Source organism: Pseudomonas sp. RC10, from assembly GCF_038397775.1.
Taxonomy (GTDB): Bacteria; Pseudomonadota; Gammaproteobacteria; order Pseudomonadales; family Pseudomonadaceae; genus Aquipseudomonas; species Aquipseudomonas bambusae.
Window position 1 is genome coordinate 4,727,894 of record NZ_CP151650.1, and the last position, 115,343, is coordinate 4,843,236.

General features: G+C 59.9%; 97 protein-coding genes, 2 tRNA genes and 3 rRNA genes (2 of these 102 running past the window's edge). 28 read left to right on the forward strand and 74 right to left on the reverse strand.

Going from position 1 to position 115,343, the window contains the following annotated elements; translation table 11 throughout:
• The 51 genes from flhB to AAEO81_RS21810 all read right to left on the reverse strand — a co-directional run.
• On the reverse strand, positions 1 to 1,004 hold the 5' portion of the coding sequence (flhB, locus tag AAEO81_RS21560; RefSeq protein ID WP_341958957.1) for a flagellar biosynthesis protein FlhB. The gene continues 136 nt to the left of window position 1, outside the view; the window shows 1,004 of its 1,140 coding nt (coding positions 1-1,004); the start codon lies at positions 1,002 to 1,004; its stop codon lies beyond the left edge, outside the window.
• 1 nt (position 1,005) lies between these two features.
• Entirely contained in the window at positions 1,006 to 1,791 is a 786-nt protein-coding gene (fliR, locus tag AAEO81_RS21565) for a flagellar biosynthetic protein FliR (RefSeq protein ID WP_341958958.1), read from the reverse strand.
• 7 nt (positions 1,792 to 1,798) lie between these two features.
• Positions 1,799 to 2,068: a flagellar biosynthesis protein FliQ gene (gene fliQ, locus AAEO81_RS21570; protein ID WP_166598680.1), complete on the reverse strand. Its 270-nt coding sequence runs from the start codon at positions 2,066 to 2,068 to the stop codon at positions 1,799 to 1,801.
• A gap of 25 nt (positions 2,069 to 2,093) precedes the next feature.
• On the reverse strand, positions 2,094 to 2,837 hold the full coding sequence (gene fliP / locus AAEO81_RS21575; protein WP_166598681.1) for a flagellar type III secretion system pore protein FliP: 744 nt from the start codon (positions 2,835 to 2,837) through the stop codon (positions 2,094 to 2,096).
• Positions 2,837 to 3,361, reverse strand: a complete 525-nt coding sequence (gene fliO / locus AAEO81_RS21580) for a flagellar biosynthetic protein FliO (protein ID WP_341964593.1) — start codon at positions 3,359 to 3,361, stop codon at positions 2,837 to 2,839. Before fliO ends, fliP begins: the two co-directional genes overlap by 1 nt.
• Positions 3,362 to 3,433: 72 nt before the next feature.
• On the reverse strand, positions 3,434 to 3,895 hold the full coding sequence (fliN, locus tag AAEO81_RS21585) for a flagellar motor switch protein FliN (protein ID WP_341958959.1): 462 nt from the start codon (positions 3,893 to 3,895) through the stop codon (positions 3,434 to 3,436).
• Positions 3,896 to 3,955: 60 nt separating this feature from the next.
• A complete protein-coding gene (fliM, locus tag AAEO81_RS21590; RefSeq protein WP_166598683.1) occupies positions 3,956 to 4,924 on the reverse strand; it encodes a flagellar motor switch protein FliM in 969 nt (322 codons plus the stop codon).
• A 9-nt stretch (positions 4,925 to 4,933) separates the two neighbouring features.
• The gene (gene fliL, locus AAEO81_RS21595; RefSeq protein ID WP_166598684.1) at positions 4,934 to 5,437 is read right to left on the reverse strand and encodes a flagellar basal body-associated protein FliL; all 504 of its coding nucleotides are present in this window, start codon (positions 5,435 to 5,437) and stop codon (positions 4,934 to 4,936) included.
• A gap of 285 nt (positions 5,438 to 5,722) precedes the next feature.
• Entirely contained in the window at positions 5,723 to 7,168 is a 1,446-nt protein-coding gene (locus tag AAEO81_RS21600) for a flagellar hook-length control protein FliK (protein WP_341958960.1), read from the reverse strand.
• Positions 7,169 to 7,258: 90 nt separating this feature from the next.
• A complete protein-coding gene (locus tag AAEO81_RS21605; RefSeq protein WP_166598686.1) occupies positions 7,259 to 7,648 on the reverse strand; it encodes an Hpt domain-containing protein in 390 nt (129 codons plus the stop codon).
• Between the two features lie 33 nt (positions 7,649 to 7,681).
• Positions 7,682 to 9,394 (reverse strand): fused response regulator/phosphatase, encoded by a 1,713-nt coding sequence (locus tag AAEO81_RS21610; RefSeq protein ID WP_341958961.1) that lies wholly within the window; start codon positions 9,392 to 9,394, stop codon positions 7,682 to 7,684.
• Positions 9,394 to 9,696, reverse strand: coding sequence for an STAS domain-containing protein (locus tag AAEO81_RS21615; protein ID WP_166598688.1), 303 nt, complete (start codon positions 9,694 to 9,696; stop codon positions 9,394 to 9,396). Before AAEO81_RS21615 ends, AAEO81_RS21610 begins: the two co-directional genes overlap by 1 nt.
• A 329-nt stretch (positions 9,697 to 10,025) precedes the next feature.
• Positions 10,026 to 10,478: a flagellar export protein FliJ gene (gene fliJ / locus AAEO81_RS21620; RefSeq protein WP_341958962.1), complete on the reverse strand. Its 453-nt coding sequence runs from the start codon at positions 10,476 to 10,478 to the stop codon at positions 10,026 to 10,028.
• Positions 10,479 to 10,484: 6 nt separating this feature from the next.
• The gene (gene fliI, locus AAEO81_RS21625) at positions 10,485 to 11,843 is read right to left on the reverse strand and encodes a flagellar protein export ATPase FliI (RefSeq protein ID WP_341958963.1); all 1,359 of its coding nucleotides are present in this window, start codon (positions 11,841 to 11,843) and stop codon (positions 10,485 to 10,487) included.
• Positions 11,833 to 12,648 carry a flagellar assembly protein FliH gene (gene fliH / locus AAEO81_RS21630; protein ID WP_341958964.1) on the reverse strand — a complete coding sequence of 272 codons (816 nt, stop codon included), beginning with the start codon at positions 12,646 to 12,648 and terminating at the stop codon, positions 11,833 to 11,835. The genes fliI and fliH overlap by 11 nt, the downstream gene beginning before the upstream one ends.
• A gap of 15 nt (positions 12,649 to 12,663) precedes the next feature.
• Positions 12,664 to 13,683 (reverse strand): flagellar motor switch protein FliG, encoded by a 1,020-nt coding sequence (gene fliG, locus AAEO81_RS21635; RefSeq protein WP_074758780.1) that lies wholly within the window; start codon positions 13,681 to 13,683, stop codon positions 12,664 to 12,666.
• Positions 13,676 to 15,460, reverse strand: coding sequence for a flagellar basal-body MS-ring/collar protein FliF (gene fliF / locus AAEO81_RS21640; RefSeq protein ID WP_341958965.1), 1,785 nt, complete (start codon positions 15,458 to 15,460; stop codon positions 13,676 to 13,678). Before fliF ends, fliG begins: the two co-directional genes overlap by 8 nt.
• 14 nt (positions 15,461 to 15,474) lie before the next feature.
• Positions 15,475 to 15,804: a flagellar hook-basal body complex protein FliE gene (gene fliE / locus AAEO81_RS21645; RefSeq protein ID WP_166597996.1), complete on the reverse strand. Its 330-nt coding sequence runs from the start codon at positions 15,802 to 15,804 to the stop codon at positions 15,475 to 15,477.
• A gap of 282 nt (positions 15,805 to 16,086) precedes the next feature.
• Positions 16,087 to 17,514, reverse strand: a complete 1,428-nt coding sequence (locus AAEO81_RS21650) for a sigma-54 dependent transcriptional regulator (RefSeq protein WP_341958966.1) — start codon at positions 17,512 to 17,514, stop codon at positions 16,087 to 16,089.
• Positions 17,511 to 18,719, reverse strand: coding sequence for an ATP-binding protein (locus tag AAEO81_RS21655; protein ID WP_256665378.1), 1,209 nt, complete (start codon positions 18,717 to 18,719; stop codon positions 17,511 to 17,513). Before AAEO81_RS21655 ends, AAEO81_RS21650 begins: the two co-directional genes overlap by 4 nt.
• A gap of 138 nt (positions 18,720 to 18,857) precedes the next feature.
• Complete coding sequence (gene fleQ / locus AAEO81_RS21660) at positions 18,858 to 20,333, reverse strand: transcriptional regulator FleQ (RefSeq protein WP_166597999.1); 1,476 nt, start codon at positions 20,331 to 20,333, stop codon at positions 18,858 to 18,860.
• A 170-nt stretch (positions 20,334 to 20,503) separates the two neighbouring features.
• Complete coding sequence (locus AAEO81_RS21665) at positions 20,504 to 20,800, reverse strand: flagellar protein FliT (protein WP_166598000.1); 297 nt, start codon at positions 20,798 to 20,800, stop codon at positions 20,504 to 20,506.
• An 11-nt stretch (positions 20,801 to 20,811) separates the two neighbouring features.
• The gene (gene fliS / locus AAEO81_RS21670; protein ID WP_166598001.1) at positions 20,812 to 21,207 is read right to left on the reverse strand and encodes a flagellar export chaperone FliS; all 396 of its coding nucleotides are present in this window, start codon (positions 21,205 to 21,207) and stop codon (positions 20,812 to 20,814) included.
• A gap of 124 nt (positions 21,208 to 21,331) precedes the next feature.
• On the reverse strand, positions 21,332 to 22,774 hold the full coding sequence (gene fliD, locus AAEO81_RS21675; RefSeq protein ID WP_341958967.1) for a flagellar filament capping protein FliD: 1,443 nt from the start codon (positions 22,772 to 22,774) through the stop codon (positions 21,332 to 21,334).
• 76 nt (positions 22,775 to 22,850) lie between these two features.
• Positions 22,851 to 23,237: a flagellar protein FlaG gene (locus tag AAEO81_RS21680; protein WP_341958968.1), complete on the reverse strand. Its 387-nt coding sequence runs from the start codon at positions 23,235 to 23,237 to the stop codon at positions 22,851 to 22,853.
• A gap of 73 nt (positions 23,238 to 23,310) precedes the next feature.
• On the reverse strand, positions 23,311 to 24,159 hold the full coding sequence (locus AAEO81_RS21685; protein ID WP_166598004.1) for a flagellin domain-containing protein: 849 nt from the start codon (positions 24,157 to 24,159) through the stop codon (positions 23,311 to 23,313).
• A gap of 292 nt (positions 24,160 to 24,451) precedes the next feature.
• On the reverse strand, positions 24,452 to 25,624 hold the full coding sequence (locus AAEO81_RS21690) for a flagellin (RefSeq protein WP_341958969.1): 1,173 nt from the start codon (positions 25,622 to 25,624) through the stop codon (positions 24,452 to 24,454).
• 275 nt (positions 25,625 to 25,899) lie between these two features.
• Positions 25,900 to 26,172 carry a hypothetical protein gene (locus AAEO81_RS21695; RefSeq protein ID WP_341958970.1) on the reverse strand — a complete coding sequence of 91 codons (273 nt, stop codon included), beginning with the start codon at positions 26,170 to 26,172 and terminating at the stop codon, positions 25,900 to 25,902.
• The gene (locus AAEO81_RS21700) at positions 26,169 to 27,464 is read right to left on the reverse strand and encodes a 6-hydroxymethylpterin diphosphokinase MptE-like protein (RefSeq protein ID WP_341958971.1); all 1,296 of its coding nucleotides are present in this window, start codon (positions 27,462 to 27,464) and stop codon (positions 26,169 to 26,171) included. Before AAEO81_RS21700 ends, AAEO81_RS21695 begins: the two co-directional genes overlap by 4 nt.
• Positions 27,465 to 27,548: 84 nt before the next feature.
• Complete coding sequence (locus tag AAEO81_RS21705) at positions 27,549 to 28,481, reverse strand: ketoacyl-ACP synthase III (RefSeq protein WP_341964594.1); 933 nt, start codon at positions 28,479 to 28,481, stop codon at positions 27,549 to 27,551.
• 434 nt (positions 28,482 to 28,915) lie between these two features.
• Entirely contained in the window at positions 28,916 to 29,968 is a 1,053-nt protein-coding gene (gene pseI, locus AAEO81_RS21710) for a pseudaminic acid synthase (protein ID WP_341958972.1), read from the reverse strand.
• A 25-nt stretch (positions 29,969 to 29,993) separates the two neighbouring features.
• A complete protein-coding gene (gene pseG / locus AAEO81_RS21715; protein ID WP_341958973.1) occupies positions 29,994 to 31,064 on the reverse strand; it encodes a UDP-2,4-diacetamido-2,4,6-trideoxy-beta-L-altropyranose hydrolase in 1,071 nt (356 codons plus the stop codon).
• Positions 31,061 to 31,762 (reverse strand): pseudaminic acid cytidylyltransferase, encoded by a 702-nt coding sequence (gene pseF / locus AAEO81_RS21720; RefSeq protein WP_341958974.1) that lies wholly within the window; start codon positions 31,760 to 31,762, stop codon positions 31,061 to 31,063. The genes pseG and pseF overlap by 4 nt, the downstream gene beginning before the upstream one ends.
• Entirely contained in the window at positions 31,759 to 32,937 is a 1,179-nt protein-coding gene (gene pseC, locus AAEO81_RS21725; RefSeq protein WP_341958975.1) for a UDP-4-amino-4,6-dideoxy-N-acetyl-beta-L-altrosamine transaminase, read from the reverse strand. The genes pseF and pseC overlap by 4 nt, the downstream gene beginning before the upstream one ends.
• Positions 32,934 to 33,935, reverse strand: a complete 1,002-nt coding sequence (gene pseB / locus AAEO81_RS21730; RefSeq protein ID WP_166598014.1) for a UDP-N-acetylglucosamine 4,6-dehydratase (inverting) — start codon at positions 33,933 to 33,935, stop codon at positions 32,934 to 32,936. Before pseB ends, pseC begins: the two co-directional genes overlap by 4 nt.
• 23 nt (positions 33,936 to 33,958) lie before the next feature.
• Entirely contained in the window at positions 33,959 to 36,886 is a 2,928-nt protein-coding gene (locus AAEO81_RS21735) for a TIGR00180 family glycosyltransferase (RefSeq protein ID WP_341958976.1), read from the reverse strand.
• A 51-nt stretch (positions 36,887 to 36,937) separates the two neighbouring features.
• Entirely contained in the window at positions 36,938 to 37,666 is a 729-nt protein-coding gene (locus tag AAEO81_RS21740; protein WP_341958977.1) for a cephalosporin hydroxylase family protein, read from the reverse strand.
• Positions 37,663 to 38,355: a NeuD/PglB/VioB family sugar acetyltransferase gene (locus AAEO81_RS21745; RefSeq protein WP_341958978.1), complete on the reverse strand. Its 693-nt coding sequence runs from the start codon at positions 38,353 to 38,355 to the stop codon at positions 37,663 to 37,665. The genes AAEO81_RS21740 and AAEO81_RS21745 overlap by 4 nt, the downstream gene beginning before the upstream one ends.
• Positions 38,352 to 39,473 (reverse strand): DegT/DnrJ/EryC1/StrS family aminotransferase, encoded by a 1,122-nt coding sequence (locus tag AAEO81_RS21750; RefSeq protein ID WP_341958979.1) that lies wholly within the window; start codon positions 39,471 to 39,473, stop codon positions 38,352 to 38,354. Before AAEO81_RS21750 ends, AAEO81_RS21745 begins: the two co-directional genes overlap by 4 nt.
• Positions 39,470 to 40,693, reverse strand: coding sequence for a class I SAM-dependent methyltransferase (locus tag AAEO81_RS21755; protein ID WP_341958980.1), 1,224 nt, complete (start codon positions 40,691 to 40,693; stop codon positions 39,470 to 39,472). Before AAEO81_RS21755 ends, AAEO81_RS21750 begins: the two co-directional genes overlap by 4 nt.
• A complete protein-coding gene (locus AAEO81_RS21760) occupies positions 40,690 to 41,250 on the reverse strand; it encodes a dTDP-4-dehydrorhamnose 3,5-epimerase family protein (protein WP_341958981.1) in 561 nt (186 codons plus the stop codon). The genes AAEO81_RS21755 and AAEO81_RS21760 overlap by 4 nt, the downstream gene beginning before the upstream one ends.
• Complete coding sequence (gene rfbG, locus AAEO81_RS21765; RefSeq protein ID WP_341958982.1) at positions 41,247 to 42,329, reverse strand: CDP-glucose 4,6-dehydratase; 1,083 nt, start codon at positions 42,327 to 42,329, stop codon at positions 41,247 to 41,249. Before rfbG ends, AAEO81_RS21760 begins: the two co-directional genes overlap by 4 nt.
• Positions 42,311 to 43,084: a glucose-1-phosphate cytidylyltransferase gene (rfbF, locus tag AAEO81_RS21770; protein ID WP_341958983.1), complete on the reverse strand. Its 774-nt coding sequence runs from the start codon at positions 43,082 to 43,084 to the stop codon at positions 42,311 to 42,313. The genes rfbG and rfbF overlap by 19 nt, the downstream gene beginning before the upstream one ends.
• 497 nt (positions 43,085 to 43,581) lie before the next feature.
• Positions 43,582 to 47,181 (reverse strand): glycosyltransferase, encoded by a 3,600-nt coding sequence (locus tag AAEO81_RS21775; RefSeq protein WP_341958984.1) that lies wholly within the window; start codon positions 47,179 to 47,181, stop codon positions 43,582 to 43,584.
• 119 nt (positions 47,182 to 47,300) lie between these two features.
• A complete protein-coding gene (locus tag AAEO81_RS21780) occupies positions 47,301 to 48,914 on the reverse strand; it encodes a flagellar hook-associated protein 3 (protein ID WP_341958986.1) in 1,614 nt (537 codons plus the stop codon).
• Positions 48,915 to 48,927: 13 nt separating this feature from the next.
• Complete coding sequence (gene flgK, locus AAEO81_RS21785; protein ID WP_341958987.1) at positions 48,928 to 51,003, reverse strand: flagellar hook-associated protein FlgK; 2,076 nt, start codon at positions 51,001 to 51,003, stop codon at positions 48,928 to 48,930.
• Positions 51,004 to 51,013: 10 nt separating this feature from the next.
• Positions 51,014 to 52,273 (reverse strand): flagellar assembly peptidoglycan hydrolase FlgJ, encoded by a 1,260-nt coding sequence (flgJ, locus tag AAEO81_RS21790; protein WP_341958988.1) that lies wholly within the window; start codon positions 52,271 to 52,273, stop codon positions 51,014 to 51,016.
• Positions 52,274 to 52,283: 10 nt separating this feature from the next.
• Positions 52,284 to 53,396, reverse strand: coding sequence for a flagellar basal body P-ring protein FlgI (locus AAEO81_RS21795; protein WP_166598026.1), 1,113 nt, complete (start codon positions 53,394 to 53,396; stop codon positions 52,284 to 52,286).
• Positions 53,397 to 53,409: 13 nt separating this feature from the next.
• Positions 53,410 to 54,123, reverse strand: coding sequence for a flagellar basal body L-ring protein FlgH (gene flgH / locus AAEO81_RS21800; RefSeq protein WP_166598027.1), 714 nt, complete (start codon positions 54,121 to 54,123; stop codon positions 53,410 to 53,412).
• Positions 54,124 to 54,232: 109 nt separating this feature from the next.
• Positions 54,233 to 55,021 (reverse strand): flagellar basal-body rod protein FlgG, encoded by a 789-nt coding sequence (gene flgG, locus AAEO81_RS21805; RefSeq protein ID WP_166598028.1) that lies wholly within the window; start codon positions 55,019 to 55,021, stop codon positions 54,233 to 54,235.
• A gap of 47 nt (positions 55,022 to 55,068) precedes the next feature.
• A complete protein-coding gene (locus AAEO81_RS21810; RefSeq protein ID WP_341958989.1) occupies positions 55,069 to 55,809 on the reverse strand; it encodes a flagellar basal body rod protein FlgF in 741 nt (246 codons plus the stop codon).
• A gap of 272 nt (positions 55,810 to 56,081) precedes the next feature.
• On the opposite strand from AAEO81_RS21810, the gene AAEO81_RS21815 reads away from it, so the two are divergent.
• Positions 56,082 to 56,261: a hypothetical protein gene (locus tag AAEO81_RS21815; RefSeq protein WP_341958990.1), complete on the forward strand. Its 180-nt coding sequence runs from the start codon at positions 56,082 to 56,084 to the stop codon at positions 56,259 to 56,261.
• A gap of 349 nt (positions 56,262 to 56,610) precedes the next feature.
• Here the strand turns inward: AAEO81_RS21815 and AAEO81_RS21820 are convergent, their stop codons facing one another.
• From AAEO81_RS21820 to AAEO81_RS21850, 7 genes are all read right to left on the reverse strand, one after another.
• Positions 56,611 to 58,422, reverse strand: coding sequence for a flagellar hook protein FlgE (locus AAEO81_RS21820; protein WP_341958991.1), 1,812 nt, complete (start codon positions 58,420 to 58,422; stop codon positions 56,611 to 56,613).
• A 242-nt stretch (positions 58,423 to 58,664) separates the two neighbouring features.
• Positions 58,665 to 59,993, reverse strand: a complete 1,329-nt coding sequence (flgE, locus tag AAEO81_RS21825; protein ID WP_341958992.1) for a flagellar hook protein FlgE — start codon at positions 59,991 to 59,993, stop codon at positions 58,665 to 58,667.
• Positions 59,994 to 60,021: 28 nt separating this feature from the next.
• Positions 60,022 to 60,717, reverse strand: coding sequence for a flagellar hook assembly protein FlgD (gene flgD / locus AAEO81_RS21830; RefSeq protein ID WP_341958993.1), 696 nt, complete (start codon positions 60,715 to 60,717; stop codon positions 60,022 to 60,024).
• A 15-nt stretch (positions 60,718 to 60,732) separates the two neighbouring features.
• Positions 60,733 to 61,176 carry a flagellar basal body rod protein FlgC gene (gene flgC / locus AAEO81_RS21835; protein ID WP_166598034.1) on the reverse strand — a complete coding sequence of 148 codons (444 nt, stop codon included), beginning with the start codon at positions 61,174 to 61,176 and terminating at the stop codon, positions 60,733 to 60,735.
• Between the two features lie 3 nt (positions 61,177 to 61,179).
• Positions 61,180 to 61,587 (reverse strand): flagellar basal body rod protein FlgB, encoded by a 408-nt coding sequence (gene flgB / locus AAEO81_RS21840; protein WP_166598035.1) that lies wholly within the window; start codon positions 61,585 to 61,587, stop codon positions 61,180 to 61,182.
• A gap of 364 nt (positions 61,588 to 61,951) precedes the next feature.
• Positions 61,952 to 62,779, reverse strand: coding sequence for a protein-glutamate O-methyltransferase CheR (cheR, locus tag AAEO81_RS21845; protein WP_166598036.1), 828 nt, complete (start codon positions 62,777 to 62,779; stop codon positions 61,952 to 61,954).
• A 45-nt stretch (positions 62,780 to 62,824) separates the two neighbouring features.
• A complete protein-coding gene (locus AAEO81_RS21850) occupies positions 62,825 to 63,757 on the reverse strand; it encodes a chemotaxis protein CheV (protein ID WP_341958994.1) in 933 nt (310 codons plus the stop codon).
• A gap of 142 nt (positions 63,758 to 63,899) precedes the next feature.
• On the opposite strand from AAEO81_RS21850, the gene flgA reads away from it, so the two are divergent.
• The 4 genes from flgA (at position 63,900) to AAEO81_RS21870 (ending at position 66,412) form a co-directional block, all read left to right on the forward strand.
• The gene (flgA, locus tag AAEO81_RS21855) at positions 63,900 to 64,595 is read left to right on the forward strand and encodes a flagellar basal body P-ring formation chaperone FlgA (protein WP_256665382.1); all 696 of its coding nucleotides are present in this window, start codon (positions 63,900 to 63,902) and stop codon (positions 64,593 to 64,595) included.
• A 160-nt stretch (positions 64,596 to 64,755) separates the two neighbouring features.
• Complete coding sequence (flgM, locus tag AAEO81_RS21860) at positions 64,756 to 65,073, forward strand: flagellar biosynthesis anti-sigma factor FlgM (RefSeq protein WP_341958995.1); 318 nt, start codon at positions 64,756 to 64,758, stop codon at positions 65,071 to 65,073.
• A 49-nt stretch (positions 65,074 to 65,122) separates the two neighbouring features.
• Entirely contained in the window at positions 65,123 to 65,590 is a 468-nt protein-coding gene (locus tag AAEO81_RS21865; protein ID WP_166598040.1) for a flagellar protein FlgN, read from the forward strand.
• A gap of 81 nt (positions 65,591 to 65,671) precedes the next feature.
• The gene (locus tag AAEO81_RS21870; RefSeq protein ID WP_166598041.1) at positions 65,672 to 66,412 is read left to right on the forward strand and encodes a flagellar brake protein; all 741 of its coding nucleotides are present in this window, start codon (positions 65,672 to 65,674) and stop codon (positions 66,410 to 66,412) included.
• Between the two features lie 402 nt (positions 66,413 to 66,814).
• Here the strand turns inward: AAEO81_RS21870 and AAEO81_RS21875 are convergent, their stop codons facing one another.
• On the reverse strand, positions 66,815 to 67,765 hold the full coding sequence (locus AAEO81_RS21875; RefSeq protein ID WP_341958996.1) for a GlxA family transcriptional regulator: 951 nt from the start codon (positions 67,763 to 67,765) through the stop codon (positions 66,815 to 66,817).
• Positions 67,766 to 67,907: 142 nt separating this feature from the next.
• On the reverse strand, positions 67,908 to 68,654 hold the full coding sequence (locus AAEO81_RS21880) for an SDR family NAD(P)-dependent oxidoreductase (protein ID WP_341958997.1): 747 nt from the start codon (positions 68,652 to 68,654) through the stop codon (positions 67,908 to 67,910).
• Positions 68,655 to 68,892: 238 nt separating this feature from the next.
• Between AAEO81_RS21880 and AAEO81_RS21885 the strand changes: the two genes are divergently transcribed.
• Positions 68,893 to 69,306 (forward strand): SDR family NAD(P)-dependent oxidoreductase, encoded by a 414-nt coding sequence (locus AAEO81_RS21885; RefSeq protein ID WP_341958998.1) that lies wholly within the window; start codon positions 68,893 to 68,895, stop codon positions 69,304 to 69,306.
• Positions 69,307 to 69,344: 38 nt separating this feature from the next.
• Here AAEO81_RS21885 and AAEO81_RS21890 read toward each other — a convergent pair whose 3' ends face one another.
• A complete protein-coding gene (locus AAEO81_RS21890) occupies positions 69,345 to 70,826 on the reverse strand; it encodes an MFS transporter (RefSeq protein ID WP_341958999.1) in 1,482 nt (493 codons plus the stop codon).
• Positions 70,827 to 70,881: 55 nt separating this feature from the next.
• Entirely contained in the window at positions 70,882 to 72,123 is a 1,242-nt protein-coding gene (locus tag AAEO81_RS21895; RefSeq protein ID WP_341964595.1) for a glutamine synthetase family protein, read from the reverse strand.
• Between the two features lie 311 nt (positions 72,124 to 72,434).
• Between AAEO81_RS21895 and AAEO81_RS21900 the strand changes: the two genes are divergently transcribed.
• Entirely contained in the window at positions 72,435 to 75,554 is a 3,120-nt protein-coding gene (locus AAEO81_RS21900; RefSeq protein WP_341959000.1) for a glycosyltransferase, read from the forward strand.
• 30 nt (positions 75,555 to 75,584) lie between these two features.
• On the opposite strand, the gene AAEO81_RS21905 is transcribed toward AAEO81_RS21900, so the two are convergent.
• Positions 75,585 to 76,598 carry an AraC family transcriptional regulator ligand-binding domain-containing protein gene (locus AAEO81_RS21905; protein ID WP_341959001.1) on the reverse strand — a complete coding sequence of 338 codons (1,014 nt, stop codon included), beginning with the start codon at positions 76,596 to 76,598 and terminating at the stop codon, positions 75,585 to 75,587.
• Positions 76,599 to 76,780: 182 nt separating this feature from the next.
• Between AAEO81_RS21905 and AAEO81_RS21910 the strand changes: the two genes are divergently transcribed.
• Together AAEO81_RS21910 and AAEO81_RS21915 are read left to right on the forward strand one after the other, a co-directional pair.
• A complete protein-coding gene (locus AAEO81_RS21910) occupies positions 76,781 to 77,965 on the forward strand; it encodes an acetyl-CoA C-acyltransferase family protein (RefSeq protein ID WP_166598049.1) in 1,185 nt (394 codons plus the stop codon).
• A 12-nt stretch (positions 77,966 to 77,977) separates the two neighbouring features.
• Positions 77,978 to 78,829, forward strand: a complete 852-nt coding sequence (locus tag AAEO81_RS21915) for a 3-hydroxybutyryl-CoA dehydrogenase (RefSeq protein ID WP_341959002.1) — start codon at positions 77,978 to 77,980, stop codon at positions 78,827 to 78,829.
• 76 nt (positions 78,830 to 78,905) lie between these two features.
• Here AAEO81_RS21915 and AAEO81_RS21920 read toward each other — a convergent pair whose 3' ends face one another.
• The 7 genes from AAEO81_RS21920 to AAEO81_RS21950 all read right to left on the reverse strand — a co-directional run bounded on the left by AAEO81_RS21920 (position 78,906) and on the right by AAEO81_RS21950 (position 88,023).
• The gene (locus AAEO81_RS21920) at positions 78,906 to 81,287 is read right to left on the reverse strand and encodes an RND family transporter (protein WP_341959003.1); all 2,382 of its coding nucleotides are present in this window, start codon (positions 81,285 to 81,287) and stop codon (positions 78,906 to 78,908) included.
• Positions 81,288 to 81,314: 27 nt separating this feature from the next.
• Complete coding sequence (locus tag AAEO81_RS21925; RefSeq protein WP_341959004.1) at positions 81,315 to 82,298, reverse strand: YCF48-related protein; 984 nt, start codon at positions 82,296 to 82,298, stop codon at positions 81,315 to 81,317.
• 508 nt (positions 82,299 to 82,806) lie between these two features.
• Positions 82,807 to 82,922 (reverse strand): 5S ribosomal RNA (gene rrf, locus AAEO81_RS21930).
• A 167-nt stretch (positions 82,923 to 83,089) separates the two neighbouring features.
• Positions 83,090 to 85,981 (reverse strand): 23S ribosomal RNA (locus tag AAEO81_RS21935).
• A gap of 220 nt (positions 85,982 to 86,201) precedes the next feature.
• A tRNA-Ala gene (locus AAEO81_RS21940) sits at positions 86,202 to 86,277 on the reverse strand.
• A gap of 7 nt (positions 86,278 to 86,284) precedes the next feature.
• Positions 86,285 to 86,361, reverse strand: a tRNA-Ile gene (locus AAEO81_RS21945).
• Between the two features lie 125 nt (positions 86,362 to 86,486).
• Positions 86,487 to 88,023 (reverse strand): 16S ribosomal RNA (locus AAEO81_RS21950).
• The 16S, 23S and 5S rRNA genes sit together here with 2 tRNA genes alongside, the layout of an rRNA operon.
• A 630-nt stretch (positions 88,024 to 88,653) precedes the next feature.
• On the opposite strand from AAEO81_RS21950, the gene rhtA reads away from it, so the two are divergent.
• Together rhtA and AAEO81_RS21960 are read left to right on the forward strand one after the other, a co-directional pair.
• Positions 88,654 to 89,538 (forward strand): threonine/homoserine exporter RhtA, encoded by an 885-nt coding sequence (rhtA, locus tag AAEO81_RS21955; RefSeq protein ID WP_341959005.1) that lies wholly within the window; start codon positions 88,654 to 88,656, stop codon positions 89,536 to 89,538.
• Positions 89,539 to 89,715: 177 nt separating this feature from the next.
• A complete protein-coding gene (locus tag AAEO81_RS21960) occupies positions 89,716 to 90,006 on the forward strand; it encodes a hypothetical protein (protein ID WP_341959006.1) in 291 nt (96 codons plus the stop codon).
• A gap of 86 nt (positions 90,007 to 90,092) precedes the next feature.
• Here AAEO81_RS21960 and AAEO81_RS21965 read toward each other — a convergent pair whose 3' ends face one another.
• Entirely contained in the window at positions 90,093 to 91,901 is a 1,809-nt protein-coding gene (locus AAEO81_RS21965) for an aminopeptidase P family protein (protein WP_341959007.1), read from the reverse strand.
• 917 nt (positions 91,902 to 92,818) lie between these two features.
• Between AAEO81_RS21965 and AAEO81_RS21970 the strand changes: the two genes are divergently transcribed.
• From AAEO81_RS21970 to AAEO81_RS22045, 16 genes are all read left to right on the forward strand, one after another.
• Positions 92,819 to 93,604: a hypothetical protein gene (locus AAEO81_RS21970; protein WP_341959008.1), complete on the forward strand. Its 786-nt coding sequence runs from the start codon at positions 92,819 to 92,821 to the stop codon at positions 93,602 to 93,604.
• Positions 93,605 to 93,690: 86 nt separating this feature from the next.
• A complete protein-coding gene (locus AAEO81_RS21975; protein WP_166597985.1) occupies positions 93,691 to 94,812 on the forward strand; it encodes a DegT/DnrJ/EryC1/StrS family aminotransferase in 1,122 nt (373 codons plus the stop codon).
• A gap of 41 nt (positions 94,813 to 94,853) precedes the next feature.
• On the forward strand, positions 94,854 to 96,368 hold the full coding sequence (locus tag AAEO81_RS21980; RefSeq protein WP_341959009.1) for an oligosaccharide flippase family protein: 1,515 nt from the start codon (positions 94,854 to 94,856) through the stop codon (positions 96,366 to 96,368).
• Between the two features lie 27 nt (positions 96,369 to 96,395).
• On the forward strand, positions 96,396 to 97,325 hold the full coding sequence (locus AAEO81_RS21985) for a glycosyltransferase family A protein (RefSeq protein WP_341959010.1): 930 nt from the start codon (positions 96,396 to 96,398) through the stop codon (positions 97,323 to 97,325).
• Positions 97,315 to 97,764, forward strand: a complete 450-nt coding sequence (locus tag AAEO81_RS21990; RefSeq protein ID WP_166597982.1) for a low molecular weight protein-tyrosine-phosphatase — start codon at positions 97,315 to 97,317, stop codon at positions 97,762 to 97,764. The genes AAEO81_RS21985 and AAEO81_RS21990 overlap by 11 nt, the downstream gene beginning before the upstream one ends.
• Entirely contained in the window at positions 97,765 to 99,978 is a 2,214-nt protein-coding gene (locus tag AAEO81_RS21995) for a polysaccharide biosynthesis tyrosine autokinase (protein ID WP_341959011.1), read from the forward strand.
• A 69-nt stretch (positions 99,979 to 100,047) separates the two neighbouring features.
• Positions 100,048 to 100,848 carry a WbqC family protein gene (locus AAEO81_RS22000; RefSeq protein ID WP_341959012.1) on the forward strand — a complete coding sequence of 267 codons (801 nt, stop codon included), beginning with the start codon at positions 100,048 to 100,050 and terminating at the stop codon, positions 100,846 to 100,848.
• Positions 100,849 to 100,854: 6 nt separating this feature from the next.
• A complete protein-coding gene (rfaH, locus tag AAEO81_RS22005) occupies positions 100,855 to 101,382 on the forward strand; it encodes a transcription/translation regulatory transformer protein RfaH (protein WP_341959013.1) in 528 nt (175 codons plus the stop codon).
• A 218-nt stretch (positions 101,383 to 101,600) separates the two neighbouring features.
• Entirely contained in the window at positions 101,601 to 102,602 is a 1,002-nt protein-coding gene (locus AAEO81_RS22010) for a glycosyltransferase (protein WP_341959014.1), read from the forward strand.
• Positions 102,599 to 103,852: a glycosyltransferase family 4 protein gene (locus AAEO81_RS22015; protein ID WP_341959015.1), complete on the forward strand. Its 1,254-nt coding sequence runs from the start codon at positions 102,599 to 102,601 to the stop codon at positions 103,850 to 103,852. The genes AAEO81_RS22010 and AAEO81_RS22015 overlap by 4 nt, the downstream gene beginning before the upstream one ends.
• Positions 103,853 to 103,940: 88 nt before the next feature.
• Positions 103,941 to 105,263 carry a hypothetical protein gene (locus AAEO81_RS22020; protein ID WP_341959016.1) on the forward strand — a complete coding sequence of 441 codons (1,323 nt, stop codon included), beginning with the start codon at positions 103,941 to 103,943 and terminating at the stop codon, positions 105,261 to 105,263.
• Positions 105,264 to 105,494: 231 nt separating this feature from the next.
• Positions 105,495 to 106,616, forward strand: a complete 1,122-nt coding sequence (locus AAEO81_RS22025) for a glycosyltransferase family 1 protein (RefSeq protein WP_341959017.1) — start codon at positions 105,495 to 105,497, stop codon at positions 106,614 to 106,616.
• A 9-nt stretch (positions 106,617 to 106,625) separates the two neighbouring features.
• A complete protein-coding gene (locus tag AAEO81_RS22030; protein WP_341959018.1) occupies positions 106,626 to 107,666 on the forward strand; it encodes an acyltransferase in 1,041 nt (346 codons plus the stop codon).
• Between the two features lie 97 nt (positions 107,667 to 107,763).
• Entirely contained in the window at positions 107,764 to 109,017 is a 1,254-nt protein-coding gene (locus tag AAEO81_RS22035) for a glycosyltransferase family 4 protein (RefSeq protein ID WP_341959019.1), read from the forward strand.
• A 13-nt stretch (positions 109,018 to 109,030) separates the two neighbouring features.
• Positions 109,031 to 110,443, forward strand: a complete 1,413-nt coding sequence (locus tag AAEO81_RS22040) for an undecaprenyl-phosphate glucose phosphotransferase (RefSeq protein ID WP_166597972.1) — start codon at positions 109,031 to 109,033, stop codon at positions 110,441 to 110,443.
• Positions 110,444 to 110,605: 162 nt separating this feature from the next.
• Entirely contained in the window at positions 110,606 to 111,688 is a 1,083-nt protein-coding gene (locus AAEO81_RS22045; RefSeq protein ID WP_166597971.1) for a polysaccharide biosynthesis/export family protein, read from the forward strand.
• A 205-nt stretch (positions 111,689 to 111,893) separates the two neighbouring features.
• Here AAEO81_RS22045 and AAEO81_RS22050 read toward each other — a convergent pair.
• Positions 111,894 to 113,242 (reverse strand): IS3 family transposase gene (locus AAEO81_RS22050; RefSeq protein ID WP_341958565.1). Its coding sequence is split into 2 segments (ribosomal slippage): positions 111,894 to 112,775 and positions 112,778 to 113,242, totalling 1,347 coding nucleotides; the frame shifts between segments, so codons are not numbered across the junction.
• 451 nt (positions 113,243 to 113,693) lie between these two features.
• On the opposite strand from AAEO81_RS22050, the gene ssuE reads away from it, so the two are divergent.
• Positions 113,694 to 114,275: an NADPH-dependent FMN reductase gene (gene ssuE, locus AAEO81_RS22055; RefSeq protein WP_341959020.1), complete on the forward strand. Its 582-nt coding sequence runs from the start codon at positions 113,694 to 113,696 to the stop codon at positions 114,273 to 114,275.
• Positions 114,276 to 114,431: 156 nt separating this feature from the next.
• On the opposite strand, the gene AAEO81_RS22060 is transcribed toward ssuE, so the two are convergent.
• Positions 114,432 to 115,034, reverse strand: a complete 603-nt coding sequence (locus AAEO81_RS22060) for a LysE family translocator (protein WP_341959021.1) — start codon at positions 115,032 to 115,034, stop codon at positions 114,432 to 114,434.
• 140 nt (positions 115,035 to 115,174) lie between these two features.
• Positions 115,175 to 115,343, reverse strand: the 3' portion of a protein-coding gene (locus AAEO81_RS22065; RefSeq protein ID WP_341959022.1) for a hypothetical protein. 107 nt of this gene lie beyond the right edge of the window; the window shows 169 of its 276 coding nt (coding positions 108-276); its start codon lies beyond the right edge, outside the window — the gene reads right to left on this strand; the stop codon is at positions 115,175 to 115,177.

Below are 115,343 nucleotides of genomic sequence, written 5' to 3' on the forward strand. Positions count from 1 at the left end.
GCCGGAATCTCCTGTTCCAGCTCCGTGCTGTAATAAATCGAACGCGCCAGCCCTGGCGACTCCAACAGCAGAATCTGATGCTGCGCCGCAATCTCGCGGATTTTCAACGCCATGAAATCCGTGCCCTTGGCCAACAGTACTGGCGCCCCGCCCTTGTCGGCGTCGTACTTCAGCGCGACGGCGTAGTGCGTCGGGTTGGTGATGATGACATCCGCCTCGGGCACCGCTGCCATCATCCGCCGCTGCGACATCTCGCGCTGCAACTGACGAATACGACCCTTGACCTCGGGCCGACCCTCATTGTCCTTGTGCTCGTCGCGCACTTCCTGCTTGGTCATCAACAGCTTCTGACGCGCCTGATACAACTGCACCGGAACGTCGATCGCCGCGATGATCAACAGCCCCATCGCCATCCACAATGTGCTCCAGCCCACCAGTTGCAGGCTGTGCACAACCGCCATCTCCATGGGTTCGTGAGCAATGGCAAGCAGGTCTTTTTTGTCCTTGGACAGCACCACCACCGCCACCGTCAGGACGATCAAGAACTTGCCAAACGACTTGAGCAATTCGATCAGCGCCTGAGGCGACACCATGCGCTTCAATCCGGCGAGCGGGTTCAAGCGGCTGAATTTGGGCGATAGCGAATCCGGCGCGAACAACCAGCCGCCCAGCGAAATCGGGCCGATCAGCGAAGCGATCATCAACGAGACCAACAGCGGTGTCACCGATGCCAGGGCGGCCTTGCCGGACACCATCAACATCAGGCTCATGCTGCGCTCTTCCATCAACGCCTCGCGGGTGATGGTGAAGTTGTCGCGCATCAAGTGCATCATCATCTCGGCCATGGACCCGCCGAACGCCAGCAGGCCCGCCGCGCCGACGACCATCACGATGACCGTGTTCAGGTCTTTGGAGCGGGCAATCTCGCCCTTCTCCCTGGCGTCACGTCTGCGCTTGTCCGTGGGGTCTTCTGTCTTGTCCTGACCGCTTTCGCTTTCTGCCATGTCAGTGCGCCTTGACCATGTCCCTGAGTACCTGCAAGGCTTCGACCGCCAGCGGCTGGTACTGATTGAGGATGTCGCCGAGTGAGACCCACAGAATCCCCATGCCCAGCACCAGCGTCAACGGAAAACCGATGGTGAAGATGTTCAACTGCGGCGCGGCGCGGGTCATGACACCCATGGCGACGTTGAGCACCAGCAGCGCCGTGATCGCGGGCAGCACCAGCACCAGCGCAGCACCGAAAACCCAGCCCAGCCGCACCACCAATGCCCAGAAGTCCGACGGCATCAGCCCCTGCCCTACCGGCAACGTCGTGAAGCTTTCAACCAGCACCTCGAAGACCACCAGATGGCCATTGGTGGCGAGAAACAGCAGCGTGAGGAGCATGGTGAAAAATTGCCCGATGATCGCGCTCGACACCCCGTTGATGGGGTCGATCATTGACGCGAAGCTCATGCCCATCTGAGTCGCCACGATTTGCCCGGCGATCACGAACGCCTGAAAAAACAACTGTAACGACAACCCAAATGCTGCGCCGATGATGATCTGCTGAGCCACCAGCAACAGTGCACTGAGGTCCAGAGCGTGAACTTCGGGCATGGGCGGAAGGCTCGGGGCGATGACCACCGTGATGGCCAACCCGAAATACATGCGAATGCGTCGGGGCACCAGGGTCGTGCCGATGATCGGCATGGTCATCAGCACGGTCACGATCCGGAACAGCGGCAGCACGAACGCCGCCACCCAGCTGCTGATCTGCGTGTCGGTCAGCGCCAGTACAGGCTCCATGCGCCGGTCAGCCGATGACTTGAGGAATGCTGGTGTACAGCGAAATGATGTATTCCATGAAGGTGCGCACCATCCACGGCCCGATCACGATCAGGGTGACCAGCATCACCAGCAGACGTGGCAGAAAGCTCAAGGTCTGTTCGTTGATCTGCGTGGCGGCCTGAAACATCGACACCAGCAGCCCCACCACCAGGCTCGGGACAACGAGAATCGCCACCATGGTGACGATCAACCAGAGGGCTTCGCGAAAAATATCGAGGGCGACTTCCGGGGTCATGCCAGGCACTCCGTATCAAACAGGGTCATACGCCACCAAAACTGCCGGCCAGCGTGCCAATGATCAACGCCCAGCCATCCACCAGCACGAACAGCATGATTTTGAACGGCAGGGAAATGATCAGCGGAGACAGCATCATCATCCCCATCGCCATCAGCACGCTGGCGATCACCAGGTCGATGATCAGGAATGGAATGAAGATCATGAAGCCGATCTGAAACGCGGTTTTCAGCTCCGACGTCACGAACGCCGGAACGATGATCGTCAGCGGCGCAGCGTCGGGGGTCGGGATGTCGGTGCGCTTGGACAGGCGCATGAACAGCTCCATGTCGCTGGAACGGGTCTGCGCGAGCATGAAGTTCTTGATGGGCACCTCAGCCTTGGCGACTGCGTCCTGGGCCGTGATCTTCTCGGCCAGATACGGCTGCAAGGCGTCATTGTTCACGCGGTCGAACACCGGGGCCATGATGAACAGCGTCAAAAACAAGGCCATGCCTGTGAGGATCTGGTTCGACGGTGTCTGCTGCAAGCCCAGCGCCTGACGCACGATCGAGAACACGATGATGATCCGGGTAAAGCTGGTCATCAGCATGACGAACGCCGGAATGAAGCTCAGCGCCGTCATGATCAGCAGGATCTGCAGGCTGACCGAGTATTCCTGCTGACCGTTGGCGCCGGTGCCCAGCGTGATCGCCGGAATCGACAACGGGTCGGCGGCGAACGCCATCGGGGCTGCCAGCAGCAACAGCAGCGTCAAAACGATACGCATCAGTTCTTGTCCTTCTGACCCGGATTGCCAAGGCCGTCATTGCCCGCGCGGCCTTTGTCGCCCCGGGAGGCACCCATGCCCTTATTGCCCAAGGCTTCCAGCAGGCGCCTGGCGAATTCAGGTGTCGTGTTTTGCGTGTCCGGCACGACCACAGGCTCATTCATCACATGCAGCGCCGTGATACTGCCGGGGGAGACACCGAGCAACACTTGCTCGTTGCCGATCCGCACCAGCACCAGCCGGTCACGAGGCCCCAGCGCGCGGGAACCGACCAGCTCGATCACCTGATTACCGGCAGGGCCTGCACGCTGCACTCGACGCATCAGCCAGGCCAGCACGAAGATCAGGCCGACCACCAGCAACAGGCCCAACACCAGTTGGGTCAATTGCCCGGCGACACCACTGCCCAGCGCGCTGGACACTTGCGGAGCGGCCGCTGGTGCAACCGTTGAGGCCACGGTAGCCGCAGCGGGGGCAACAGCCGGGCTGGCATTCGCGACCGGCGCCGCCGGGTCGGCGGCCATGACGAGCCAGGACGTGGTCAGCAGCGCCAGCCCCGACAGGGCCTTGAGCCCCTTCACACAGAAACCGCCCACTTAACGCAGCTTCTTGATGCGTTCGCTCGGGCTGATCACGTCGGTCAGGCGGATGCCGAACTTCTCGTTCACCACCACCACCTCACCGTGGGCGATCAGCGTGCCGTTGACCAGCACGTCCAGTGGCTCACCCGCCAGACGATCCAGCTCGATCACCGAACCCTGGTTCAGTTGCAGCAGGTTGCGGATGTTGATATCGGTGCTGCCCACTTCCATGGAAATGGACACGGGAATGTCGAGAATCACATCCAGGTTCGGACCGTCCAGCGACACTGGGCCGTTGTTCTTCGGCATGCTGCCGAACTCTTCCATCGCCAGACGATTGGTCGAATTACCGGCGTCGGCGGCCAACAGCGCGTCGATGTCAGCCTGACCGCCCTCGCCCGCTTCACCCAGGGCCGCAGCCCACTCGTCGGCCAGGGCCTGGTCGTCTGTGGAGTTCATTTCGTTTTCATCAGCCATGGTGATCCTCGACAAGCATTATTCGTTTACACAGCACATTTTGAAGCTGACGGCAAAGCGTCAGCGGCGTTCGACCGGCTCGACCACTTGCAGGGCCAGATTGCCCTTGTGCGAACCCAGCTTGACCTTGAACGACGGTACGCCGTTGGCCCGCATCACCAGATGATCGTTCAGCTCTACCGGAATTACGTCACCCGGTTGCATGTGCAGGATGTCCCGCAGTTTGAGCTGCCGACGGGCCACCGTGGCGCTCAACGGCACCGACACGTCCATCACGTCCTGTTTGAGCGCGTTGACCCAGCGTTCGTCCTGATCGTCCAGGTCGGACTGGAAACCGGCGTCGAGCATTTCACGCACAGGCTCGATCATCGAGTACGGCATGGTCACGTGCAGGTCGCCGCCACCGCCGTCGAGTTCGATATGGAACGTCGAGACCACAATGGCTTCACTCGGGCCGACGATGTTGGCCATGGCCGGGTTCACTTCCGAGTTGATGTACTCGAAATTGACTTCCATGATCGCCTGCCAGGCTTCTTTCAGGTCGATGAACGCCTGATCCAGCACGATCCGCACCACGCGCAGCTCGGTCGGGGTGAATTCCCGGCCTTCGATCTTGGCGTGACGACCGTCGCCACCGAAGAAGTTGTCCACCAGCTTGAACACCAGCTTGGCGTCCAGGATGAACAGCGCGGTGCCACGCAACGGCTTGATCTTGACCAGGTTCAGACTGGTCGGCACGTACAGCGAGTGCACGTATTCGCCGAACTTCATCACCTGCACGCCACCCACCGCCACGTCCGCAGAACGGCGCAGCAGGTTGAACATGCTGATACGGGTGTAACGGGCGAAACGCTCGTTGATCATTTCCAGGGTCGGCATGCGTCCGCGGACGATGCGGTCCTGGCTGGTCAGGTCATAACTTTTGACGCTGCCCGGTTCGATAACGCTTTCGGTCTGCACCAGACCATCGTCCACGCCGTGCAACAGCGCGTCGATTTCATCCTGGGACAGCAGGTCTTGCACGGCCATGTCGTGGTCCTACTGCAGTACGTAGTTAGTGAAAAGAACCTGTTCGATGACGCTTTTGTTCAGCTCTTTCTGTCCGACTTCCTGCACCACCGCGGCAGCCTTCTGACGCAGCATTTCCATGCCGACAGGGGTCGCGATGGTGTCGAACGGCTGACCGGAGAACATCATCACCAGGTTATTGCGGATGACCGGCATGTGCACCTTCAGCGCTTCCAGGTCCGCGTGATCACGGGCCAGGAGGGTAATGCTGACCTGCATGTAGCGCTGACGGCCGTTGACGTTGTAGTTGACGACAAAAGGCGGCGTCAGCGGTTCGAAGATCGCCTCTTTCTTGGCGTTGGCCGCCTCGGCGACAGCGGCTGGATCAGGCTTGCTTTCGGCCTTGTGCATGATGAACCAGGTCGCGCCGACCGACAGACCAATGGCCAGCAACAAGCCCACCACCACCAGAATGATGACCTTCAACTTGCCTTTCTTCGCCGGGTCTTTAACTGCGTCGTCGCTCTTCGCCATGCCAATAATCCGTCACTATCCAAGGGGTTCGGTGTTGCGTGACAGAGGGAGAGCAAGGTGTGTGCCAGAACGGCAGCGGCGAGCTTTGAGCTGCAAGCTTCGAGGAAAAGCAGAGAAGCAGTTTTGAGTAGTGAGCTTCAAGCTACGAGAAAAAGCAAAGCGGTGAGGCGGGAGAAACCGGGGTCTCTCTCGCACTCACCGCTTTTGATGTTGCTGTTACTTGCCGCTTGTAGCTCGCCATTCACAGCTGCTTTTCAGCGCCGCTGCCTGAAACGCCCGGGCGTTTTAGACGTAGTAGTCGACGGCGCTGGACCCCACGACCGTCAACGGCGCGTTGGCCGCTGCGGAGGCTGCGTCAACCGGGGCGCCGTCGGCGATGAGGTCGCTGTCGCTGGCACCGCCGACGCCGCGCGAACCGTTACCCCGCCGGCCGTCGCCGGACTGTTGCTGCTGAGCCTGCTGCTGCCAGCCTTGGGACTGGTCAGATACGTTGACGTTGACCTGCCCCATGCCCTGTTGAACGAACGACTCACGCAGACGGCCCATCTGGCTTTCCAGCGCTTCACGGACACCGACGTGGGCGCTCATGAAGGTGACTTGGGTCTGCTGGTCTGCCGCCATATTGACGCGGATGTCCAGACGGCCCAATTCAGCCGGTTGCAACTGAATGTCGGCCTGTTTCAGGTTCTGACTGGACAGGTACATCACGCGGTTGACCACGCCTTCGGTCCAGCCGCTCTGGTTCATGGCCAAGGGCTGGTTGATCAGCGGCGCGGGCGCTGGCGTGCTGGTCCTCACTTGTGCAGCCTGGGACAACGCGGCCAGACGCTCGGCAAAGTTATCGACGCGGGTGTCGCTGGTGGCGGTCTTGACGTCTTTCAGGCCATCGGCGAGCAAGCCGCTGAACGCCTTGTCACCCCCGCCTTCAGTGGCGTCTTTGTCCGCCGCCTTGTCGCCCAGCGCCGCCAGCGTGCCTGCCAACATCTGGGCAGGGTCGGCATTCGTGTCCTGCCTGGCGTCGGTTTTGCTCGCGTCGTTGCTGTGACCGTTCAATTGGGCGGTCTGTTGGGTCTTGTTCTGCAGCGCGACTTGCACGGCCGTCAGACCTTCAAGCGGGTCGGCCGACGGATCGAATTGATCGTCAGTGGCCGTCGTCGGCGCCTGAGCAACAGGCGGCGCAACCACCGGAGCCGCAGTGGCTGCCAGCAACGCAGGGTCAACCACAGGCTGCACGTCTACCACCGGCGCAGGGACCGGCGTCTGAGGCGCGACGACCAACAGCGAAGGATCAACGACCGGAGTCGCTACCGACCCATCCGCCACAGCGGTCGCGTCGGCCGCATTGGCCGCTTCGGTGGTGTCATCTTCGCTGTCGTCGTCATCATCGTCATCGTTGTCGCTACTGCTGCCCTTGCCGTCGTCGCTGTCCTTGGCGTGAACGGATTTGGCAGGCAAGGCATTGCCGTTTTCGGCAACCGTCTTGTCGGAAGCGGCAGACGTTTGCTTGTCGTCGTGCTTATTGTCGACCGCCGAAGTCTTGGCGCTGGCCGGCTTCGACGGACTGTCGTCGACGGAGTTCGACTTCGGCGCAGACTGCTTGGCGAACACACTGGAAAAGCTGGAAGCCTTGTCCTTGACGGGGTCGGGGGCCTTCGCCGACGAGGCGGCGCTGGCTTTCTGGGCTTTGGCAGCCGTCAGAGCCGTCAGTAGGGGGTTGTTGGCGAGGGCCATGTTGATCTCCGCAAGGACACGATTACCCAGAGACCTAGCAAATGGCGGGCCACATCTGTATCAACTCGGTTTTCCAGTGGTCGCGACGTGTCAGTGTCGAGTCAGCGTGGTCTGTAATTCAACGTCGAAGAGGTCTCGTACCACGTTGAATTCCAGATGAATGGCCCGGACCAGCTCCGAAATCCGCGCGCCGCTGACAGCGCTTTGATCCCGGACGAGCTCTTCGAGCTGGTGGCACAATTCCGCCAGATGCGAGGCACCCATGTTGCCGCTGCTGCCTTTGAAGCTGTGGGCCATCGAGCGCAGGGTTTGCAGTTGAGTGGGTGACGCCGGGGAGAAATCGGGGTGGTGAATCAGACCGTTCAGATCCGTGACACGGGCCTCCGAGTCCTTGATGAAGATGTGCAGCAATGCCGGGTATTCAGTTTCCATGACATCGCGCAACGTACTGAGTACGGTCAAATCCACATGAGTGTTCAATGCTTGCTCGCTCCTTGATCAAGATGCGCAGGATTATGCCAGACCCTCCCACGCAAACTCCACAGACGCCGTGCGCCCATCCTCCGACCAGCGACACCGGTCGCTGAGTTGACGCACCAGGCTCAGACCTCGCCCGGACAATTGATCGACCGCAGGCGGCAATGCCAGCACATGCTCGGCATCGAAACCGTGGCCACTGTCGTGCACCTCGACGGTCAGGCGTCCACCCTGCCCCATCGGGATTACCTGGAAATTAAAGCGGATGAACCCGTCTTCCAGGTTATCCAGCCGCTCACCTCGCTGCTGATAGTACAGCGCAAAGCCTTCGGCGTTTTGCTTGAGCGCCGAATCCAGCCCCAGCACCCCGTGTTCCAGGGCATTGCTGTACAGCTCAGCCAGCACGATATACAGCTCGCTGCTCTGCTGGCGCAGGCCATGGACCTCCTGCAACAGCTGCAAGAGGTAGGGCAACGGATTGAAGCGTTTGAGCGTCGAGGCGCGGAATTCGAAACTCGCGGACCAGTCGAGCGGGCTGGAATCGCCGCTGTCGGTATAGATCACCGACGGCGGGCCGAGGGATTCCGGCTCGGTGAAGCCCACTTCCAGCATGCTGACGTCATCGCGCACCTGCCCGCGAAACCGCGCCAACGCCCATTGCACTTCTTCGATCAGCATCGCCGGGTTGCGGTTGGTCACGAACACGTTCTGCAAACGCCGGGCGCCGAACATCTCGCCTGTTTCGTCAGTGCTGTCCACCACGCCGTCGGAGAGCAGAAATACCCGATCCCCCGGACCAAAGGGATAGACCTGAGTGTTGTCATCGAACGTGCCAGCGCTCAACACCCCCAGCGGCAAGTGGGCCGACACCAGCGGCGTGTGCGGGCGGCCGTCGCCATGCAGGAGGTAACCGTCCGGCAAACCACCATTCCACACCTCGACAAGGTGCTGCTTGAAGTTGACGCACAGCAGCGCGGCGCAGCAGAACATGTCCACGGGCAGGATACGCTTGAGCTTGGCGTTCATCTCGCGCAGGGTTTCCGGCAGACCGTACCCCTTGGCCGTCATGCCATAGAACACCTCCGCCAGCGGCATCGCGCCCACGGCGGCAGGCAGGCCATGGCCGGTGAAATCGCCAAGCAGCACATGCATGTTGCCGGACGGCGCCCAGGCCGCCAGCAGCAAATCGCCGTTGAACAGCGCGTAAGGCGATTGCAGGTAGCGGATGTTCGGCGCGCTCAGGCAACCGGAGTGAGCGATCTGATCGAACACCGCCTTGGCGACGCGCTGTTCGTTGAGCAGGTACTTGTGGTGCCGGGCAATCAGGTCGCGCTGTTGCAGGACCGTTTCCTGCAACAGGCGCAGGCGATTCATCGCGTTGATCTTCGCCGCCAGCACCACCTGGTTGTAGGGCTTGGCAACGAAGTCATCGCCGCCCGCATCGAGACAGCGAGCCAGGCCTTCGCCTTCGGTCATGGAGGTGAGGAAGATGATCGGCACCAGCGATTCGCCCGCCAGTTCCTTGATCCGACGAGCAGCCTCGAAACCGTCCATCACGGGCATCAGGGCGTCCATCAGGATCAGTTGCGGGCGGCGCTGTTCGAACAGCGCCACAGCTTCGGCCCCATCGCACGCGCTCAGCGCCTCATGGCCCTGGCGGCTGATGATCGCCGAGAGCAGCATGCGGTCGCTGGCATTGTCATCGGCGATGAGGATCGTCAGGCGCTCGGGTGGCGCGGAACCCACCATCAGCCGATGCGGAAGAGTTTGGAGAAGTTGGAGATGGCGAGGATTTTCTGAACGTCGTTGCTGCAGTTTTCCAGCCGCACATCGGAGCGATCGCCACCGGCGTGGTCGCGCAACAACAGCAACATGCCCAATGCCGAGCTGTCGAGGTAGTTGGTTTCCTTGAGGTCGACCACGTACCGTTTGGCCTTGTTTTCCTTTTCATAGGCACCGCGGAAGTCCTGGTGCGTCGAGAAGTCAAAGCGTCCCTTGATCTTGATGGTCAGTTGCTGCTCGTCTGCAGAACGATCGGAAGTTACTGACATGACAAATCCCTTATGTGAAACGGTGTCAGACGGGTGAAGTTTTAGCATTGGTTTTGCGGCGCGGCAAATGGAGTTTGTTGTGGGTTCTGCCTGGGGGCAGAAGATTTCGCCTCCGGCGAGTTACTTGGAAAAGCACCCCAAGTAACCAAGGGTGCCTGCTCCTGGTTTGGCCCTGACTGCGTCAGGGCCAAACCAGGAGCAAAGCGTTTTTGGTTACTTTTGGCTGGGCCGGCATTCCGGGCGCTCTTGCCAAAAGTGACCCGCCGTAAGGGTGGAACCATAAGCCGCCGTTACCGCAGCAACGGATATACACGCGAAACTAAAAGCCCCTAAAACTGCTGATCAACCCTCGGCAACCGCTGCGACAACTCATCCAGCAGTTTCTGCTCGCGCTTATCTTCCAGCGCTCTCGCCTCGTCGATGTACCGCTGCACCAGCTTGCGCAACCCCTCGACCCGGGCATACGCCTTCTGCCATTCACCCCGGGCTTTATTCAGGTTGTTCTGGTGCCAGTTCAGACTCTGCCGCTGCTGACTCACCGCCGTCTCAAGCTGGTTGAGAAAGCGCTGGTAGTTCATCAGCCACTGTCCGGACACGCCATTGGCGCCTTTGTCGATCCATTGCTGTTGATAGTCGGAGCGAAACTTCTCCAACTCGCCGAGTTTGCTCTCGGCCAGCCGAACCTGTCCTTGAAAATGCCCCAGACGCTGAACGGCGGTCTTTTCGGCCTTTTCGGCCATGTCCACCACCGGCGCCAGTCGGGCGGCGCGACTCTGGGCCATGGGCTATCAGCCCCCGGCCTGAGGATTGAAGATCCTCGCCAGCTGCGCTTCGCTGCTCTCCATGCTCTCGTTGTCGTGCAGCCCTTGACGCAGATAACGCACCAGTTGCGGCTGCAGATTGATCGCCGTGTCCGTCTCGCGATCCCCCCCGGCGACATAGGCACCGACGCTGATCAAGTCACGGCTCTGCTGGTAGCGCGACCACAATTGCTTGAAGTATTGGGCCTGAACCATGTGCTCGGGCGAGACCACGGATGGCATGACCCGGCTGATGGACGCTTCGATGTCGATGGCCGGGTAATGACCCTCTTCCGCCAGGCGCCGCGACAGCACGATGTGGCCGTCCAGCACGCCCCGCGCCGAGTCGGCAATCGGGTCCTGTTGGTCGTCGCCTTCGGACAAAACGGTGTAGAACGCGGTGATCGAACCGCCGCCCTTCTCCGCGTTACCGGCACGCTCCACCAGTTTCGGCAGTTTGGCGAACACTGACGGCGGATAGCCTTTGGTTGCGGGCGGTTCGCCGATGGCCAGGGCGATTTCCCGCTGGGCCTGGGCGAAACGGGTCAGGGAGTCCATCAGCAACAGGACGTTCTTGCCCTTGTCGCGGAAATATTCGGCGATCCGCGTGCAATACATCGCCGCGCGCAGACGCATCAGGGGCGCGTCGTCTGCAGGGGATGCGACGACTACAGAACGCTTGAGGCCTTCTTCACCGAGGATGTGTTCGATGAACTCCTTCACCTCACGGCCCCGCTCACCGATCAGCCCGACGACAATGATGTCGGCCTCGGTGAAGCGGGTCATCATCCCCAGCAGCACGGATTTACCCACGCCGGTCCCGGCGAACAGGCCCAGACGCTGGCCGCGACCCACCGTCAACAAACCGTTGATGCTGCGAATGCCGACGTCCAGCGGCTGGCTGATGGGGTCGCGTTTGAGCGGGTTGATGGTCGGGCCGTCCAGCGGCACCCAGTCTTCGGCCTTCATGCCGCCCTTGCCGTCCAGCGGACGACCGGCGCCATCGAGCACGCGACCGAGCATGGTCATGCCCATCGGCAAACGCCCGGTGTCAGGCAGCGGCACCACGCGCGCGCCCGGCGCAATGCCAGCGACGCTGCCCACGGGCATGAGGAAAACCTTGCCACCGGCAAAGCCCATGACTTCCGCTTCGACTTCCACCGGTTGATGGCTGTCGTCGTTGATCACCACGCAACGGCTGCCCATCGCCGCACGCAGACCCTCCGCTTCAAGCGTCAGGCCCACCATGCGCAGCAGGCGGCCTTCGACCACGGGCTGAACGGGCAAGCTGATGGCGTCAGGGTAGGCGCTCAGGCGTTTGCCGAAGCTGGTGCGCTCAAGACGCATCGGACGCGTCCGCGTTTTTCTGCATCAGGTCTTCGGCACTTTTGATCGCGGCTTCCAGATCGACACTTACGTCCGGCACCGTCGGGTGCAGGGCTTGTTCGTGCAGCTGGTCGAACATCTTGGCGATCGCCACGCTCAAGCGTGTCTCGATGGTCGCGTCGATGCGGCTGTGTTCGGTTTCGACCCGGCACCCGCCCGGCTGCAAGGTGTCGTCTTCGAGGATGCGCCAGTTTTCTTCATGACGCTCACGCAGCGCCTTGACCTGGGCGAAGTCCTGGGAGTTGACCAGAATGCGCACGTTGGTGGCGCCCATGGGCAGTAGCCGCAGGGCGTCCTGAAGCACTTTGCCGATCTGGCTGGAATCGGTTTTCAGCTCGCGCTGAATGACCTGCCGAGCGAGGTGTTCGACCAACTGGATCATGGATTTTTCGATCTGCGCATCCTGCTCGGCGATGGGCTCCAACAAGTGCGTCATCAGGGTTTCGAGGCTTTCCAACTTGGCCGCCAAAGCCACTTCGGCCTCCTGGCGAACCTTGAGCTGGGTGCTGTGGAAACCCTCTTTCTCGCCGATGGCGAAACCTTCGTTGTAGGCGTCCTGACGGATGCTTTCCAGCTCTTCGAGGGTCAGTGGCTGGACTTCCTCCAGCGGCACTTCTTCGCTTTCCTGAGGCTCCGGCTCAACCACCGGTTCCGGCTCGGGCTCTTCCACATGAGGATCGAAGCTGGGCAATGTCCAGACATCGATCCCACGCAGATCCTTGGCGCGGATAAGCTCGCTGGGTGCTTCTTTATCGGAGCTGAACATCGACTGCACCTACTGTTAAATCATTTCCTCGCCACCTTTGCCGCCGAGAACGATCTCCCCGGCCTCCGCCATACGACGGGCAATGGTGAGGATTTCTTTCTGTGCCGCTTCCACGTCGCTGACACGAACCGGGCCTTTGGCTTCCAGGTCGTCGCGCAACAGCTCGGCAGCACGTTTGGACATGTTCTTGAAAATCTTTTCTTTGATGGCGTCGTCCGAACCCTTGAGGGCCAGCACCAGCACATCGGAAGAGACTTCGCGCAACAGGGCTTGAATGCCACGGTCGTCGACGTCGGACAGGTTGTTGAAGACGAACATGAGGTCTTCGATCTGCGTCGACAGGTCTTCGTCCACTTCGCGGATGGAATCCATGAGCTGGCCTTCGATCGAGCTGTCGAGGAAGTTCATGATGTCCGCTGCACGCTTGATACCGCCCAAGGTGGTACGCGATGTGTTGGCGTTGCCCGAGAACTGCTTCTCAAGAATCTGGTTCAGCTCTTTCAGGGCCGCCGGCTGTACGGTGTTCAACGACGAAACGCGCAGGATGATGTCCAGACGCACCTTGTGGTCGAAATGGCTCAGCACTTCACCGGCCTGGTCGGCGTCGAGGTACGCGACGACGATCGCCTGAATCTGCGGGTGCTCGTAGCGAATGACGTCCGCAACGGCGCGCGGCTCCATCCACTTCAGGCTGTCCAGGCCGCTGGTGTTGCCGCCCAGCAGGATGCGGTCGATCAGGCCGTTGGCCTTGTCTTCGCCCAGTGCCTGCGTCAGCATCTTGCGAATGTAGCCGTCGGACCCGATGCCCACGCCGGTCTGGTCGCCGATGACGTCGACGAACTCGCTCATCACCTGCTCGACCTGCTCGCGGTGCACGTTGCGCATCTGCGCCATGGCCACGCCCACACGCTGAACCTCTTTAGGGCCCATGTGGCGCAACACCTGAGCGGCGTCCGTCTCACCGAGGGTGAGGAGCAGGATCGCAGCCTTATCGACACGGGTCATTTTGACCGCAGCAGCACGACTATCACTCATCTGTGTTAATCCACTCTTTTACGACCTGAGCCACACGAGCCGGGTCTTCAGCCACCAGGCTCTTGATTGCGTTGAGCTGCGCGTCATAACCCTCGGTCGGGCTCGGCAACAGAATACTTTGCGGACCACCCAGGCTCACGCGGTCATTGGCCAGCTCGCCATCCATGCCAATCCCCGCGACGCCGCCGCCCAGTTCGGCATCGCCTGCGTACTTGCTCTTCGGGTTAGTGATGTTGTTCAGCACCGGACGCAGCACGCCGAACACCAGCACCAGGATGAAGATCACGCCCATCGCCTGTTTGACGATGTCCCAGAACCAGGGCTGCTGATAGAAGGCGATGTCAGGAATCACTTCGCCACGGTCGGTGGAGAACGGCACGTTGATCACGCTCACGCTGTCGCCACGGGCTGCGTCAAAGCCGACGGCGTCCTGCACCAGACGGGTGAAGCGCGCCAATTGATCGGCGGTCCACGGCACCATGGTGGTTTCGCCGTTGGCCGGGTTGAGCTTGACCTGATCGTCCACCACGACAGCGACAGAGAGGCGATTGATCTTGCCCTGCTGTTGCTTGGTGTGGCTGATGGAGCGGTCCAGCTCGAAGTTCTTGGTCGATTGATTACGTTTGTCGGCCGGGTACGGCGCGAGCATCGGCTGACCGGTGGCTGGGTCCATGATCTGTTGACCATTGGCGTCCAGCAACGGCTGGCCCGGGGCGATCGGACCGGCAGCGCCTGCGGCACCGGCGGTGGCGTTCTGTGGCGCAGTGGCCGGGCCCGGTGGCTGGTTGCTCAAGGCACCCGGCACGCCTTGCGGACCGCTGCCGCTGGAGCGTTGTTCGGTGGTGGTCTGCTCGCTGCGCAATGCAGGCTGATCAGGGTTGAAGCTCTCGGCGGTGGACTCGACCGCGCTGAAATCAACGTCGGCCGACACTTCTGCCTTGTAGCGGTCATTGCCCAGCACTGGCTGCAGGATGTTCTGGACACGCTGAGTCAGCATGGTTTCCATGCGACGGGTGTAGTCGAATTGCTTGCCCGCCATGGTCAATTCCGAGTTCTCACCCAGGTCCGACAGCAGGTTGCCTTTCTGGTCGACGACGGTGACCTGTGACTTGGTCAGCTCGGGAACGCTGGTCGCCACCAGATTGACGATGGCAGCCACTTGGCCCGGTTCGAGGCTGCGGCCAGCGTACATTTCAACCAGCACCGAAGCGGTCGGCTTGCGGTCGTCACGGACGAACACCGAGCTTTTCGGAATCGCCAGGTGAACGCGAGCAGCCTTGATGTTGTTCAGGCTAGAAATAGTGCGCGCCAGTTCGCCTTCCAGGCCACGACGATAACGGGTGGCTTCCATGAACTGGCTGGTGCCGAGGCCCTGATCCTTGTCGAGGATTTCGAAGCCGACGTTGCCATCGGTCTGCGCGATACCGGCACCGGCCAGCTTGATGCGGGCACGGGACAGGTCGTCGGACTTGACCAGCAAGGCACCGGAGTTCGGCTCAACGGTGTACGGAATGTCAGCCTGGGCCAACGTGTCCATCACCTGCTTGGTGTCCATGCCCGACAGACTGCCGTAAAGCGGCTTGTAGTCTGGCTGTTGCGACCAAAGCACGACGGCAAAACCAATCGCCACGCTGGCGGCCAGACCGACCATGAGGCCGACCTGACGCAGCATGGTCATCTCGGAAAGATTTTGCAGGAACGCCAGCCCGAACACCGGGGGCTTGCTTCCTGTCGCACCCGCTTTTGCAGGTACGTTATCGGCGACGGCTTCAGCCATGACTTAAATCGTCCTCAAACCGGCATTTGCATGATGTCTTGGTACGCCTGAACCAGCTTGTTGCGTACCTGGGTCAGCGCTTGAAACGAAACGCTGGCTTTCTGCGAGGAAATCATCACATCGGTGAGGTCCACGCCGCTCTTGCCCATCTCGAATGCGGTCGACAATTGGTTCGACGCCTGTTGGGTGTCGTTGACCTTGTTAACCGCCATGCCGAGCATGTCGGAAAAACGGGTCCCACTGGCCATTTCCGGGGCTTCGATGCCCTTCGGCTTGGCCATGGCGTCCATCTGCATGGAGCGCATGTCCAACATCAAGCGATTAAATTCAACACCTTGGCTCATGGACTTCTCTCTCAAAGGGGCCGCAAATTTTTGACACCGATTCAGCGGTTACCCATGTAGTAGCAACAACGGTGCCAGACCAATGGCGGCACTGTGCCAGCTTTTCATGAAAGTATTGGAAGGGTTACAGAACGCAGGACTGAGCCCAACGGTGGTTCTTTGCGAACACTCGCCCTGTAGGAGCGCGCTTGCCCGCGATGGCGTCGTGTCAGCCACTGGAAAAGTTGACCGGTCGATCGCTATCGCGGGCAAGCGCGCTCCTACTCGGGATCAGCGTTCTATTCAGGAAGCGAACAGATACCCCTCAACGTCCATCCCCGCATCCCTCATCTGCGCCAGCTTGTAGCGCAATGTACGCGGGCTGATACCCAGGCGTTCGGCGGCCTCCTTGCGGCGGCCGCGCTCGGCGCGCAGGGTGTCGATGATCATCTGGAACTCGCGGCGACGCAGGTCTTCACCCAGCGCCCCGGCCAATTCGCCGCCGATTGTCTCCGACGACGATTCCGTGACACTGGGCATTGTCGGCAGCGGGGGCAGAACCTGAAGCACCGGCGCAGACGGAATGACCGAGGCGAAGCTGATCGGGCCTGCGAGGCAGAAGTCCTCAGCCTGAATCACGCCGCCCTGCTGCAGAATCAACGCACGCTGCACGGCGTTATCCAGCTCGCGAACATTGCCCGGCCAGCTGTAACCGACCAGGCACTTCTGCGCCTCGGCCGACAACCGCACCGGCGCGTGCTTCATTTTGTTGACGTGCTTGGCCAGCAGACGCTCAGCCAATGGCAGAATATCGCCAGGACGCTGACGCAGCGGTTGCCACGCCAGCGGAAACACCGACAGGCGATAGAACAGGTCTTCACGGAAACGCCCCGACGCCACTTCGCCCGCCAGATCGCGATTGGTGGTGGCGAGCACGCGGATGTCCAGTTCGATAGGCTTGCGCGCACCGACGCGCTCCACTTCGCGCTCCTGCAAAACCCGCAGCAGCTTGGCCTGCAAGCCCATGGGCATCTCGGAAATCTCGTCGAGCAGAATCGTGCCGCCATCGGCTTGTTCGAATTTGCCCGCCTGGGCCGCGATGGCGCCAGTAAAGGAGCCCTTCTCGTGGCCGAACAGCGTGGCCTCCAGCATGTTGTCCGGAATGGCGGCGCAATTGATGGCAATGAACGGCTTGCCCGCCCGGGGCGACTGCTGGTGAATGAAGCGCGCCAATACTTCCTTACCGGTCCCGGACTCGCCGGAAATCAGCACGGTGGAATCACTCTTCGCCACGCGGCTCGCCAGGTTCAGCAATTGCGCACTGGCAGGCTCGACGGCAATCGGCCCCTCGCCATCGGCAGGCCCCAGACGGCCCAGCGCGTGGCGAGCGACCAGCGCCAGCAACGCCTTGGGCTCAAACGGCTTGACCAGGTAATCGGCGGCGCCCTGACGCATCGCTTCAACGGCCCGATCCACCGCGCCATGGGCGGTCATCAGCAGCACCGGCAATTGCGGGTAGCGGCTGCGCAACTGGGCGAGCAACTGGTGGCCGTCCATGCCGGGCATGTTGACGTCGCTGATCACCAGACTGAACGAGCGCTCGGCCGCCGCCAGCAAGGCGTCTTCCGCCGAACCGACGGCATGGAAATCGTGGCCGGCCAGTTCCAGCGTTTCGCCCAGAGCTTCGCGGAGCGAATGATCGTCCTCGACCAGCAATACGTTGATCGTCATGAGTCGTTACCTGTGGCGCTGACGCCCGGAATCAGCGGCAGAGAAACGATGGCACAGGTGCCGCGACCCGGACGCGAACGGAATTGCACCTGTCCCTGGTGAGCGCGAGCGACCGCCGTGACCACCGCCAGCCCCAGCCCAGTGCCCGTGGTCTTGGTGGTGAAGAACGGTTCGCCGATCCGCGCCAACGCAGCGGCGTCGATGCCACTGCCGTTGTCGCTGATGCACAGCCGCAGCGTGTTGCCCCGGTTGTACGCATGAATTTTGACGCGCGCGCCCGGACCACTGGCCTGCACGGCGTTTTCGACGAGGTTGAGCAGCGCCCCGACGAGGGTGTCACGGTTGCACAGCAATTCGCCGTCTGCGCTGTTGCACTGCCAACGCACAGAAACGTCACGCACGTGAGTCTGGGCCGCCGACTCCAGCGCCTCGACCAAGGCTTGCGGCGCCAAGCGGTCGGTCAGCGGCAGTTCGCCACGGGCGAACACCAGCATGTCCCGCACCTGATGCTCCAGCTCATGCAGGCGTTCTTTCAGGCGCCCCGCGAAACGCTGCTGGGTTTCGACATTCAGGACTTGCTCGGTCAAGTGGCTGGCGTAAATCATCGCGGCGGACAGCGGCGTGCGAATCTGGTGGGCCAGCGACGCGACCATTCGCCCCAGCGATGAAAGCCGTTCGTGGCGCGCCAGCTGGCTTTGCAGGTGGCGGGTTTCAGTCAGGTCGTTGAGCAACACCAATTGCCCTGGTTCGGCGTCCAGCGAACGAGTGGCGATGGACAGGCGACGACCATCCTTCAAGGAGATTTCGTGACCGTCGTCCTCCCGAGGCGCGAAGCAACGGGCGATGACGTGACGCCAGAGCATGCCGATCAGCGGCTCGCCCAGCAAATCGATCGCCGCCGGGTTGGCCTCGCGCACGGTGCCAGTGCCATCGATGACGATAACGCCACCGGGCAGGAGGTCCAGCAGGTGTTGAAGGCGGTTCGCCAGACGCTCTTTCTCCGCCAGCTCCTCCATGCGCTGCGCACTGACCACCGCCAACTCACCCTTGAGTTCGGTGACCCGCGCTTCCAGCAGACTGTAGGAATCGGTCAGTTGCACCGACATCTGGTTGAACAGGGCGAACGCCTGCTCCAAACCCTGTCGACTTTCCACTTCCGGGGACGGCTGCACTTGCGAACCTGGCAAGACGGGTTCGGAAGACATCTGAGCGGCCTGGGGCATAGTTGATCTCTCGGTGGCGAACCGTCAGTAAACGGTATGTTGCGAGAGACTTAGCAATCCTCGTGCCGAAAAAAAACCGCTGAAAAATCAGCGGTCTTTTTGGCGGGCGTCAATCGAGCGTCAGTCGTCGAGCTGATCATCGCCTTCGCGACGGCTCATTCCGTACTTGCGCATTTTCTCCACCAGCGTGGTGCGGCGGATGCGCAGACGTTCGGCGGCACGGGCCACAATGCCGTTGGCGTCGTCGAGCGCCTGCTGAATCAGACCCTGTTCCAGACCACCGAGATAGTCCTTCAGGTCCAGGCCTTCCGGCGGCAGCATCGCGCTGTTGGCGAAGTTCGGCGTATGCCCGTTGATGGCCACGCGCTCTTCGAGGTCGCTGCGCAGACTGTCCACCAACTGCTCGTCTTCGTCGTCGACGTAGCGGAATTTCTTCGGCAGCTCAGCCACACCGATCACACCGTACGGGTGCATGATCGCCATGCGCTCGACCAGGTTGGCCAGCTCGCGAACGTTGCCCGGCCAGCCGTGACGGCACAGCGACATGATCGCCGCCGAGTTGAAACGGATCGACCCACGCTTTTCGTGCTCCATGCGCGAGATCAGCTCGTTCATCAGCAGCGGAATGTCTTCCACGCGCTCACGCAACGGCGCCATCTCGATCGGGAACACGTTCAGGCGGTAGTACAAGTCTTCGCGGAAGCCACCGGTCTCGATCATGTCTTCGAGGTTCTTGTGGGTCGCCGCAATGATGCGCACATCGACGCTCTGGGTCTTGTTGCTGCCCACGCGCTCGAAGGTACGTTCCTGCAACACACGCAGCAGCTTGACCTGCATCGGCAGCGGCATGTCACCGATTTCATCGAGGAACAGCGTGCCACCGTTGGCCAGTTCGAAGCGCCCTGCCCGGCTGGTGATCGCACCGGTGAACGCGCCTTTCTCATGACCGAACAGTTCGCTTTCCAGCAGTTCGGCAGGGATGGCGCCACAGTTCACGGGCACGAACGGCGCGTCACGGCGTTTGGAATGGTAATGGAGGTTACGCGCGACCACTTCCTTGCCGGTGCCGGATTCGCCAAGGATCAGCACGCTGGCGTCGGTGTCGGCCACTTGCTGCATCATCTGGCGCACGTGCTGGATCGCACGGCTGGTGCCGACGAGGCTGCGGAACAGATTGGGTTCGCGTTGACGGCCACGCTCACGGGCCTGGTCGTACATCTCGCGATACACCTGAGCGCGGTGCAGGGAATCCAGCAGCTTGCTGTAGCTCGGCGGCATTTCGACGGTGGACAACACGCGTCGACGCAGGTCTTCAGCCAGGTCAGCCGAAGAATTTTCGCCCATCAGCAAAACAGGAAGGAACTCATCCCATGCCGCGACGGTCTTAAGCAGCCCTTGAAGACTGCCCGGGGCATTTACGGTGCCGACCAATACGCACAGGACTTCCCGAGTGGATGCCAAAGAACCCACGACTTGCTGCCAGTCGGTACTGGAGCAGGACAGGTTCTCGTCGCCGAGAAAATTCAGAATCACCGCCATGTCACGGCGGCGCTGGCTATCGTCATCGATCAGCAGAATCTTGATTTCACGCCACATGCAATAGCAACTTCCCTAGTCAACTCGATGCCCTTCAGGGGCAAGCTTGGCCTGTGTATGGTCCGCAGAGACGTTTACAACAGCCAGAAATTAGTGAACATCACTAGTTAAGTCAAAAAACCGTACACAGTCAATTTTATGGCGCACATATTTTTTCGATCAACCCAGCGTCAACCGAACAGATGGTAAACCTTTGCCGCGGATTTCGCTCGCTGGATCTGCGACATTTCATCGACAATCGCTTGGCGTTCGCCCACAGCGATATCTATCAACTGCCGATAGACCCCCAGCAACTCTTCCAGATTGCTGCGCAAGTCAGGCTCATCGTCATTCGCCTCACGAATCACGTCGTCGACACAGGCACGGCAGGCCAGGTCGAGCTTGCCGATCGTCTCCCAATCGCGTTCGGCGAGGGCATCGACCAGGGCTTCGCGGGTTTCTTCGATTCGCTTGAGTGCAGCGCTCATGGTCGTCTCCTTCACAGCGCGGGTTGCTGATCGCCGATACCGTCCCAACCTTCCTTGACGGTGGTCAGCAAATCGCTGACTTCGTCGAGGATTTTCGGGCTGGTCTTGATGTTGGCTTCGGCCAGACGCTTCATCATGTACACATACAGGTTGTCGACGTGAGCCAGGGCTTCAGCCTGCTTCTCCATGTCCAACCCTTCACGCAGGCCACCGATGACCTCGATGGCCTTGCCAATCAATACGCCTTTGGCCGCAATGTCTTTACGCTCGATGGCACCTTTGGCCTGAGCGATGCGGTCCAGGCCGGCTTCCATGAGCATTTGTACCAGACGGTGCGGCGTGGCCACGGCGGTCTGCGCCTGTGAATTAACCTTCTGATACTGCCGAAGGGCTGCCATACGGTTCATGTTTTCTTACCTCGCACAACTCGAAGTTCGTATATTCAATGTATCGACACGGCCTTGGGAAACTTTAAGGCCAGATGCCAAAAACCCGGCACATGGGCCGGGTCATGGTTTAGAGCGCTAAGGATCAGCCTTTCGACGCGTTCAAAGAGTCGAAGAACGAGGTGATGCTCGTGGCCGACGCCTTCAGCTGTCCGACCAACAGGTCCATCGCGTTGTATTTTGCAGTGAGTGTAGCGGTCAGCGTGGTCACACGCAGGTCCAGCGCCGCCTGCTGATCCTGCAAGTCGCTCTGCTGCTTGTTCAGGCTGGTGGTTCGAGTGGCAAAAATACCGCCAGTCTGGGTGTACGGCGTGATGGCGGTGTTCATGCGCGCGATCAGGCCGTTGCTGCCGTCACCGGTCCCGCTGAACAGTGTCTGCACATCGCCCGCCAGACCTTTGCTCATGGCCGCATCGAACTTGGTGCTGTCCAGCGAAAGCGTACCGTCTGCCTGGGCCGTGGTGATGCCGAGCTGCGAAAGCACCGACAGGTCGCCGCCCGCGCCCGTGGTGACCAGCTCGTTGCGCAGTGCCGACAGAATGGAGCGCGGCATCGAGTCGCCGGTCAGGGCCGCAGGGGTCACGGTCGCGCCGGTGGTAGGGTCGGGCGTGGCGCTGACCGTGGCTTTGGTGACCGTGCTGACGGCTTTGACAACCGAGTTGTAGGAATCGACGAACGCTTGCAGCGACGCCTTGAGCCCGTCGGTGTTGGTGGCAACTGTCACGGTCACCGGCGTCGTCGATTTGTCACTGCCCGGCAGCAACGTCAGCGACACACCCCCGAGGTTCTTGTCGATGGTATTGCTCTTGCTGACGAAGTTGAAACCGTCAATGGTTACGTCAGCGCTGATCGCCTGGGCGCCGATATAGCCAGCAGAACTGGCCGAGGTTGTGTCAATCGGCGTGTTCGCATTGATGGTAAAGCCCGCGATGCTACTGCTGGTGGTGATATCCGAACCCGCTCCAGTGACGTTCGAGCCAAACACCAGCCGCGAACCATTGGTGTCGGTGATGATGTTGGCGCTGATGCCGGTGGTTTTGGTCTGAGCGTTGATCTGCTTGGCAACGTCAGCCAGCGTGGAGCCGTCGGGGATGGTAAACGGGTTATCAATGCCATTTTGACTGATGGTGAGGGTACCAGTCGGAATAGCACTGCTGCTGCCGCCAGCAAAAGCCGCAGTTGCGACGCTGGAACTGGTTGCAACTTTGTTCACGACAACCGTGTGGGTGCCAGGCACGGCAGAGTTGTCGGAGGTTACGCTCACTTTGGTGGCGTCCGAGGAGGTCGCCGCATAGCCTGCGAATTGCAGTTTGCTGGTGGTGCCGGTTGGGGGTTTGAGCAATGTCTGAAACGCCGACAACGCCGATTGCAGCGTGCCGATGCCGGAAAGCTTGGTCGTGACCAGTTTGGTCTGGGTCGTGATCTGCGTTTGCTTCGCGAGCTTGTCAGAGTTGACCAGCGCGGTAACGATATCGCCAATCGCCAGGCCAGATCCCAGGCCGGTTGATGGGGTAATTGGACTCGCCATGTGTGTCTCCTTTCAGGTTGAGTCGGTCTTTTGACTAATCACAGCTCAAAACAACCGCGTACACGTTTCATGCCACTCAGACTTTAGCGTCGAACAACAGGCTATGAGCGTTCTGAAGGCTGTCAGCGATTTTCAGCGCTTCGGCGGACGGCAACTGCCGCACCACTTCACCTGTTTCGCTGGCAATGACTTTCACAACGACCTTACCGGATGCCTCATCAATGGAGAATTCCAGATTACGCCGAACCGACTGAACGAATTTTTCGATCTGATCGACGGCGGCTTTCAAGGCTTGATCACCTTTGTCGGAATTTGAGTCTTTACTTTTGTTCGTGTCCGTATCAGAAGCCGACACGGGATCAGGAGCGGGAATGACCGGAGCAGGTACCGGGGTCTTGTCCGTGACCAATGGCGTCGTCTGCACAGCAGCATAAGACAGATTCAGCCGCGTACTTATGTCCATGTCTACTCACCTCTCAAAAGTAAAAAGCGGGAGAGTACGCAAGCACACTCCCCCGCCAAAACTCATTCCGATATTACTGAAGCAGTTTCAGTACAGCGGAAGGCAGTTGGTTAGCCTGGGCCAGAACAGCGGTGGAAGCTTGTTGCAGAGTTTGCTGTTTGGTCAGGTTAGCGGTTTCAGCTGCGAAGTCGGTGTCTTGAATACGGCCCAGTGCAGCGGTGGCGTTTTCGTTGACGTTTTGCAGGTTGGAAATGGTGCTGGTCAGACGGTTTTGCGAAGCACCGAGGTCAGCACGGGTGGAGTTGATCTTGGCCAGAGCCGCGTCGATCGAAGTGATCGCCTTGTCAATGTTGCCCGAAGCAGTGGCGCTGGTGCCGGAGATCGCAACCGAACCGCTGGCAACCGACAGGGAAGTTGCGTCGAACTTGCCGGTCAGGGTCAGGGTGATCTGGTTAGCCGAACCTACGTCCGAACCCACTTGCAGAGTCATGCTGCCGGCGGAACCGTCGAGCAGGTTCTTGCCGTTGAGGTTGGTCGAAGCCGAGATACGGGTCAGTTCGTCCGACATCTGAGCGAATTCAGCGTTCAGAGCGGTACGGTCAGCCGAGCCGTTGGTGTCGTTTCGCGACTGAACAGCCAGTTCACGCATACGTTGCAGAATGTTGGTCGACTCTTGCAGAGCGCCTTCAGCCGTCTGAGCCATCGAGATACCGTCGTTGGCGTTCTTGATTGCTACGGTCTGGCCACGGATTTGCGAAGTTTCGCGAGTAGCGATCTGCAGGCCGGCTGCGTCGTCTTTAGCGCTGTTGATTTTCAGACCGGACGACAGACGAGTCATCGAAGTCGACAGTGCATCGGAAGCTTTGCCCAGGTTCTTCTGAACAGCCAAGGAAGCTACGTTAGTGTTTACGCCTAAAGCCATGATGAATTCCTCGTTGGTTGGGTACTGCGGCTTTCCGGCCCTGGCAAGCGCCGGGTGTGGCCTAGAGAACCTTCGTAATGTTTATCGTCGTGGTTGCCAGGAGCTTGAGGGCTTTTCGAAAATTTTTTGCCACCAGAGCGCCACCCCTGCTTTCGACGGGGGTTACACAGCGTTTCGGCGGGACCCTCGCAAGCTTTAATCAAGACGTCAAACCTATGATTACCAACGGAATTCAAGACGGACACGTCGCCTGGACGTGCCCGGTTCAGCGGTTTAACTGAAAAGACTCGCCTTACTGAAGCAGCTTCAACACCGCCGCAGGCAGTTGGTTCGCTTGGGCGAGGATGGCGGTCGAGGCTTGTTGAAGGGTTTGCTGTTTGGTCAGCTCGGCGGTTTCGGCGGCGAAGTCGACGTCCTCGATTCGCCCTCGCGAGGCCGTCACGTTTTCCACAACGTTGGAAATGTTGGCGACCGTATGTGTGAGCCGGTTTTGCTTGGCACCCAGCTCAGCCGTGAACGCGTTCAGGATCTCCAAGGCATTGCCAACGGCGTCGACGGTTGCATCGATGTTGTCGTTGATCGCTGCGTTATTGAGAGGCTCATTGACCTCATCTTCCTTTTGGGCGGTTTTAAGCGTCGCGGCGGCGGTATCAAGCTCTTTCTGAGCATCCGTGACCGCAGTCGTCGCCGTCGTGATAGCCCCTGCCGTCGCAGGATCGGCCGGATCAAGCTTATTGGCTGCATCCAATCCGGCCTGTGCAGCGGCGACCAGTTTGGTTTTATCGGCGACATCCGTCTGCATCTGCTTAGTGACCTTCGGTTCAACGGTGTTTCGATAGCCCGTCCCGTCCAGCGCATAAGGCGTGTACTCCCCAGCGACCACTTTCCGATTGCCTGTGGTCCCCGGCCCTGCTTGAACTTCGTCAATCGTTTTCGTAGCGACAAACAAGGTCGACGCTCCAAAACTTTTATTCAGCGACAAACTGATTTCTTCGCTCGGTCCGGTATTGGCCCCGACATGAAACGTCAGTGTGCCCGCTGTTCCATCCAGCAAATTCAAGTCACGCCCGAAACGGGTAGTCGATGAAATCCTCGACAACTCTTCCTGAGACTCCAGAAACTCCTTATTGATCGCTTGGCGTTCGGCTGGACTGTTATTGCCATTCTTTGCCTGCAAACCCAAATCACGCATGCGCTGCAAGATATCCGTCGAACGCTTCAGCGCACCCTCCGTCGTTTGAATGATTGAGATAGCGTCATTGGCGTTGCGTTGTGCAACGGTGAGACCGCGAATTTGACTCGTAAGCCGATTCGCGATCTGCATACCCGCCGCGTCATCTTTGGCACTGTTGATCCGCAACCCCGAAGACAGACGGGTCATGGCCGTACTCAACGACTCGGAAGACCGGTTCAGATTCCGTTGAACGGACAACGACGCAATATTGGTATTGACGGTTAAAGCCATTTTGAATTCCCTCGTTGATAGAAACGGCAGGTTTTCAAAAAGCGGGGAAGTCCATTTCTCCCGGAAAACCTACAGTTTCGTTATCGCCGACTCCCAAGATGGCTTTAACGCGGTCATGCTGATTCAAGACGTGCCACCACGACACGTGTCGGGTAATAAAGTGGCTAAGTCATTAATATGACTAGCCCTAAAAAAATTGATTAAAAAAAGCCCTTTCGGGCTTCTTGAATTCAAACTTTCTTAACAAGTTGTAGGAAGTTTCTCCAACTAGTGAATCAGATCACGTGGGTGGTATTGACCAACCCCACAAACTCCACCTCCAACCAATCCGCCACGCCCAACCAGTCCTGCCGTTCCTGACACGCCAGAATCGCACTCAACACCCGCGTCCATTCAGCCTGCTCCGCAGCCGCCCGTGAGGCCATCAACGGCATCGCGGTGTCGATGAGGTCGACCATTTTCAGCGACGCTTCGATGTCGCGCCCCAGGCGGAACAGGCGCGCGCAGTGGCAGGCCGTGTCGATGAGGGTTGGGGAGGCGTCGTTCATGCCGGGGTCCAGTTCGGGTCGAAGTCGGTGCCGGCGATGAATGCGCCGTCGCGGCTGGTGTTGAGGAAGATCACTTCAGGGTGCAGCGCGATGTAGCGTTCCAGTTCGATGAGGTAGCTGCGGAAGTTGAGCTGGGTCTTGACCTTGTCACCCCGGCCGTCGAGCACCCAGTGGCGTGCGATGTCGACGTTCGGGCCCAAATGGCCGTCGCCCCAGCCGGTGTGGGTCTTGCCGCCGGGGAAGGCGAAGTCGGCGCCGAACAGGGTGATGCGCGGCGCGCCCATTTTCACCGCGAGATCGACGGCCGGGTGAATCACGCTGCCGCCCATGTGCAGGCTGCCACGGGGAATCGCTTCGCGGATCACCGAATAGATCGGGCTGCTGGAGTAGCCTCCGTAGCGCGGCCCCTGCCAAGCCTTGAGGACGTCGGCGTCCTGACCGGGGAGGTAGACCAGCGCGATGCCGTCGGAATCGTCGGGCGGCAGGTGACGGGGGGCAATGCGATGGTCGATGCTGACCACCAGGTCCGGCTTGATACCGTGTTGGCGCAATGACACGTAAGCGGTGTCCACGCAAATGAACACGGGTCGCTCAGCGGCGTGAAACACTTGCGTCAGTCGCGGCAGGTGCTGTTGCAGGCTGGGGCCGGTCGCGATGACAAACACATCACGACCGCGCTGGCTGCCAAACAGGTCGGCCACGTCTGCGTCGTTCAGCAGCAGTGCCCTGCCCTGTTCCAGTCGCTGAGCGTTCTCGGGGTTGTCCGGAGCGAAATCCTGATTGGTGAAGCGCACGTGGACTTCGCTCACCAGCCGGTCACGAATCCGCGCGCTGCTGTCGTCGGCCAGCACCAGTTCGGCGGGCAACGCGAAGAACGGCAGGCAAATTTCCGCAGCGGCATCGGCGTAGACCAGACGTACGCGCGGGTCGGACAGCCAGTCGTCGTGCTCCAGCAGTTGCAGGACCAGCGCGAACAGCGCGCCGTTGAGGATGTGGACGTGCAACGTTTGCAGGGTGTCGGTGGCCAGCAGCACCCGGGGCAAATCGCCGAGGCCGGTGCCGTAGACATGAACATGAGGGCTGCCGGGGGGAAGGCTGTCGGCCTGCACCCGCGCTTCGGCGACGCGGTCATGGCGGCTGGTGAGTTGGACGCCGTTTACGCTGAGCGTCGAGCCTTGGCCTTCGAGCAGTTGCGCAGGCACCGCATCGGTGTTTTCAGCCAGCAGACGCCGGGCGACGTCGGGCCACCGCCGTTCGATCGCCGCCAGGTTGCGCTGGAGAATCTCGCTCATGACAACGTCCCTATCCCACGAGAAGAACAGAATGCAAAACGGCGACGTGAGGGTCAGCGTCGCCGTTTTGTACGTGACTATAGGTCAGGGACGATAAAGGATCGCCGAACCCCACGACAAGCCCACGCCGAAACCACTGATGGCCACGCGCTTCCAGGGCCCGGTGAGCATGTGCTTTTCCAGCAGCAGCGGGATGCTCGACGACACGGTGTTGCCGGTTTCGAGCATGTCCTTGACGAACTTGTCTGCGGACGCGCCCTCTTCAAAACGGCGGGCCACGGCATCAACGATGGCGGCGCTGCCCTGGTGGATGCAGAACGCGTCGATGTCCGACGCCTGGAGCTCGGAGTCGGTGAGCAATTCGTTGAGGTGTGCGGGCACCTTGACCAGTGCGAAATTGAACACCTGACGGCCGTTCATATAGAAATCGCCGTTGATGGTCTTGAGGAACTCCGCGCCACCGCCGTCGCTGCCGAATTTTGACTTGCCCAGGTGCCACGGCGCGTCTTCGCCCATCCAGGTGGCGGTGGCGGCGTCGCCGAACAGCATGGTGGTGTTGCGGTCTTCGGGGTCGACGATCTTCGAATACGGGTCAGCGGTGATCAGCAAGCCGTTCTTCAAGCCCGTGGCTTCCATGAAGCCCTTGATCGCGTAGAGGCCATAAACGTAGCCCGAGCAGCCCAGCGAGATGTCGAACGTCGCCACGTTGGTCGACAGACCCAGCTTGTGCTGGACGATGGCGGAGGTGTGCGGCAAGCCTTCTTCGTCGCCATTCTGAGTCACGACGATCAGCACGTCGATGGCGTCGCGGGACAAGTCGGGGTTGTTGGCGAACAACTGGTTGGCGGCTTCGACGCAGAGGTCGGAGGTTTCCTGGGCGTCTTCCTTGCGGGGCAGAAAAGCAGAACCGATCTTGCCGAGGATGAAGGTTTCATCCTTGCCGAATTTGGCGCCCTGCGCGTAATTGTCGACGCCAGCCTTAGGCACGTAACTCGCTATGCTTTTAATGCCAATCATCATGGCTTCCCAATCAAAATCTGCTGAACATCACCCATCGCTCGAAGGCGGGGCATTGAAATCCGGGGCTCGCAGCCGGAAAACCGGCGACGCAATGGCTCGGGCGACCAGAGAAAGTCTGTGAAATCAGCCTGATGCCATCCTCTTCTGCGAGCACGATACAGTGAAGATGCCCGTTATGACTCACAGGTCACCAAAAGTTTTACAAGCTTTTAGCTGACCGATGAGTGCTGCGCAAGGGTGGATTAGGGTTCAGACAGGCAATTGACATGAAGATGTCACGGCGGTGTGGGCGCGGTGTGTCAGTCAGAACCTGTTCGCCACCGTCGTAACCTCGGGAAGCCCCCACAGGGCCTGCGTCGTGCCTGATAGCGGTGGGAGAGGCCGGAGGTTACGACGGCAGCGAAAGCGATGGGACAGTTGCCATCGACAAGTCAGCCCACCACGTCCCAGCGCAACGGCGTGCCGCGTTTGACGGCCTGGCGGGCGGTGCGGCCGAGGATGCGGTCGATGTGTTTGGGTGCGAGGCCCAGCCCCGGGCGGATCGCGCGGACGTTGTCTTTGCTGAACGCCTCCCCTTCGGCCACATCCTTGACGACGTAAAGCGACCGGCGGTAGACCAGCGATTTCTGCTCAGCCTGGGTCGCGCCGTATTGCACATGGCCGAGCCCTTGCCAGGCGCGCTCCGTCTCTGTCACCAGACTGGCCATCTCGGCAGGTTCCAGCGAAAAACTGGCGTCCACCCCGCCGGCAGCCCGGTCGAGGGTGAAGTGTTTTTCGATGACCGTCGCGCCCATGGCCACCGCCGCCACCGACACGCCGACGCCCAGGGTGTGATCGGACAGCCCGACCTGACAGCCGAACAGGCTCGCCAAATGGGGAATGGTGCGAATGTGGCTGTTTTCGGGCGACGCCGGGTAGGTGCTGGTGCATTTGAGCAGCACCAGGTCCTGACACCCGGCCTCTCGGGCGGCGCGCACGGTTTCGTCGAGCTCGGCGATGCTGGCCATGCCCGTGGAAATGATCATCGGCTTGCCGGTGGCCGCCACTTTGCGGATCAGCGGAAGGTCGGTGTTTTCAAAGCTGGCGATTTTGTACGCCGGGACGTCAAGACTTTCCAGAAAGTCCACGGCGGTTTCATCGAACGGCGTGGAGAACGCCAACAGCCCCAATTCCTTCGCCCGAGCGAAAATCGGCGCGTGCCATTCCCACGGCGTGTGGGCCTGTTCATACAACGCATACAACGAGGTTCCCGCCCACAGGCTGTTGGGGTCCTTGATGAAAAACTCACCCTCGGCAATGTCCAGCGTCATGGTGTCAGCGGTGTAGGTCTGCAACTTCAGCGCATGGGCGCCAGCGTTCGCGGCGGCCTCAACGATGCGCAACGCCTGCTCCAGCGACTGGTTATGGTTGCCGCTCATCTCCGCGATGATGAACGGCGGCGCGTCATGGCCAAGGGTTCTGGGGCCGATCTTGAAAGCCTTCATGGGTCGCTCACTCACTGAAAAAGGGTCATGGCCCGACAGCGCCGATCAGCGCGTCCGCCAGCCGTTGCGCGCCGCAGCCGTCCACCAGCGCCCGTGAGCGTTCAGCGAACGCCCGACGTTGCGGCGCGTCGTCGATCAGTCGGGCAATCGCCTCGACCAATCGCTGCGGTTCCAACTGCTCATGGGGGCCGAGGTAAAGGTGTATGCCCGCCTCGGCCAGCAGCTGTGCATTGAGCTGTTGATTGTTCGCCACCGAAATACAGATCGTCGGCAACCCCAGCGCGGCGCGCTCCCAGGTCGTGCCGCCGCCTGCGCCAATGAACAGGTCCGCCTGCTGCATCCGCGCGAAAAAATCGTCGACCAGCGTCTGCACATGCCAGTTCGGGTGCGCCTCCGCCAGCGCGCTCATCGCGGCCCACTCGGGGTTATGCAGCCCGGCGACGACATCCACGTGCAGATCATCGAAGCCCTGTAATGCCACCAACGTGGCGTACACCTGACGGGCCGCATCGAAGCCGCCAAAGTTGACCAGCACCCGCTTCACCTTCGGTTTGATCACGATGGGCTGGCACTGGAATTCGTCACGCAACAGGGCGAACCGGGGGCCGAGAAACGTCTGGCAATCGCGGTCCACCCACTGGGCGTAAGCCCCCGGCACGGCGTGAGCGGAAAAATTCTGGTCGAGCAAGAGGTCCACGGCGTGGGGCCGATTGGCCAGGTCGTCGATGGCCATCAAGCGCCGGGCGAAACGCCGCGCCGCACGCTCCCACTGCGCATCCAGCCCGTAGTGATCGACGATCAGCCAATCGAAACGCGGCGCCTGCGCAACGGCATCGGCAAGGGCATTGACGTCGGCCTGCCATGGCAAGCGCGCCTCGATGCCCGCGCCACTCTGCTCGTGCGGATAACGCTCGGGTAAGCCGTGGGCGACGTAGCCTTGGTCACGCAGTCGTTGCAGCAAATGGCCGGGCAACGCCCGGCAGGCAAACACCACCTCGGCGCCGCCATTGCGCAGGACATTGGCCAGCGTCAGGCAGCGGGCGATGTGGCCGCTGCCAATGGCGATGGACGCGTCGGCGCGAATCAGCACTCTCACGGCTCGATTTCCCCGCCCGCCTTCAGCGCCGCATAGAGGTATTCAGCGCGCAGCCAGTCTTCTTCGTCGTCGATGTCCTGGACCAGATGCCGAGGCAGGATCACCGGCAGGCTCAGGGGCGAAAACATCACGTCGCCTCGCAACCACGCCTCACTGCGCCCCCAGTAAAACTGACCGGCATCTTGATACGCTGCTGGCAAATCCTGGGAGCGTACGTGGCGAAACTCGGGGTGCATGGCGTCGACGCTGCCGTCATCGTTGAGCTTCAGGGCGCGTTGAACGGGGAATCCGAAACTGCACACCGAAAATGCAAAGGCCTTGTCCGGCGCCGCCTGCAACGCCTCGAACCCTTGACGCAAAAAGCGCGGCTGCAACAGCGGCGCCGTGGCGTAAATGCAGCAGGTGTAGTCGTAGCGCTGGTCCAGCGTGCGGATCGCGTGTTGCACCACCGGTCCGGTCCCGGTGAAGGCATCGGACAGCTCCGCCGGCCGCAGGAACGGCACCTCAGCGCCATGTTGACGCGCTACGTCGGCGATCTCTTCGTCGTCGGTGCTGACAACCACGCGGTCGAACAGGCCGCTTTTCAACGCAGCGCGAATCGAGCCGACGATCATCGGCTCGCCGTTGAACAGTTTCAGGTTCTTGCGCGGAATGCGCTGACTGCCGCCCCGGGCAGGAATCACGGCGAGCGCGGTCATCGTTGCGGACCTTGACCGTCAGCGAGCAAACGCCGCAAGTGATCGACCACGTAGTCCTGCTGCTCGTCGGTCATGGCCGGGTACATCGGCAGGCTGATGGCCTGGGCGTAATAAGCCTCGGCTTCGGGGAAATCACCGGGCCTGAAGCCTAGGTCGCGGTAATAAGGCTGCAAGTGGACCGGGATGTAATGCACGTTGACGCCGATGCCCGCTGCGCGCAGGCCTTCGAACACGACGCGATGGCTGACGCTCAAGCCCTCGGTCTGCACCCGCACGACATACAGATGCCACGCCGATTCGGCGTCGGGTTGAAGGGTCGGCAAGGTCAGCGGCAGATCGGCGAGCAGGGTTTGATACCGGGCCACCAGCGCACGACGGCGCGCCAGAAAACCCTCCAGTTTGTCCAGTTGCGAAAGGCCCAGCGCCGCCTGCATGTCGGTGATGCGGTAGTTGAACCCCAGTTCGACCTGCTGGTAATACCACGGGCCGTGGCTCGGTTCGTCCATCTGCGCCGGGTCGCGGGTCATGCCGTGGCTGCGCAGACGCCGCAAGTGCTCGGCCAGTTCGGGGCGGTTGGTCAGCACCAGCCCACCTTCGCCCGTGGTGACGATTTTCACCGGATGGAAGCTGAACACCGTCATGTCGGCGTATTCGCCGCAACCCACCGGGCGACCGGCGTAGCGGGCACCCACGGCGTGGGAGGCGTCTTCGATGACCACGAACCCATAGCGTCGCGACAGCTCGCGGATCGCCCGCATTTCACAGCTCTGTCCCGAAAACGCCACCGCCACCAGCACTTTCGGCAGCGTGCCTTCGCCTTCGGCGATCTTCAGTTTCTGCGCCAGCGCGTCGGCATCGAGGTTCCAGGTGTACGGGTCGATGTCGACGAAGTCCACATTAGCCCCGCAATAGCGACCGCAATTGGCCGAGGCCAAAAAGGTGTTGGGGCTGGTCCAGAGCCAGTCGCCCTCCCCCAATCCCGCCGCCAGACAAGCGATGTGCAGGGCCGCCGTGGCATTGCAGACCGCGACGCCAAAACCTGCCTCGCAGCGCGCCGCCATCGCCACTTCGAAGCGCTCAATGGTCGGCCCCTGGGTCAGCCAGTCCGATTTGAGCACCTCGACCACGGCGTCAATGTCCGCCTGATCGAGGCTCTGACGGCCGTACGGAATCATGGCTGGATGTCGGCGTGCAGTTGGCTGATCTGTGCCACCGACATGAAGTCCGGGTTGGTGTCGGAGCGGTATTCGAACTCATCGGCCACAGGGCGGCCCTTTTCACCGGTAGCGTCGGTGGTGAAATCGGTGTCCACGCTGTTGAAGCGAATCGACGGCACGATGGTGTAGTGATCCTTGAACTCCAGCGTCATGCGGGCGTCGTCCTGGGGCACCATCAGTTCGTGCAGTTTTTCACCCGGACGAATGCCCACCAGCTTGTGCGGCAGATCAACCGCCATGGCCTTCGCGAGATCGACGATGTGCACCGACGGGATCTTCGGCACGAACACTTCGCCGCCGTGCATGCGCGCGAAGCTCTGCATCACGAAATCCACGCCGTGATCCAGGGTGATCCAGAAGCGGGTCATGCGCGGATCGGTGATCGGCAGTTCTGTGGCGCCCTCGGCGATCAGCTTCTTGAAGAACGGCACGATCGAGCCTCGGGACCCGGCAACGTTGCCATAGCGCACCACGGAAAAACGCGTCTGCTCTTCTCCGCCGATGTTGTTGGCGGCGACGAACAGTTTGTCCGAGAGCAGCTTGGTGGCGCCGTACAGGTTGATCGGGCTGGCCGCCTTGTCGGTGGACAGCGCGATGACTTTTTTCACCCCGTTGGCGATGGCCGCCGAGATGATGTTTTCCGCGCCATTGACGTTGGTGCGAATGAATTCGGTGGGGTTGTATTCCGCTGCGGGCACATGCTTGAGCGCCGCCGCATGAACCACGTAGTCGATGCCGCGCATGCCTTGGTGCAAGCGCTCGGCATCGCGCACGTCGCCGAGAAAATAGCGCATGCAGGGCGCATTGAATTCCTGCTGCATTTCGTATTGCTTGAGCTCATCGCGGGAAAACACCACCACGCGCCGGGGCTGATAGCGCTCCAGCAGCGTGCGGATGAATACGCGACCGAACGAACCGGTCGCGCCCGAGATAAACACTGATTTGCCGTTGAACATGACGATGTCCTTTACGTGATGCCCTAAGCGAGCAACTGCGCCCAATTCACCGGGGTCGGCGCTGCCAGGGTAAACCCTTTACCCGTCAGGGACAGGTTGCGGTTGTAGGCAAGGTCATGGGCGAACGAAGCGGCCCATTTGTCTTTGAGCGCCGCCAATGCGCCGGGCGCGTCAGGCACGGTGCCCGGATGAACGATCTGCACGTGAGGGGTCCACACGGTCAGGTAGCCCGCCTGGCCCACCTTCAGGCACAGGTCGACATCGGCAAAGCCTTGCGCGAACTGCGCTTCATCCAGACCACCGACGGCGTCAAACAGTTCTTTGCGCACCATCAGGCACGTCGCTGAAACGGCGCTGTAGTTCTGTTCTACCAGCAAGCGCTGCAAGTAGCCGTGGGCATTTTTCTCCTCGCCAACGAAGGGTGAACCCACGCCGCCGTTCATGCCCAGAATCAGTCCCGCCTGAGTCAGCTTGCCGGTGCTGTCGATCGATTTGGCGCCGACGATGCCCACCTCGGGCCGCAGGCCGCCGTTGAGCAACGTGCCCAGCCAGTTCGGGTTGACGATTTCAGCGTTGGCGGCCAGCAGCACCAGGTACTCGCCCTGGGCCTGACGGGCCGCCGCGTTGAGTTGCGCAGGCCCTGTGCGGTCACCATCGTCACGGATGACGCGCAGGCGGTTCGACGCTTTCTCGCGGCTGGCGAGCCAGTCCAGCATCGCGGCGCTGGTGCCTTGATGCACGGGCACCAACACTTCGTACGCGCTGTAGCGCGTGCGCTGCAGGATACTGGTGACCGAACGTTGCAAGGCGTCCAGGTCGTCAGCGCCATGCAGGATGATCGACACCTGCGGGCGTGCGCTGTGCTGATAATCGATCTGCAACGTGCCGGCCTCACCGAAGGTGACCAGCGCCTTGTAGCCGCGCGCGCCCAGATGACGGACCAGCGCCGTGCGCTCATGGGGGTTATCTGCCAGCTGCGGCGCGTCGCTGATCAGCAGCGGCTCGTCCAGATGGGCCAGACCGCCCAGGCCGCCCTGTTCGATGACTTTGAGCAGCAGGTCGAATTCCAGCGCGTTCTTGAAATCGGCGGAATAACCGCCCGCTTCGATGAACACCTCACGCCGGATCAGCCAGTGCCGGGCCATCCCGGTCGGCGACCCTTGCAGCAGGTCCAGGTTGACGCCCGGTCGGAACTGATGGATCAGCGCGCCGTTGGGCTGACGCAGGATTTCATCGGCGCACACCGCACGAATGCCGTCGGCGCCGAGCAATTCCAGGCCCGCCCGCAACAGGCCGGACGCGGTGAACTGATCGCCGACTTCAGCGAGCATGACCCAGTCGCTGGTCATCTGGCGCACGGCCTGATTGAGTTTGTCGACGTAGTTGCTGGCGCTGACCTTGACGAAATGCAGCGTGTTGCTGAAGGTCGTCGACGTTGGCGGCTCGGCGGTGGTGAACACGACCACGCGAAAGGCCTTGTTGTGCCCTTCGACCAGGCTGTCGAGCGTCACTTGCAGCTTGTCCATGTCGCTTTCCAGGTCCAGCAACAGCAGACCGAACACGGGCCCGCCATCTTTCTCGGCCAGGTACCGACCAATCGCCGACGCTTCAGCGGCGTCAGGGTTACGGGCTGGGAGCCAGTTCAGAAGCTTGCCCGAGGGCATCGCCTCAAGCCGGCGAAGGCTGTCGTAGTCAGGGGCTGCCGCGAGCCGTTCGGCCCAGGCGTTCATCAACGGTGCCTCCTCGGCGTCCTGCTCGGTCAGCAGTTGCGCCAGGCGCTTGACCACACGCCGGTTGAACGCGTTCAGGTCCATCGCGGCCCACAGGCGGTTGATCACGGTTTCCGGCACATCGTTGGCGTGGGTAGCCAACAGCGCTTCCTGACGCACCCAGATGCCTTCGAGTTCGGCCAGTTGCACATACCCGGCAGGCATGGCGTGCAACAGGAATTCCTGAGCCGTCAGCTGATCGAAAAAGGCCTGGTTGTAGAACGGCATTTCTACGTATTGATGCGGGCCGAACAGACGCGTTGGCTGGCCTTTGAAGTCGGTCCACGTGGAGTCAAATATGAGCTCGGCAGTCAGCGATTTGCGGGTGCGGAGGCATTCGGCAAACGCCTCAAAACTCTCCAGCGTGGCGTCCTTCACCTCTTGGGCACTGACACCGAACAACGGTGCAGCGACACCGCTCAGAAAACCTGCAAACGCATCACGCTCGGCAACCGTCGCGGCGTCCACACCGGCAAGCTTGGTATAGATCTCGGTGTTGTGCTCCGAGCCGCCGATGTTGATTTCGCGTACGACGTAGGGAATCGGCAACACTCGGGCCTTGGCTCGGGCCAGCAAATAGTAGACATGACCCACTTCCTGCCATTCGAAAGCCACCCCGGCCGGGAGCGTCTCGTACCAGTCGCGGAGCAACGAGGTGCGGGTCACGGCGTAGAACGGCGGCAGGTACTGACTCACGTAGTCATGGATACGCGTCAGACCCTGCTCACTGTCGTAGTCCTCTTGAACCTTCTTGTCCCGGCGCAGGTACCGAACCTTATTGCCATGGGAGGAATACATCAGGCAGTAGCCGTGGCAAATGCCGTAGTCCTGGTGATCCTGCAGAAACGCAACGCTGTCGTTGATCGCGGAGGGCAGGATGAAATCGTCGTCGGCGGCGAACAGCATGTACGGGGTGCTGACCAAATTGACCCCGTGGATCAGCTTGGATTGAATCCCCCAGTAGGCGTATTGCGGCAGGTGCAGGTAATCGACTTGCGGGAACTGCTCCTCAATGCCTTCTGCGGCGTCGGTCGAAGAGTCCAGGACCATGATGCGGCAAGGCAGCGTTGCGTAATACTGCAACGCCCTGCGCAAGAACGCAGGGCGATTGTGCGTAATCAGGACAAGGGTGAGTAACTCATGCATTTGCACAGAGGGGGTCATACGTTCATTACCTTTCATGCTGTTTCCTCACCCGCCCTGTTTATCTGCGGACGATGGGACTCGGTAGACTTAGCGAATTCGACGCAGATAACCGTCCGGCGCAACGGTGATCAATAACTTGCTGTGGATCGATGCGTCGATTTCGAAATCCGGATTTTCCTTGAGGTAAGCCCACACCGCCGTCTTCGGATTGTTGCCTACACCCCAAGGGCGATCAGGGAAAGCATCCTCCGCCATGTCCTCGACCACCGTGTCCATGACGACGCAATACCCGCCGACCGTGACGAGCGGTGCGTATGCTCGCAGTTCTTCAAGCACGTGGTCGTGAGTGTGGTTGGAATCCAGAACGACCAATACTTTCAAACCATCGACGCGCGTCTTGACCTGTTCCACCACATCAGCGGCGATACTCGACCCTTGAATCAGGTGAATGCGCTTACTCATCGGGTGAGCTTCGATGGCTTCGCGGTTGTGTTTGCGTATGTCGATGTCGATACCGATGACTTCGCCATGCCCCATCAACTCCAGGAGCGAAGCGTAATAAATGATCGAGCCGCCATGAGCCACGCCGGTTTCAATGATGACGTCAGGACGCAGCGACCAGATGATTTCCTGCATCGCAATCATGTCCTGGGGGAACTGAATAATGGGCCGCCCCATCCAGCTGAAGTTGTACGTGTATTTATGCGGTGCCGTTTCACCGACCCACCCCAGCGATTTTTTCTGAATATCCTGATCCTGTGTCAAACGCTCGATATTCTGGCGGACTTCTTCGCGAAACTGCTCATGAGGATTCATTGATGACTCCGACCTGTAGCCATGGATTGCAGAACCCGTCCATTGTCATAGACAGGCGACTGGGTTCTGATAATTCTTGCGGGACTTCCTACGACAACCGAGTAGTCCGGAACATCTTTGGTCACAACGGCTCCGGCACCGATGGTGACCCATTTGCCTATATTCACGCGCGGTAAAATCGTGGCATGCGTTCCGATGAACGTGCCGTCGCCGATCGTGCAACACCCCGAGACACTGACCCCGTGGGCGATGAATACCGAATCGCCGATGCGGGTCTCATGGCCGATCAGGCTGCCAATATGGATGCTGCTGTTGTCCCCGATACTGACTTCTGCCTGAAGGATGACGCCTTCTTGAATGTAGTTACCAAGCCCGATGTGAGTCATGGTAAGGTCCACGGAAGGATGGATGAAATTGCTCAGCACGCCTCCCTCACTCACGATGACGCGGGTCGTTTCATAACGGACTTGCGTGCTACCGGTGATCAGGTTGACGAAGGCTGCGCTCGGCCCTTTCAAGGTGGCGACCTTCTCCAGTCCACCCAACACCGGGAATCCATAGAAGGGCTTTTCGTGTTTGGTGGCGTCGTTATCCAACAGCGCGAATTCGATGTTCGCGGTGGATCGCTGAATGGCCCTGATCATCCGAATGGTTTCCGGATTGGCGGCACCTAAGAGGTAGACGATCATTGCAGCTCCTTGCATTTGAGGACGTGATGAATGACACCGATCACTCGCCCCTGATCCTCATCGGTCATGTCGTGATAGCTGGGCAGATTGATCGCGCGCTCACATAACGAAAAAGAGACCGGAGTGTCGACGTCGTGTGCCTGAAACATGGGCAAGGACGACAGCGGCCAAAAGAAGACCCGCGCATCGATCTCCTGCGCCTTGAACGCCTCGATCAGCGTGTCACGAGTGATCCCCAAGGCCTCATCGAGCACAACGGTGGGCATCCAGTAACCATTGCGCGAATGCGTCGGCTGAGGATTCATTGATACGCCGACGAGGCCGTGCAGCCCTTGAGCGTATCGATTAAAAATCGCGCGTTTGCGCTCGATCAACTCATCGATGCGTTCAACTTGAGCGCAACCTATGGCCGCTTGCAGGTTGCTCATCTTGTATTTGAAACCGATGAAATCCGGCCAGAACTGGCGCGTACTGCCCGCCACACGGCCGTGGTTCGAGAGCGTCAGGACGCGTTCGTACAGCGCACGGTCTGAGGTGACGAACATGCCGCCCTCGCCCGTTGTCATTGTCTTCGTGCCATGAAACGAAAACGCGCCGAAAGCCCCCATCGAACCGGCGGCCTTGCCTTGCCATTGCGAACCGATGGCTTCTGCAGCGTCTTCGATCACCGGAATGCCGAACTCGGCGCCGATGGCCAGCAACGCGTCCATATCGCACAGGTTGCCGTACAAATGCACCGCGAGAATGGCCTTCGTTTTGGGCGTAATGGCTGCCCGGACCTGCCGCGGGTCCAGGCACCAACTGTCTTCAAGCACGTCGACGAAAACAGGACGGGCCCCGAGGTAATCGATGGGCGCCGCCGAAGCAATCCAGTTGGTGTTACCCAGAATGACTTCATCGTCCGCGCCGACGCCCAGTGCCGCCATGCCCATGTGCAAGGCACCGGTACAACTGGAGGTGGCAATGGCGTACGTCGCGCCCAAATGTTCGGCAAATGTTTTTTCGAAGCGAGTGATGTACTCGTAGCAACGTTCTCCCCAGCCATGCGTCACGGCATCGAGCACGTATTGGGCTTCAAGTTCGCCCACACTGGGCTTGGTGTAATGAATTTTTTTCATCGTACGGTCAACTCCGGCACGGCCACGACGAAGCGACCGCCCCAACGGCTTATGACAGCATATTGCTCAGTGATTTCGTTGATCAGATTCCACGGCAGCACCAGCACGTAATCGGGCTGCTCTTCGATCAGGCGATCCGGTGACACCACCGGGATGCGGCTGCCCGGCAGGAATTTGCCCTGCTTGTGGGGGTTGGCGTCGGCGACCCAGGCGAGCAGGTCGGCCTTGACCCCGGCGTAGTTGAGCAAGGTGTTGCCCTTGGCCGCCGCGCCGTAGCCGACGACACGTTTGCCTTCAGCTTTCGCTTTGAGCAAAAAGTCCAGGAGCTGAAATTTGATGCGTTCGGCGGCAGGCGCCAGCGTGGCGTAGTAATCGCGCGTCTTGACGCCCGCGCTCAGCTCTTTTTCCAACTGCTGCGCAACGGCAGGCGTACGGGGTTGCGGGCCGTCGATACGCTGCACGAACACACGCAGCGAACCGCCGTGGGTCGGCAGCTCGGAGACGTCGAACACCTGAAGTCCATTGCGCGCACACAGGCCTTCAACAGAGGTCAGCGACAGGTACGAATAGTGTTCGTGGTACAGGGTGTCGAATTGACCGCCCGCCATCAGCGTCAGCAGTTGCGGGAATTCGAACGTGGCAACGCCCGACGGCTTGAGCAGGGTCGCGAAACCCGCGAGGAAATCGTTGATGTCCGGCACGTGGGCCAGCACGTTATTGGCGGCCATCAGGTCGGCCGCCCAGCCTTCGTCGCGCAACGCCGTGGCGCTGTCCTTGCCGAAAAACACCTCGCGAATCTCCAGCCCTTTTGCCCGCGCGGCCTCGGCGGTGCTGCGGGTCGGCTCGACACCCAGGCAGGCGATACCGCGCGCTTTGACGTACTGCAGCAGGTAGCCGTCGTTGGCGGCGATTTCCACCACGCGGCTGTCGGCGTTCAAACCGAAGCGCTCGACCATCTGCGCAACGTAGTGCTGTGCGTGGTTCAGCCAAGAACTGGAATACGAGCTGAAATAGGCATAGTCGGCGTCGAACAGGCTGTGCGCGCTGGTGTAATCGTTGGTCTGCACCAGCCAGCAGGCTTCGCAGACTTCCACCTTCAACGGCACCCACTGCTCGGCCTGGGTCAACTGCTCGGCACGCAGGTAGGCGTTGGACGGGGGCGACGTGCCCAGATCGATCAGTGGCAGGCTCAAATGAGCGCCGCAGCCACGGCAGTTCATACACGCACTCCGGCAAAGGATGGGGTCAGAAAAGAATGGGATTCGTCGCGGGCTGACAGATTCTTGACAGGCAACGGCCATTGGATAGCCAGCCGTGGGTCGTGCACCGACAACCCGGCTTCATGCTCGGGGGTGTAGTCGGCGCTGTGCAGATACAGCAGCTGCGCGTCATCGCTCAGCGCCTGAAAACCGTGGGCGAATCCGGCGGGAATCAGCAGGCTACGCCCGTCACCGGCCACCAGGTGTTCGGCGTGCCAGTGCAGGAAGGTGGCCGAGTCAGGGTTCAGGTCGACGGCCACGTCCCACACTTCACCGTGCAGGCAGGTGATCAGCTTGGCCTCCAACTGCGCAGCGGTCTGGTAATGGAGACCGCGCACGCTGCCCCGCTCCGCCGTGCAGGAATGGTTGATCTGACGAACGTGAAACGGACGGCCAAACGCACTCAGGCTGCCTTCGCAAAACAAACGACTGAACTGCCCACGGGCGTCGGCATGACGGCGATGCTCAAGGCTGAACAGGCCCGCCAGCGGCAACGGGACTAGCTGCATTTCGCTCACGCCGCCTCCGTGTACAACGCCAGCTGGCGTTGGGTGAAGTCGTGCATGTCGGCGCCGCGTTTCCAGGCCAGGTGCCAGTCCACGGTGTGCTTCAGACACTGTTCGAGGGACCAGCGGGGTTTCCACTGCAAGCGCTGCCGGGCGCGGGCGCTGTCCAGTCGCAGCAAACCGGCCTCATGCATGTCGCTCGGCTCGACGCGCAAGCCTGGCGCCTGCGGCCAGTGTCTGGCGAGGGTCGCGACCACATCGCCGACGGAACACATGTCGTCGTCGCTCGGTCCGAAATTCCAGGCACCGCCGTATTCCGGGCCGTGTTGATACAGCCGCTCAGCCAACATCAGATACCCCGCTAACGGCTCCAGCGCGTGTTGCCACGGGCGCACAGCGTGGGGGTAGCGCAGGGTCACGGGGTCGTGGGCCGACCAGGCTCTGAGCACGTCGGGGATCAGGCGCTCAGGGGCGAAATCGCCACCGCCCAGCACATTGCCCGCCCGCGCCGTCGCCAGCGCCAGACCGTGTTCGGCGTAATCTTCGGCGGGGAAGAACGACGCGGCGTAGGATTGCGCCAGCAGTTCGCAGCACGCCTTGCTGCTGCTGTAAGGGTCGTGACCGCCGAGGGGTTCGTTTTCTCGGTACGGCCACAGCCACTCCTGATTCGCGTACACCTTGTCGGTGGTGACCAGCACGCACGCGCGCACGCCGCCCATCTGGCGAATCGCGTCCAGCAAATTGAGCGTGCCCATGACGTTGGTGGAATAGGTGCCCAGCGGATCACGGTAGCCTTCACGCACCAACGGCTGCGCGGCCAGGTGCAGGACGATTTCCGGCTGGGTGCGAGCGATCAGATCGAGCAAAGCGCCCAGGTCGCGCAGGTCGCCGCGCTGGTCGCTCAGGCCTTGGTCGACACGGGCCAGTTCGAACAGGCTGGGCTCGGTGCCGGGGTCCAGCGCAAAGCCGGTCACCTGCGCGCCCATACGGGCGAGCCACAGCGACAGCCAACTGCCCTTGAACCCGGTGTGGCCGGTCAGCAGCACGCGCTTGCCTTGCCAGAAGCCGGGGTTCACGCCCAACTTCTCCACGGGGCCTCCCCGCGTTGCCACAGGTCTTCGAGGTAATTCTTGTCGCGCAAGGTGTCCATCGGGTGCCAGAAGCCATGGTGCACGAATGCCTTGAGCTCGCCCCCGGACGCCAGGCGCGTCAACGGTTCGGCTTCCCACGGCGTCATATCGTGTTCGATGTACGGAATGACCTTGGGCGACAGCACGAAGAAGCCGCCATTGATCCAGCCGCCGTCCCCCGGTGGTTTCTCGGTGAAACCTGTGACGCTGTCGCCCACGCAATTCAGCGCACCGTAGCGACCAGGGGGTTGCACGGCGGTGACCGTAGCCAGCTTGCCGTGCTGCAGATGGAAATCGACCAACGCGCCGATGTTCAGGTCGGAAACGCCGTCGCCATAGGTGAAACAGAACGCTTCGTCGTCTTCCACGTACTTTCGTACGCGCTTGAGGCGGCCACCGGTGAGGGTGTCTTCGCCGGTGTCGACCAGCGTCACGCGCCAGGGCTCGCTGTAGTTTTCGTGGACGTCCATGCGGTTATTGCGCATGTCGAAGGTCACGTCGGAGGTGTGCAGAAAGTAGTTGGCGAAGAAATCCTTGATCGCGTAACCCTTGTAGCCCAGGCAAATCACGAAGTCGTGGATACCGTGAGCGGAGTACTGCTTCATGATGTGCCAGAGAATTGGCTTTCCGCCGATCTCGATCATCGGTTTCGGCTTGAGATGGGATTCCTCGCTGATCCGAGTCCCCAGTCCACCCGCCAGAATAATTGCCTTCACCTGCCTACTCCTCCTGTCCCGACAGCGCGCCGCCGCGCTAGCGCGAAGGGTGTGCCCCGAACGTCAAACGACTGAACCGACCTTCGTGTTGATTCGCAAAAACGACACACGCAACGCACGATTTATGGCGATATCCAGAGGACTTGCACGAACCGCGCCAGTTTTTTAGGGGTGGAGAAACGCCAGGTTGGACGTGAATGCAGGTACCTTGTCGGCGGCGTCTTTCGAGATTTGGGTGTTGTGCTTTGGCAACGTCGGCGCGCGGCGATTCCGAGGCAACGCCAAACACGTTTGAGAGGGTTCCACTGTAGGAGCGAATTCATTCGCGAAAAACGGTTCAGGCGATGGAGATGTGTCGGCTGCACCGGCCCCTCGCGAATAAATTCGCTCCTACAGGGGTTGTGCGTTGGCAATGTCCTGGCTCGCCGCGATGCCTGTGGGACACCCGGAGGGACGACGGCAGCGAAGGGGGTGTCACAGGCGCTTTAGGGTGAACATTAATCCGCCAACCACCCATGCACCCAATGCTGCAGGTTGTCTTCGCGCAGCATGAAGTCGCGCTTGACCACTTCGCGCAGTGCATCGCCCTGGCGGTAGCTGGCGTCCGGGTCGGACAGGTGGCCGCGAATCGCGTCCAGCCATTCTTCGGTGCTGTTGGTCAAAATCCGGGTGCGTGGCAGGTAGCCCTGATACGCCGCCGTTTCCGTGCAGATGACCGGGTAGCCGCATGCGCCGTATTCCAGCAGGCGCAGGTTGCTCTTGCAGTCGTTGAAGATGTGCTTCTCCAGCGGCGCCAATGCCAGGTCCAGGTTCAGGCTGGCCAGTTTCGCCGGGTACATGTCCAGCGGGATGACCGGGTGAAACTCGTGAACGTAAGGCCGCAGCGCAGGCGGGCACATGCCGAAGAACACCCAGTCGACCTCATCCGCCAAGGTGCGCACCACCTCGGCGATGATCTCCAGGTCACCGGTGTGGCTGGTGCCTCCGCCCCAGCCCACGCGCGGTTTGCGGCTGGTGCGCCGCTGGCTGCGCAAACTGTCCCACAGGGCCGGGGTCAGCATGTTCGGCACCACGCGTATGTCGTGGTGCATCGACGATAGCGCGTCCGCCAGCGGTTGCGTGGACACCACGACCCGGTCGCACAAGGAAATACCCTGGCGCACCAGACGCTCCATCTCCTGCTTGTCCGGCATGCCCCGCACGTGTTCGTTTTTCTTCGGCACGTGGATCACGTAATCGTCGAGTTCGAAGATGCGTCGCGCGTTGGAGTAGGTTTTCAGTTCGGCGATCTCATCCACCCGTGACTGGCTGTAGCGGCCCTGCAGGACCATGATGTCCGGGGAATGACGCTCGACCTCGATCAGGTCGGGATGCGCGTAGCTGATCACCCCCGTCGCCCGGCCTGCCGACTCAAGGGCAATCAGAGGCTCGGTGACGCGGTAGTGACCGATGGCCGAGGCGTTGATCGGCAACGCCAGCACCTTCGGCAGGTGGGCGGCGGAGAAAGGCGTCCAGCCGCTGTTCAAGCCGGGGTCCAGGCCAAAGCTCGCGGCCCCCAGGCTCTTCAGCGACAGGTTCGGATTGTAGGCGGGATCACGAGCGACCCACGGCAGCCAGCGCAGGTAAAACCGCCGGTTTTCTTCATGCTGCCGCTTGGCCCGCTCGGCATCATGAGGGACGTCAGGCTGGGCGCCACGCGCCATCAGCGCTTGCGGTGTCCACACCACCAGATGACCGGACTCACGCACCCGAAGACAGAAATCCACATGACTCAGGCTGCACCCGAAGTCAGCCGCGTTCAGCCCCTCCAGCCCCTCGAACAGCGACCTGCGCACCATCAGGCAATCCGCGCCGACCGCACTCAAGTCATGCACCACTTGCAGACGCTGCATGTAGCCGCCCGCCTGCAGCGTCTCGCCGCGAAACGGCATGCCGGCCGGGCCGTGCAAACCGAGGATCATCCCGGCGTGCACCACACTGCCATCCGGACCGAACAGTTTCGGCCCCACCACGCCCACGTCGGGACGACGAGCCTGATCAAGCATTTCGTTGAGCCAGTTGCCGTGGGTCACCACCGAATACGGACTGAGCAGCAGCAGGTAGTCGCCCCGTGCATCCATGGCGGCAGCGTTGTACAGCGCTGCATGATCAGTGTCGCCCGCGAAGGTCAGCACTTGCAGGCGAGACGGGTCCAGCTGGCCCATTTCTCCCAGCCAGTCAAGGGTGTTGGACTGCACGCTGCCGTTGTCGAGGATGAGCAGTTCATAGCGGCCATACGCGGTCAGGTTCAGCAGGCTTTCCACACAGCGCTGCAACGGCGCGAGCTGATCCTTGATGACGATCATGATCGACACCAGCGGCTCGTCGTCATGCAGGTAGCGAATACGGTTGAGCAGCGGCAGGTTGACGTCCCGTTCGACGGTGCTGGCAATCGCGCAGCGTTGCAGATGGGCCTCGACCACGCCGAGGTTGTGTTCCCCCACCTCGGGCAGCGCCAGCCACCTGGACAGCGGGAAGCGGGACTCCACGGTCAGTTCACTCAGGTGCCCGATGGCATCGGCCCCGCCCTCCTCGACCAGGCGCCAGAGCAGGTCGTGGGGCGCCAGTTCGCCGAAGCGGGCATCCAGGCCGCCATGCTGGAGCAGCGCGTCGCGCTGAAACGCCAGGCACCGGCCCACATAGGGGTAACTGCGCAGCAGATCAAGGTTGAAAGCAGGCTTGAACACCGGCTCCGCCGACTCACCATCAATCAACGCGCCCTCATCGCAATAGAGACAGCGAAGGCGATCGTTCATGGCAATGCGCTCGGCCAGCATCAGCAATGCCGGCTTGACCAAACGGTCGCCCGCCCGCAGCAGGTAGACCCACTGCGCGCCGTCCAGTTGCGGCAACAGCGTGTTGAGCTGAGTCCAGGGATCATCCTGCAACGGCATCGTGAAGATGCGGCCCTCAAGCGACGAAGACGTGCAGTCCCTGGACAGCACCAGTGTCAGCTCCGGCGCATAAAGCTGTTCGTCCAGGCTCTCCAGGGTCGTGTCCAGGCTGGCGCGGCTGCCGGTGTCATCGAGGATCACCGGAACGATCTTCGGCCGCGACGGCCAATGCATCAGGAGGTTGGGCAGTTGCTGGCGCTGCACGTCCCGCAAGGTGCGGCAGGCGAGCCACTGCTCGTACAGTTCGGCGAAGCTTTCGCTACTGGTGCCCACCCGCAAACCCTGGGTGGTCTGCAGCGTGCCCAGTGAACGAGACAACGCGTGCTCCTGCCAATCGCGCTCGGCGCCCATGTCGTCGGTGAAGGGCATGTACCGCACCCAGCCTTTGCCCAGGTAGGGCTCACCGGTGCGGGCCTTGATCATCTCAAGCAGCCACGATTGCTCGGTTTCAATCGAAGACTGCATGGCCTGCTGGCGACTGAGGCGTTCCGCATGCAGGCGCTCGACGCCGAGCACGTTGTTCAGAACTGCCACGTTGCCGTGGTGCATCATGCAGACATACAGCGCCAGGTCCAGCAGCCCGGCGAAGCTTTGGCCCGGCACGGTCAGGCCTGGCAGATAATTCAACACGTCTTCGCGGCGGAACAGCGCACTGCTCAGGCCACCCAGGAAATTCAGCGGGTAGATTTCGACGATGTTCAGCAGGTCTTCGCCCTTGAAGATCGCGCTGGTGGGCGACAACGGGGAGTTCTCCAGACGCGACGGCAACTGGATGTCGTCGGCGTCCCAGAACAACCGTTGCGACAGCACCAGGCTCACGTCGGCATGCTTGACCAGTTGCTCGACCTGCATCCCCACCGATTGCGGGAATATCTGGTCGTCGTCGCACAGGAACTTGATGAATTCACCCTTGGCTTCGGCCAGGCACGCGTGCAGGTTGCCAATGAAGCCCAGGCGTTGGGGGTTGCGCACGTAGCGCGCCGACACGGCCGAATCCTGCGTCAGGGCGTCGAACACGGTGCGGATCTCGTCCCCCCGGGAATCGTCGCAGACAATGACTTCCACAGCGCCATAGTGCTGAATCAGCGCGCCCTGCAGCGCCCGCTGGAAGAAACGTGTGTGGTAGGCGGGAATGACGATGCTGACGAGAGGCGCTGAATTCACGGAAAAGACTCACAGGCGGCAAGCAGATTGGGTCTGTCCTGCTGAACCGCTGACAATAACGGTTGACGTCCTGCGCTGGCAGGGCCGATTGATCGTCGGCCCTGCCAGAGGTCAGGCGATTACAACTTGCTGAACAGGTTCAGCGAGGAAAGCTGGGTGAACACCAGTTGCGAGGCCTGCAACATGGTTTTTTGCAGGGTCAGCCGCGAAATGGCGTCGACCGGGTCGGAGGCCGTGATGGTCCCGGCTTCGGTGGTGCCGTTGTCCAGAAGGTTCTGGTTGGTGACGCCCTGGTTGGTCGCCGTGGCTGAGCGGGCACCGCCGTCGCTAATTGCATCGAGAATCTGATTCTGCTGGCTTTTCAGATTGCCGATGGTCGAGGTCAGCGTGGCTTGCAGCTTCTGAGTGGCCACTGGGTCGCCGTCCACCTTGCCATTGAGCGCCGTGATCACGCTCGACAGGGTGTTGAGGATGTTCTCGGTGTGCTGGGTCGACGAACTCGCAGTGAACTGATCGCCCGATGCCAATACAGGTGGGCTGCCACTGAAGGTAAACGTCACACCTGCCGCAACCGCCTGGTTGGCCACGGGCGTGCCGGTCAACGAGCCACCGGTGACCACTGGGTTGCTGGCCGGGTCATACGGCGCAGCGTACAAATCGAAGGTATTGGTGCCGGTGAATCGCAGAACGGCGCCACCGCTCGGGAACGTTTTGTCGAAGGTCGCCTGGTCGGTGACTTGCGACGAGGTAATGACCGCAGAGCCAGCCGAGTTGCCCGGCAGACGCGCCGTGCTTACGGTGCTCGGCGAGACCGCCAGCGTGAATGTGTGCGGCGCAGCGGTCATGGCTGCATCGGCGGCTGCCGAGTCGCCATATTGAGCATCACTCAGGTTGATGTTCAGGGTCAGTTCGAGACCACGGAAGCCTATCGTCTGGTTGGCGCCACTGGTGGTAGAGAACTTGCCCGCCGACGTGGCTTCGCCTGTCACGTCATTCAAGTTCTTGTCGAGGATCTTGTACTGCGAGCCATTGGTGAAGCTCACGGTATAAGGCTCACCGGCCGTGAATTTGCTGTTGTAGGTCGCATCGTTGGAAACACTACCACCGGACAACGAAATCATGCCGTCATCGGTCGCAGGGGACGTGAGCGTCGACGAGGTGCGCGTCGTGTTGATCGCCTGCTCGAACGCATCCCAGCCAGTAGTGTTGCTGGCCATGGAAATACCACTGCCAATGGCCAACTGATTGCGGGTCTGGTCGCCTTGATAGCTGTAGGTGCCATCAGGGTTGATCGCATACGGAGCCGTGGTGGATTTCGAGCCGGAGAACAGGTACGAGCCGTTGGCGTCCTTGCTGTTCATCAGGCCCAGAATCTGGCTCTGTAGGGACGTGAGTTCAGCGGCGTTGGCCTGACGGTCCTTGTCGGTGAAGGTGGAGCTGCCGGCCGAAAGCACCAATTCCTGGGCGCGCTGGATCGCCGAGTCGATTGACGTCAATGCCGTCTCGGTCTGGACCACACCGGTGTTGATGTTGTCGATGTTGGATTTGTACTGGTTCAGCATCGTGCCCATTTGCTGCAATTGCAGCACACGGGCCGCGCCCACCGGGTCATCGCCCGCGGTGTTGAGCTTGACCTGGCTGGCCACTTCGTCGCCGGTCTTGACGACGTTGGCGTAAGTACGCGAGTAGTTCGACGCGCTGGTTTCGTAAAACTGGGTCGTTGAGATACGCATGAATTACGACTCCTTAAAGACTGTTGATCAGCGTGCTGAAGATGGCTTGAGCCGCTTTGATGATCTGCGACGACGCGGTGTAGTACTGCTGGTACTTGACCAGGTTGGCCGCTTCTTCATCGAGGGACACGCCAGACACGCTGTCGCGAGCACTCTTGGCCTGGGTCAGCACGGCGGTGGTCGCCGTGGCGTCGTCCTTGGCCTGGCTGGCCTTGGAGCCAACGGCGGTGATCATGTTGCTGTTGGCGCCACTGATACTGGTGCCGGTGCCGTTGTCCGCACTGTTGCCAATGGTCTGCTTGGTTTGCAGGCCCAGGGTGGACTCGGCGTTACGGTTGTCCGAAGAGCCAGCGCCGGTCAGCGCGATGCTGTAAGTGTCCCCCGCGACTGGATGACCAGAGATGCTCATGTCGATCTCGTAAGACTGTCCGGTACCCGCAGTGTCAGTGAGCTTCAACTGAATAGAGTTGGTGGCTCCCGCAGTAATCGTACGCGTGACAGGATTTCCTGAACCGTCTGTGGCAATGATTTCATTGCCTTTTGCGTCAAATACTTGATACGACTGAGAGCCGTCCGCAGCCACAGCGCCCATCTTCAGACGGATTGGCATAGTCGCATTGATTGCGCTGCGCACATCCGCTGTAACCGGAGTCGATAGAGTGGGTTGAGTGAAGCTCCCCGTGCCGGTATTGCTCGCCCCTGCGGTACCCGTTAATGGCGCCGCAGCGGCAATACTTTTGGGATCGGTCATGACCGTCTTGATGCCCTCGGCACCGGTCCTGGTCGGGCTGACCTGGAAGCTGTCGCCCACCTTGAACGTGCCCGGCGGGACCGTGCCGTTGCTCGAATTATTGAACGACAGGGAAAAGCCCAATTTGTCGGTCAACGTGGCCGGCGCCGGATCGGCGATGTTGTAGGGACCAAGGCTGGAGCCGTCGGCCGCCCTCACGGTGTACGTCGAGGCAGCAGTGCCCGCTGCACCGGGACCAAAGGTCACCGAATAATTGCCGGTACTGAGCACACCCGTGTTGGTGATGTTAACGGCCAGAATGCCGGAGTTCTGGTCGTTATTTTTGTTACCAATCGAGCGCTGGATGGTCAGGCTCGGGTCATTAATGTCCTTGAACAGGTTGGCGCCGAACTGGCCGTTGGCGTCCACACCCTGATTCAGTTGCTGGTTGACCTGATCGGTCACCACCACGGCCATGCGACCCAGTTCGCTGGCCGCCGGTTGCAGCACGTCACTGCGATAGCGGAGCAAGCCACCGAGCGTACCGCCGCTCACGACGCTGGAGACGTCGACGTTGCTGTTCTGGTAGTTGAGCTTGAGCGCGAACGCGGTCGGATCGGTGTCGCTGGGCACCGCGCTCAGGGTGTTGGCCTGGGTACCGGTGACCAGAGGCTGACCGGTGCCGATGTAAACGTCGTAGTTGCCGTTGGTCTCGACGACCTTGGCGCCCACCAGACCGTTGAGCTGACGCACCGCTTCGTTACGGGCATCCAGCAGCGTGTTCGGCTGACCGCCCAAGGCTTGCGTCTGAGTGATCTGCTTGTTCATGTCGGCGATCGAGGCCGCCAGCGAGTTCACCTGACCGGCCACGGCGGACATCTGGGTATTGATGTTCGCGTTCTGGTCCTTCATCTGCGACGAGATCGAATTGAACTGCGCAGACAACGCCGAGGCGCTGGTCAGGAAATTGGTACGCGCCGCCGAGTCGGTCGGTTTGTTCGACAGCGCCTGCAGGTTATTAAAGAAGGTGCTCAACACCGAGCTGATGCCGGTGGAGCTGCTCGACAACAGCGAGTCCAGCTTGCTGGCCTGGCCAAGGTACGCCTGCGCATCGGAGTCGAGCGACGTACTGGTCTGCAATTGGGTGTCGAGGTAGCTGTTGTAGATCCGACGCACGTCGGACAGCGTGGTACCGGTGCCGATGAAACCGACCCCGATATTCTGCTGCGCGCTGGCCGTGGTCATCACTTGCTGGCGCGAATAGCCCAGCGTATCGACGTTGGCAGTGTTATTGCCGATGGTGGTCATCGCTGCACTGCTGGCGTTCAGCCCTGAAAGCCCGATTGAGATCAGTGACATGGTTCAAACCTTATAAAGTCGTGGAAGAGCCCGATGCGGCTGCGTAATTCTGGTAACTCTTCATCTGTTTCGCGATTTGAGAAATCTTGCTGGCGTAGCCCGGGTCCGTGGCGTAACCGGCCTTCTGCAGCTCTTTCACAAACTGTTCCGGGTTATCGGCCGATTTGAGCGTGGCTTGATAGCGATTGTTGTTCTGCAGGAAGCTCACCAGGTCGTGGAAGCTGTCTGCGTACGAATCGTAGGAACGGAAGTCCGCCGTTTCCTTGACCATCTTGCCGTCACGGAACTCGCTGGTGATGGCGCGGGCTTCAGGCCCTTGCCAACCGCTCTGCGCCTTGATGCCAAACAGGTTGTGACTGCTGCTGCCATCGGACTGGCGCATGATCGATTTGCCCCAGCCGGTTTCCAGCGCGGCCTGGGCCACCAGCACGGTCGGATCGACGCCAATGCGGGCGGCGGCGTCCTTGGCCAGGGGCAGCATGGTGTTGACGAAATCGTCGGCGTTGGCGAACGCGGCCTTGGCCGGTGCCAGCGGGGTCTGCACCCGGCTGCGGACGTAGGCGTCGGATTGAGCGGTGTATTCCGGGCCGATGGTCCAGTCGCCATTGCTGCCAGCCTTTTTGGCGGCGGCGACGGCATTGGACACGGCAATTCGGTTTTTCAGGGTGGTCGCGCTGGCGGCGGCATCCTGGGTCCCGGCGGTGTTCGGGACGATGCCCGCCAGAATCCGATCGGACAGTTTGCTCGGCAAGGCCAGACGACGAGAATTCAGCGCGGCCACGTCATTGTGCGGCGTGCCATCGGCAGACGTGTCTGCCTTGGCCACCGAGCGAGTCGCCCACAGCGGGCGCTGGGCAATGTGGGTCGCCAGGCCGGTCTGCGCAGGCGCCGCGTCTGTCTTGGCGGCGGTCGCGTCGGTGCCTGCAGGCGGCACGGTGCCGGACTTGATTTTCGACAGCTGACGCATCAGCACGTCTTGCAGACCGATACCGCCGCCCTCCCGAGACATGCTCACGGCCAACTGCTGGTCGTACATGTCCTGGTACTGCCGCGTCGCCGCGGTGTTCATCGGGTTGTCCTTGGCCAACACTTCGTTGGCCGAACGCATGGCTTTGAGCATCTGGCTGACGAACAGCGACTCGAACTCCTGCGCCACCTTCTTGAGGTTCGCTTCGCTGTCACGGTCGCCGTGCTTCATGGCGGTCAGACGATTGAGGTCGGTGTACGCCCCGGAATCGACATTGCTCGTACCGCCGGTGGGAATACTCATGCCTGCTCCCTTAAATCACGATCAGGTCGGCTTGCAGAGCGCCAGCCTGTTTCAGGGCTTCGAGAATCGCCATCAAGTCGCCGGGGGCCGCGCCCACTTGGTTGACCGCGCGTACGATCTCGTCAAGCGTGGTGCCAGGACCAAACTTGAACATCGGGTGTAGCTCTTGCTGGGCATTGATCTTGGAGCGCGGCACCACAGCGGTCTGGCCGTTGGAGAACGCACCCGGCTGACTGACCACCGGGTCTTCGGTGATGGTCACGGTCAGGCTGCCGTGGGTCACGGCGGCAGGCGACACTTTCACGTTCTGGCCGATGACGATGGTGCCGGTTCGCGAGTTGATGATGACTTTGGCCGAGGTCTGGCCCGGATCGATTTCCAGGTTTTCCAGCACCGACAGGTAATCGACGCGCTGGTTGGGGTCCAGCGGCGCCGTAACGCGCACGGAACCGCCGTCCACGGCCTGAGCGACGCCTGGGCCGAGCATGTCGTTGATCTTGTCGACGATGCGCTTGGCCGTGGTGAAGTCGTTGCGGTTCAGGTTCAGGGTCAGCGAATTGCCCTGATTGAAACCGCTCGGCACCGCACGTTCCACCGACGCACCGCCAGGAATACGACCCGAGGACGGAACGTTGACGGTGATCTTCGAACCGTCGCGGCCTTCGGCGTCAAAACCGCCCACCACCAGGTTGCCTTGGGCGATGCCATACACGTTGCCGTCGATACCCTTGAGCGGGGTCATCAACAGGCTGCCGCCACGCAGGCTTTTCGAGTTACCGATAGAGGACACGGTGATGTCGATTTGCTGCCCGGGCTTGGCAAACGGCGGCAGGTCGGCATACACCGCCACGGCCGCGACGTTTTTGAGCTGCACGGTGCCTGATCCCGGCGGCACCTTGATGCCGAACTGGGACAGCATGTTGTTGAAGGTCTGCAAGGTGAACGGCGTCTGGGTGGTCTGGTCACCCGTACCGTTCAACCCCACCACCAGGCCGTAACCGATCAATTGGTTGGTCCGCACGCCAGAAATGCTGGCGATGTCCTTCAGACGCTCGGCCTGTACTGCACCCACCGCCGTGACGGAGAGTAACGCGGCCGCTATCAGTTGCTTGAACGTGATCATGGCTATCCCGCTATCAGAAAGGGAACAACGGGCTGAGGAAGAATCGGTCGAACCAGCCTGGCTGACTGGAATCGGCGAACGCACCTGTACCGGCATATGTGATCCGTGCATCGGCCACGCGAGTGGACGAAACGGTGTTGTCAGTGGCGATGTCGTCGGCGCGAATCAGCCCAGCAATGCGCACCAGCTCGTCACCGGTGTTGAGCGTCATCCACTTCTCGCCGCGCACCGACAGGATGCCATTGGGCAGCACGTCGGCCACGGTCACGGTAATCGAACCGGTCAGGCTGTTGCTCTGTGCGGCCTTGCCGTCGCCCTTGGTGGCACGGTCACCTTCATAACCGGCGTCCAGGCTGAGGCTGCCCCCACCCACCGGGTTGTTGGTGCTGACACCGGCGCCAAACAGGGAGGTCAGGCCCAGGCTGGTCTTGCTGGTCTTGCTGATGCCGGAACTGGCCGCCTTGCTGGCTGCCGTGCGCTCGGACAGGGTGATGGTGATGATGTCACCGACCCGGTAAGCCTTGCGGTCGCCGTACATGTTTTGCTCGAAACCGGCCTGGTAGATCGAGCCGTTGTTCGCCGCCGAAGGCAGCGGCGTTCGTGGCAACACCGGCGCGTAGTAAGGGTCATTGGGTTTGGCCGAAGGCGCAACGCAACCGGTCAACAGCGCGATACCGCAAAGCGGTGCTGCCAACAGGGAAAGCCGCAATACAAAAAGCCGTTTCATGACACTTAAAACCTCGCGGTGTAGCAGGCGTTTTTCAGGCGCCCCATCGGATTGATCAGGTGTTTCGTCGCAGGACATCAGGTGGTTCAGATTCCGTTCAAAAAGCCCATTACAGGTTCTGCGTCACGTACTGCAGCATCGAGTCGGCGGTCGAGATCACTTTGGAGTTCATCTCGTAGGCGCGCTGAGTGGTGATCATGTTCACCAGCTCTTCAACGGTGCTGACGTTGGAGTTTTCCAGGGTGTTCTGCTTGACCACGCCCAGACCGTTCAGGCCTGGCGTACCGACTTGTGGCGCGCCGCTGGAAGCGGTTTCCAGGTACAGGTTGCCGCCCTGGGACTGCAAGCCTGCCGGGTTGATGAAGTCGGCGGTCTGGATGTTGCCGATGATCTGCGGCGTCGCCGTGTTGGCCGAGGTCGTGATCGACACGGTGCCATCTTCGCCGACGGTGAAGGTCTGCGAATCCTGTGGAACGACGATCGCAGGCTCCAGGGCATAGCCGTTAGAGGTCACGATCTGGCCGTTCTGGTCCAGATGGAAAGTACCGTCGCGGGTGTACGCCACGGTGCCGTCGGGCTGGCGAATCTGGAAGAAACCACGGCCATTGACCGCCATGTCCAGCGGCTGGTCAGTGGTTTGCAAGCTACCGGCGGTGAAATTCTTCTGCGTGCCGACGATGCGCACACCCGTACCCAATTGCAGGCCCGATGGCAGTTCGCTGTCCTGAGTGGACTGCGCGCCTGGCTGACGCTTGATCTGATACAGCAGGTCCTGGAATTCGGCGCGATCACTTTTGAAGCCCGTGGTCGAGACGTTGGCCAGGTTGTTCGAAATGGTCGTCAGGTTGGTGTCCTGGGCGGCCAGACCGGTTTTCGCTACGTAGAGTGCCGGAAGCATTCGTTTATCTCCTCAAGCGCCTGATTGTCGGCGCAAGCTGTCAGTCATTAGCCCATCTGCAAGACGCGAGCCATCGACTCGTCGTCCTGCTCGGCGGTCTTCATCATTTTGACGTGCAGTTCGAACTGACGGGACAGCGCCAGGACCGAGGTCATTTCCTCGACGGCGTTGACGTTGCTCGACTGCAGAAATCCGGATTCCACTTGCACATCGGCATCGACCTGCGCCGGTTTGCCGTCTTTGGTGTGCATCAGGCCATCGGGGCCTTTTTCCATGTTGGCCAGGTCCGGCTTCACCAGCTTGATGCGGTCGATCTGCGCCATGACTTGCGGGCTTTCACCCAGCGAGCGGACGCTGATCGTGCCGTCGGCGCCAATTTCGATCTGTTGCTGAGGCGGCACGGCAATCGGCCCGCTGTTGCCCATGACCGGCAAACCATTGCCATCACGCAGCACGCCGAGGGCGTCGATGTTCATGCTGGAGGTGCGGGTGTAGGCTTCGCCGCCGTCGGCGGTCTGAACAGCCATCCATCCATTGCCTTTGACGGCAACGTCGAGTTCGCGACCGGTGTCGATCATCGAACCCTGACTGAAGTCGGTGCCCGGACGTTCGCTCATGGCATAGGCGCGCGACGGGTTCACCTCGCCAAACACCGGCATCGAGCGCGCCTGTTCGAGGTCGCGCTGAAACCCGTTGGTCGAGACGTTCGCCAGGTTGTTGGCATGGGCCTTTTGCGCGATGGCGTTTTCAGACGCTCCGCTCATGGCCACGTAAAGCAACTTGTCCACAGTCTTCCTCCTCCGACAGACGCTTGCCGCCTGTAGCTGTACTGATGAGGTCATAGCAATAATCGAACCAGTTTTTCAGGCGTGATACAAAGTGCTGATTCACCAATGGTTATTGGCCGCGAGCGGACTTTGGCCAAGGCTCAGATTTTCACCGCGACGGTGGACCGCCACTTTCGACGCAAACCTGCCCGGATGCCGCCAAAAAAATTTCGCGACCGGAGCGATAATTGCAGCGACTTGCCCCATCGGCCTTTTGCCCACAGGAATCTGTCATGCGCCTGCGCTTCGCCCTCCTCCTCACCCTCACCTGCCTTTCGGCCGCGGCCCTTGCGGCCCCGGCGTCTTATTACTGGTGGCAGGGGAAACACACGACGATCTGCGCCCAGACCAGCCCCGGCAAGGGCTGGGTCCGGATCAGTGGCGCGTTTGTGAAGGCGGATTGTTCGATTTGATAAGGGGGTTTGATTCGGGTGGAAGCCGGTAAGAGCCACCGGAGTGGCATGGTCGAAGTTGTCGATTGCAGGCAGCAGCAATAGCAAATCTGGTACATGCGGTGTGTCAGGAGGGTCGCGGTTCACAGGTGTTGCTGCCGCTGCGCGCCAGATCGCGAGCAAGCTTGCTCCTACGCCTTCGGCAGAAGCGTGATAGCAGGGCGATCACCGCATTCGATTCTGGCCTCAGGGCGGTCATGCCGGAATGATGCGTTTGAAATTGTTGGATCTGGCAGCAGACCGTTGGAATGCCGGGGTGGCGCTCCCTCGGCCGGCGGCCAGCCCGATCACGATTCGCTTTAGAGATAAATCACGTCGCCCTGATCAACGTCTGCATCAATTCTGCCTCGGTGGACAGGGTCTTGGAGTTGGCTTGATACGCCGTCTGCGCCTGAATCAATTCCACGAGTTGATCGGTGAGATTGACGTTTGATCCTTCCAGCGACTGATTGACGATGCCCCCCAGATTCCCCGCGCCCGGCGCGTCGTAATTGGCGACGCCGGACGCATGGCTTTCCGTCCATCGCGTGTTGCTGATCGGGGTCAGGCCTTGAACGTTCGCGAAGCTGGCGAGCATCACCTGACCGATCTTGCGGTGTTGGCCGTTGCTGAAATTCATGCTGATGACCCCGCTCTTGTCGACGGACAGTTGGTTCGCCTCTCCCGCCGCATAACCGTTCACCACCAGATTGGCGCTGGCCGACGCGGTCTGATGCTGGGTCAGTTTGCCCAGGTCGATCACGATGCCACTTGCATCGGCCGTCGCCCCGTTTGCGCCCCAGCGCCCTCCCGGCTTGCCGGCATCCAGCGGCCTGCCGGGCACCCAGCCGCTGAGCGTCAGTTTATGGTCGGCGACCGTCAGGCCATTTCCGGCTACCAGCGAACGCATCTCACCGTTACTGCCGAACAGCACGCTGGCCGTCAGGGGATCGGTGCGTGCCGGGTCCTGCGGATTGCGACCATCGATGAGGAGGTGGGTTTTCCAGCTGTTGTTGCCGTCCTTGACGAAGTATTGAGTCAGGAGGTGCTGATTGCCGAGGCTGTCGAAAATGCCCGCCGTCCAGGCCTTGTTGTAGGTCGTGGGGTCCGCAGGGTCGAACGTCGGCACCGGACGCGCCATCGCCCCATCGGCCGGGTTGAGCATCGGGCCAGTGGCGTCCGTCAGCGGCAAGGCGACCGGCCCGCCGCTGGCTGCCTGACTCGCCACCCAACTGCCGTTGACCTGAATTGCCGGCCGCCAGCCCTGCAGCGACAACTCGGTGTCGCTGGTCACGCTCACCGCCGCGCTGGTGCCGGTCATCGACAGTCGGCCGAGGGACGATTGATGCAACCCCACCTCCAGCGGCGCGAAGCTGGACGGGTCCAGAGGATTCACACCATCGATGAGCACATACGAGGTCCAGGTGTTGTCGTCGAGCTTCACGAAATACTGGTTGAGCGCATGGTCCTGCGGCGGGATCGCTGGCTGCGCGTGGGTAATGATGAGGTCGTTGCCATTCGCGTCCTTGCCCTTCACCTCCTTGATCTCAGGCACGCCAGCATCCTGAATCGTTTGCGTGGTCATGCGCGTGTAGGTCGTCGGATCATTGGCGTCGAACGTGCGGATCGCGGCCAGGGACGCTTCGGCAGCGTCCAGATTCAACGTGCGCTCAATGCGGCTCGTCGCCTTGGGGGCAATGCTGCCGCCCTCGATTCTCAGATCGCTGCGCACACCGCTGATGACGGTGCCATCGGCGTTCACCGCATACCCCTGCAAGCGGCTGCCATGGGCATCGATGACGTAGTTTTCGGCATCGGCATGGAAGGCGCCGGAGCGGGTGTAGCTGACGGCGCCGTTGTCGCTCATGACGAAAAAGCCCTTGCCTTGGATGCGCATGTCCAGCGGCTTGCCTGTGCCAGAAAGCGCGCCGCCTTCGGCGAAGTCCTGACTGACGTTGGCCAACTGCACACCGTCGCCGACCGCGGTACGGCTGCCGCCAAATGCAGAGGATGAGTAGAGGGCGGAAAATTCCGCTCGGGATGATTTGAAGCCAGTGGTGCCGACGTTGGCGATGTTGTTGCCGGCGACTTCCATTCGTTTGTGCGCGGCGTTCAATCCGGAGATCGCGATGTTGAATGACATGAACTCTCCCTGAGTCGTTTTCACGACACGTTCGTCAATGCATTGGGTTTCGCGGGCAAATGAATGCAATCGAACGGCTCCGGTTCAATGGCATTGATTTGCGGGCGAATTCGATTCTCCCATTGACGAACGTAGGAAATTTCCAGTTATGGAGTGGGACAGCTCTTGATGTTTTCGGAATGGGACGGACAAAAAAAAGCCCCTCCGAAGAGGGGCTGTTTAAGGATTCGACTGTCGCCGAATCAGTTAACCATTTGAATCGTGGTTTGCAGGATGGTGCTCTCGGTCGAGATGGTCTTCGCGTTCGCCTGGTAGTTGCTCTGCGCCTTGATCAACTGAACCAGTTCGCCGGTCAGGTCGACGTTGGATTCTTCCAGCGCAGAACCGGTAATGTTGCCCAGCGTACCCGATTCCGGCGCGCCGGTGACCGGGATGCCCGAAGCGTAGGTTTCACGCCACATGGTGCCGCCCGCCGGAGCCAGGCCCTGGACGTTGGCGAAGGTGGTCAGCGCCACTTGGCCGATCACTTTGGACTGGCCGTTGGTGTAGCTGGCGAACAGGTTGCCGGTGGAGTCAACACTCATGGCGCTGATCTGGCCGGTGTAGTTACCGTCCTGCTTCTTGGAGATCGGACCGCCCACAGCGTTGGTCTGGGTGGTCGCCAGCATATTCAGCTTCATCGTGGCATTGCCGGTGGCCTTGCTCTCTACCCACACCGTCTTACCGGTGCTGTCGAGCGTGCTCTGGCCTGGCTTCCAGCCGTTGATGACCAAGGTGTTGTCGGTCGCGTTCACCGTCACGTTGGGCCCGGACGTGGTAATGGGCAGGAGATTGCCGCTGCCGTCAAACGACAGCTTCGTGACGTCGGCGACTGGCGGGGTAGTTGCCGGGTTATCGATACTCCGACCATCGATCAGGCTGTACATGGTCCATTCGTTCGCAGCGTCTTTGCGGAAATACTGGGACAGGGTGTGCTCGTTACCCTGATCGTCGTAAATCGGCGTGCTGAACGTCGACGTGTAGGTGCTGGTGTCAGCCGGGTCGAACGCCGCGCCGGTGTTGATAAGCTGGGACGAATCAAGGTTGGACGCGATGGAAATCGCCGAGGTGGCCTTCGGCGCCATGTTCGAGTTGTCGATCTTGAGGTCGGTCAGCACGCCGGTCATGACGTTGCCGTTGCCGTCAGTGGCATAGCCCTGCAGACGGTTGCCGTTGTTGTCGATGATGTTGCCGGACGTATCGGTGTGGAAGTTGCCTGCACGGGTGTACAGCTTCTCACCGTTGTTGCTCATCATGAAGAAACCGTTGCCGTTGATGGCAAGGTCCAGGTCACGGCCGGTGCCGGTGGTCAGCGAACCCTGGGTGAACTGCTGGGTCACCGCTGCGGTACGCACGCCGCTGCCCACGTCGGTGCCACCGGAGGTGCCACGGATGGATTGCGCGTATTGGTCAGCGAATTCCGCACGGGAGGCCTTGAAGCCGACCGTGGCGACGTTGGCGATGTTGTTACCCGCCACGTCCAGACTTTTGTTCGCTGCGTAGAGCCCACTCAGACCGATATTGAAAGACATGTATCACTCCTGCGCCGTCGAGTCGGCTCTAGATTCCGATTTGTTGAACTTTGGTCAAGGCAATGTTGGTGCCGTTGGCCAGATTGAGAGTCAGCGGGCTGCCTGCCGTGCCCATGGTCACGCTGTTGACGGTCGCGGGCAGGTAGGTGGTCAGACCGGTGTTCTTGCCATCCAGCGAACCGGTCGCCTCGAAGCTGAAGTTGCCGGAAGGCACGGTTTCGCCCGCGTCGTTCTTGCCGTCCCACGTGAAGTTGGTGGTGCCGGCCTTCTGCTCGCCCAGATCCAGGGTGCGCACGACGGTGCCGGTGCTGTCCTTGATCTTGACGGAGGTGAGGGTACTGGTCGAAGGCAACACCGCCTGACCGGTCATGCCTTTGGTGGTGTCGACGGAGGTCGAGGTGCCGTCGATGATCACCGAGCGACCCACCAGAGACGACGCCTGCAACGCTTGCGACGACTGATACATGCCACCGATGGCATCGACGGAGGTGCTCAGGTTTTGCAGGCTTTCCACGCTGCTGAACTGCGCCAACTGAGCCACGAACTGGCTGTTGTCCTGCGGGTCCAGCGGGTTCTGGTTCTGCAGTTGCGTCACCAGCAGTTTCAGAAAGGAATCCTTGCCGAGCGTGCTCGCCCCGGTGGAAGAGTCGCCAACCTTGCCCGAGGTCGCCGTCTGCAGCGACTTGAGGTAGTCGCTCGATGTGTCGTTATTTACAGCCGTCATGGCGTTCGCCCCTTATCACTGACCGAGGGTCAGGACTTTTTGCATCATTGTTTTTGCGGTGTTCATGACTTCCGCGTTGGTCTGGAACGAACGGCTGGCCGAGATCATGTCTGCCATCTCGTTGACGACGTTGACGTTCGGGTAATACACGTAACCGTTCTTGTCAGCCGCCGGATGGTTGGGCTCGTAACGCGCTTCCAGGTTGGACGCGTCTTCGACGATGCCGGAAACCTGCACGCCGGTGCCCGCCTGGCCTTGATCTTCGAACAACGAAGCGCTGCCTCCCGACTCCTGCCCCTGAAACACGGTGGCAAACACCGGGTGACGGGCACGGTAGGTCTTGTCCATGCTGGACGAGACGGTTTCGGCGTTGGCGATGTTACTGGCCACGGTGTTCAGGCGAGTGTTCTGGGCACTCATGCCGCTACCGGCAATATTGAAAACACTGGATAGAGACATGAATTACTCTCCGCGCAGGGCTGAAACCAGCCCTTTGAACTTGCTGTTGAGCAGGGTGAAGCTGGCCTGGAAGCCAATGGCGTTTTCCGCGTAATTAGCGTTCTCGACCTGAGTGTCGACGGTGTTCTGGTCAAGCGACGGCTGCGACGGCGTGCGGTACAGCAGGCTCGCTTCGCCGGCGTCCATGCCACTGGCTTCGATGTGGTGGCTGTTGGTGGTGTTCAAGGCGAACGTGCCGTTCTTGGCCTTGTCACTCTCGGCCGCCAGCACCTTGGAAAAATCCAGGTCGCGCGCCTTGTAGTTAGGCGTGTCGGCGTTGGTGATGTTGTTGGCCAGCACTTCGGCACGTTGGGCGCGGAAGTTCAGCGCTTTCTCGTGAATGCCCAGTGCGTTTTCGAAGCTGATGCTCATGTCGGGAACCTTTATCGGTTGACCAGATGTTCGTGACAGAGAGATAGCAAGCGGCGTGCCACTTTCCAAAACACCCGTATTCATGGGGTTTCAAAGGACTTGCACCGTGGCAATGCCAGAAAAGCGGCAAGTGATTTCCGCTGTCGGGGAGGAAAGCGGCAAGCGGGGTGTCGTTTTTTTGCCGGTGGGGCGCGCTGTGAGTTCAACTGTAGGAGCGAATTCATGCGCGAAAGGCCCGCACAGGCGACATCTCTGTCGCCCTTCAATCTTTCGCGAATGAATCGCTCCTACAGGGAAATGGCGACAGGCCCCAAAAAAAAAACCCCGCCGAAGCAGGGTTTCAAGACCATCGCCCAACCCACCATCACTTGGCCTGGTAAATGATCCCCGGGCTGCACTGCACCATCTGGTAATGATCCGGCAAACCGTTCAATGCCTCCGACGCCCCGAGGAACAGATACCCGCCCGGCTTTAGCGTCGCATGAATGCGCAGCAGGATGTCCTTCTTCACCTCGGCGGAAAAGTAGATCAACACGTTCCGGCAAAACACGATGTCGAATTTACCCAGCGCCGCATAGCTGTCCAGCAGGTTGAACGAACGGAACTCGACCCGGCTTTTGATCGGCGTCTTGACGGTCCAGCGGCCGGGCGTTTTCTGATCGAAATAGCGTTGCAGGCGATCGGGCGAGAGCCCACGGCCAATCGCCAGGCTGTCGTACTCGCCCGTCTTGCAATTGTTCAACATGCTGCCCGACAGGTCCGTCGCGACGATCTGCGCACCGGCCTTCAATTGCCCCGGATTGCTGCGCTCGAACTCATCGATCGACATCGACAACGAGTACGGCTCCTGCCCCGACGAACAGGCCGCCGACCAGATGCGTGGACGCAAGCCAGGGCTGGCCTTGATCTGCTCCGGCAAGACCTTGCTCTTGAGCACCTCGAACGGATAGGTGTCGCGAAACCACAACGTTTCGTTGGTGGTCATCGCGTCCACCACCTGCTCACGCAAACCACTGCGGGGCTGGCTCTGGATACGCTGGATCAACTCACCCAGCGACTTGATGCCCTGCTGCTCCATCAGCTTGTTCAGGCGGCTGGACACCAGATACTGCTTATTTTCACCCAGCAAAATGCCACAGGCTTTTTCCAGGAAGACCCGGAACTGTTCAAAATCCAAATTACCTGTAGACATGCCGCCTCTCAAATCATGTGAACAGCCAGGAGGGAACGCCCCTCCTCAACTGATATCTGCCGCCTTGATACGCTCTACCACTCTAGCTGCCAGATCGTCCGGCCGGAACTTGGCCAGGAAATCATCGGCGCCCACCTTCTTCACCATCGCCTGGTTGAAGACGCCAGACAGCGAAGTATGCAAGATGATGTGCAGCTTCTGCATGCGCGGATCGTTGCGGATCTCGGCAGTCAAGGTGTAGCCGTCCATCTCCGGCATTTCAATGTCGGAGATCATCATCAGAAATTCTTCTTCGGGCTTCTTGCCCTCGTTCACCAGGTTGCGCAGGAACTCCAGCGCCTGACGACCGTCGTTCAACGCCGTGACTTCAACGCCCACGGTCTGCAGGCAACGGGTGACCTGCTTGCGCGCCACCGAGGAGTCATCGACCGTCAGCACTCGCAGGGAAACGGCCTTGTGCTGGACTTCCGCACTGACCACACCCGCCGAAATGTTTTCCGACACGGGCGCCACTTCGGCGAGGATTTTCTCCACGTCGATGATTTCCACCAACTGGTTGTCCAGACGCGTCACGGCCGTGAGGTAGTGATCGCGACCGGTGCCCTTGGGTGGCGGATGAATGTCTTCCCAGTTCATGTTCACGATGCGTTCGACCGAATGCACCAGGAAGCCCTGAATCTTGGTGTTGTATTCGGTAATGATGACGAACGCATTGTCAACGCTGCCCAACGGGGCCGCACCCGTTGCCATTGCCAGATCGAGGATCGGAATGGTCCCGCCACGAATATTTGCCACTCCGCGCACAATCGGACTGGATTTGGGCATATGGGTAAGTTTTGGGCACTGAAGCACCTCTTTTACCTTGAACACGTTGATCCCATACAACTGCTTGCCATCCAGACGGAACAGCAGCAGTTCAAGGCGGTTCTGCCCTACCAGTTGAGTGCGCTGGTTCACTGAATCCAAAACACCAGCCATGCCCCACTCCTTCCCAAAACGACCAATTGCGCACTGCCCCATCGGCAAGCGGCACGGGCCTTGCTATTTACCTGTCATGAACACACAAACGACAGTATCCCGACACCCGGCCTCCGCCCTTCGCAGTCTTGTCAGCCTGCTCATGGCGGCGTGTCTGCTCTGTGCCGCCGGGATCAGCCGTGCGGACAATGTGACCTTGCCTGAACAACTTATCGGCGTCACCCAGGGCTTTCTTGAATTCACCGTCGAAGACTATTTGGCCACCAGCCAGACCGCCGGTCGTTACGAGATCGAGGTCAAGCAGCTCGACCCTCGCTTGCGCATGGCGCATTGCGACAAGGATTTGACAGCGTCACTGGAAAGCCCCGCCCAACCCATCGGCCGGGTCACCGTCAAAGTACGCTGCGAAGGCAGTGCTCCATGGACGGTGTTCGTGCCCGCCCAGGTACATCTGTTTCGCAATGTCGTGACGGTGGTCCGCCCAATGAAGCGAGATGCCATCGTTTCTGAAGGCGATGTGGCGCTGCGCGAACGCGACGTAGGGCAGCTGGGGCAAGGCTTTCTTGATTCCCTCGATCAGGCGGTCGGGCAGAAAGTGGTCCGACCAACGGTCATCGATCAGATTCTGACGCCCGTTCACTTGGAGCAGCCGCAAATGGTGCACAAGGGCGATCAGGTGGTCATCAGTGCGCGCAGCGGCTCGATGAGTGTGCGCATGCCCGGCGAGGCCCTCTCGGATGGCGGCTTCAACGAACAGATACGGGTGAAAAACCTGAATTCGAAACGCGTGATCAAGGCCAATATCGTGGCCCCCGGTCAGGTCGAGGTGCCTATGTAAACGCTGATGTCCTCTGGCGCTACGCTTGCGCTTTTCCTACACTCGGAACCCATACGCCTGATACGCAGTCCATTTGAGACTGTTTTCGTATAGGCCCTAAAGTTATTCCGGGTTTGGCCGAAACCAAGGCAAGCGTCCTAGAACCCAGAGGTTTTCAATCATGGTCATCGACTTCAGTCGTTTGAATAGTTCCACCACCGTTGGAGGTACGACACGTACTCCTAACGCCAAGGAATCCAGCAAAACCGACGCCGCGGCGACGGTCAGCACTTCCGAAAGCGTCAGCGGCAGTGGCGAGACAGTACATTTGAGCAGCGAAGCTCAACAGTTGCAGAAGATCACTGATTCGTTGCGTGATCAGCCCGTCGTCAACAGCAGCCGTGTCGCTGAGTTGAAGCAGGCTATCGCCGACGGCAGCTACAAGGTCGACAGCAACCGTGTTGCGAGCAAAATGCTTAATTTTGAAGCCCAGCGCTAGCCCCCGGTCCGCGCAGGGGCTTCTGGACGCTTAAATCCCAGGGCATGCGATGCAAGACACTACTTTGCTTCAACTGATCACGGACGATATTGCGCCAGCCCAGCATCTGCTGGAGATCCTGAAGGCCGAGTCATTGGCGCTGCATGGTCGCAATATGGTCGAAATGGAACACATCCTGGCGCAGAAACAGGCGTTGGTGATCGTGCTCGAACAGCACGGACGCAGACGCTCGCAACTGTTGTCGAGTCTTGGCCTGCCCGCCAGTCGAGCGGGACTTGAGGAAGTGGCTAAACACTCGTCAGTGGGTGAGGCGTTATTAACAGCGGGTGATGAACTGAGTGCACTGATAGCCGAGTGCCAAGCGGCCAATGAACAGAACGGCGGCCTGATTCAGTTACAGCAACTGACCACGGCACAGCAACTCAGAATCCTCAACGGTGGCGACACTCCAACGCTCTATGACAGCCGGGGTTCGACATCAGGCAGGGCCAGACCACGTCCGCTCAGCCAGGCGTAAGTTCTTGTATCAAGGCGTGCAACATGATGGCAAAATGCCTCGGCCGCACGCTGTCGTTTTTTGCCTGGAGATGGATAAACCGTGAATGCCTCAAGCGCGGAAGATGTTCCGCAGCCCCCGAAGGTACTTACCACGCCTTTGGAAATTGCCGCCAACATGCGGTTGCTGATGGAAAGTCATGATCCGCTGATCATCACTTTTCACGAGCGCAGTCAGCGCTTCCAGAGCTATGTCATCGACGTTGATCGCGACAGCAACGAGATCGCGCTCGACGAAATGATTCCCCGCGACGGTGAACGGTATCTGGCCAATGGCGAGCCGTTTCGCGTCGAAGGCTTCCACGACGGCGTGCGAATCGCCTGGGAAGTGAAGGCGCAGATGACCATCATCGAGGAGCCGCACAGCTACCGTGGCCCGCTGCCTGAAGAAGTCGTTTACCACCAACGCCGCAATGCCTTCCGCGCAGCATTGAAGCTGGCCTCGCTGGTGGACATCGAAATCGGCGGGGACAAGCTCAAGTCGCCGTTGCGCGGCAAACTGCTGGATGTCTCGGCCACCGGCTGCAAATTGCGCTTTGAAGGCGACGTCTCCGAACGTATGCAACTGGGTCAGGTCTACGAACGCTTTATCGCCTCCCTGCCCTTCGGCAGCATGAGCACCTCGGTAGAACTGCGATACCTGCACTTCGAAGAAAAGATCAACACCACCTTCGCCGGTGTTCGCTTCCACAACATCAGCGGGTTGGTGCAACGCCAGGTCGAACGGTTCGTGTACCAATTGCAGCGCGAAGCCCGTCGCTTCGACAAAGACGACGACTTCTGATAACGGCCCTTCGGGGCCGTTTCATCTTCCACCTATCCCTTTTGGCGGCATCCCACACAAGCCGGTTTCGCCTCGAAGTTTGGCGGCTGGCGCAGGTTCAACTGTGGGAGCGAATTCATTCGCGAAGGGCCGGTACAGCCCACGCATTTCCGTCGCCTGATCCTTCTTTCGCGAATGAATTGGCTCCCACAGAAGTTCTGCGTTGCCTTCGAGACCGAGGCCTGACGCGACCTCAACCTGTGGGAGCGAATTTATTCGCGAAGGGGGCGGTACAGCTGATGCATTTCCAGCGGCTGGTCAATCTTCGCGAATAAATTCGCTCCTACAGAAGTTCAGTGTCGCCGGGACGTCTGGCGACCCCCACAGGGTGAGGCCGTGCACAGGTACGCGCCGTGTGGCACGTTAGAACGCGTCCACCACGGGGCCAAAACTGCGTCGCAGCGATTGGGGTGACTGCCCATAGACACGAATGAACGCCCGACGCATGCGTTCCCGATCCCCGAATCCCGTTTCTGTGGCCACCGCTTCCAGCGAGTGACGCCCCTGCTCCATCATCAGGCGGGCCGTTTCCAGCCGCAGGTTCTCCACGGCCTTGGCGGGCGACATGCCGGTTTCCGCCCGAAATGACCGGCTGAACTGGCGCGGGCTCAGGCAGGCGGCGTCAGCCAGCTCTTCCACCGACAGCTCCCGCCGCAGGTGCTTGCGGGCGTACTCCAGCGACAGTTGGATGCGGTCGGAGCTGGGGCTCATCTCCAACATCGCCGAATGCTGCGACTGTCCGCCGGCGCGACGATGATAGAGCACCAGATGCTGCGACACCTTGCGCGCCAGCTCGGCGCCGTGGTCCTTTTCCACCATGCCGAGGGTCAGGTCCAGTGCCGCCGTCATGCCGGCCGAGGTCCAGATTTTGCCGTCAATGATGTAAATCCGGTCTTCCTCGACCTTGATGGCGGGAAAGCGCTCACGCATTTCACGCGCCCGCGCCCAGTGCACGGTGGCGCGACGCCCATCAAGCAATCCCGCTTCGGCCAGGGCAAACGCGCCCACGCACAACGCGCCCACCCGACGGGACGTCGCGTAGGCATCGATGAGAAACGCATTGATCGCCGGTGAGGCCGACGACGCATCCATGGCGCCACTGATCAGCACCGTGTCGAATTGCGGACGATCCAATGGTTGAGTGGCCACCGAGGTGTACAACGCGCTGGCAGCCACCAGCCCGCCATGCTCAGACAAGACGTGGATGTCGTACAGTTTTTTCTCGGCCGCCAGATTGGCAAATTCGAACGCCGACAACGCGGCGAGGCTCATGACTTGAAAATCAGGCCGGACAATAAGCGCAACGGTTTGCATAGAGGCGGTGCCCGTCACAAAGAACTCGATTCTAGACCCAAGCGACTCGCAAGCAAGCCTTCTCTTTGAAGCGCACTTTCAATCAAAAATGCAGACGCACTGCCCCGCGCCAGAGGCAACGGGACAAAGCGACGCAAGGGAGTCAACCGGCCAGGAAGCCGTTGTTGAACTCGGTCACGAAAGCCATCTCGTTCGGGCCTGGCGCTGCACGCAGAGGCTTGGCACGTTCGACCAGGATTTCATCGGCATCGGTCCCCAGCGCAGCAAGGGTTTCTTCGATGAACTCGCCCAGCGGCATGGCGCGGGGTTCGTCGTTGCTGCCCAACAGGTCGGTCTGGGTCCACGGCGGCGCGATTTCCAGCACACGCACCGAGGTGTCGCGGAGCATGAACCGTTGCGACATCGAGTACGAATGCAGGGCCGCCTTGGTCGCGCTGTAGACCGCAGTCAGGGCCAGTGGCACGAAGGCCAGCACAGACGAGACGTTGATCACGACCGCATCGGGTTGGGTTTTAAGGTGCTCAATCAGCCCGGAGGTCACGCGGATCGGGCCGGACACGTTGGTGGTCAGGGTATCGATCAACAGTTTTTCGTCGATGGGCTTGCTGGCGTCGTCGATCTGCATGATGCCAGCGTTATTGATCAGCACGTTCAGCGTCGGGAAGCGGCGCACCACGTCAGCGGTCACTTTGGCGATGTCGGCTGCATCGCCGACGTCCAGGGTCACACTTTCCATGCCTGGATTCGCCGCAGCGACTTCCTTGAGCAGCGCCTCACGGCGCCCGGCGATGATCACCTTATTGCCGCGTTGGTGCAGGGCTTCCGCCAGGGCGCGGCCGATGCCCGAACCGCCGCCAGTGATGAAGATCGTGTTTTGGGTCAATTTCATGTCGGTTCTCCGAAAGTAAGGGTTGATGCGCACGCCGCCAGTCAGGGCCGTGGAGTTGTGTGCATCTCGGGAACTGATGTTAGAGAGAGGGCGATGGCGCGATGTGCCGTAAAAACACCCTTTCCGGCCATTCGTGCAAGGCCGGAAAACACGTCTTTATTCGTGGCTTTTATGACCGGTGCACGATCGCGACAGGGCTTACCCTGACGCTTGATAACGTCAAGAAAGCAGGTGCGGGATGTTCAGTCACAGAGGCACCGCCGTGATCACCGGCGTTTCGTCAGGCCCAAGCCTGGCATACGCGCGGCGCATGGCCGCTCAGGGATACGATCTGATTCTGGTCGCGGCGGACCGTGATCGGCTGCAAACGGTGGCCAGACGGATCACCGATGTTTCCGGGCGTCTGGTGGAAGTGCTGGCGGGCGACCTGACCCGGCGTGAAGATGCGCAACGGATCGAGCGGCTGTTGAGCGCCGACGCCAGCATCACGCTGGTGGTGAACTATCGCACCCACCGGGCCTTGTTGCCGACGGCGCTGACACACCATGTCAGCGCCGTGATCGAGGTGACGGGCAAGGCGCAATGCCCGCTGGACGACGCGACATGGAGCCTGTTCCTCCTGCAATGGGAACGAAGCGGCCCCCTGCACTGAGCGCTACGTTCGAGACTCGGGAACAGGCGTTTTGAGCCTTACAACGGTCGATCCACGCCCACATCCCGCGAAGCATCATGAGCGGCATCCGGCTTGGCCGACTGAGGCTCGGTGCTGACGTCGCCGTCCACCACAGCCACCGGCCTCACAACGCCTTCGCCTGATGCCACCACCCGTTCCGGCTGTTCTTCGCTGCCCGGTTGCGGCTCCGCCGACTGTCCTGTCTGAGGCTCGGCAGCGTCGGGCGCCGGTTCCGTCGTGGTCTGCATCTGATCCTGAACCACCTGTTCGTCCACCCGTGGGTCGAGGGCCACCACCAGTGGCGAGCTGGACATGCTGTCCGGCATCGCGACGTGGTGCAGTGGCGCGTCGACGACCTGGTGCAGATTGGTGACGGCTTTCGGACGAATCCGCAGCGTCAGAATCAAAGCGATGCAACAGACGAAGGCATAGAGCATGTTGCTGCCAAACTGCTTCATCAGCACGCCCGACACCAACGGCCCGATACTGGCGCCCACGCCGTAGGTCATCAGCAGCATGGCCGTCAGCGACACCCTACGTTCGCCTTCGACGTGGTCGTTGGAAAACGCCACCGCCAGCGGGTACAGCGCGAATTGCAGCAACGACGCCATGAAGCCCATCGCGAACACCGCTTCCAGCGGCAAGCCCGGAAAGACCGCCAGTGGCAACGCCGCCAGTACCAACAGACCGGCCACGCCGCGAATAAGCCAGGCACGGTCATAGCGGTCTGACAGTTTGCCCAAGGGCCCTTGCACAAGAAGACCCGCGCCGATACACGTCGCCATGAACAGACCGACATGCTCTGTACTCAGCCCCTGCTGCGCGGCATACAGCGGCGCCAGGCCGTAAAACGAACCGATGATCAGACCGGCGCTCAGCACCGTGGTGAGCGACTGCGGCACGCGGCGCATGAAGAACAGCGGTTCCAGCGGCGCAGGACGCATCGGCGCCGGGTGAATGCTGCGGGTCATCGCCACCGGCACCAGGCAGAGCGTGAAGCACATCGCGACCAGCATCAGCAGCTCAGGCCCCAGTTGCGGGTGCACCACGAGAATCAGCTGACCGAGGACCAGCCCCAGGTACGACGCGATCATGTAGCCGCTGAACACCGTGCCGCGCTGTTTGGGCGAGGCTTGTTCGTTGAGCCAACTCTCGATGACCATGTACTGACACATCATGCCGAGGCCGACGATCATCCGCAGAAAGATCCAGGCCGGCAGGTAATTGATCAGCCCGTGGCCCAGAACGGCAGCGCCGACGATCCCCGCACACGTTGCGTACGCGCGGATGTGCCCGACCCGGCCAATCAGCCGGTGCCCGACCTTGCCGCCCAGCGCCAGGCCGACGTAGTTGGCGGCCATCAACGCACCGACCCACAGGCCATCGACCTGATCGGCAGCGAGACGCAAGGCAAGGTAGGTACTCAGGAGGCCCGAACCGATCAACATCATCAGTGAGGCAAAATACAGCGCTCGAAACGATTTCCAGATTTGGCGCATTGGCTTTCCAAAAACGAAAACCCTCCTCCAATGGAGGGTTTTCGAACCACGGTTCTTAAGCTTGAGAGGCTAAGACGCGGCGCTCCCAAGGGGTAATTTCGTTGAAGAAACTGGTCAGTTCCAGGGTCTTCGACGCGATGTAGCCTTCGATGAATTCGGCGCCGAACAGTTCCTTGGCCAGAGCGCTGCGTTTCAGACGCTCCAACGCCGCATGCAAGGTACAGGGCAGCGAGAGATTGTCCGGTACGACGAATTCCCCCTGAATCGGCGACGACGGCTGCAACCGCTGCTCGATACCGTACAGCCCGGCTGAAAGACTAGCTGCAATTGCGAGGTAGGGATTGGCGTCTGCACCGGGCAGACGATTTTCCACCCGACGAGCGACCGGTGCACTGGCCGGAATGCGCAACCCGGCCGCACGGTTGTCGTGGGACCAGCAAGCGTTGTTCGGGGAGGCGAAAGGATGACACAAACGCTGGTAGGAATTGACGTTCGGCGCAAATAAAGCGGTGAAATCCGCCATTGCCGACTGCTGCCCGCCAATGAAGTGATGGAATGCCTCCGTCGGCTCCCCCTGCTCATCGCTGAAAATGTTCTGCCCGGTGACGCTGTCGACCACGCTCTGATGGATGTGCATCGAACTGCCCGGCGTATGGGCCAGCGGCTTGGCCATGCAGACCACGGTCAGGCCGTGCTTGAGCGCCACTTCCTTGAGCATGTGCTTGAACAGGAACGTCTGGTCCGCCAGCAATAAAGGATCGCCATGCAGCAGATTGATCTCGAACTGGCTGACGCCCATTTCGTGCATGAAGGTGTCGCGAGGCAACCCCAGCGCCGCCATGCATTTATAGACTTCGCTGAAGAACGGGCGCAGGCCGTTGTTGGAGGTCACGCTGAAGGCTGATTGCCCGTCCTCACGACGACCGTCCAGCCCCACCGGCGGCTTGAACGGCTGAGCGGGATCGCTGTTCGGCGCGAAGACAAAAAACTCCAGTTCGGTGGCCACGACCGGTGACCAGCCGTGACGCGCGTACCGTGCGATCACCGATTTGAGCTGGCCCCGGGTGGACAGGCTGGACGGCTCGCCATCCAGCTCGTCGGCGTCGCAAATCGCCAATGCTCGCGGCTCATCGCTCCAGGGCAGGCGATGGATCTGTTGCTCGTCAGCGATCAGCGCCAGATCGCCGTCGTCACTGCCGTAGAACTTCGCCGCCGGGTAGCCGCCCATGATGCATTGCAGCAGCACGCCCCGGGCCAGTTGCAGGCGTCGCCCTTCGAGAAAGCCCTCTCCCGTCATCACTTTTCCACGCGGCACGCCGTTGAGGTCCGGGGTGACGCATTCAATTTCATCAATGCCCATCAATCGCTGTGCGAGTGAATTATGGCCATCGCTCGACATGACTCAAATCCTTTTTGGCTGGCAGGCCGCGCGGTGTGGTGCGGCAGGCGTACAAAATAAACGTCGGTCGTTCAAAATATCAAGCATCACAGTGTTCCTGAACTAACTGGCCGAAATATTGCTGCACCTTTGTTTTTTGCCGCCTATCCGCCACTTCTCTGACAGGCCGATCAGCCCGTCTGTCATTTCTGATGATCATCGAGTACGCCGTGACTTTCGATAAAAAGACAGCCCATCCCTACTTCCTCTACGCCGGTGATTATCAAGAAACCAACAATGACAGCCGGGTCATGCACCTGTTGTGTCATGCGTTGAACCTCGCCGGGCTCAATGCGTACATCGCAGGAGGCACGGTGGTCAGTCCGCACCTGAACACCCCGTTGCTGACGGACGAGATTCTGGAGGCGTGCAGCATCGAGCAGAGGCTGCCGATCGCGGTCTACCCCGGCTCACTGCAAGGCAACCCATTGTCCAGCCGGGTTGTCGCGCGCTACATCCTCAACGCGTCGGATGATCTGATTGCCAAAGAAGTCGGCACGGTCGATACCGACTTGGTGTTCTACCACAGCCACGACGTCAGTCACCGGGCGACCGAGCCGACGATCCTCACGCTGCCGCTGAACGATGACCTACACGTGACGGCGCCGGAACGTGATGAATTGGAGCGGTTTATCGCATTGACCTTGCAAGCGGCGCAGCGTCACCAAAGCCAGATGAACCTGCAGGTGTCCCGCTGGCTGGAAGACCGCAATCTGACCACCGTGCAACGTCGGCTGCTGGATCGACACCAAGCGGCACACGCTCAATCAAGCGTGGTCGTCGTCATCCTGGATTCGACGGGAGCGGTCGATGCGCTCGGAAAGACGCTGAAAAGCGTGCTGCACTGGCAGGCCAGCTCTGCGACGAGCATTGGTGTTCATGTGCTCACGCCTCTAGAACCCGAAGGCCCGCTGCCTCTCGACGTGGAATGGGATCGCCTCGGCCCCTCCACCGCGCACCAGATCAACTCACTGATCGACAAGGTCGATCACCAGTGGCTCCTGCTGCTCAACGCTGGAGATGAGTTGATTGACAGTGGCATCTGCATGCTCGAACAGCGGTTGTCGAACTCGCAGGCTTGCATGCTGTACTGCGATGAAATTCAGTTCAGTAGCGGGCATGCAGGGCTGGTATTCAAACCCGACACCAATCTGGATTACCTCATCAGCTTGCCTGTGATCATGGCGACGCATTGGCTGTTTCGCCGCGACACGTTTCTGGCCGTGGGTGGACTAGACAGCCAACTGCCCCAAGCGCTGGAGTTCGATCTGATCCTGCGAATCATCGACGACCGGGGCCTGAGCTGCATCGAACACATCGCAGAACCGCTGGTGAGCTGTGAACCGCCACAACTGAGCGCCAACCCGGATGAAGTCTTGGCCTTGGGTCGTCACCTCGACAGTCGGGGTTACCCCAATCATCAGGTCCGAGAGTATCCGCTGCGCCATTACCACATCCACTATGGTCACGCGACTCAGCCGCTGGTCTCAATCATTGTCCCGACCAAGGACCAACTGCCCTTCCTGCGTCGTTGCGTGGAAACGTTGCTGGAAAAGACCCGATACTTCAATTACGAGCTGCTCATCGTCGACAACGACAGCCAGACCGAAGAAGCCATTGCCTGGCTGAACGAGCTAGAGGCCATCGGCGGCGAGAAGATCCGTGTACTGCGCTATCCGTATCCGTTCAACTATTCGGCGATCAATAACTTCGCCGTCACCCACGCCAAGGGCGAGTACCTGGTGTTGCTCAACAACGACACGGCCATTCTCGACGGGGGGTGGCTGGACGCGCTGCTCAACCACGCCCAGCGCCCGGAGGTCGGGGTCGTCGGTGCGAAGCTGCTATTTCCAGACGGCCAGATTCAGCATGCAGGTGTGGTCATCGGTCTTAATGGCCCGGCCGGGCACCCCTTTGTCGGTCAGCCTGCCGCCACACCGGGTTACATGCAACGTGTGTTGGTCGACCAGAACTACAGCGCCGTCACGGCAGCTTGCCTGATGGTTCGTCGATCGATCTATGAGGAAGTCGGCGGGCTTGACGAGGAACTGTTCAAAGTTTCCTACAACGACGTCGACCTGTGTCTGAAGGTCAGTGCACAGGGCTATCTGGTCGTCTGGACGCCTCACGCATTACTGCTGCACGAAGGCAGCGTCAGCCAGATCCATGTCGATCCCAATGCCTTTGCGGCGAAGATCAAGCGCTTCCGCTCCGAACAGCACGGCATGATGAGTAAATGGCTCACCATCATGGCTAACGATCCTGCATACAGCCCTAACCTATCCCTCGAAGACACCGGCTTCAAGTTCGATGGGCGTACTGAATTCACCTGGCGGCCACTCAAAGGGCTGCCCATACCCACCGCACTGGCGGTCCCGGCCATCGCCTCCGCATCGGCCCAACGGCGCATCTCGCAACCGGTCGAAACCCTCAAAGCCGAAGGCCTGCTTGATGGAGTGGTCAGCGTACAGCTGCCCGGGGTGATCGACGTGGAGCGTTATCAGCCGGACACTATTGTCCTGCATCGGCGCCTCGACCCATCGCGCCTGGAGTCAATGCGCGAGCTCGCGTCCTATTCAAAATGCCTCAAGGTCCTGGACATCGATGGCCTGCCCAGCGACCTGGAAATGGCCGGCGCCGTTCAAAACGCTCAGCATTTGGTTGACCGCATTGTGGTGGCGACCCCCGCACTGGCGGAGATATTCGATCGCGATGCACGCCCCGTAGTGATTCTGCCCACGCGCCTGAGCCCTGAATGGGCGATGCCTTTGCCGTCGCGTCGGCCCAACCCGCGACCGCGCATCGGCTGCTTCGTGAGCGGTGATCATCACTCGGACATCGCTTTGATCGAAGCGCTGATGCACCACCTCGACGTCGACTGGATTCTGCTGGGCAGTGGCCATGCGCGCCTCAACCACCTTGCCGTTGAAGTGCACAGCAATGCTCATTTCTGGGGAAATCGCGACGCGCTCACCGGATTGAATCTGGATCTGGCGTTGATCCCGCTGCGCGACACCCTGAGCAATCATTGCCGTGATCACAGCCTGCTACTGGAATACGGAGCCTGTGGCGTGCCGGTCATTTGTAGCGACGTGGACGGCTTTCGTGGCGAACTGCCGGTGATGCGCCTGAGCAATCAAGTGGCCGTATGGTCAGGGGCGATAGCAGAACACTTGCACGATGAAGGCGCCCGCATCGCACGGGGCGAACACCTGCGCAACGCGGTCCTGAGCGCTTGGGTTCAGGACGCTGCTTATCAGCAGGCGCTGCTCAAGGCGTGGTTGCCGTAGGCGACTGCAGGCCGCCAAAGAAGGCCGGGGTCAGCCTTGAGCAGCCCGCCCTCGTCGGTAGCCGCCAGGGCTTTCCCCCGTCCATTTCTTGAACGCCCGGTGAAAGGCGCTGGGCTCTTGAAAACCCACCAGCGCTGCGATCTCAACCACGCTCATGTCGGTTTCGCGGAGTTTCTGTTGGGCGATACCCCGCCGCACGTCGTCCTTGATCCCCTGAAACGCGCAGCCTTCGCGTTCCAGCCGACGGCGGAACGTGGTGGGGCTCAGCTTCAGTTCAAGGGCCATCTCCAACAACGTCGGCCAGTGGCCGTAATGGCTGCCGCGCAAGCGCTGATAGACCTGCGCGGCGAGGCCCCGTTGATTGCGGAAGCGGATCACCAACCATTGCGGCGCCGTGCGCAGGAATGACTTGAGCGACGGCAGCGTCTGCACCACCGGCAGGCGCAGGTACTGGCTGGAAAATTCGACCTCGGTGCGCCCCTCACCGAAGCTCAGGTTGAAGCCCCACAACAGCGAATCGTCGCTCAGCCGTTCGCGGGTGTGGCGAAACTGCGCGCGGTCGATGGTGATACGACGACCGCCCAGCCAGCACAACAGGCTGATCATCAACAGCAGAAACGTCTCTTCGCCAAACCGGCGTTTTTCAGGGTCGGTGGCGAGGTTGTCCAGTGCAATCACGGCCCGCTGACCGCGCACGATCAGGCTGCCTTTGAAGTCCCGCAGGAACAGCCCAAAGTTGGCCAGACATTGACGCAACGCTTTCTCCAGGTTCGGCTCTTGGATCAAGCCCCGGCAGATCAACGAGAAGCTGCCGAGCGGCATGCCGTGGGAATCCAGGGCGAAGAATTCATCGCGCAGCTCCTTGATCTGAATCAGCCACAGCGACGCGAACGCACTGGCCGGCACACGGGCCGTCGGATCGTCCAGCAGCGCCCTGTCGATTCCGGCCCCCTCCAGCACCGATTGCAGGCGCAGAGGCTGGTCGCGCAAGGCATGCACCACCAGTTGGACGAAATAAATCGACACCGAATCCTTTTCCCGCATGAGCCGTGTTTCCTTTTGTCGTTATAAGCCACGGCGCTGATGGTAAAGAACGCCAGCCGATCTGGACAGTTTCGGCATAGGCCCGCCCCAAATGCCGATCTAGACTTGCCCGCAATTGGCACGTGGCCGAAATGCCTCCCGTCGTTGCCATCCCTCTCATTCAACGGGTTTCAGGAGTCGACATGAGCAATACCGAAGTTTTCGTCGTCAGCGCACTGCGTACCGCCATCGGTGGATTCGGCGGTTCCCTCAAAGACGTCTCGCCCATCGAACTGGGCACTCAGGTCAGCCGCGCGGCCCTCGCCTCTTCCGGCCTGGCGGCTGAGCATATCGGGCACGTGGTCATGGGCCACGTGATCCCGACCGAAGTCCGCGATGCCTATCTGTCCCGCGTCATTGCGCTGGAAGCCGGTCTGACCAAGGAAACCCCGGCGATGAACGTCAACCGTCTGTGCGGCTCGGGACTGCAAGCGATTGTCTCCGCTGCGCAATCCGTGTTGCTGGGGGATGCCAACGCCGTGCTGGCCGGCGGCACCGAATCCATGAGCCGTGGCGCCTACATCATGCCTCAAGCCCGCTGGGGCGCGCGGATGGGCAACGTGCAGGCGTATGACTACATGCTCGGTGCGCTGCATGACCCGTTCGCCAACATTCACATGGGCATCACCGCCGAGAACATCGCCGAAAACTACGGCATTACCCGTGCCGATCAGGATGCCTTGGCGCTGACCAGCCAGCAACGCGCCGCCCGCGCGATCGCTGAAGGCCGCTTCGAAGGGCAGATCGTGCCGATCGAAATCGCCACCCGCAAAGGCACCGTCACGTTTGCACAGGACGAACACGTACGCGCCGACGTGACCGCCGAGCAACTGGAAAAGATGAAGACCGCGTTCAAGAAGGACGGCACGGTCACGGCGGGCAACGCCTCGGGCCTGAACGACGGTGCCGCCGCGCTGGTGATGGCCAACGGTGACACGGTGCGCGAGCACGGCCTCAAGCCGCTGGCGCGCCTGGTGGCCTATGCCCACGCGGGCGTCGAACCGTCGATGATGGGGCTGGGACCCATTCCTGCCAGCCGCAAGGTGCTGGAACGTGCGGGCCTGACGGTAGCCGATCTGGACGTCATCGAGTCCAACGAAGCGTTCGCCGCCCAGGCCTGCGCCGTGGCTCGCGAACTAGGTTTCGACCCGGAAAAGGTCAACCCGAACGGTTCCGGCATTTCCCTCGGTCACCCAGTGGGTGCGACCGGTGCGATCATCGCCACCAAGGCCATTCATGAACTGCACCGCATCGGCGGCCGCTATGCCTTGGTCACCATGTGCATCGGCGGCGGTCAAGGCATCGCCGTCATCTTCGAACGCGTGTAAGGGAGAGGCTGCATGACCCTGCATCACATCGCCGTGATCGGCGCAGGCACCATGGGCAACGGCATCGCGCAAGTCTGCGCGATTGCCGGGTTCGACGTGACCCTGCTAGACATCAATGACGCTGCGCTGGAACGCGGCCTGGCCACTGTGCGCAAGAACCTTGAGCGCCAGGTCAACAAACAAACGCTGACGGTCGAGCTGGCGGAAGAGGCGCTGGGACGCATTCGCTGCATCACCGATTACGCGCAGTTGAATGAGCCGCAGGTGGTGATCGAAGCGGCCACCGAAAACCTCGACCTCAAACTGCGCCTGTTGAAACAGATCGCCGTGCACGTGGGGGCTGATTGCGTCATTGCCTCCAACACGTCGTCGCTGTCGATCACCCAGTTGGCGGCCAGCGTCGACAGTCCGGAGCGTTTCATCGGTCTGCACTTCTTCAATCCGGTGCCGATGATGGGCCTGATCGAAGTGATTCGTGGCCTGCAAACGGCCGACGAAACCCACGTCGTTGCGATCAAGCTGGCCGAGCGCCTGAACAAGACCGCCATCACCGCAGGCAACCGGCCTGGCTTCGTGGTCAACCGCATTCTGGTGCCGATGATCAATGAAGCGATCCTGGTGTTTCAGGAAGGCCTGGCGACTGCTCAAGACATCGACGACGGCATGCGTCTGGGCTGCAACCAGCCGATCGGGCCGTTGGCATTGGCCGACCTGATCGGACTCGACACGTTGCTGGCCATCGTCGAGGCTTTCCATGAGGGCTTCAACGACAGCAAATACCGCCCTGCGCCGCTGCTCAAGGAAATGGTCGCGGCGGGGTATCTGGGTCGCAAGAGCGGGCGCGGGTTCTTCGTCTACAACTGACTGCTCACGCGATTCCCGAGACTCATAAAAAAACCGCAACCTTCTCAGGCTGCGGTTTTTTTGTTTCAAGCGGCCATCAATGGGAGAACAACGAATTCCCCACTTTGCCCGCCATCTTCTCCGGCTTGATCAGGAACCGCGCCAGTGCAGGGAGCAACCACAACGCCCCGAACATGTTCCACAGCAGCATGAACGTTAGCATCAAGCCCATGTCCGCCTGGAACTTGATCGCTGAGAAAATCCACGTGCACACGCCAATCGCCAGGCACAGACCGGTAAACAGCACGGCCTTGCCCGTGGACTTCAGCGTTTCGTAGTAGGCCTCCTGGAGTGGCAGATCCGCGCGCAGGAAGCTTTCCAGACGACTGTAGATGTAAATGCCGTAATCGACGCCAATCCCGACGCCCAATGCCACCACCGGCAAGGTCGCGACCTTCACCCCGATGCCCATGAACGCCATCAGCGCGTTACCCAGCACCGAGGTCAACACCAGCGGCAGCACGATGCACAGCGTCGCGGCCCACGAGCGGAAGGTGATCATGCACATCACGGCGACGCAGATGTACACCAGAATCAGGATGGTCAACTCGGCCTGTTTGATCACCTCGTTGGTCGCCGCTTCGATCCCGGCATTGCCGGCCGCCAACAGGAATTCCAGCCCTTCCTTGTTGTTGGCCTTGGCGAAGTCCTGCACCGCGTGCACGGCCCGATCGAGCGTCTCGGCCTTGTGATCGTTGAGGAAGATCAACAGCGGCGCCAGTGAACAGGTGTTGTTGTACAGACCGTCAGCGCGAGAAATAGAGCTGTTGAGCACGTCCTTGTTGCGCGACAGCGACTCCCACTTCAGGTTGCCCTCGTTCATGCCTTTGATCACCTGCTTGGACACAGTGACCAGCGAGATCGCCGACTGCACGCCCGGCGTGTTTTCCATCTTCCACGACAGCTCATTGATGGCCGAAAGCGTCTGATAGGCCGAACAGCCTTCAGGCGGCGTCTTGACCATCACCACCAACACGTCAGAACTGGTGGAGTAATTGCTGATGATGAAATTGTTGTCCTGGTTGTAGCGCGAGTCGGGGCGCAACTCCGGCGCGCCCTGATCAAGGTCGCCGATCTTCAGGTTGTGGCCGTACCAGAGGCCTCCCGCCAATGCCAGCAATGCCAATGTGACCGACACCTTAGCGACCTTGGGTGCCGCGAAGTTCGACAGCAGACGCCAGAACGGGTGTTCACGAACGGCATGCTGTTTACTGCGCACAACGGCCTTTTTGCTGATCCCTGCGTAGGAAATGGCAACGGGGAGCAGGATCAGGTTAGTGAACACGATCACAGCGACACCAATGGACGCACCAATGGCCAGCTCGCGAATCACGCCAATATCGATGATCAACAGCGTGATGAAGCCCACGGCATCCGCCAGAATCGCGATCATCCCCGGCAGAAACAGCTGGCGAAACGTGCGACGCGCGGCAGTCAGGGCGTTGTCGGCGTCGCTGGATTGCAGGGCAATGCCGTTGATCTTCTGCACCCCGTGGGAAATGCCGATGGCAAAGATCAGAAACGGTACGAGCATCGAGTAAGGATCGAGACCAAAGCCCACCACATGCATGAGCCCCAGTTGCCACACCACGGCGATCAACGTGGTGCTCAAGACAGCGATCGTGCTGCGCGTGCAGCGTGTGAACCACATCAAGAGCACAAGAGTGATCAGGAAGGCCACGCCGAAGAACATCACCACCATGATCAGGCCGTCGATCAGGTCGCCGACTTTCTTGGCAAACCCGACGATGTGAATATCGACGTTGGGGTTCTGCGCTTCGTATTTGTCGCGGATCTTCTCCTCCAACTGGTGGGAGAACAGCCGGTAATCCAGCGGCAGCAATTTGCCCTGATCCGCCGGGTCCGGGTAGAACTCCTGGAGAGGGACGTCGACGATGCTGGACTTGAAGTTGTTCGCCACCAATCGCCCGACTTGACCGGATTTGAGGACGTTATTGCGCAGCTTGTCGAGGCTGTCCTGGGAGCCGTCGTAGCTCTGGGGAATCACCTCGCCACCGGCAAAGCCCTCCTCTGTCACCTCGGTCCAGCGCACACTCGGGCTCCACAGCGACTTGAGCCCGGAACGGTCAACACCCGAAATGTAGAACACCTCATCGTTGATCTGCCGAAGGGTCTCCATGTACTCCTTGGTAAAGATATCGCCCTGTTTGGCTTCCACCGAAATCCGCACGGTGTTGCCCAGGTTCGCCAAGTCGTTGCGGTGCTCCATCATCTTCTGAATGAAGGGATGACCCAGCGGGATCATCTTCTCGAAACTGGTAGACGGCCGAACCAGAGTGGCCTGCCAGAACAGGAAAATACTGACCAACAGACAGATGCCAATCACAGTCGGACGATTGTTGAAGATCAATTGTTCGAGAAAGGTCGGTTTGTCGTGTGGCTGTTGAAGATTTGTCATCGATAAGCGTCCTCGCCTGGTCAGTTCTTATTGTTGAGCGACATCAACGCCTGTCGGCGAGGTGACGTGAACGCCGCCTTGTCCTACCAGAATGAGATTGCCTTTGTCGTCCTCGGCCACACCGGCCAGTGAGAGACGGTCCGAGCGATTGGAAACGGTGAACGTCTCGCCGTCATCGGTGCTGCGCATGACACTCCCCCCGTTGCCGACCAGCACGATGGAGTTGTCCGGCAACAATGAAGCGTTGGCGATGCTGAATTCCAACGGCCCACGCTCCCCCTGCAGCGCGACCGGCTCCCAGTTGCTGCCGAAATCCGTGGAGCGGAACAGATTGCCGCGCAGGCCGTACGCCAGCAGCGTATTCGCTTGGGACGTACCCACTGCGCCGAACAACGAACCTTGATACGGGCCTTCGAGTTTTTCCCAGGTTTGACCGTCATCCGATGAGCGAAACATGCTGCCCATTTCGCCGACGATGAACAGACCTGCATCCTTTACGTAAGCGATGCCATTGAGATGGTACTGGTCTTCGTTATCCAGCCGTTCGCCGATGTCATTCCAGTGCTGACCGCCGTCGGTGGTCTCCAGCAGCGCGCCGTAGGCCCCCACTGCGATTCCAGTGCTGAGGTCCTTGAACCAGACGTTTAACAGCGGCGCCTCGCGCTTGAGGTCTTCGAATTGTTTGATCCAGGTGGCACCGCCATCGCTGCTGGCGAGAATCTGCGCATCATGACCGACAGCCCAGCCATGCTGGTCGTCGACGAAGTACACCGCTGTGAGCAATTGCCGGGTTGGCACTTTGGCTTGAGTCCAGGACTTGCCTTGATCATCGGAATAAAGAATGTGACCGCGGTCTCCCACCACCACAATTCGCTTACCGGCGTGAGTCACGTCCAACAGCAGACTGCGAGAGGCTTTGGCGGACTCCAGTGCGAAAACGGCCGTGTCGCTGGCGGCGGGGGCAGCGGTCGGCGTGCTTTCAGCAGCCAGTGCCGTGCCGCAGAGGGCCATGGAGATGAGCACCAATACTACAGCGTTCAGAGGCCTGCTCGTGTGTAGCGTCCGGGAATCGTCATGATGTTGAATGACCGCGGACCGAGTGCGCCGAATGACTGGCTCACGCATAGAGCTTCCCCTTCCTTTATTTTTATTAGGTTCTCCGGAAGGTCATTTCAGTACTGCAAGCGCTCTAGCCTGCGTACGAGCCTTCCGAGGCGAACCCATCCTATCCAGCTTGGGAAACGTATGACAATCAACATGACGTTATCTTTTGTTAAGCAACGGTCGGGTGATTGCAGCGTTATCACTGGGACTGATTGGGAACTCTAACCGTTGGAATAGGCTGTCGGGTGACATATCTAGCAACCTAGGTGGCCGATGGCCGTGACGGCTGGGATATGTGCAGCTGTGCGAGGCTCTCGCAGTTCGGGCCAGGACTGGGCTTGGGTTATGCCAAGCATTTTTCCGCGCGCAAAAACAAAACCCCATCTGCTTTCGCAAATGGGGTTCTGGAATTTAATCTTGACGATGACCTACTCTCACATGGGGAAACCCCACACTACCATCGGCGATACATCGTTTCACTTCTGAGTTCGGGATGGGATCAGGTGGTTCCAATGTTCTATGGTCGTCAAGAAATTCGGGTACCAAGTCGTGGCCTGCGGCCTCGCCTCAGCAAATCGGGTATGTGATCAGGTCGTTCGTCTGTGCTGCAAACTTTCGGTTGCTGTCGTCTTCACAGTCACCGCAATCTGGCTCTCTCGGCTTTTCAGCTCCAAGGCATCAGATTGCTTGGGTGTTATATGGTCAAGCCTCACGGGCAATTAGTATTGGTTAGCTCAACGCCTCACAGCGCTTACACACCCAACCTATCAACGTCGTAGTCTTCGACGGCCCTTCAGGGAACTCAAGGTTCCAGTGAGATCTCATCTTGAGGCAAGTTTCCCGCTTAGATGCTTTCAGCGGTTATCTTTCCCGAACATAGCTACCCGGCAATGCCACTGGCGTGACAACCGGAACACCAGAGGTTCGTCCACTCCGGTCCTCTCGTACTAGGAGCAGCCCCTCTCAAATCTCAAACGTCCACGGCAGATAGGGACCGAACTGTCTCACGACGTTCTAAACCCAGCTCGCGTACCACTTTAAATGGCGAACAGCCATACCCTTGGGACCGGCTTCAGCCCCAGGATGTGATGAGCCGACATCGAGGTGCCAAACACCGCCGTCGATATGAACTCTTGGGCGGTATCAGCCTGTTATCCCCGGAGTACCTTTTATCCGTTGAGCGATGGCCCTTCCATACAGAACCACCGGATCACTAAGACCTACTTTCGTACCTGCTCGACGTGTCTGTCTCGCAGTCAAGCGCGCTTTTGCCTTTATACTCTACGACCGATTTCCGACCGGTCTGAGCGCACCTTCGTACTCCTCCGTTACTCTTTAGGAGGAGACCGCCCCAGTCAAACTACCCACCATACACTGTCCTCGATCCGGATAACGGACCTGAGTTAGAACCTCAAAGTTGCCAGGGTGGTATTTCAAGGATGGCTCCACGCAAACTGGCGTTCACGCTTCAAAGCCTCCCACCTATCCTACACAAGCAAATTCAAAGTCCAGTGCAAAGCTATAGTAAAGGTTCACGGGGTCTTTCCGTCTAGCCGCGGATACACTGCATCTTCACAGCGATTTCAATTTCACTGAGTCTCGGGTGGAGACAGCGCCGCCATCGTTACGCCATTCGTGCAGGTCGGAACTTACCCGACAAGGAATTTCGCTACCTTAGGACCGTTATAGTTACGGCCGCCGTTTACCGGGGCTTCGATCAAGAGCTTCGCGTTAGCTAACCCCATCAATTAACCTTCCGGCACCGGGCAGGCGTCACACCCTATACGTCCACTTTCGTGTTTGCAGAGTGCTGTGTTTTTAATAAACAGTCGCAGCGGCCTGGTATCTTCGACCGGCATGGGCTTACGGAGCAAGTCCTTCACCCTCACCGGCGCACCTTCTCCCGAAGTTACGGTGCCATTTTGCCTAGTTCCTTCACCCGAGTTCTCTCAAGCGCCTTGGTATTCTCTACCCAACCACCTGTGTCGGTTTGGGGTACGGTTCCTGGTTACCTGAAGCTTAGAAGCTTTTCTTGGAAGCATGGCATCAACCACTTCGTGTTCTAAAGAACACTCGTCATCAGCTCTCGGCCTTGAAATCCCGGATTTACCTAAGATTCCAGCCTACCACCTTAAACCTGGACAACCAACGCCAGGCTGGCCTAGCCTTCTCCGTCCCTCCATCGCAATAACCAGAAGTACAGGAATATTAACCTGTTTTCCATCGACTACGCTTTTCAGCCTCGCCTTAGGGACCGACTAACCCTGCGTCGATTAACGTTGCGCAGGAAACCTTGGTCTTTCGGCGTGGGTGTTTTTCACACCCATTGTCGTTACTCATGTCAGCATTCGCACTTCTGATACCTCCAGCAAGCTTCTCAACTCACCTTCACAGGCTTACAGAACGCTCCTCTACCGCATCACCAAAGGTGATACCCGTAGCTTCGGTGCATGGTTTGAGCCCCGTTACATCTTCCGCGCAGGCCGACTCGACTAGTGAGCTATTACGCTTTCTTTAAAGGGTGGCTGCTTCTAAGCCAACCTCCTAGCTGTCTAAGCCTTCCCACATCGTTTCCCACTTAACCATGACTTTGGGACCTTAGCTGACGGTCTGGGTTGTTTCCCTTTTCACGACGGACGTTAGCACCCGCCGTGTGTCTCCCATGCTCGGCACTTGTAGGTATTCGGAGTTTGCATCGGTTTGGTAAGTCGGGATGACCCCCTAGCCGAAACAGTGCTCTACCCCCTACAGTGATACATGAGGCGCTACCTAAATAGCTTTCGAGGAGAACCAGCTATCTCCGAGCTTGATTAGCCTTTCACTCCGATCCACAGGTCATCCGCTAACTTTTCAACGGTAGTCGGTTCGGTCCTCCAGTCAGTGTTACCTAACCTTCAACCTGCCCATGGATAGATCGCCCGGTTTCGGGTCTATTCCCAGCGACTAGACGCCCTATTAAGACTCGCTTTCGCTACGCCTCCCCTATTCGGTTAAGCTCGCCACTGAAAATAAGTCGCTGACCCATTATACAAAAGGTACGCAGTCACCCAACAAAGTGGGCTCCCACTGCTTGTACGCATACGGTTTCAGGATCTATTTCACTCCGCTCTCCGCGGTTCTTTTCGCCTTTCCCTCACGGTACTGGTTCACTATCGGTCAGTCAGTAGTATTTAGCCTTGGAGGATGGTCCCCCCATGTTCAGACAAGGTTTCTCGTGCCCCGTCCTACTCGATTTCATTGACAAGAGATTTTCGCGTACAGGGCTATCACCCACTATGGCCGCACTTTCCAGAGCGTTCCGCTAATCTCAAATCAACTTAAGGGCTGGTCCCCGTTCGCTCGCCACTACTAAGGGAATCTCGGTTGATTTCTTTTCCTCAGGGTACTTAGATGTTTCAGTTCCCCTGGTTCGCTCCATGCACCTATGTATTCAGTGCAAGGTAACCATCTTGTGATGGTTGGGTTCCCCCATTCAGACATCTCCGGATCACAGTCTGTTTGCCGACTCCCCGAAGCTTTTCGCAGGCTACCACGTCTTTCATCGCCTCTGACTGCCAAGGCATCCACCGTATGCGCTTCTTCACTTGACCATATAACCCCAAGCAATCTGGTTATACTGTGAAGACGACATTCGCCGAAAGTTTGCATTTCACAAACTTTACCTTAGCCTGGACACGCACCAGTGAAAGAGGTGCCCAGTCTATCTTTCTATCACATACCCGAATTTTTAAAGAACGATCTAATCAAAGACTAGAAATCAACGTTCGAACCAAACGTTCATTTCTAAGCTTTGCGATTTCAGAAGCAGTATGGTGGAGCCAAGCGGGATCGAACCGCTGACCTCCTGCGTGCAAGGCAGGCGCTCTCCCAGCTGAGCTATGGCCCCGGGAAACTGGTAGGTCTGGGCAGATTTGAACTGCCGACCTCACCCTTATCAGGGGTGCGCTCTAACCAACTGAGCTACAGACCTAAATCTTGATGCAAACCGCGATCAAGCTTGAAGCTTGTAGCTCAAAGCTTGGAGCTGCTTCTATCGTCTTCTTCAATGAATCAAGCAATTCGTGTGGGAACTTGCGAAGAAGCTGAGTCTTCGATTAAGGAGGTGATCCAGCCGCAGGTTCCCCTACGGCTACCTTGTTACGACTTCACCCCAGTCATGAATCACACCGTGGTAACCGTCCCCCCGAAGGTTAGACTAGCTACTTCTGGTGCAACCCACTCCCATGGTGTGACGGGCGGTGTGTACAAGGCCCGGGAACGTATTCACCGCGACATTCTGATTCGCGATTACTAGCGATTCCGACTTCACGCAGTCGAGTTGCAGACTGCGATCCGGACTACGATCGGTTTTATGGGATTAGCTCCACCTCGCGGCTTGGCAACCCTTTGTACCGACCATTGTAGCACGTGTGTAGCCCAGGCCGTAAGGGCCATGATGACTTGACGTCATCCCCACCTTCCTCCGGTTTGTCACCGGCAGTCTCCTTAGAGTGCCCACCTTAACGTGCTGGTAACTAAGGACAAGGGTTGCGCTCGTTACGGGACTTAACCCAACATCTCACGACACGAGCTGACGACAGCCATGCAGCACCTGTCTCAGTGTTCCCGAAGGCACCAAACCATCTCTGGTAAGTTCACTGGATGTCAAGGCCTGGTAAGGTTCTTCGCGTTGCTTCGAATTAAACCACATGCTCCACCGCTTGTGCGGGCCCCCGTCAATTCATTTGAGTTTTAACCTTGCGGCCGTACTCCCCAGGCGGTCAACTTAATGCGTTAGCTGCGCCACTAAAATCTCAAGGATTCCAACGGCTAGTTGACATCGTTTACGGCGTGGACTACCAGGGTATCTAATCCTGTTTGCTCCCCACGCTTTCGCACCTCAGTGTCAGTATGAGCCCAGGTGGTCGCCTTCGCCACTGGTGTTCCTTCCTATATCTACGCATTTCACCGCTACACAGGAAATTCCACCACCCTCTGCCCTACTCTAGCTTGCCAGTTTTGGATGCAGTTCCCAGGTTGAGCCCGGGGATTTCACATTCAACTTAACAAACCACCTACGCGCGCTTTACGCCCAGTAATTCCGATTAACGCTTGCACCCTCTGTATTACCGCGGCTGCTGGCACAGAGTTAGCCGGTGCTTATTCTGTCGGTAACGTCAAAATTGCAGAGTATTAATCAGCAACCCTTCCTCCCAACTTAAAGTGCTTTACAATCCGAAGACCTTCTTCACACACGCGGCATGGCTGGATCAGGCTTTCGCCCATTGTCCAATATTCCCCACTGCTGCCTCCCGTAGGAGTCTGGACCGTGTCTCAGTTCCAGTGTGACTGATCATCCTCTCAGACCAGTTACGGATCGTCGCCTTGGTGAGCCATTACCTCACCAACTAGCTAATCCGACCTAGGCTCATCTGATAGCGTGAGGTCCGAAGATCCCCCACTTTCTCCCGTAGGACGTATGCGGTATTAGCGTTCCTTTCGAAACGTTGTCCCCCACTACCAGGCAGATTCCTAGGCATTACTCACCCGTCCGCCGCTGAATCAGGGAGCAAGCTCCCTTCATCCGCTCGACTTGCATGTGTTAGGCCTGCCGCCAGCGTTCAATCTGAGCCATGATCAAACTCTTCAGTTCAATACTGCAATCGGGTTTTGAGAAAACCCTATAAACTTGGCTCAGCAATCGTTGGTTAAACCATGATTTCTCGTGGAGCAACTTGCGATGCTGATAATCAGTTGACTTCAGTCTTACAGCACAAGCACCCACACGAATTGCTTGATTCAATTGTTAAAGAGCGGTTGGTCAAGAGCTTTTCGTCTCAACCGAGGCGCGCATTCTACAGCAGCGTCTCAATCTGTCAAGCGGTTATTTTCAGAAGTTTTCAAAGTTTCCTTATCAACTTCAACCACTTGCGCTTCGTTCGACTTGGCGTCTCATGTCAGCGGGAGGCGAATTCTACAGCGTTACAACTTGCTGTCAACCACCTTTTTCACCGCTGTCGATTCAGACACCAGAACCGAAGCACTTCCTCGCCATCCTGAACCTTTAACTCGTTGATCTTCAAGGAGTTTTCGGTTCCGACTGCGCCGGAAGTGGGGCGAATTATAGACACATCCGGAGAGGCGTCAAGCACTTATTCCGAATATCTTCGAAAATCGTCCCAGACGATAAAAATGAGCACTATATTGCTCAGAGCCAGATTCTTGAGCATCATGACGTCCCTCTTCTATATGCACGTCCAGCCTTTCGGATCTCAATAACACAATGAACGCAAACCCCACCCGCCTGACAGCCGCTCTTCTCCCGGTCGGCATGCTGCTGATTGCCATGATGTCGGTGCAGACCGGCGCCTCGCTCGCCAAGTCATTATTCCCAGCCATCGGCGCGCAAGGCACCACGACCTTGCGCTTGGTGTTCGCGAGCATCCTGATGACGCTGATCCTGCGCCCATGGCGCACGACCTTCACCCCCAGCTCCCTGCGCACGGTGCTTATATATGGCATCGCACTGGGCGGCATGAATTTCCTCTTCTATATGGCTATCCGCACGATTCCTCTTGGGATCGGCGTTGCACTGGAGTTCACCGGGCCATTGGCGGTGGCCTTGCTGCACTCACGCAAAGTCACCGACTTCATCTGGATCGTACTGGCAGTGACAGGCCTCGCCTTACTCATCCCCATGGGGCAGGCAAATGGCCTGGATCTAGCCGGCGCTCTTTATGCGTTGGGCGCAGGCGTTTGCTGGGCGGGCTACATTCTGTTCGGCCAGAAGGCCGGCGCGGATCATGGCGTCCAAACAGCTGCGCTCGGCGTGGTCATTGCTGCCATCTTCATTGCCCCGATTGGGGTAGCGCATGCGGGCAGCGCTTTGCTTGACCCTGCTCTGATCCTGACCGCCCTTGGCGTCGCCGTACTTTCGACGGCACTGCCTTACAGCCTGGAGATGGTCGCCCTCACCCGAATGCCCGTTCGCACATTCGGCACGTTGATGAGCATGGAACCTGCCGTGGGCGCGCTGTCCGGATTGCTGTTTCTGCATGAGAGCCTGACCCTGACCCAGTGGCTGGCCATCAGTGCGATTATCGTCGCCTCGGTCGGTGCGACACTGACCACGCGCCCCGAGCCTGTGGCCTTGGTGCCAGCCGACTGACGCTTTTTGGTCTCAGTTACACGATGTCACTGGTATTTGTAACGCTGTTGCGCCATGTTTACGTCCAAGCCCTCCATTGCGGAGCTTCATTTGGATGGGCATGGCTGTTGGCTTCAGGCAAGCGAGCGAATTCAAGCTAGGGACTGAGCGGTTGTAGCCGGTCGGGTAAGGAAATGAATGAAGTACATTTTAATAATGCTGGCCATTTTGAGCGTCGCCGGATGCGCCGCCACCTCCAAGCCAGTGAAGAGCAAGCGGGGCCTGCACATCAATTGCTCCGGTCTCTCGTCTTCGTGGGATCAGTGCTACAAGATGGCGACCGACTCCTGTGAATCCCGGCAATACCGGGTCATTGCCAAATCAGGCGACGCGACCGAGGACCCGGGAGATTTCCCACTGGGACTCAATCCGGCTGGCTATACCAGCCGCAGCATGATCATCGTGTGCAAGAAGCCGACTCAGCCTTGAAGCCCTTCCCCATTCGTTTGCCTGCCCTTCCAGGCGCAGGCATCGAATTCGTCCTGTAGCTTCCGCTCCTATGGAGCTCGACCTGATCAGACGGCGGCGGTGCGCAATTCCAGCCATGCCAGCGCCGGGCCGTCGAGCAATGGGCTCAAGCGGCGCTTGACGTCCGCGTGGTAGCCATTCAACCACTCACGTTCTTCTTCCGTCAGCAGACTCACCTCCAGGCAGCGCGTATCGATCGGGCACAAGGTCAGGGTTTCAAATTTCAGGAATTCGCCAAACTCGGTCTTGCCCGCTTCCTGGTTGATGACCAGGTTCTCGATCCGCACGCCCCACTGACCCGGACGATAAGTGCCCGGCTCGATGGAGGTGATCATCCCCGGCTGCATCGCGGTTTGCGGCGTAGCCGGTGCCTGGTAGGCAATCACCTGCGGGCCTTCATGCACGTTGAGGAAGTAGCCGACGCCGTGCCCGGTGCCGTGACCATAGTTGACGCCCTCGGCCCAGATCGGCGCCCGAGCGATCGCATCCAGCAGTGGCGAGAGAATGCCGCGCGGAAAGTGGGCGCGGGACAGTGCGATCACACCCTTCAATACCCGCGTGCAATCACGCTTTTGATCGGCGGTCGGCGTTCCGACAGGCACCATACGGGTGATGTCGGTGGTGCCACCCAGGTACTGGCCCCCGGAATCAATCAGCAACAGACCGTCGCCTTCGATGACGGAGTGTTCCTCTTCCGTGGCGCGGTAATGCGGCATCGCGCCGTTACCGTTGAAGCCCGCAATGGTGGCGAAGCTTTGAGAGATGTAGTCCGGACGCTTCGCGCGAGCCGCGCTGAGTTTTTCGTCGATGGTCAGCTCGGTGACACGCTCATTGCCCAGCGCCGAGTCCAGCCAAGCGAAGAATTCGCACAGCGCGGCGCCATCCTGTTCCATGGCCTGACGAATGTGCCGGGCGTCCGCCTCGCTTTTTTGTGATTTAAACAGGGTGCTCGGGTTGAGGCCTTCGACCAACGTGACTTCGCTGTCCAGGTAGTCGAGCAGGCCACAGGTCACCCGCGCCGGGTCCACCAGCAGCCTTGCCTCTTTCGGCACGTCACGCAGCGCGGCGCCAATGGCGGTGTATTCGCGCAGCGTGATGCGTTCGTTTTCCAGGGTTTTGCGCAGCGCCGGGTTCACTTTCTCGGGCGCCACGAACAGGCTGACGCTGTCAGGGCCGATCAGGGCGAAAGAAATGAACACGGGATTGTAGGAAACGTCTTCGCCGCGCAGGTTAAACAGCCAGGCGATGTCGTCCAGCGTCGCGAGAAAATGCCAGTCGGCGCCGCGCTCGGCGATCACCTTGCGCAGCCGGGTCAGTTTTTCCGGGCGGGATTGCGTGGCCTGAGGCGCGACGTGCTCATAAATAGCCTGGGTCGGCAGCACCGGGCGGCCTTCCCACAGCTCGGTCAGCGGATCGAGGTCGGTGCGCAGTCGGGCACCACGGGCATAAAGGTTGCTGGCCAGCGTGCGTGAGGACGCGACCGCCAGGACAGCACCGTCAACCGCGACAACGGAATCAGCCTTGGCCTGCTCCGCCAGCCATTCCAGCGGCCCCGGCTGGCCGGGTTGCAACTTGACCAGTTCGATCCCGCTGCCCGCCAATTCTTTAGTGGCCTGCTCCCAGTAGCGGCTGTCGGCCCACACGCCCGCGAAATCAGGGGTGACGATCAGCGTGCCGACCGACCCATGAAAGCCCGACAGCCATTGCCGGCCTTGCCAATACCCCGGCAGGTATTCCGACAGATGAGGATCGGCCGACGGCACCAGCCAGGCGTCGATGCCTTCACGACTCATGAGGGCGCGTGCCTGCGCCAAGCGTTGCGCCACCACTCCACTGGTTTTCGACTGCGTGTTCATTGAATCTCCTGCTGACCCGAAATTGTTTGCGTCGCACCTGACAGATAATGGAGGACGTATCGGCGGGGAGCAACCGCATGCCAGGTATCACGAGATGACGGGAACGGTCAGTCGGAACGCGTTACGCCTCAAGCCGTTAGATCGGCACGACATTAGACCTTTCAGAAAGTTTCAAAGATTGCGTTATTAATCTCGAACTGATCCAACACTAACAGGCCGGGCAAAGTTGGATAAAACGGCGCCAAACTTTCATCACTTCGTTAGTTGCTCAGTTCCTGTTTTGATCACAAACGAACGCACTAAGACGTTCAATTAACCCGCGCCATAAAACCGATAGCTGCACCCTGCGCCTGACTTCTGGCGGTGGAAAACTGTCTTTTGCCAAGTTTCCCACCTTCTTTGGAGTCGTTTCCTCAATGCTTCAAAAGCGTCAGCGCACCGTGATAGAACAACGCTATTTTTTTGACTTTCATATAAATCAATGAGTTACATGATCAAAATGTCAGGTTATCAAAAATTTTACAGAATGTTGGCGAAATAATTTGACAGAAAGTCCGCGCCCGTCGATATATATGCCTGTCCAATGTTTTCCTGTTTTAGCAGCGCAGCCACAGAGCTGTGCGCAGAAGACATTTCAGACTTCATCATGCTGTATCTGCCTTCGAAGTTAATGAACACAAACGGTGTGTCCCTTGCGCCGGTGGGCATGTGTTGGCCGAGAGAAAATTTTCAAAAGAACTGAAAGTGCTCGGTTGGGCGGTAGCTTTGCCCAACGCTTTTCTCAAGACTCTTTTGAAAAGACGGCGTGTACAAACAGTGAGTAGAACAGCAGGGTCTGCAGATTCGGGCGGTAGCGTGCCTGAAGCCTCAATCGCAACCTGTTGTGTCCCCTTTCCTTCTTTAGAGGACGCGATGCAATGCCTTTATCTTTCGACATGGATGAGCAGCTGGCCCAGCGCCTGGCTGACGAAATCGATACCCACGGCTTTGCAAAGCTCGACGGCGCGGTGTCCGACGCAGACCTTCAACAGCTGCGCGCCTGGACCGACGAACAAGCGCGCAAACACCAGGGTGAATACTTCGCCTATCACGGTGAAGCGATGCTGGGCGAAAGCCTGCTGTCGAGCTACTGGACCGACCCTCGCTTCAAGTCCCTGCTGGGCGGCCTCTACCGACATGCCGCCCGGCACGATGCCCGCAGCGATCGGATCTTTCCGGTGCTGCGTTGCGTACAGGGCAATCAGGGTAAGCGCGAATCCAATGCCTTTCACTACGACGCAAGTCTGGTGACGGCGCTGATTCCGGTGTTCATCCCCACCGAGGGCGAGGAGCGCGGCGATCTGATGCTCTTCCCGAACATTCGACGGGTGCGTGGTTGGGTGCTGTTCAACGTGATCGAGAAAGCGTTGCTGCAGAACAAGGTTACCCGTGGCTGGATCGTCAAAGGCATGCAGCGCAACTGGCTCAAGCCTTATGTCCTGCGCCTGGAACCCGGCAATGTTTATTTCTTCTGGGGCTACCGCACGCTGCACGCCAATCAGCCCTGCGGTGCCGATGTGAAGCGCGCCACAGCGCTGTTCCACTTCGGTGACCCCCATACAGGCAGTCTGGCGACCCGGCTGATTCTGCGGATCAACCAGGGTCGAGCGAGACGGATGAGTAATAAAGCCGGCAATCAGCCTCCTGCTTCCACACAGAGCTGAACCGGACCGCACACGGTGTGCAACCCGCCTTGAAAGCATGGCTGCCTAAAAGCCCTGAAAGATTTGCGTCAGAAATGGAGATTTCGATGATCAACGTAACCAAGACTTACCTGGGCGATATCGACAAGTTCAAAACTTACGTCGAAGGCATCTATGCGCGTGGCTGGTTGACCAACCACGGTCCGCTGGTGTGCCAACTGGAAGAGCGCCTGAAGGAATACCTCGGCGTCAGGCACGTCATCCTGACCAACAACGGCACCCTCGCCCTGCAAGTCGCCTACCGCGCACTCGGCCTGAGCGGCAGCGCAGTGACCACGCCCTTCAGCTTCGTGGCCACCAGCAGTTCGTTGCAATGGGAAGGCATTCGCCCGATCTTCGCGGACATTGATGCGCAGACCTGGAACATCTCCCCTGAGCACATCGAAAGCCGCATCGTCTCGGACACCACCGCCATCGTCGGCACCCATGTGTTCGGCAACCCCTGCGCAGTGGAACGCATCGAAGAAATCGCCCGTCGGCGCAATCTGAAAGTCGTGTACGACGGCGCCCATGCCTTCGCCGTGCGCCACGCCGGTCAGTCGGTGCTTAACTGGGGCGACATCAGCACCTTGAGCTTTCATGCCACCAAGCTGTTTCACACCATTGAAGGCGGCGCGATCATCACCAACGACGATGAGCTGGCCCGTCGCGTTCACTTGCTGTGCAACTTCGGCATCGTTGAAGTCGACAAGATCGACGGCATCGGCATCAACGCCAAGCTCAACGAATTTTCAGCGGCAATGGGCCTGTGCATTCTCGACGACATCGAGAACATTCTTCAGCAACGCGCTGAAATTGCCCACCGCTACACCACCCGCCTGGGCGATTACGTCGACCTCCAGAAACCGGAAGACAACAGCGAGCTCAACAACAGTTACTACCCGATCGCCCTGAGCGACGAGCAGCAGTTGTTGCGCGTACGCAGTGCCTTGAACACCAATGGCATCAACCCGCGCCGGTATTTCTACCCATCGCTGGACACCCTTGAATACCTGCAACCGCAGGCGGCACAAACTGCGTCGCGCGCCTTGAGTGACCGCGTGCTCTGCCTGCCGATCTTCCCGGGCCTGCAAGTGGAAGATCAGGAGCGGGTGATTGCCACCGTGATTGCCGAATGCAGCCTGGGTCATGCGTCCTACCAGGCCCCGAACCTGGCGAGCGCCATCTGAAGCCGGTGTCACGTCACGTTCAGGCAAGAAAGGGACATTCCATGCAAACCAAACGCTCAGTCATACGCAACACTGCGTTGAGCTATGCAGGCCAGGCCTACACGCTGCTGGTGGGAATCCTGATCATGCCGTTCTACCTCGGCCACATGGGCGCCGAGGCATATGGCCTGATCGGTTTCTTCTCGGTGTTGCAGGCCTGGCTGCAATTGCTGGACGCGGGGTTATCGCCCAGCCTGGTGCGCGCCGTTGCGCATCAGCAAGGGGCGACGGTGCAGGACTATCACTCCGGCCGCCTGCTGCGGTCGTTCGAACTGATCTTCGTGCCGCTGGCGGGTCTGTGTTGTGTGGCGATGATGGCCGGGAGCGACTGGATCGCCGTGCACTGGCTCAACGCCAAGGAGCTGTCGACCCAGACGCTGGTCGAGTGCATCAGCCTGATGGGTATCGTGATCGCCCTGCGGCTGTTTTCGACACTCTATAAAAGCGGGATTCAGGGCCTCGAACAACACGCTTGGCTGAACATCGCCAACGTGATCATCGCCACCCTGCGCTACTTCGGCGGGCTGTTTCTGGTGAGTACGATCACCAGCGACCCGGTGACGTTCTTCGAGTTTCAGGTGCTGGTGGGGCTGGTCGAAACCCTGATCTTTGCCGCTCGCGCGTATCAACAGATGCCGAAGCCGTCTTTGCTGACCGGATTCGACTGGCAGTTGGTCAAGCCGATCATCCCGTTCGCCGCCAGCATGTCGGGCACTGCGGTGTTGTGGATCGTGCTGACCCAGATCGACAAGGTGCTGCTGTCCGAGATGCTGCCGCTCAACGAGTACGGTTACTTCTCGCTGGTGGCGCTGATCACCACCGGCATCATGATGTTGAGCAACCCGCTGGCGCAGACGCTGCTGCCGCGTCTGACGGTGTTGATGGCCGAAGGTCGTCGCGATGACATGCACGCTTTGTTTCTGGCCGCCAACCGCTTCGTCTGCACGTTTCTGTTTCCGCTGGCCGCGCTGATCGCTTTGCATGCCCACGAGATGGTGTACGCCTGGTCGGGCGATCGATTGGCCGCCGACTGGAGCCGCTCGATTCTGCCGTGGTACTCGCTGGGCAGCGCGATCATGGCCGTCAGTGCGTTTCAGTTCTACCTGCAATACGCCTATGGGCAGATGCGGTTGCACGTCTGGTACAGCGTCATTTCTGCGCTGATCACGGTGCCAGTGATGGTGCTGGCGATTCACTTTTACGGAGCCTTGGGCGCCGCCCTCGCCTGGTTCGTTCTGCGCGTGGTGTCGTTCGCCATCTGGCCGATGATCGTGCATCAACGCCTCGCGCCGGGCATTCACGGCCTCTGGTTGCGCGACATCTTGCGCATCAGCGTGATGACGGCCGTGGGCCTGGCGATCAGCGAGCCGGTGCTGCGACTGATCGCCGATGACAATCGCTTCAACACGTTCTTGGGTCTGGCCGTCAGCGGCCTGATCACGCTGATGGTGGTAGCCGCCAGCTACAAGCCACTGGTGACGAAGATTTCCGTCCTGTTCAGCAAGCCCAGTCTCTAACGAGGCTTCAAACCGAGAGCCACAGCCATGGATGCTATTAGCAAAAAGACGAGCGTCTCGCCGTCCGCCGCACCCCTGGTCAGCATTGTCTGTCCAGCCTACAACCAGCAAGCCTACGTCGCTCAGACGCTGGAAGGCTTTCTGATGCAGGAAACGTCGTTCGAATTCGAAATTCTGGTGAACGACGACGCCTCCACGGATGGCACCGCCCGCATCATTGCCGAATACGTCGAACGTTACCCGACGCTGATCCGGCCCTTCTATCACGAGACGAACCAGTACTCACAAGGCAACTCGTCAGTGCCGCGCCTGTTTGGCCAGGCACGGGGCCGCTACATCGCTTTCTGCGAAGGCGACGATTACTGGACCGACCCGCGCAAACTGCAGATCCAGGTGGAGTTCCTCGAAAACCACCCCGATTACGTGCTGACCTACCACGACGCCATTCCCTTCGACACCAACGGCCAGTACCCGATTCAGCTGCAAGGCGAGTTACGGGGCGACGCCACGGCGCTGGAGTTGCAAAAGGCCCGGCCCATTTCGACGCTGACCACGGTGTTTCGCAACGTGTTCAACTCGCTGCCCAAGGAGCTGGTCACCGCGCCGCTGAACGATCTGGTCTGGTGGTCGCTGCTCGGGGCCTACGGCAAAGGCAAGTTCATGGCCGAGATCAAGCCCGCCATGTACCGCTTGCATCCGGGCGGTGTGTTCTCCATGCGCTCGAACAAACGCAAGTTGCACATGGCGTTGCAGACGTCCGGGGCACTGGCCAACTACTACAACCGCCTCGGCAACGATGAGCTGTATGAGCACTTCCTGATGGAGCTGATCGGTTACTCACTGTCCGCGATCACGCCTCAGCGCAAGGTCCAGACCCTGCTGCAAGTGGGCCGCAACTTCAGCACTAACATCGGCAAGAGACTGATGACGACGTTCAGCAAAGGTCATGTTCAGTAACGTTCTGGTGGTCTGCGTCGGCAACATCTGTCGCAGCCCCATGGCCGAGGCGATGCTCCGACAGCGCGTACGCACAGGCGTCGTGATCTCGTCCGCCGGCACCCACGCCATGCTCAGTTCCACCATGGACCCACTGGCCAAGGCCGTGTTGCAGGTCAACGGCGTCGAAGCCCACCGGCATCGCAGTCGTCAGATCGACCGGCAAATGCTCTACGACGCGGACCTGATCTTGCTGATGGAAAACCGCCAGATGCAAAGCGTGCTCAAGCTGGCCCCCGAGGTACGCGGCAAGACGTTTCTGATTGGCAAATGGCAGCACGCACTGGAAATAGCCGACCCCTACCGGCGCCCGAAACTAGCCTTTGAACAGACCTACGAGCAGCTTTCGCGTTGCGTCGACGACTGGCTTCCTTATCTTCAGTCAGGAGATCCAAGATAAATGACCGCTATGAACCGTACTTCCCTGGACGAGGTCCAGGACTCCCGGATCGATTTGGCGACTATCTTGCGCACACTTTTCGATCACAAAGGAATGATTGCATCGATTGTCGGTGTCTGCGTCCTGATTGGACTCACCTACGCCGTCCTCGCCACGCCGATCTTTCAGGCCAACGCGATGATCCAGATCGAGCCGAAGAAAATCGGCATCGAGGGCCGCACGGAGATCAACGCCAAGCCGCTGTCGGTGTCCCAGGCGACCACCGAAATCGAACTGATCAAATCTCGCGCGGTGCTGGGCAAGGTCGTGGAAGACCTCAAGCTCAACATCATTCAGAAGCCGAAATACGTGCCGGGCATCGGCGGTTACATGGCCCGTCATTTCAAGCCTGATCACGAAGGCGAAATCGCCTCGTCGCTGTTCGGCCTCGACAGCTACGCGTGGGGCGGCGAGAAAATCGACATCTTCCAGCTGGAAGTGCCTGACGCGCTGCTCGGCGAGAAAATGACGATGGTCATCGACAAGCCTGAAACCTTCAGTCTGTACGACGAAGACCATAACAAGCTGCTCAGCGGCCCGGTCGGTCAGAGCGTTGAAGGCAGTGGCCTGAAGATTCAGGTCGCCGCCCTCACGGGCCGTCCTGGCACCGAGTTCACCGTGATTCGTCAACGCACCCTGACCGCCGCACTGGATTATCAGGACCGCCTGAAAATCATCGAAGCGGGCAAGGATTCGGGCATCGTTTACCTGTCGATCCAGGACCCTGATCCCGTGCTGGCCAAGCGCATCCTCAACGAAGTCAGCCGCCTGTACGTGCGTCAGAACGTGGAACGCAGTTCAGCCGAAGCCGCCCAGCGCCTTGAATTCCTGCGCTCGCAGTTGCCAGCGGTTCGCAAACAGTTGGAGCAGTCGGAAATTGCCTTGAACAATTTCCAGACCAGCGCCAAGTCCGTGGACCTGAGCGTGGAGACCAAATCGGTCCTCGACCAAGTGGTCAAGCTGGAAGGCACGTTGTCTGACCTGAAGATGAAGCGGGTCGATGTCGAGCGTCTGTACACCCCGGAGCACCCGACCTATCGCGGTCTGATGACCCAGATCAGCCAGGTTGAAGCGCAGAAAGCCGCGCTGCTGAAAAAAATCGAAACCTTGCCTGCCACGCAACAGGAATTGCTGCGCCTGACCCGCGACATGCAGGTCACTTCGCAGACGTACACCCTGTTGCTGGACAAGAGCCAGGAGCAGGACATCCTGCGCGCTGGCAGCATCGGCAACGTCCGGGTGATCGACAACGCCGACGCCAACGTCGAAGAGCCGGTCAAGCCGATGCGCAAAATCATCGTGCTGGTCGCCGCCCTCGTGGGTCTGCTGCTGGCGGTTGCCACTGTGTTTGTGCGTCAGGCGTTCTATCGCGGCGTGGATAACCCCGACGTGATCGAAAACCTGGGCATGCCGGTCTACGCGTCGCTGCCGTTTTCCCGTCAGCAAGAGCGCATGGACAAAGCGGGCAGCCGTTCAGGCAGCAAGGAGCCCCGCCTGCTCAGCGTCAGCGCGCCAACGGAACTGGCGATCGAGTCGCTGCGCAGCCTGCGCACCAGCCTGCATTTCGCCATGCTCGAAGCGCGCAACAACGTGCTGATGATTTCCAGCCCGACGCCGGGCGTGGGCAAATCGTTCGTCTCCAGCAACCTGGCGGTGATCATTGCCCAGACCGGCAAACGCGTGCTGCTGATCGACGCCGACATGCGCAAAGGCTACCTGCACAAGCTGTTCAACCTGACGCCCAAGCATGGCTTGTCCGACACCCTGGCCGCGCGGCTGAAAAGCAAGGAAGTGATCAACCACACCGAAGTGCGCAACCTGGACTTCATTTCCTGTGGTTTCGCGGCGCCCAACCCGTCGGAGCTGTTGATGCATGACAACTTCAACAAGCTGATCACCGACCTGTCGCCGCTGTATGACCTGGTGATCGTCGACACCCCGCCGATCCTGGCCGTCACTGACGCCACGCTGGTGGGGCGCCAATCGGGCACCTGTCTGCTGGTCACCCGGTTCGGCTTGAGCACTGCCAAGGAAATCGAGGCGTGCAAACGTCGCCTGATGCACAACGGCATCGTGATCAAAGGGGCGATTTTCAACGGCGTGCTGCGCAAGGCGTCCACCGCCGACTACGACTGCGCCGCGTACGGCTACGACTACACGACCGTTCGTAAATAACCCATGACGCCCCGCCACACCCGTGCAGGCGGGGCACCCAGCAGTAGAAGTGAAGTAAAGGAGACGTTCATGGCCAGGACCATCGCAGTGATGCAACCTTATCTCTTTCCCTATCTGGGTTACTTTCAGCTCATCGCCGCGGCAGACGTTTTCGTCCTGGGAGACGATCTGCACTATGTGCGTTCGGGCTGGGTCAACCGCAACCGCATTCTTCACGGCGACGAAGCCCGCCTGATCAGCTTTCCGCTGAAGAAAGACCGCTTTCTGTTGCAGATAAACCAACGTCAGTTGTGTGAGGGTTTCAACGAAGAAGCCGAGCGGCTGATTCGTCTGATCACCGAAAGCTACGAGCACGCGCCCTATTTCGCCCAGGTCATGCCGCTGATCGAGCGCCTGATCCGCTTTCCTCAACAGAACATCGCGCTCTACGCCGAAAACGCGCTGCGTGAAATGTGCGCCTACCTGCACATCGTCACGCCGATCATGCGCAGTTCGGACCTGATTCTGGGCAGCCCGGCGGACAAGCAGGAACGCATCATCCGCATTGCCCACACGTTTGAAGCGACGACGTTCATCACGCCCGAGGGGGGATCAGTGGTGTACGACCGTGACCACTTCGCGAGAAACCGCCTGCTGGTGCGGTTTTTCCGGATGGGCACGGTGGAATACCCACAGTTCGGGCAACCTTTCGTCGCGAATTTATCCATCATCGATGTACTGATGTTCAACTGCGTCGAGCAGGTCCAACACATGCTGACTCAATATCAGCTGGACAAGCACCCGCCCGCCGCCGATCCCGGACTGCTGGCCAGGCCGACGCTACACCCTGAGCGTGTTTCAACCCCGACGAACCGGATTGCAGTGGAGTGAAGAACGATGTCTCAAGCCGATAGCCCTTCCAGCAACCCCGCCCGCTGGTACTTGATTCAAACCAAACCCCGCCAGGAAGGCCGGGCGCAGGAACATTTGCAGCGCCAGCATTTCGAGTGCTACCGACCGGTCAAGCATGGCGAGAAAAAACGCGGCTCTCGCGGCCCCAGCGAAGAAGAGCTGTTCCCGGGGTATCTGTTCATTCGCATGGACCAGACGAATGACAACTGGTATCCGATCCGCTCGACCCGTGGCGTGGCCCGTATCGTGACCTTTGGCGGGATGCCGATTCCGGTCAAGGACGAACTGATCGAGCAGATCCGCGAACGCCTGCTGGCGCCGCTGCCGAAAGTGGCGTTTCAACAGGGCGAAGCCGTGCGCATCACCGCCGAGGGCTTCAACGATGTGGAAGCGATCTTCCTCACGGCCGATGGCGATGAGCGTGCGGTGATCCTGCTCAACCTGCTGCACCGCGAACAGAAAGTGACCTTGCCGGTCAGCAGCCTGTCGCGGATGGAAGCGCGGGTCAGCTGAAAACCCGCAACCCTTTGTAGGCACGCAAACCTCTGTGGGAGCGAATTCATTCGCGAGAGGGCGGTACATCCGATGCTGATCTGTCGGATATGAAACCGCATCGCGAATGAATTCGCTCCCACAGCAGTGAGCCCTGTGCTAGGCAACACCCCCGACTTCGTTTATGAGTGCTGAGCATTTCGCCCGGCGCTCTCGATCCTCTTTGCCCGGAACTCACCATGACCTCCAAAACGACGCTGGTGACGCTCACCTATGGTGACCGTTTCAATTACCTGCACACGCTTGTCAGCCGTTCGCTGGAAAGCCCGTTGATCGACCGCGTGATCATTGTCAGCAACGCGTCGACCTCGCCACTGGACACCCTGCGTCGTACCTGGCCGGATCAGGTCAGCGTGATCTACATGCACGAGAACACCGGCTCGGCCCGTGGTTACTCGGTGGGCATTCAGGCCGCGCTGGATGCCGGCGCCGAACACATCTGGCTGATGGACGACGACAACGCGCCGACGATCAACGCCATCGCGACGCTGCATCAGGTGCTCGAAGAACGCAAACTCATCGACGGTGAAGAAAAAGCCGCCGTGCTGGGTTTTCGTCCGACCCACCAAGCAGACATCGCCGCCGGTGTGCCGAAACGTTTCGCGATCCAGCGCCGGTCGAGCTTCTTCGGTTTCCACATCGCGCAGCTGCCTTACAAAATCTGGCGCCGTCTGCCGTGGGGCGCACCGCAAGGGGCTCAAGGCAAGCTGCAAATGGTGGAGCTGCCGTTCGCGACCTACGGCGGCCTGCTCGCCCACCGCAACCTGTATCGCAAGATCGGCCTGCCGCTGGACGCGTTGATGCTTTACGCCGACGACAGCGAATACACCTGGCGCATCACGGCAGGTGGCGGACGGATTTTCCTGGTGCCGGACGCGGTGCTCGATGACCTTGAAAGCTCCTGGAACATCAAGGCGCGCACCAACAACATCTACGAGAGCTTCCTGCTGGGCGGCTCCGACTTGCGGGCCTACTACGGCGCGCGCAACCAGGCCTGGTTCGACAAGAACGTCTGGGCCAACTCGTCGCTGCTGTACAGCCTCAACCGCTGGGTGTTTTTCCGGTTGTTGCGGTTGATCGCCAAGCGCCGGGGCGCCGAAGAGCGCTTGAGCCTGATCGAAAAAGCCATCCGTGACGGTGAGTCCGGCGTACTGGGTCTGAATCAGTCGTATCCACTATGAAAATACTGTTCATCAGCAGCCTGTACTCACCCCACATCGGTGGCGGCGCGGAGGTCATTCTTCAGCGCACCGTCGAAGGCCTGCAACAACGCGGCTGCCAGGTCAGCGTGCTGGTGACCGGTCCCGACACGGGGCTGGCGACCGAAACGGTCAATGGCGTGAAGGTTTACCGCGCCGGTCTGCACAATTTCTACTGGCACTTCGGCGCACAGCGTCCGGGGCGTCTAGCGCGATTGGGCTGGCACCTGCGAGACCGTTACAACGGCGCCATGCGTCGCTATGTAAAGGATGTGATCAGTGTCGAGCAACCGCATCTGGTGGTCTGCCACAACTTGGCGGGCTGGTCGGTGTCGGTCTGGGATGAAATCACCGCCGCCCGGTTGCCCATCGTTCAGGTGCTGCACGACATGTACCTGATGTGCCCGAGCAGCAACATGTTCAAGCGTGGCCAGTGCTGTCAGCAGCAATGCAGCAGTTGCCAGTCGTTTCGCAAAGGCCACGACGCCCGCTCGGCACAGGTCTCGACGGTGGTCGGGGTCAGCCAGTTCATCCTCGACAAGTTGCAGCAGCGCGGTTACTTCAACGAGGCCAAAGGTTACGTGGTGCACAACGCCAGTCCTTATGCTGCCGTGCGCAACGGATTGAGCCGGCAACGCCAGCTTGACCCGGTGATGAGGAAAGCCCCGCTGCGTTTCGGATACATGGGCACCCTGTCCGAGCAGAAAGGCGTACGCTGGCTCATCGAACAGTTTCAGCGCCTGCCGTTCGACGCGACGCTGCAGATCGCCGGACGTGGACAGGCCGGCGACGAAGCCGCCTTCAAGGCGCTGGCGACGTCGCCGAACATCAGTTTCGTCGGGTATCAGAAGCCCGAAGCGTTCTACAGCCAGATCGACGTGGCCGTGGTGCCCTCGTTGTGGAACGAGCCGTTCGGCATGGTCGCCGTCGAGGCCTGCGCCCACTCGGTGCCGGTGATCGCCAGCCGTATGGGTGGCTTGCCGGAAATCATTCAGGACCCGCTCAACGGTTTGCTGTGCAGCCCGAGCGATCCGGACTCTCTGGGCCACGCGATGCTCCGGCTGCATCAGCAACCTGATCTGTTGGCCCGCTTGAGCGACGAGGCGCGGGTCAGCGTGGCGTCGCTGCTGGACCTGGAGCTGATGCTGGACAGTTACGAAAGCATCTTCGCCCAGACTTTGCTGGACAACATTGCACAGCGAGACCCGACTGGATTGCCGCACCCTGTTTGAAAACCGTAGTCACGCGACTCCACCCGCCGACGGCCCGAGACCTACCTGAGCAAGCGCTCCGGACCGTGCCTCTTCATTGAGACAAACCATGCCCATCACGCACCTGACGAGGTTACGACGACCCCTTACGGTCCTGCTGCTGAGTTGGGGCATGTGCGGCGCAGTCCTTGCCGACGATTCCTTCATCATCGGGGTCGATACCCACCTGATGAACAAGAACACCTCGCCAGCCAAGGCGTTGCAACTGCTGCAGGCGGCGGGCGTGGATTCGGTGCGGGACGATGCCTACTGGTCCAGCGCCGAACCCCGACGAGGCTTGATGAAAATCGAGCCGTCATGGCAGACGTTTCTGAGCCAGGCCCAGGAAAATCGGCTACGGCCACTGCTGGTGTTGGGCTACGGCAACCCGTTTTACGACAACTACGCCAAGCCGCGAAAACCACTGGTGCGGGATGCCTATGGCAACTACGTGAGTTTCGTCACCCGTCAATTGGCGGACAGTGTGGATTTTTATGAAGTCTGGAACGAGTGGGACAAGGAGAACCCTGTCGATTCTGACTTCGCCAAGGATTACAGCGTGCTGGTGCAGGAAGCGGCCCGGCGCATTCGCACCAACCAGCGGCCGATGGTGATTCTCGCCGGGGCGGTGACCAGTCAGGGCATGGACCTGGGCTTCGCCGACCGGCTGGTGGAATCGGGAATTCTGAATGTCGTCGATGGTCTGTCGCTGCACCCGTACGTGCATTGCCGCGCGGATGAACGCAACACGCCGGAGAACTGGATCGCCTGGCTGCGACGGATCAGTGAAGACCTCAAGGACAAGACAAAGAACAAGACCGCCGTGCCGCTGTACCTGACCGAGATGGGCTGGCCCAGCAACGAAGGGCGCTGCGGTGGCGACGAGAAAACCCAGGCGGCATTTCTGGCGCGCAGCTTCTTCCTGGCGCAGACGATGCCGAACATCAAAGGGATGTGGTGGAACGGCTTGCTCAACGATGGGCCGGACGCCACGGACCCTGAACAGAATTTCGGGTTGCTGACGCAGGACCTGGGGGTCAAGCAGGCGTACCTGACGTTGAAGGCGATCAGCCCGACCTTGCATCAGTTTCGCTATGACGCGGAGAAGAGCCGGGAGATCGACTCGCAGTACCTGCTGAGGTTCGCCCGGGGCTCGGACCAGATCATGGTGGCGTGGACGGCAGGTTATCCGCGGTCAATCAAACTGGATTCGAGCAGCGTGTTGCACGGGAACGTGCAGTACATCGACACGCGAGAGCCGCAGAAAGGATTGGTCGACAGCGGCATACCGTGGAGTTGCAACGAGGGACGGTGTTCGGCGCAAGTGCCGATCGATGAGTTTCCCAAGATCATCACGCTGGGTACCCGCCCTGCCCTGTTTGCGTTGCCCTGATTCGTGACCTCGTTACAGGTCGCTCCCGGATTACCAACACACTGCTTGAAACGCAGATCCCCTGTGGGAGCGAATTCATTCGCGAGACGGTTGTACATCCGACAGAAATGTTTCGGATGTCCCGTCCTCTCGCGAATGAATTCGCTCCCACAGAAAGCTACCGCTCAGCCCGTCCATTCCGGATTGAGCTCAGGACTTACGACCCCTTCATCTTCTATCAGGTCGCCCACAATGATTGTGATCAATGCACGTTTTCTGACTCAGGAGTTGCGCGGCGTCCAACGCTTCGCGGAACAGACCTGTCTGGCCCTCAAACAGCTGCGTGACGACGTGGTTTTCGTCGCGCCTCACGGCATCAAAATGCACGACACGGCCCGCGCCCTCGACGTGCAGTGCATCGGCACCCACAGCGGTCATGTCTGGGAACAACTCGACCTGCCGCTGTACCTGCGTCGCAACGGCAACCCGCTGCTGATTTCCCTGTGCAGCACGGCGCCGCTGTTCTACGGCAACCAGATCGCGACCCACCACGACGTCACGTACGTGCGTCACCCTGAAAGCTACACCCGTGCCTTTCGCCTGCTGTACCGGACGATGACGCCGATCATGCTGTCGCGCATCAAGGCGCTGCTGACCGTCAGCAACTTTTCCAAGGGCGAGATTTCGCAGTTTTACAACTACCCGGAAAAGAAGATTTTCGTGGTGCCCAACGCGGTGAGCGAAGCGTTCCAGCCGGGGCCGCCGCTCAAGGATCACCCCGACTATCTGCTCGCTGTGTCCTCGCCCAGCGCGCACAAGAACTTCAGCCGGATGATTCAAGCGTTCCTGATGCTGCGCGACCACGACGACCTGCAACTGCACATCGTCGGTGGGGCGAGTGACGTGTTTGCCGATGACAATCTGCAACGCCTGGCCAGCCGCGACAAACGCATCCGTTTCCTCGGGCGGCTGAGCGACGACGAACTGATCAAGCAATACCAGGGCGCCACGGCCTTTGTGTTCCCTTCACTGTACGAAGGGTTCGGCATCCCGCCGCTGGAGGCGCAGGCCTGCGGCTGCCCGGTGCTGGCCGCCAACGCGGCATCGATTCCAGAAGTGCTGCAGGCCAGCGCGTTGTACTTCGACCCGATGGATGTCACGCACATGGCCTCGGCGATGGAACGCATTCTGGTGGACTTGCCGCTGCGCCAGTCGCTGCGACGACGCGGCCTGAACAACGTGGCGCGGTTTTCCTGGGACGAGTCGGCGCGGCGGGTGTCGCAGCGCATCGACACCCTGCTCAACCAGCCCAGGGACCGACGCACCAGCACCGGCAATGACGCCCTGCGTCGTGAATCGTCCAGCAAGCTCTGAGGCACGCCCATGAAACGTTTGGCCTATCTTGACGCGCTGCGCGGCATCGCGGCCCTGATGGTGGTGTTCACGCACCTCTATGCGCCGATCATCGGTCATGTCTGGGTCTTCGATTACCTGATCGACCCCGGCAAGCTGGGCGTGCTGTGGTTCTTCATGATCAGCGGCGTGGTCATCCCCTACAGCCTCAAGCCCGGTCCCGATGGCGCGCAGCGGTTTCTGATTTCACGCTTCATGCGGCTGTACCCGGCGTACTGGCTGTCGCTGCTGTTGTTCCTGGTGATGCTGAGACTGACCGACGCTCCGCTGCCCGCCCTCGCCCATATCATCGCCAACGTGACGATGGTGCAAGCGGCCCTGGGGTTCGATGACGTGGTGGGGTTGTACTGGACGCTGTTCATCGAGTTGGTGTTCTACGCCTTGTGCCTGGCGCTGTTCATCGGTGGCAAGCTGTACGACCAGACCTTCCGCACCCGTTGTTCGTTGCTGTTCTTGCTGATGGCCCTGGCCATGGCCGTGGTTCGCGCGGTGAGCGAGCGCAAATTGCCGGTGGCCCTGCCGCTGGCGTTGTCGCTGATGTTCTTCGGTTCGGTGTGGCGCCAGTGGCTGCTGGCCGAACACAGCAAAGAACTGACCCGCAACCTGAAAATGCTGTTGATTGCCTTCGCCGTGCTGCTGATGCCGACGCTGATCATGGCGTACAGCAAAGACATGGGCACCGGGGAAACATGGGGCCGTTACTGCTTCACCTACGCGCTGGCCATCAGCAGTTTTCTGTTGCTGACCCGCAGCGTGCGTCTGGACCACCCCGCGCTGGTGTGGTTGGGCGCGGTGAGTTACTCGCTGTACCTGCTTCACCCTTCAATGCTGATGCTGGCTGAGTTTCTTCTAAAGAGCAGCGGGGCTTCGGCGTTGACCCTTGCGGTCGTCGCCACCCTCCTGACCCTCGGGGCGTCTCATCTGTCTTTCCGCTACATCGAGACACCTTTTATCCAACTTGGAAAACGTCTCAATAATCGCAAGGCCAAGGCGCAAACCATCAGCGTCTGAAGCCGTGCATGCGCCAATGACAACCGCTCTGGGAAAACCTGCGCGAGCTTCGCTCGACGTAGCGGGTTTTCGTGAGCCGTTAATGCAGAGAATTCCAATGAAAATTGCAATCGTCCACGACTGGCTGGTGACGTACGCGGGTGCCGAAAGGGTTTTGGCCGCGCTCATCAATATCTGGCCCGAGGCGGATCTGTTTTCCGTCATCGATTTCCTCAGCGATCAGGACCGCGCCCATTTGGGCGGCAAGGTCGCCAAGACCACGTTCATTCAGCGTCTGCCCAAGGCGCGCACCAAATATCAGCGTTACTTGCCGCTGATGCCAATGGCCATCGAGCAACTGGACCTGTCCGGTTACGACCTGATCATCAGCAGCAGCCACGCAGTAGCCAAAGGCGTGCTGTGCGGCCCGGACCAATTGCACATCAGCTACGTGCACTCGCCCATCCGCTACGCCTGGGACTTGCAGCACCAGTACCTGAAAGAAGCCAACATGAACAGCGGCCTCAAGGGCAAGGTCGCACGGATGATCCTGCACTACATGCGGATGTGGGATCAGCGCACCTCCGCAGGAGTCGATGACTTCATCGCCAACTCGCACTTCATCGGCGCCCGAATCACCAAGTCCTACCGTCGCGAATCCACGGTGATCTACCCGCCTGTGGACACCAACGGTTTCACCCTGCAAGAGACCAAGCAGGATTACTACTTCACGGCGTCGCGCATGGTGCCCTACAAGCGCATGCCGATGATCATCGAAGCCTTCGCCGCCATGCCGGACAAGCGTCTGGTGGTGGTCGGAGACGGCCCGGAGATGGAAAAAGCCAAAGCCGTGGCGGCCCAAGCCCCTAACGTCACGCTGCTCGGTTATCAACCCTTCGCGGTGTTGCAGGAACACATGCGCAACGCCAAGGCCTTCGTGTTCGCCGCCGAGGAAGACTTCGGCATCAGCCCGGTGGAGGCGCAGGCCTGCGGCACGCCGGTCATCGCCTTCGGCAAGGGCGGCGTGCTGGAAACCGTCTGCGGGCTGGATCATCCGCAGCCGACCGGGGTGTTTTATCCGGAGCAGAGCGCCGCATCGTTGATGGAGGCGGTCGAGACCTTCGAAGCCTCCGGCGGGCGCATCACGGCACAGGCCTGTCGCATCAACGCCGAGCGGTTCAGCGAAGCCCGCTTCGAGCAGGAAATGCGTCAGTTCGTCGAGATGCGCTTGAGCGCCTCGCGCCAGGCCCGTCAGCCCGCGCAATACCGGGCCACGCAGCCAGCGCCGAGTCTTGTTACACCCAGTTTGTCTGCCTCAAGCCTGGTCCCTGGCGACCTCGCCGCCCGCGTTGTTCCGATTAAATCTGTCTGAGCGAGCACCGAACATGAGCACACCTCTTCGCGGCATCTTGCATGCTCATCAATCGTCCTTGTCTGTCGCCCACCGCCTGCTGGATCTGGCGGTGATTGCCATCGGCGGCTATTGCGTCAACCTCATCGCAGGCTCGGAGATGGACGCCGAAGCCTGGATGCAAATCCTGCTGGCGGCCGTGGCGTTCCACTGGCTCGCTGAGTACCACCAGCTCTACGGCTCGTGGCGCGGCGAACGCATCCTGCGCGAACTGCTGAAAGTGGCCAATTACTGGGGCTTGGCGTTCATCCTGTTGTTGACCGTGGATTACCTGCTGCTGCACCCGGCGAACCTGGCGAATAACAGCCAGATGGCGTGGTTCGCCACCGTCATGATGGCGCTGTGCGGTTATAGGCTGGCGATTCGCAGCGTACTGCACACCTTGCGCGCCCGCGGCTTCAACGCCCGCCGCGTGGCCATCGTCGGCACCGGCCATTGCGGCGAACGCCTGGCGATGTCCATCGAAAGCGCGCCTTGGATGGGCCTGGACCTGCTGGGTTTTTACGACGAGACCCCGGAGCAAATGGACCTCGCGCGGATCGGCCGGCGCATTCCGGTGCTGGGCGATCTGGATCAACTGATCGCCGATGCCCGCGACGGCAAGATCGACAAGGTCTACATCACCCTGACCCTTGGCGCCCAGGCGCGGCTTCAGGAATTGATCAAGGGCCTGAGCGACACCACCGCGTCGGTCTACGTGATCCCGGACGTGTTCATGTTCGAGCTGCTGCACGCCCGCACCGAAAGCATCAACGGCCTGCCGAGCATCAGCATTTTCGACTCGCCCATGGACGGCGCGTGGAGCGTGGTCAAGCGCATCGAGGACATCGTGTTGTCGAGCGTGATCCTCGGCATGATCGCCCTGCCGCTGATGCTGATCGCATTGGCCATCAAGTTCACCTCGCCGGGCCCTGTGCTGTTTCGCCAACGCCGCTACGGGCTGGACGGCCGACCGATCATGGTCTGGAAATTCCGCAGCATGAGCGTTCAGGAGAACGGCGACGTGGTCACCCAGGCCACGCGCAACGACAGCCGGATCACGCCGCTGGGCGCCTTCTTGCGTCGCACGTCGCTGGACGAGCTGCCGCAATTCTTCAACGTGCTGCGCGGCGACATGTCCATTGTCGGCCCGCGCCCCCACGCGGTGGCGCACAACGAGCAATACCGCACGCAGGTCTCGGGCTACATGCTGCGGCACAAGGTCAAGCCGGGCATCACCGGCTGGGCGCAAATCAACGGCTGGCGTGGCGAGACCGACACGCTGGACAAGATGCAGAAACGCGTGGAATTCGACCTGCAGTACATCGAGCACTGGTCGGTCTGGCTGGACATGAAAATCATCCTGCTGACGCTCTTCAAAGGCTTCGTCAACAAGAACGCATTTTAAAAAAAATCTGCCAATAAAAACGACGTGGCCGTCGCTGACGAGCGCGGCAGGAGGTGCATGGGTGTATGAAATAACGTGATCCGCTGTTCGGTGTGAGTAAGGGATGCAATGAAATCACTGCGGTGCCAGTACGCACCTATTAGGATTAGAAGGAACATTCATATGAAAGTAACGTTAGCGGTAGTGCTGCTTTCCAGTCTGGTTTTGCAAGGCTGCGCATTCGCCCCCGGTCAATACATGTCACTGAGCGATGTCACTGAAAAGGACCCTGACGGTCCGGCGGTCACGCTCGTCCAGATCACTCCGACGACCCTGGCCCAGCAGCAGAAAACGGCTGCTTCCCAGGCCAAGCCATTGCCACCTGAGTTGATGACCTACAAAACCCCTGAATACGTGGTCGGGCCGGGCGATGCCCTGCTGGTCACCGTGTTCGAACACCCTGAACTGACCGCCCCCGGCTCTCAGGAACAACTGGACGCCAACAGCCGCGAAGTGTTGAACGACGGCACGGTGTTCTTCCCGTATGTCGGTCGTATTCAAGCGGCGGGCAAGACCGTTTCGCAGATTCGCGAACAACTGCGCATGGGCTTGTTGCCGCAATACACCGAGGTCAAGGTGGACGTGAAAGTGCTGCGTTACAACAGCCAGCGCATCCTCCTGTCCGGTGCGTTCAAAGCGCCAGGACCACAACCGATCACCAACATCCCGTTGAGCCTGGTGCAAGCGATCAGCACCGCTGGCCTGGACCTGACCGACGCTAACCTCGCTGGCCTGACCTTGCGTCGTGACGGCAAGGACTACGTGATCGACGTCGATTCGCTGAACCGCAAGGATTCGCAGCTGAGCAAGATCTACCTCAAGGACGGCGACTACCTGCACCTGAACAGCAACTCGAAAAACAAGATCTACGTGTTGGGCGAGGTTCAGCGTCCACAGGTGATTTCGTTCAGCACCACCAGCGTGACCCTGCTTGAAGCCCTCGGCACGTCCGGCGGCCTGAGCCCGGACGCGGCGGACGGTGAGGCCGTTTACGTGATTCGGGCGCAGGACGCGACCCACTCGGCGACGGTGTATCACTTGAACGCGAAGAAACCGACCAGTTACGCGCTGGCCAAGGGTTTCGAGCTGGCGGCGCAAGACGTCGTGTTTGTCGGCCCGGCCAACATCACCCGGTGGAGCCGTTACGTGAGCCAGCTGTTGGGTTCGAACAACATCATCCAGACGGGTGCGATGTTCCGGAACTGACGGCAGCGGCAAGCGGCAAGCGGCAAGTTAGAAGCAAAAGCAAAGGCAAAAGCAAAAGCAAAAGCAAAAGCAAAAAAACAAAATCCTCGCGGTCGTTGGCTGCGGGGATTTTTTTTGCTCTGGATTTGGCGCTCACAAAACGCCCGAACGCCCGTGGACTTGTGGGAGACGCCGGAACTGAACTGCCCCCCAAAAGTTGGACAGTTTACGCCGCAGCCTGAGTCCTGTATTCAACAGGACTCAGGCCATTGAGTCTCAGCTTGATGCGGTCATGGTTGTAGTAATGAATGTACTCATCCAGGCCGACCTTCAATTCTTCCACACTCTCGAAACGCTTCAGGTAGAAAAACTCTGACTTCAGCGTGCCGAAAAAACTCTCCATCGCCGCATTATCCAGGCAATTGCCTTTGCGGGACATGCTCTGTTTCACACCTTTTTCGCTGAGTGCGTGGCGATAGCGTGGCTGTTGGTAGTGCCATCCCTGGTCCGAATGAACGACCAGTTTGGGCGCGTCTCCCAAGCAAGCCAACGCCTTGTCGAGCATGTTCCCCACCAACTCGTAGTAAGGCCGACTGGCTGTTTCGTACGCGATGATTTCGCCGTTGTACAAATCCATCACAGGAGACAAGTAGAGCTTCTGCTGACCCACTTTGAACTCGGTGACGTCGGTTACCCACTTCTGTTTTGGCCGGGGTGCATGAAAATTACGCTCCAGCAGGTTCGCGGCGATTTTGCCAACAGTCCCCCGGTAGGAACGGTATTTCTTGGGCCGTACGACCGATTGCAAACCCTGTTCGGCCATCAGCCGTTCGATGACCTTCTTGTTGACCAGCGTTCCTTCCTTTCTGAGCGCAAGCGCAATACGCCGATAGCCATACAGCCCTCTCTGCTTGTGATATTCCTGCTGCACCCGTTCCTTGAGCGCCGCATGCCGGTCCGGTTTCTGCTCAGCCTTGACCTGGTAATAGAAGGTGCTGCGTGCCAGCCCGACCAGCTCAAGGAGGTCGGGCAATGGGAATCGGTGCTTGAGTTTGCGGACGATCAGGACTTTTTCCCCCGTGTTCGCTCCTTTTCCTCGCGCAGGGCCTTGAGCTCCTTTAGGACAGCGTTCTCCATGCGCATGTACTCAAGTTCAGCCATCAACTGCTCTCGTGGCTTTTGTGCATCGTTGGTGTCGGTGGGTTTGGCGGGTTTGATTTTCATGGGCGTGTCGGCTGGCTGGATGGCAGTAGGGGTGACAGGACTGTCACTGTAATACTGGCGTTGCCAGATGCCTATCAGGGAGGACCGCCCAAGGTCAAAATGCGCAGCGGTCTGGCGTAGCGAAAGTCGATGCTCATGCATGTAGGTCAAGACTTGGCGCTTGAAATCCTCGCTGTACCGCCGCGCATACGACATTGGCTTGATGCTGTTGCCAGTCCGATAACTGGCGACCCAGCGTCGAAGGAGACTGAAGTCGATGCCAAAATGTCTGGCCACTGTTCGGAAGCCGTCGGTGCCGTTTAGGTAGGCGGTGACCGCCGTGAGCTTGAACTGCTCGGTGTACTTGACCATAGATCCCCCAGGGGTTGGATGGGTGTCCAACTTCTTGGGGGCAGTTCAAACTGTGGGAGACGCCGGAGGTTACGACGGCAGCGAAGGCGGTGTGTCAGATGTCGATGAGTTGCCTGACACACCGCTTTCGCTGCCGTCGTAACCTCCGGCGTCTCCCACAAGGATTGCATTCATCTGGCTGGCGGCGATGATGCCGAAACAAACGTCAAATGTTGCTATAGCAACACTCAATCAACACTTGCCGCTTCCCGCATCAGTTCATGCCATGAAGCGTTCCTGACCCAACTGTCGCGCCCCACCGGAATCATTGGGCAACACGTTCGTCGGCTACGCTGGCACGCATGCTGCTTTAAAACTGTCACAGGGTCTATCCGCCCACTCACTTTCGCGTTGCACGCGGCCTGTACGGTGCACGTTGCACCTCGGGTGACTGACCCCAAGGAATCTGAACATGTTGGTCGTTTCAATTTCAGGCAGCCCATCGACCCGGTCACGCTCGGGCGTGGTGCTGAAACACGCGGCACAGTGGCTGACCGATCACGGCGTCGGTGTGAAGCCTGTCCGCGTCCAGGACTTCAATGCCGAAGACCTGCTTTACGCACGCTTCGACAGCCCCGAAGTCATCGCCTTCATCGACGCTGTGGCCAAGGCCGATGGCCTGCTGATCGGCACGCCGGTGTACAAGGCCTCGTTTTCCGGCGCGTTGAAAACCCTGCTGGACTTGCTGCCGGAGCGCTCGCTGCACGGCAAAGTCGTCCTGCCCATCGCCACCGGTGGCAGCATCGCGCACATGCTGGCCGTGGATTACGCGCTGAAGCCCGTGCTCTCTGCGCTCAAATGCCAGGAAGTGCTGCACGGCGTGTTCGCCATCGACACCCAGATCAGCTACGGCGACAACGATCTCGGTGGGGACCTCGACGAACTGCTGACCCAGCGACTGCACGACGGGCTGGATCATTTCCTGCTGGGCCTGCAACACCGTACGAACGCGCGGCATAAAGAGGCGGGTGGGCATTTGAAGCTGGCGTTGTAAGCAGCTAAACGCATTTCCCTGTGGGAGCGAATTCATTCGCGATACGCCGGCACGCCCGATAAATCTCTATCGGATGTACCACCCTTTCGCGAATGAATTCGCTCCCACAGTTCATTCACCGTTTCATGTTCCGGACGGGGCGTCCGACAGACCGAATCAGTGCTCCAACAGCGGGTACAGCGACAACACCAACAACGCCGCCATTACCCCATTGAACACCCGCAACCACAGCGGATCTCGCAGCACGTTGCGCAACAGGCTGCCAAACCCCGCCCACATCCCCACCGCTGGCAGGTTGACGATGCCAAACACCAGCGCGATCACCGCAACGTTCGTGAAATAGCCATTCATGGGCGTGTACGTGCTGATCGCGCCGACCGCCATCACCCACGCCTTGGGATTGACCCACTGGAACGCTGCCGCGCCGAGGAAGCTCATCGGTTTGCCTTTGCCTGCATCGCTTTCGTTGGCGGGGCCTGAGGTCGCGATCTTGTACGCCAGGTACAACAGATATGCCGCGCCCGCGTAACGCAGCACGGTGTAGAGCACGGGATAAGCCTTGAACACTGCCCCCAGACCGAAGCCGACCGCCAGCACCATCAACGCGAAACCGCAGCTGATGCCGAGCATGTGGGGAATGGTGCGGTTGAAACCGAAGTTCACGCCCGAGGACAGCAGCATAGTGTTGTTGGGACCCGGTGTGATGGATGAAACGAGGGCGAACAGGATAAAGGCGAGCAGCAGGTCGGGAGTCAGCATGAGACGGGTCCAGTGTGTTGTTTTCTGCCTGCCACGCTAGCGAAAGCGAGGCGGGAAACACATGGACAGTAAGGCTGACTTTCGTCCGTACAGTTACTTTGCAGCACTTGGATCACGGCAACTGTATTGGCGTACAGCGTTCAGCCCTGACGAGCCTTGGAAGCCGTGCTGACCTCGGCGTTGAACTCGCCGCGGTTGTCGAATTCGTGGGCTTGCTGCAATTGAGGCTGGGCCATCAACTGAGCTTTGCGGGCCTGGTAATCGTCGTAGGAGAGGCCGCGACGGTTGAGGTCTTCAAGGGCCAACTGG

Excerpts from the sequence above, each read along its gene's own strand:
- AAEO81_RS21815 (WP_341958990.1), top strand. The coding sequence starts at position 56,082 with ATGCGCCTGCGCTTCGCCCTCCTCCTCACCCTCACCTGCCTTTCGGCC.
- pseI (WP_341958972.1), bottom strand. The coding sequence starts at position 29,968 with ATGAAGGCTTTCAAGATCGGCCCCAGAACCCTTGGCCATGACGCGCCG.
- flgE (WP_341958992.1), bottom strand. The coding sequence starts at position 59,993 with ATGTCTTTCAATATCGGTCTGAGTGGGCTCTACGCAGCGAACAAAAGT.
- AAEO81_RS22040 (WP_166597972.1), top strand. The coding sequence starts at position 109,031 with ATGAGCACACCTCTTCGCGGCATCTTGCATGCTCATCAATCGTCCTTG.
- flgG (WP_166598028.1), bottom strand. The coding sequence starts at position 55,021 with ATGCTTCCGGCACTCTACGTAGCGAAAACCGGTCTGGCCGCCCAGGAC.
- pseF (WP_341958974.1), bottom strand. The coding sequence starts at position 31,762 with ATGACCGCGCTCGCCGTGATTCCTGCCCGGGGCGGCAGTCAGCGCATT.
- AAEO81_RS21925 (WP_341959004.1), bottom strand. The coding sequence starts at position 82,298 with ATGGCCCTCTGCGGCACGGCACTGGCTGCTGAAAGCACGCCGACCGCT.
- flgK (WP_341958987.1), bottom strand. The coding sequence starts at position 51,003 with ATGTCACTGATCTCAATCGGGCTTTCAGGGCTGAACGCCAGCAGTGCA.
- AAEO81_RS22010 (WP_341959014.1), top strand. The coding sequence starts at position 101,601 with ATGACCTCCAAAACGACGCTGGTGACGCTCACCTATGGTGACCGTTTC.
- fliG (WP_074758780.1), bottom strand. The coding sequence starts at position 13,683 with ATGAGTGATAGTCGTGCTGCTGCGGTCAAAATGACCCGTGTCGATAAG.
- AAEO81_RS21780 (WP_341958986.1), bottom strand. The coding sequence starts at position 48,914 with ATGCGTATCTCAACGACCCAGTTTTACGAAACCAGCGCGTCGAACTAC.
- AAEO81_RS21735 (WP_341958976.1), bottom strand. The coding sequence starts at position 36,886 with ATGAAAGGTAATGAACGTATGACCCCCTCTGTGCAAATGCATGAGTTA.
- AAEO81_RS22030 (WP_341959018.1), top strand. The coding sequence starts at position 106,626 with ATGAAACGTTTGGCCTATCTTGACGCGCTGCGCGGCATCGCGGCCCTG.
- AAEO81_RS21610 (WP_341958961.1), bottom strand. The coding sequence starts at position 9,394 with ATGGTGGGTTCCGCGCCACCCGAGCGCCTGACGATCCTCATCGCCGAT.
- AAEO81_RS21960 (WP_341959006.1), top strand. The coding sequence starts at position 89,716 with ATGAAGTACATTTTAATAATGCTGGCCATTTTGAGCGTCGCCGGATGC.
- AAEO81_RS22025 (WP_341959017.1), top strand. The coding sequence starts at position 105,495 with ATGATTGTGATCAATGCACGTTTTCTGACTCAGGAGTTGCGCGGCGTC.
- AAEO81_RS21895 (WP_341964595.1), bottom strand. The coding sequence starts at position 72,123 with ATGACGGGAGAGGGCTTTCTCGAAGGGCGACGCCTGCAACTGGCCCGG.
- fleQ (WP_166597999.1), bottom strand. The coding sequence starts at position 20,333 with ATGTGGCGTGAAATCAAGATTCTGCTGATCGATGACGATAGCCAGCGC.
- AAEO81_RS21880 (WP_341958997.1), bottom strand. The coding sequence starts at position 68,654 with ATGAAATTGACCCAAAACACGATCTTCATCACTGGCGGCGGTTCGGGC.
- flgA (WP_256665382.1), top strand. The coding sequence starts at position 63,900 with ATGGCGGCGTGTCTGCTCTGTGCCGCCGGGATCAGCCGTGCGGACAAT.
- fliM (WP_166598683.1), bottom strand. The coding sequence starts at position 4,924 with ATGGCCGTGCAAGACCTGCTGTCCCAGGATGAAATCGACGCGCTGTTG.
- AAEO81_RS21885 (WP_341958998.1), top strand. The coding sequence starts at position 68,893 with ATGTTCAGTCACAGAGGCACCGCCGTGATCACCGGCGTTTCGTCAGGC.
- fliQ (WP_166598680.1), bottom strand. The coding sequence starts at position 2,068 with ATGACCCCGGAAGTCGCCCTCGATATTTTTCGCGAAGCCCTCTGGTTG.
- AAEO81_RS21970 (WP_341959008.1), top strand. The coding sequence starts at position 92,819 with ATGCCTTTATCTTTCGACATGGATGAGCAGCTGGCCCAGCGCCTGGCT.
- AAEO81_RS22015 (WP_341959015.1), top strand. The coding sequence starts at position 102,599 with ATGAAAATACTGTTCATCAGCAGCCTGTACTCACCCCACATCGGTGGC.
- AAEO81_RS22000 (WP_341959012.1), top strand. The coding sequence starts at position 100,048 with ATGGCCAGGACCATCGCAGTGATGCAACCTTATCTCTTTCCCTATCTG.
- fliF (WP_341958965.1), bottom strand. The coding sequence starts at position 15,460 with ATGGCTGAAGCCGTCGCCGATAACGTACCTGCAAAAGCGGGTGCGACA.
- fliE (WP_166597996.1), bottom strand. The coding sequence starts at position 15,804 with ATGAGCCAAGGTGTTGAATTTAATCGCTTGATGTTGGACATGCGCTCC.
- AAEO81_RS21680 (WP_341958968.1), bottom strand. The coding sequence starts at position 23,237 with ATGGACATAAGTACGCGGCTGAATCTGTCTTATGCTGCTGTGCAGACG.
- AAEO81_RS21920 (WP_341959003.1), bottom strand. The coding sequence starts at position 81,287 with ATGACAAATCTTCAACAGCCACACGACAAACCGACCTTTCTCGAACAA.
- pseB (WP_166598014.1), bottom strand. The coding sequence starts at position 33,935 with ATGTTCAACGGCAAATCAGTGTTTATCTCGGGCGCGACCGGTTCGTTC.
- fliH (WP_341958964.1), bottom strand. The coding sequence starts at position 12,648 with ATGTTCAGCTCCGATAAAGAAGCACCCAGCGAGCTTATCCGCGCCAAG.
- AAEO81_RS21600 (WP_341958960.1), bottom strand. The coding sequence starts at position 7,168 with ATGGCCCTCGCCAACAACCCCCTACTGACGGCTCTGACGGCTGCCAAA.
- AAEO81_RS21795 (WP_166598026.1), bottom strand. The coding sequence starts at position 53,396 with ATGATCACGTTCAAGCAACTGATAGCGGCCGCGTTACTCTCCGTCACG.
- rfaH (WP_341959013.1), top strand. The coding sequence starts at position 100,855 with ATGTCTCAAGCCGATAGCCCTTCCAGCAACCCCGCCCGCTGGTACTTG.
- AAEO81_RS21965 (WP_341959007.1), bottom strand. The coding sequence starts at position 91,901 with ATGAACACGCAGTCGAAAACCAGTGGAGTGGTGGCGCAACGCTTGGCG.
- AAEO81_RS21685 (WP_166598004.1), bottom strand. The coding sequence starts at position 24,159 with ATGGCTTTAGGCGTAAACACTAACGTAGCTTCCTTGGCTGTTCAGAAG.
- cheR (WP_166598036.1), bottom strand. The coding sequence starts at position 62,779 with ATGTCTACAGGTAATTTGGATTTTGAACAGTTCCGGGTCTTCCTGGAA.
- AAEO81_RS21905 (WP_341959001.1), bottom strand. The coding sequence starts at position 76,598 with ATGCGGGAAAAGGATTCGGTGTCGATTTATTTCGTCCAACTGGTGGTG.
- fliJ (WP_341958962.1), bottom strand. The coding sequence starts at position 10,478 with ATGGCCCAGAGTCGCGCCGCCCGACTGGCGCCGGTGGTGGACATGGCC.
- AAEO81_RS21865 (WP_166598040.1), top strand. The coding sequence starts at position 65,123 with ATGCAAGACACTACTTTGCTTCAACTGATCACGGACGATATTGCGCCA.
- AAEO81_RS21975 (WP_166597985.1), top strand. The coding sequence starts at position 93,691 with ATGATCAACGTAACCAAGACTTACCTGGGCGATATCGACAAGTTCAAA.
- flgB (WP_166598035.1), bottom strand. The coding sequence starts at position 61,587 with ATGAGCATCAGCTTCGAAAACGCACTGGGCATTCACGAGAAAGCGCTG.
- AAEO81_RS22045 (WP_166597971.1), top strand. The coding sequence starts at position 110,606 with ATGAAAGTAACGTTAGCGGTAGTGCTGCTTTCCAGTCTGGTTTTGCAA.
- AAEO81_RS22020 (WP_341959016.1), top strand. The coding sequence starts at position 103,941 with ATGCCCATCACGCACCTGACGAGGTTACGACGACCCCTTACGGTCCTG.
- flgD (WP_341958993.1), bottom strand. The coding sequence starts at position 60,717 with ATGACGGCTGTAAATAACGACACATCGAGCGACTACCTCAAGTCGCTG.
- AAEO81_RS21740 (WP_341958977.1), bottom strand. The coding sequence starts at position 37,666 with ATGAATCCTCATGAGCAGTTTCGCGAAGAAGTCCGCCAGAATATCGAG.
- fliS (WP_166598001.1), bottom strand. The coding sequence starts at position 21,207 with ATGAACCGTATGGCAGCCCTTCGGCAGTATCAGAAGGTTAATTCACAG.
- AAEO81_RS21915 (WP_341959002.1), top strand. The coding sequence starts at position 77,978 with ATGACCCTGCATCACATCGCCGTGATCGGCGCAGGCACCATGGGCAAC.
- fliP (WP_166598681.1), bottom strand. The coding sequence starts at position 2,837 with ATGCGTATCGTTTTGACGCTGCTGTTGCTGCTGGCAGCCCCGATGGCG.
- fliN (WP_341958959.1), bottom strand. The coding sequence starts at position 3,895 with ATGGCTGATGAAAACGAAATGAACTCCACAGACGACCAGGCCCTGGCC.
- AAEO81_RS21665 (WP_166598000.1), bottom strand. The coding sequence starts at position 20,800 with ATGAGCGCTGCACTCAAGCGAATCGAAGAAACCCGCGAAGCCCTGGTC.
- AAEO81_RS21875 (WP_341958996.1), bottom strand. The coding sequence starts at position 67,765 with ATGCAAACCGTTGCGCTTATTGTCCGGCCTGATTTTCAAGTCATGAGC.
- flgH (WP_166598027.1), bottom strand. The coding sequence starts at position 54,123 with ATGAAACGGCTTTTTGTATTGCGGCTTTCCCTGTTGGCAGCACCGCTT.
- AAEO81_RS21705 (WP_341964594.1), bottom strand. The coding sequence starts at position 28,481 with ATGATTGGCATTAAAAGCATAGCGAGTTACGTGCCTAAGGCTGGCGTC.
- flgM (WP_341958995.1), top strand. The coding sequence starts at position 64,756 with ATGGTCATCGACTTCAGTCGTTTGAATAGTTCCACCACCGTTGGAGGT.
- AAEO81_RS21890 (WP_341958999.1), bottom strand. The coding sequence starts at position 70,826 with ATGCGCCAAATCTGGAAATCGTTTCGAGCGCTGTATTTTGCCTCACTG.
- AAEO81_RS22060 (WP_341959021.1), bottom strand. The coding sequence starts at position 115,034 with ATGCTGACTCCCGACCTGCTGCTCGCCTTTATCCTGTTCGCCCTCGTT.
- AAEO81_RS21650 (WP_341958966.1), bottom strand. The coding sequence starts at position 17,514 with ATGACGATCAACGTATTGCTGGTCGAGGACGATCATTCGCTCCGCGAA.
- fliD (WP_341958967.1), bottom strand. The coding sequence starts at position 22,774 with ATGGCGAGTCCAATTACCCCATCAACCGGCCTGGGATCTGGCCTGGCG.
- AAEO81_RS21850 (WP_341958994.1), bottom strand. The coding sequence starts at position 63,757 with ATGGCTGGTGTTTTGGATTCAGTGAACCAGCGCACTCAACTGGTAGGG.
- flgJ (WP_341958988.1), bottom strand. The coding sequence starts at position 52,273 with ATGAGTATTCCCACCGGCGGTACGAGCAATGTCGATTCCGGGGCGTAC.
- fliI (WP_341958963.1), bottom strand. The coding sequence starts at position 11,843 with ATGCGTCTTGAGCGCACCAGCTTCGGCAAACGCCTGAGCGCCTACCCT.
- AAEO81_RS21995 (WP_341959011.1), top strand. The coding sequence starts at position 97,765 with ATGACCGCTATGAACCGTACTTCCCTGGACGAGGTCCAGGACTCCCGG.
- AAEO81_RS21695 (WP_341958970.1), bottom strand. The coding sequence starts at position 26,172 with ATGAACGACGCCTCCCCAACCCTCATCGACACGGCCTGCCACTGCGCG.
- flgC (WP_166598034.1), bottom strand. The coding sequence starts at position 61,176 with ATGTCTCTATCCAGTGTTTTCAATATTGCCGGTAGCGGCATGAGTGCC.
- AAEO81_RS21655 (WP_256665378.1), bottom strand. The coding sequence starts at position 18,719 with ATGTCTTCCGAACCCGTCTTGCCAGGTTCGCAAGTGCAGCCGTCCCCG.
- AAEO81_RS21980 (WP_341959009.1), top strand. The coding sequence starts at position 94,854 with ATGCAAACCAAACGCTCAGTCATACGCAACACTGCGTTGAGCTATGCA.
- AAEO81_RS21700 (WP_341958971.1), bottom strand. The coding sequence starts at position 27,464 with ATGAGCGAGATTCTCCAGCGCAACCTGGCGGCGATCGAACGGCGGTGG.
- AAEO81_RS21910 (WP_166598049.1), top strand. The coding sequence starts at position 76,781 with ATGAGCAATACCGAAGTTTTCGTCGTCAGCGCACTGCGTACCGCCATC.
- fliL (WP_166598684.1), bottom strand. The coding sequence starts at position 5,437 with ATGGCGAAGAGCGACGACGCAGTTAAAGACCCGGCGAAGAAAGGCAAG.
- rhtA (WP_341959005.1), top strand. The coding sequence starts at position 88,654 with ATGAACGCAAACCCCACCCGCCTGACAGCCGCTCTTCTCCCGGTCGGC.
- pseC (WP_341958975.1), bottom strand. The coding sequence starts at position 32,937 with ATGATTCCGTACGGCCGTCAGAGCCTCGATCAGGCGGACATTGACGCC.
- AAEO81_RS21755 (WP_341958980.1), bottom strand. The coding sequence starts at position 40,693 with ATGAACTGCCGTGGCTGCGGCGCTCATTTGAGCCTGCCACTGATCGAT.
- AAEO81_RS21820 (WP_341958991.1), bottom strand. The coding sequence starts at position 58,422 with ATGTCATTCAACATCGCGATCTCCGGATTGAACGCCGCGCACAAACGA.
- AAEO81_RS21745 (WP_341958978.1), bottom strand. The coding sequence starts at position 38,355 with ATGATCGTCTACCTCTTAGGTGCCGCCAATCCGGAAACCATTCGGATG.
- ssuE (WP_341959020.1), top strand. The coding sequence starts at position 113,694 with ATGTTGGTCGTTTCAATTTCAGGCAGCCCATCGACCCGGTCACGCTCG.
- AAEO81_RS21985 (WP_341959010.1), top strand. The coding sequence starts at position 96,396 with ATGGATGCTATTAGCAAAAAGACGAGCGTCTCGCCGTCCGCCGCACCC.
- fliR (WP_341958958.1), bottom strand. The coding sequence starts at position 1,791 with ATGGAGCCTGTACTGGCGCTGACCGACACGCAGATCAGCAGCTGGGTG.
- AAEO81_RS21690 (WP_341958969.1), bottom strand. The coding sequence starts at position 25,624 with ATGGCTTTAACCGTCAATACCAATATTGCGTCGTTGTCCGTTCAACGG.
- AAEO81_RS22035 (WP_341959019.1), top strand. The coding sequence starts at position 107,764 with ATGAAAATTGCAATCGTCCACGACTGGCTGGTGACGTACGCGGGTGCC.
- AAEO81_RS21750 (WP_341958979.1), bottom strand. The coding sequence starts at position 39,473 with ATGAAAAAAATTCATTACACCAAGCCCAGTGTGGGCGAACTTGAAGCC.
- AAEO81_RS21615 (WP_166598688.1), bottom strand. The coding sequence starts at position 9,696 with ATGTCAGTAACTTCCGATCGTTCTGCAGACGAGCAGCAACTGACCATC.
- fliO (WP_341964593.1), bottom strand. The coding sequence starts at position 3,361 with ATGGCCGCCGACCCGGCGGCGCCGGTCGCGAATGCCAGCCCGGCTGTT.
- AAEO81_RS21990 (WP_166597982.1), top strand. The coding sequence starts at position 97,315 with ATGTTCAGTAACGTTCTGGTGGTCTGCGTCGGCAACATCTGTCGCAGC.